This window comes from Streptomyces sp. NPDC090798, assembly GCF_044768965.1.
Classification (GTDB): Bacteria; Actinomycetota; Actinomycetes; order Streptomycetales; family Streptomycetaceae; genus Streptomyces.
Map to the genome: position 1 here is coordinate 670,948 of NZ_JBIVXA010000001.1, position 112,177 is coordinate 783,124.

Genomic DNA, 112,177 nt, shown 5'->3' on the forward strand with positions numbered 1-112,177 from the left:
GAGGAGGACCGGCGGGTGGAGCGGATTCTGCTGGAGCTGCGGCTTCGGGAGGGGTGTCCGTTGTCGCTGCTGAGGGTGGAGGGGCTCGCGGCGGCGGGGCGTGCGGTGTCGGAGGGGTTGCTCGAATCCGGGGCGTATGGCGAGGGGCGGGCTGTGCTTACGCTGCGGGGGCGGTTGCTGGCGGACGCGGTGGTACGAGACCTGGTGGACTGAGGGGGCTGCGCCCCCACTCCCGGCTGTGCTTTTTGGCTGCGGGCCGGTGGGGGTGCTCGCGCAGTTCCCCGCGCCCCTACGGGATCGGGGCTGCGCCCCGGATCTCCCTGTTCGCTGGTGGCGTTTTGGCTGCGGGGCGGTGGGGGTTGGTCGCGCAGTTCCTCGCGCCCCTGAGGGGATTGGGACTGCGCCCCGGATCTCCCTGTTCGCTGGTGGCGTTTTGGCTGCGGGGCGGTGGGGGTTGGTCGCGCAGTTCCCCGCGCCCCTGAAGGCCTCGGGGCGTTCGGCGTTCGAGGCCGATGTCGCTTGCCGCACCCCACCCCGGCTCGCGCCACTCGGGCCGTCCGGTGATTGTGGGCGAGGTCGGTCAGGCCGGTTGGGGGTTTGGGGGCGGAGCCTCCAAGGGGGGATGGGACGGGTAGGGGCGGCGGGGGCGAGGATCGGTTTTGTCAGTGCGGGGCTGTGACGAAGTCGATGAGTTCTTCCACTCGGCCCAGGAGTTCCGGTTGCAGGTCCTTGTAGGAGTGGACGCGGGACAGGATGTGCTGCCAGGCGGCGCCCGTGTTCTCGGGCCAGCCGAGGGCGCGGCAGACGCCGGTCTTCCAGTCCTGGCCGTGGGGGACCCGGGGCCAGGACGGGATGCCCACGGAGGACGGCTTCACGGCCTCCCAGATGTCGATGTAGGGGTGGCCGAGAACCAGGGCGTGATCGCTCGTGACCGACGCCGCGATACGGGACTCCTTGCTGCCGGGCACCAGGTGGTCGACGAGGACGCCGAGGCGGGCGTCCGGGCCGGGTGAGAAGTCCGCCACGATCGCGGGCAGGTCGTCGACGCCCTCCAGGTACTCGACCACGACGCCTTCGATGCGCAGATCGTCGCCCCACACCCGCTCGACCAGCTCGGCGTCGTGGCGGCCCTCCACGTAGATCCGGCCGGCACGGGCGACCCGGGCCCGCGCGCCGGGGACGGCCACCGAACCGGAGGCCGTGCGGGTGGGACGGACGGCGGTGGTGGAGGGGCGGGTGAGGGTGACTACCTGGCCCTCCAGGAGGAAGCCGCGCGGTTCCAGGGGGAACACCCGGTGCTTGCCGAAGCGGTCCTCCAGCGTCACCGTGCCCGCCTCGCAGCGGATCACCGCACCGCAGAACCCGGTCCCCGGCTCCTCGACCACCAGGCCCGGCTCCGCCGGAACCTCCGGCACGGGCTTGGGCTTCTTCCACGGCGGAGTCAGGTCCGGAGAGTACTGGCGCATTCGGATGACGATAGGAGAAGCCCGGCGGCGCTCAACGCGACACGCCGGAATCCGACACGCCGGAATCCGACGCGTCGAAACCCGGCGCGGCGAGACCCGGAACGCCGAAACCCGACACGCCGAAACGCGCGGCCAGCGCATCCCGCTGGGACCGTACGAACCCGGCGTCCACGACCGCTCCGTGACCGGGTACGTACAGCGCGTCCTCCCCGCCGAGGTCGAGCAGCCGGTCGAGGGCCCCGGGCCAGCGCGACGGTACGGCGTCGGGGCCCGCCTGGGGCTCGCCGGACTCCTCGACCAGGTCGCCGCAGAACACCACCGTCGGCTCGCCCGGCACCACGACCACGAGGTCGTGGCCGCTGTGGCCCTCGCCCGTCCGCACCAGCAGGACCTCGACGCCGCCGGCCAGCTCGAGACGCCAGGTGCCCCACACGTAGTGCCGGGGACGCACCAGGGTGTCCGCCGCGTCCTCCGCCGCCCGCGCGTCCAGGCCGCCCCGTACCGCGTCCGCGTACAGCTCCTCGCGCCCGTGCTCGTACACCTCGTCCGAGCCGCCCGCGACGAGGACCTCCGCGCCCGCGAACGCCGCAGCGCCCAGGACGTGGTCGAAATGGGGGTGGGTGAGCGCGACGAAGGTCACACGGCGGCCGGCGATCGCCTGCGCCTCCCCGCGCAACCGCGCGCCCTCCGCGAGGCTCGATCCCGCGTCGATGATCAGCGCCCCGCCGTCGCCCACGACCAGCCCGACCGTGCAGTCCCAGACCGGAAGCCGCCGCCGCCCCACCCGCGGCGTCAGCTGCTCCCACCCTGCCTCTTCCCAAGTCACCTTCATACGCCGACGCTAGCGGTGAGGGCGTGGACGGTACGACATCACGGGCAGGGACGGTGTGACATCGCGGGACACGTCGGTGTACGTCCGTGCACCTTGCACAAGATCGCGGGGCCGCCCTTGCCGGGGCCGTACCCACCGGCCGTACACTGGGCCGGGGAATGCTGGCACTCGCACGCGCTGAGTGCCAAGCGAGGCGCCGAGGGGTCGAGAGCTGGAGGTGTGCGCGATGCTCAGTGAACGCAGGCTCGAAGTGCTGCGCGCCATCGTCCAGGACTATGTCGGCACCGACGAGCCGGTCGCGGTCGGGTCCAAGGCGCTGACCGAGCGGCACCGGCTGGGGGTCTCCCCGGCCACCGTCCGCAACGACATGGCGGCCCTGGAGGACGAGGGGTACATCGCCCAGCCGCACACCAGCGCCGGGCGGATCCCCACCGACAAGGGCTACCGGCTCTTCGTCGACAAGCTCGCCGGCGTCAAGCCGATGACCGCGCCCGAGCGGCGGGCCATTCAGAACTTCCTGGACGGCGCGGTCGACCTCGACGACGTCGTCGGGCGGACGGTGCGGCTGCTCGCGCAGCTGACCCGGCAGGTCGCCGTCGTGCAGTATCCGTCGCTGACGAGATCGACCGTGCGGCACGTGGAGCTGCTGTCCCTCGCCCCCGCCCGCGTGATGCTCGTGCTGATCACGGACACCGGGCGGGTCGAGCAGCGCATGATCGACTGCCCGGCCCCGTTCGGAGAAACGTCTCTCGCGGATCTGCGGGCCCGGCTCAACAGCAGGGTCGCGGGCCGACGCTTCGCGGACGTCCCGCAGCTCGTGCAGGACCTCCCGGACGCGTTCGAGGCGGAGGACCGAGGTACGGTCGCGACGGTGCTCTCCACCCTTCTGGAGACGCTCGTCGAGGAGACCGAGGAGCGGCTGATGATCGGCGGAACCGCCAATCTGACGCGCTTCGGACATGACTTCCCTCTCACCATCCGGCCGGTGCTCGAAGCGCTGGAGGAGCAGGTCGTGCTTCTCAAGTTGCTTGGGGAGGCCGGGGATTCGAGCATGACCGTGCGAATCGGTCACGAGAACGCGTATGAGGGACTCAACTCCACGTCCGTGGTCTCGGTCGGCTACGGTTCGGGCGGCGAGGCAGTAGCCAAACTCGGCGTGGTCGGCCCGACCCGCATGGATTACCCGGGAACGATGGGAGCGGTACGCGCAGTGGCACGGTACGTCGGACAGATCCTGGCGGAGTCGTAAGTGGCCACGGACTACTACGCCGTACTCGGCGTGCGCCGCGACGCGTCCCAGGACGAGATCAAGAAGGCCTTCCGGCGGCTCGCACGCGAGCTGCACCCGGACGTCAATCCCGATCCGAAGACGCAGGAGCGGTTCAAGGAGATCAACGCCGCGTACGAGGTGTTGTCGGACCCGCAGAAGAAGCAGGTCTACGACCTCGGCGGCGACCCGCTGTCCCAGGCGGGCGGCGGCGGTGCGGGCGGCTTCGGCGCCGGTGGGTTCGGGAACTTCTCGGACATCATGGACGCCTTCTTCGGTACGGCGTCGCAGCGCGGTCCGCGGTCGCGTACGCGGCGTGGCCAGGACGCCATGATCCGGCTCGAGATCGAGCTGGACGAGGCGGCCTTCGGCACGACGAAGGACATCCAGGTCGACACGGCCGTCGTCTGCGCCACCTGCAACGGTGAGGGCGCGGCGCCGGGTACCTCGGCCCAGACCTGTGACATGTGTCGCGGGCGGGGTGAGGTGTCCCAGGTCACGCGGTCCTTCCTCGGGCAGGTCATGACCTCCCGGCCGTGTCCGCAGTGCCAGGGCTTCGGGACCGTCGTCCCGACTCCCTGCCCCGAGTGCGCCGGTGACGGGCGGGTCCGGTCGCGTCGCACGCTGACCGTCAAGATCCCCGCCGGTGTCGACAACGGCACGCGGATCCAGCTCGCGGGCGAGGGCGAGGTCGGGCCCGGTGGCGGTCCCGCCGGTGACCTCTACGTCGAGATCCACGAGCTGCCGCACTCCACGTTCCAGCGGCGCGGTGACGACCTGCACTGCACGGTGACCATTCCGATGACCGCGGCCTCGCTCGGCACGAAGGTGCCGCTGGAGACCCTCGACGGTCTCGAGGAGGTCGACATCCGTCCGGGCACGCAGTCCGGGCAGTCGATTCCGCTGCACGGGCGGGGTGTCACGCATCTGCGGGGCGGTGGCCGCGGTGACCTCATCGTGCATGTCGAGGTGACCACGCCCACGAAGCTCGACCCCGAGCAGGAGCGGTTGCTGCGGGAGCTGGCGCAGCTGCGGGGGGAGGAGCGGCCCACCGGGCAGTTCCAGCCCGGGCAGCAGGGGCTGTTCTCCCGCCTGAAGGACGCGTTCAACGGTCGCTGACCGTCGCTGACGGGTGTCCTGGGGGCTCGCCCCCAGGCCCTGGCGGTTCTTCGGCCGCGGGTGGGTGGGGGCTGGTCGCGCCCGTGTGGCGCAGCCGCACATGGCAGGGCCCCGCGCCCCGCACGGGGCGCTCGACGGTCCGTCCCGGTGGCCTGTGCCAGGCGGAAGGCCCGATTCGGACTTGTTCGGAGGACGTGACAACATGCCGTCATGTCCACCGCACTGACCGATCTCTTCCCTCACCCGATCGTGCAGGCCCCCATGGCGGGCGGCGTCTCCGTCCCGGATCTCGCGGCCGCCGTGTCCGAGGCCGGCGGGCTCGGGTTCCTTGCCGCCGGGTACAAGACCGCCGACGGCATGTACCAGGAGATCAAGCAGTTGCGCGGGCTCACGGGCCGCCCCTTCGGGGTCAACTTGTTCATGCCGCAGCCCGAGTACGCGGACCCCGCCGCGGTCGAGGTCTACGCCCACCAGCTGGCGGGCGAGTCCTCCTGGTACGAGACCGACCTGGGTGAACCGGACAGCGGCCGTGACGACGGCTACGACGCCAAGCTCGCCGTCCTCCTCGACAACCCGGTGCCGGTGGTCTCGTTCCACTTCGGCATCCCGAGCCCCGACGTCCTGGACTCCCTGCGCCGCGCCGGCACACTCACCGTGATCACCGCGACCACGGCCGAGGAGGCCCTCGCCGTCCAGCGGGCCGGCGCCGACGCGGTCATCGCGCAAGGGGTGGAGGCGGGCGGCCACCAGGGCACCCACCGCGACAACCCGGAGACGGACGGTACGGGTATCGGACTGCTGTCGCTGATCGCGCAGGTCCGCGAGACCGTGGACATTCCGATCATCGCCGCCGGCGGCATCATGCGCGGCAGCCAGATCGCCGCGGTGCTCGCCGCGGGCGCGAACGCGGCACAGCTCGGCACCGCGTTCCTCGCCACCCCGGAGTCCGGCGCCAACGCCGTGCACAAGCAGGCGCTGACCAACCCGCTGTTCGTACGGACGGAGCTGACGCGCGCGTTCTCCGGGCGGCCGGCGCGCGGCCTGGTGAACCGCTTCATGCGCGAGCACGGCCCGTACGCGCCCGCCGCGTACCCCGAGGTCCACCACCTCACCTCCCCGCTGCGCAAGGCGGCCGCCAAGGCGGGCGACGCGCAGGGCATGGCGCTGTGGGCGGGGCAGGGGCACCGCATGGCGCGCGAGCTGCCCGCGGGGCAGCTGGTGGAGGTGCTGAGCGCGGAGCTCGAGGCGGCCAGGACAGCGTTGTCGGCCGCCGGGGAAGCGGGGGGTGAGGTCCGATGACGGCGCCGGTGTTCGTGGTCGAGCACTTCGACGCGGACGGCGCCGGACGCCATGTCCTCGACGGCTCGGAGGGGCGGCACGCCGTCTCGGTGAAGCGGCTGAACCCCGGCGAGGACGTCGTCCTCACGGACGGGGCCGGGCGCTGGGCCCAGTGCGTGGTCGTCGCCACCGAGGGCAAGGACCGTCTGATCGTCCAGATGGACGCGGTGGCCGAGGAGCCGGTGGAGGAGCCCCGTGTCACCGTCGTCCAGGCGCTTCCCAAGGGCGACCGGGGCGAGCTGGCCGTCGAGACCATGACCGAGACCGGCGTCGACGCGATCGTCCCCTGGGCCGCCTCCCGCTGCATCACCCAGTGGAAGGGCGACCGGGGCCTGAAGGCGCTCGCCAAGTGGCGGGCCACGGCCCGGGAGGCCGGCAAGCAGTCGCGCCGGGTTCGCTTCCCGGAGGTCGCGGACGCGGCAACGACCAAGCAGGTTGCCGCACTTCTCGCCAAAGCCGACTTCGCGGCCGTTCTGCACGAGAGCGGCGCCGAACCCCTGGCCACGGCCGGACTGCCCGAGCGGGGCGAGATCGTGCTCGTGATCGGCCCGGAAGGGGGCGTCTCTCCCGAGGAGCTGGCGCTCTTCGCGGAGTCGGGTGCCAAGGCGTACCGGCTCGGGCGTAGCGTGCTGCGTACCTCGACCGCCGGGACCGCGGCGACCGCGCTGCTGCTCGGGCGCACCGGCCGCTGGTCCTGAAACACGCCAACCACGCCAACCACGTCAACCACGACAGGCGCGCCGACCACGCAACGCGCGGCGGGCGCGCCAACCACGACCCGCACGCCCGCACGCCACGCACACCCACGGGGTACGCCTTGGAACTCGCCCAAGTACGGCTGCTCGTCTCGGACTTCCCGGTCTGCTACCGCTTCTACGCCGAGGTCCTCGGCCTCAAGCCCCAGTCGGGCGCGACCGAAGGACCGTACGAGAAGTTCAGTCCCACCGTCGGTGCGGCGGGCATCGCGCTCCAGGACCGCGCGATGATGGCCCGGATACTGGGTGAACTGGGCGATTCGGCGACCGGCCACCGCTCTTTGGTGGTCCTGCGCGTCGACGACCTCGACTCCTACTGCGAGGCCATCACCTCGCGCGGCGCCGTCCTGGTGCACGGCCCGGACTTCATGACGGACCGGATGCGGGTCGCCCACCTCAAGGATCCCGAGGGCAACCTGGTGGAACTTCAGGAGTGGCTCCTCCTGCGGACCTGACACAGTTTCACGCATATGCGTTCGACGGGGGCGCACGCGGGTGTGTAGTGGCCGTATGGGGTCTACCGCGACGCCCGTGACAGTGGCACTCTGCCGTCTATGGGGGCATTGATGCGTATTCGACGACTGGTGAGGCGACTGGTGACGGGCCGTCGGGGACCGATGGTCGCCGGGCTCGCCGTGGTGAGCGCCTTCGGAGTGGCCGCGTGCGAACCGGTCGGCGGGCTCAGCGCCTCCGCGGTGGCGTACACGACCGACCGGGCCGGGACCGCGGAGCTGCAGCGGCAGCACGTCGACGTGCAGTACCTGAGCTGCACCGGGTCGTACGGCGGCGGGAACAAGGCCTACACCCCGGGGCACACACCGTCGGCCTCGAGTTCCACGCCCTCCGTGGTGGAGGTGGACTGCCGGGGGCAGACCAAGGACCGGCGGGCGATCACCATCACCGGGAAGGTCACCCGTGAGGTCGAGGGCAGGTGTGTCCGCGGGGACCTGACGGCCAAGGTCGGCGGCAAGCAGTGGTTCCACGTGAACGTGCTGGGCAACTGCAATGCCCCCGGCACGCCGTCGTACACGCCCCCCACCTACAAGGCGCCCACCTACCACCGCCCGGGCCCCACCACCACCGTCACCGTGACGAAGACCATGTGGTGCAAGGGCGATCCCACCTGCTGGCCCGCCCAGGGCAAGTGATCCAAACCCCTGTCGGGCGGAGCCGTCGCTGCATAGGGTGATCGGGTGACTCAGTCTGCGTCGTCCGCGTCGTCGGTATCGCCCGCGTATCTCCGGTTTCCGCATCTGCACGGCGAGCTGGTCGCCTTCACCGCCGAGGACGACGTCTGGGTCGCCCCGCTCGACGGTGGCGGTCGCGCCTGGCGGGTCAGCGCCGACAACATGCCGGTGAACCACCCCCGCATCTCCCCGGACGGTACGACCGTCGCCTGGACGTCGACGCGCGACGGAGCGCCCGAGGTGCACGCCGCGCCCCTGGAGGGCGGACCGTCCACGCGGCTGACGTACTGGGGGAGTTCGAAGACCCAGGTGCGCGGCTGGACCCCGGACGGGCGCGTGCTCGCGCTCAGCACCCAGGGCCAGGCCAGCCTGCGCCGCAGCTGGGCCCGGGCCGTCCCGCTCGACGGCGGCCCCGCGACCACCCTCCCGTACGGGCCGGTCGGCGACGTCGTCCACGGCGATCCCGGTGTGCTGCTGCTGTCCGCTCCCATGGGACGCGAGGCCGCCTGGTGGAAGCGGTACCGGGGCGGTACGGCGGGCAAGTTGTGGATCGACCGCGAGGGCGATGGCGAGTTCGTACGGCTGCACGAGGACCTGGACGGGAACCTCGAATACCCGCTGTGGGTGGGGGAGCGCGTCGCGTTCCTGTCCGACCACGAGGGTGTCGGAGCGCTCTACTCCTCCCTCGCCGACGGATCCGATCTGCGCCGGCACACGCCGGGTGGGGGCACCTCCCGCTCGAGCGAAGCCGGGAGTGGGGGAGGCTTCTACGCCCGGCACGCGGCGACCGACGGCGCCCGGGTCGTGTACGCGTCCGCCGGTGAACTGTGGCTCCTCGACGACCTGGACGGCGCCGAGCCGCGCCGGCTCGACCTGCGCCTCGGCGGACAGCGCGTCGACCAGCAGCCGCACCCCGTGAACGCCTCCCGCTGGTTCTCGGCCGCCGCCCCCGACCACACCGGACGCGGCAGCGCGGTTTCCGTACGCGGCGCCGTCCACTGGGTCACCCACCGCTCCGGACCGGCCCGCGCGCTCGCCGCCCGGCCCGGTGTCCGCGCCCGGCTGCCCCGCGCCTTCCGGGCGGAGGGCGAGGAGTACGTGGTGTGGGTGACGGACGCGGCGGGCGACGACGCGCTGGAGTTCGCCCCGGCGACCGGTCTCGCGCCCGGGGCCACCCCGCGCCGGCTCGCCGCCGGACAGCTGGGACGGGTCCTCGGGCTCGCCATGGCACCCGACGGCAGCCGCGCCGCCGTCGCCTCGCACGACGGACGAGTGCTGCTCGTCGAGCGGGAGACCGGAGAGGTACGGGAGGTCGACCGGAGCGAGGACGGCGAGGTCGCCGGGCTCGTCTTCTCGCCGGACTCCGCCTGGCTCGCCTGGTCGCACCCCGGCCCGCGCCCGCTGCGCCAGCTCAAGCTGGCCAACACCGCCGACCTGTCGGTGACCGAGGCGACCCCGCTCCGCTTCCGCGACTACGCGCCCGCGTTCACCCTCGACGGCAAGCACCTCGCCTTCCTCTCGGCCCGCTCCTTCGACCCCGTCTACGACGAGCACGTCTTCGACCTCGCGTTCGTCGGGGGCTCCCGGCCGCATCTGATCACCCTGGCCGCGACCACCCCGTCCCCCTTCGGGCCGCAGCGCCACGGCCGCCCCTTCGAGGCACCCGACAAGGACGAGACGCCCGACAGCGAGGGCGCCCCCACCACCCGTATCGACCTCGACGGACTCGCCGACCGGATCGTCCCGTTCCCCGTCGAGGCGGCCCGCTACTCGACCCTGCGCGCCGCCAAGGACGGGCTGCTGTGGCTGCGCCACCCGGTGGTCGGAGTCCTCGGTGCCTCCCGCGCCACCCCGGACGACCCGGACCCCAAGACCGAACTGGAGCGGTACGACCTCACCCAGCAGCGCGTCGAGCATCTCGCCGCGGACGCCGAGCACTTCGCCGTCAGCGGCGACGGCAAGCGCGTCCTGCTGTGGACCGACGGCAAGCTCAAGGTCGTCCCCAGCGACCGCCGTGCCTCGAACGACGACGAGAGCGACACGAACATCACCGTCGACCTCTCCCGGGTCCGCCAGACCGTCGACCCGGCCGCCGAGTGGCGGCAGATGTACGACGAGACCGGCCGCCTCATGCGCGACAACTTCTGGCGGCCCGACCTGGGCGGGGCCGACTGGGAAGGCGTACTGGACCGCTACCGGCCGGTGCTCGAACGGGTCGCCACCCACGACGACCTCGTCGACCTGCTGTGGGAGGTGCAGGGCGAGCTCGGCACCTCGCACGCGTACGTCACCCCGCGCGGCGGCTGGGGCGGCGGCGACCGGGCGCAGGGTCTGCTCGGGGCGGACATCTCCCGCCACGAGGACGGCAGTTGGCGCATCGACCGGATCCTCCCCTCGGAGACCTCCGACCCGCACGCGCGGGCGCCGCTCGCCGCGCCCGGGGTCGCGGTGCGCGCGGGGGACGCGATCGTCGCCGTCGCCGGGCAGCCGGTGGACCCGGTGGCCGGACCCGGGCCGCTGCTCGTCGGCACCGCGGGCAAGCCGGTCGAGCTGACCGTCTCCCCGTCGGGCGGCGGCGATCCACGGCACGCCGTCGTCGTCCCGCTCGCCGACGAGGAGCCGCTGCGCTACCACGCCTGGGTGGCGGACCGGCGCGCCTACGTCCACGAGAAGTCCGGCGGACGGCTCGGCTATCTCCACGTGCCCGACATGCAGGCGCCCGGCTGGGCCCAGATCCACCGCGACCTGCGGGTCGAGGTGGCCAGACAGGGGCTGGTCGTGGACGTCCGGGAGAACCGCGGCGGCCACACCTCCCAGTTGGTCGTGGAGAAGCTCGCGCGGCGGATCGTGGGCTGGGACCTGCCGCGCGGGATGCGGCCGTACAGCTACCCGGAGGACGCGCCGCGCGGACCGGTCGTCGCCGTCGCCAACGAGTTCTCCGGCTCGGACGGTGACATCGTCAACGCGGCGATCAAGGCGCTGGGCATCGGGCCGGTCGTCGGGACACGGACGTGGGGCGGGGTCGTCGGCATCGACAGCCGGTACCGGCTCGTCGACGGCACCCTCGTCACCCAGCCCAAGTACGCGTTCTGGCTGGACGGTTACGGGTGGGGTGTGGAGAACCACGGTGTCGACCCGGACGTCGAGGTCGTCCAGGCGCCGCAGGACTACGCGGCCGGGCGCGACACGCAGCTCGACGAGGCGATCCGGATCGCGCTGGCCACGCTCGCGGAGAACCCGGCGAAGACGGCACCGACGCTGCCGGAGCTTGGTTGACGGAGGCCGGCGGGGTGCCGTCGCCCGGGGGGCACCCCGCCAACCGCTCCACGGCCGACTTCCCCGCCAACCCGCCCCGTCAGGGCGGTCGGACGGACTCCCCCATGCTGCCGATAGCATGCGGAGCGTACTGATCACACGGCGTGAGGAGCACACGCATGACGCAGGAGCCGCAGCCGGCCGAGGCGCCCCGGAGGCGACAAGATGACGGCGCGCCGCAGGACGACTGTCTGTTCTGCAAGATCGTCGCGGGGCACGTTCCCGCGAACGTCGTCCGGGAGACCGACACGACCGTCGCCTTCCGCGACATAAACCCCCAGGCGCCCACGCACATCCTGGTCATCCCCAAGGTGCACCACCCGGACGCGGCCTCCCTCGCCGCCGCCGAGCCCGCCATCGCCGCGGACGTGCTGCGCGAGGCCGGCGAGGTGGCGTCCGAGGAGAAGCTGGAGAGCTACCGCATCGTGTTCAACACGGGCGGCGGCGCGGGCCAGACCGTCTTCCACGCGCACGCCCACCTCCTGGGCGGTCGCGGCATGCAGTGGCCGCCGGGGTAACCGACCTTGTCCGTACGTGAACTGGTGGTCCTCGGCACCGCCAGCCAGGTCCCCACCCGGCACCGCAACCACAACGGCTATCTGCTGCGCTGGGACGGGCAGGGCCTGCTCTTCGACCCCGGTGAGGGCACCCAGCGGCAGATGCTGCGGGCCGGGGTCGCCGCGCACGACCTGCACCGCATCTGCGTCACCCACTTCCACGGCGACCACTCACTCGGCCTCGCCGGGGTGATCCAGCGCATCAACCTCGACCGCGTCCCGCACGAGGTGACCGCGCACTACCCGCGCTCCGGGCAGCGCTTCTTCGACCGGCTGCGGTACGCGACGGCCTACCGCGAGACCGTCGGGCTGACCGAGGCACCGGTCGAGACGGACGGGGTGCTCGCGACCACCCCCTCCTACACCCTGGAGGCCCGCAGGCTCTCCCACCCCGTGGAGTCCTTCGGCTACCGGCTGGTCGAACCGGACGGCCGGCGGATGCTGCCCGAGCTGCTCGCGGAGCACGGGATCAAGGGCCCGGACGTCGGGCGGATCCAGCGCGAGGGCGCGCTCGGCGGGGTCTCGCTCGACGACGTGAGCGAGGTGCGGCGCGGACAGCGGTTCGCGTTCGTCATGGACACGCGACTGTGCGAGGGCGTGGACGCCCTCGCCGAGGACTGCGACCTCCTGGTCATCGAGTCGACGTTCCTGGACGGGGATCACCAACTCGCCGTCGACCACGGTCACCTGACGGCCGGTCAGGCGGGCCGGGTGGCGCGGGACGCGGGCGTACGGCATCTCGTGCTCACGCACTTCAGCCAGCGGTACTCGGAGCCTGAGGGAGAGTTCGAGCGGCAGGCCCGGGACGCCGGGTTCGAAGGGGAGCTGACCGTGGCGCACGACCTGGTGCGGGTCCCGGTGCCGAAGCGGCGATGAGCCGTCGTCGTACGAGTCGATGAGGCGTCGTCGCGCGAGATCGTCGGTAGACACCCTTACGATATTTCGATGCCCCTCCCCAAAGCAGAACTGCACCTCCACATCGAAGGCACCCTCGAACCCGAGCTGGCCTTCGAGCTCGCCGCGCGCAACGGCGTCACGCTCCCGTACGCGGACACCGAGGAGCTGCGCAAGGCGTATCTCTTCGACGACCTCCAGTCGTTCCTGAACCTGTACTACGAGCTCATGGCCGTCCTGCGGACCGAGCAGGACTTCGCCGACCTCGCCGACGCCTACCTCGCACGGGCCGCCGCGCAGGGCGTACGGCACGCGGAGATCTTCTTCGACCCGCAGGCCCACATCGCCCGGGGGGTCGGCATGGGGACGGTCGTCGAGGGGCTGCACCGCGCGCTCTCCCGCAGCGAGGAGACGCACGGCGTCTCCACCCAGCTGATCATGTGCTTCCTGCGCGACGAGTCCGCCGAGTCGGCGCTCGCGACCCTGGAGGCCGCGAAGCCCTATCTCGATCGGATCGTCGGCATCGGTCTCGACTCCGCCGAGGTCGGGCACCCGCCGGTCAAGTTCCGCGAGGTCTACGAGGCCGCCGCCGCGCTCGGCCTGCGGCGCGTCGCCCACGCGGGCGAGGAGGGACCACCGGCGTACATCACCGAGGCGCTGGACGTGCTCGGCGTCGAGCGCATCGACCACGGGCTGCGCTGTATGGAGGACCCCGAGCTGGTCGAGCGGCTCGTACGGGACCGGGTGCCGCTGACGCTCTGCCCGCTGTCGAACGTACGGCTGCGCGCCGTGGACGTCCTGGAGGACCACCCGCTGCCCGCGATGCTGGACGCCGGGCTGCTGTGCACGGTCAACTCCGACGACCCCGCGTACTTCGGCGGGTACATCGGAGACACCTTCCACGCCGTGCACGAGGCGCTGGGGCTGGACCGGGAGCGGATGCGGGAACTGGCGCGCAACTCGTTCGTGGCGTCCTTCCTGGAGCATGACGAGGAGCGCAGGGCGCGCTACCTCGCCGAGGTCGAGGCGTACGAGTTCGGCTAGTCCGCGGCGGGACTACCTGCTTCCGGGCCCCGGTCCGGCCGCCGCGACCGCGGTCGCCTGCCGGGGCCCTGCCGTGTCGTACGCCGTCCGGGGCGCCGGAACGACGTCCAGCGGGATCTCTACGACCGGGATCTCTACGGCCGGGATGTCCAAGACCGGGTTGTCCAAGACCGGGTTGTCCACGATCGGGTGCTCCTGCGGGAGTGGGGTGGCGCGCCGGGTGCGCAGCGCCACGGCCGTCATCGGGGCGGTGATCAGGAGCAGCCCGAGGGCCAGGATCACACCCATCCCCGGGTAACCCATCCGCGCGGAGAGCAGACTGCCCGCCAGCGGGCCGCACGCCGTGCCGAGCGAGGAGGCGGAGCCCACGAGGACCGCCCACCGGCCGCGCCGGTCCAGGGACGCGGCGAGGCCGATGACGTAGGAGAGCACGACCGGGTAGACCGTGTTCCAGGCGATCTCGCCCGTCGCGAAGGACGTCAGGTCGGTGGCCGCCGCGCTCAGCGCGATGCATCCGGCGATCAGGGCCGTGCCCGCGCCGATGGGCAGCGCACGGCCAAGGCGCTGGCCGAGTGCGCCCGCGCCGATCACCCCGAGCAGCCCCGCGCCGAGCGCCACCGCGAAGACCGCGCCGACGGTCACCTCCGTCAACCCCGCCTGCTGCAGACCGATCCGGCCGCTGACACCCCAGAGTGAATTCTGGGCGAGGGACCAGCAGAGCATCGCGGCGGCGAGGACGAGACCGGCGCGGCGGTGGGGGAGAGGGGTGGTGGTGGCGCGAAGACTACGGGCGGCGGGGGTGTGGGAGGTCTCGGGGGTCCCGGCGGTCGGGAGGCGGCGGGTCGTGGGCAGTACGAGCAGCGCGGTGACGGCGATCGCGGCGAGGGGGTGGCCGTGGCCCGGGCCCAGGTGGGGGATCGTCAGATACAGCGCGCCGGCGAGGGCGGAGACGCCCAGCAGGCCCAGAGTGGTGATGCGGTGGGGGTCGCGCTGGCCGGCGATCCCGGTGGCGGCGACGGTGGTGATCGTGCCGGAACCGAGGCCGCCGACGATCGCGCCGAGGACGACCAGGGGGATGGTCGTCGTGAGGGCGGCGGTGCCGTAGCCGGCGGCGGCCAGGAGCAGGCCGGCGCGGGCGAGCCCGCGGGGGCCGAGGCGGTCCACGCGGGACGCGAGCAGGAAGCCCGCCGTCGCCGAACTCAGCAGCAGGGCACTGCCGATGGAACCGGCCTCGGTGGCGGAGAGGGGGAGGCCCGCGCTCAGCCGGCCGACGGTGGTCGGGAGCAGGTACGGGGCGAGGTACCCGGCCGTGAAAAGGGCGACGAGGGGCCAGGGCGTGGTGGTGCGGGCGGACACGGGCGTTCCCAGGGCATGCGAAAGAGCGGCTCGATAAGGGGGGTTGGGCGGCTGTCGACGGACAGGAACGCGCGGGCAATTTGTATCAAGCGGGTGGGGGTGCGACGTAGGCGGGGAGGTGTGATCCGGGTCATGTTCTGTTTGTGGGGAGGAGGGTGGGGTAGACGCGAGGTTTTCACCCGGCCGTTCATCGGTCCGCTCCGGCCCCGACCGGCGCCGTGTCGTGTGCCGTTTGGTGCACACTGGCCTGAATCCGCACCACGTCAGGGAGCGCACCGTGATCGAGACCAACGGAGAGCGACCGTACTGTCACGCTCACGTCGACCCGCTCGCCGGTCTGCGCACCCCTCAGGACCCGCCCTGGGACGTCTACCTCACCGGCACCGTCTTCCTCGACATCATCTTCACCGGGCTCGACACCGCCCCGGTGCGCGGGACCGAGTCCTGGGCGCGCGGGATGGGGTCGAGCCCCGGCGGCGTCGCCAACATGGCGACCGCGCTCGCCCGCCTCGGCCTCAAGACCTCCCTGGCGGCGGCCTTCGGGGACGACCACTACGGGGAGTACTGCTGGGACGCCCTGGAACAGGGCGAGGGCATCGACCTCGCCCCGTCGCGCACCGTTCGCGACTGGCACTCACCGGTCACCGTGTCGATGGCGTACGAGGGCGAACGGACGATGGTCAGCCACGGGCACGAGCCGCCGCCGGAGGAGCCGGCGCCGGAACACGCCCCCCGCGCGCGTGCCGCCGTCGCCTCGCTGACGCCCGGCACGCGCGCGCACTGGATCGCCGAGTCCGCGCGTGCGGGCACCCGGATCTTCGCGGACGTCGGCTGGGACGACACCGGGCGCTGGGACCTGGCCGGGCTCGCGGACCTGGAGCACTGCGAGGCGTTCCTGCCGAACGCGGACGAGGCGATGCGGTACACGGGGGCGGACTCCCCGCGGGCCGCCGCGCACGCGCTGACCGAGCACGTTCCGCTGGCCGTCGTCACCCTCGGTGCCGAGGGCGCGTACGCCGTGGACGGCCGTACCGGGGAGACCGCCGAGGTTCCCGCGATCGCCGTGGAGGCCCTCGACCCCACCGGTGCCGGTGACGTCTTCGTCGCCGGGTTCGTGATGGGCACCCTCGCCGACTGGCCGCTCGCCGACCGGCTCGCCTTCGCCGGGCTGACCGCCGCGCTCTCCGTCCAGGAGTTCGGCGGCTCCCTCTCGGCGCCCGGCTGGGCCGAGATCGCGGCGTGGTGGCGCCGGGTCCAGTCGGTCGACGACCAGGATCCGACGGCCTTGCGCCGGTACGCCTTCCTGGAGAGCCTGCTCCCGGAGGTGACCCGCCCGTGGCCGCTGCGGCGCGCGGTCCCCACCATCGGCTTCCGCCGGTCGGCCTGACGCGCGTCGCCCCCGCCGCCCCTACCCGTCCCGTCCCGGGGCGGGGCCCGCCCCGGGCCCCCGAACCCGCGCCGAAAAGCCCTACGGGACTGTCACCCCACCGTCGTACCCTTGGAACCGCAAGGCTGCCCCCGTGGCAAGCGTGCCGATCAAGGAGGAAAAGCAGGCCTACAGAGCCGGCCCATGACTCAGACACCCACAGCTCACAGCCCCGCTTCGGGGCAGGCACGAGCGCATTTCACCGTCCCGGCCAAGCACCCCATGGTGACCGTGCTGGGTTCCGGAGACGCGCTGCTTCGCGTGATCGAGAAGGCCTTCCCGGCGGCCGACATCCACGTCCGGGGCAATGAGATCAGTGCGGTCGGCGACGCCGGTGAAGTCGCTCTCGTCCAGCGCCTGTTCGACGAGATGATGCTGGTGCTCCGCACGGGGCAGCCGATGACGGAGGACGCAGTGGAACGCTCGATCGCCATGCTCAGGGCGAGCGAGAACGGGGAGGGCGACGGTCAGGAAACCCCTGCCGAAGTGCTCACGCAGAACATCCTGTCCTCGCGCGGCCGCACCATCCGACCCAAGACGCTCAACCAGAAGCGGTACGTCGACGCCATCGACAAGCACACCATCGTCTTCGGCATCGGCCCCGCCGGCACCGGCAAGACGTACCTCGCCATGGCGAAGGCGGTCCAGGCGCTCCAGTCCAAGCAGGTCAACCGGATCATCCTCACCCGCCCCGCGGTGGAGGCGGGCGAGCGGCTCGGCTTCCTGCCCGGCACGCTCTACGAGAAGATCGACCCCTACCTGCGGCCCCTCTACGACGCGCTGCACGACATGCTCGACCCCGATTCCATCCCGCGGCTCATGGCGGCGGGGACGATCGAGGTCGCGCCGCTCGCCTACATGCGTGGTCGCACCCTCAACGACGCCTTCATCATCCTGGACGAGGCCCAGAACACGAGCCCCGAGCAGATGAAGATGTTCCTCACCCGCCTCGGCTTCGAGTCGAAGATCGTGATCACGGGCGACGTGACGCAGGTCGACCTCCCGAACGGGACGAAGTCGGGCCTGCGCCAGGTCCAGGACATCCTGGAGGGCGTCGAGGACGTCCACTTCTCGCGGCTCACGTCCCACGATGTCGTACGGCACAAGCTGGTCGGCCGTATCGTCGACGCGTACGAGAAGTACGACAGCGAGAACGGCACCGAGAACGGCTCCCACCAGAGCCGCGGCAAAGCCGGCCACAAGGGGAAGTAGACAAGCGAGCACCATGTCGATCGACGTCAACAACGAGTCCGGAACCGAGGTCGACGAGCAGGCGATCCTCGACATCGCCCGCTACGCACTCGCGCGGATGCGCATCCACCCGCTCTCCGAGCTCTCGGTGATCGTCGTGGACGCCGACGCCATGGAACAGCTCCACATCCAGTGGATGGACCTTCCGGGGCCCACCGACGTGATGTCGTTCCCCATGGACGAGCTGCGGCCGCCGTCCAAGGACGACGACGAGCCCCCGCAGGGACTCCTCGGTGACATCGTGCTCTGCCCGGAGGTCGCCGAGCGGCAGGGCAAGGAAGCTCCCACGCAGCACTCCATGGACGAGGAACTGCACCTCCTCACCGTCCATGGAGTGCTGCACCTGCTCGGCTACGACCACGAGGAGGCGGACGAGAAGGCCGAGATGTTCGGTCTGCAGGCCGCCATCGTGGACGGCTGGCGCGCGGAGAAGGGGATGACGGGCCCCTCGCCGGCCCCGACCGATTCATGAGTCCTCAGCTCGTCATCGGCGCCATCGCCCTGGTCGTGGTCGCCTGGCTGGCCGCCTGCGCGGAGGCGGGCCTCGCGCGTGTCTCCAGCTTTCGCGCGGAGGAGGCCGTACGCTCCGGGCGGCGCGGCAGTGCCAAGCTCGCCCAGGTGGCCGCCGATCCGACCCGCTATCTGAACGTGGCCCTGCTGGTGCGCGTGGCCTGCGAGATGGCCGCCGCCGCGCTCGTCACGTACGCGTGCCTGAAGGAGTTCGACGAGACCTGGGAGGCCCTTGTCGTCGCCATCGGGGTCATGGTCCTCGTCTCGTACGTCGCCGTGGGGGTCTCGCCGCGCACCATCGGCCGCCAGCACCCGCTGAACACGGCGACGGCGGCCTCGTACGTCCTGCTGCCGCTGGCCCGGATCATGGGCCCGATCCCGCCCCTCCTCATCCTCATCGGCAACGCGCTGACGCCCGGCAAGGGCTTCAGGCGCGGTCCGTTCGCCTCCGAGGCCGAGCTGCGCGCGCTGGTCGACCTCGCCGAGAAGGAGTCCCTGATCGAGGACGAGGAGCGCCGCATGGTGCACTCCGTCTTCGAGCTGGGCGACACCCTCGTACGAGAGGTGATGGTGCCGAGGACCGACCTCGTCGTCATCGAGCGGTACAAGACCATCCGTCAGGCCCTCACCCTGGCGCTGAGGTCCGGCTTCTCGCGCATCCCCGTCACGGGGGAGAGCGAGGACGACGTCGTCGGGATCGTGTACCTGAAGGATCTGGCCCGCAAGACGCACATCAGCCGCGACGCCGAGTCCGAGCTCGTGTCCACGGCCATGCGGCCCGCGACCTTCGTGCCCGACACCAAGAACGCGGGCGACCTGCTGCGCGAGATGCAGCAGGAGCGCAACCACGTCGCCGTCGTCATCGACGAGTACGGCGGCACGGCCGGCATCGTCACCATCGAGGACATCCTCGAGGAGATCGTCGGGGAGATCACCGACGAGTACGACCGTGAGCTGCCGCCCGTGCAGGAGCTCGGTGACGACCGCTACCGGGTGACCGCCCGTCTCGACATCGGCGACCTCGGCGAGCTGTACGGCTTCGAGGCGTACGACGACGAGGACGTGGAGACGGTCGGCGGACTGCTGGCGAAGGCACTCGGGCGGGTTCCGATCGCCGGCGCCTCCTCGGCGGTCGAGCTGCCCGACGGGCGCGAGCTGCGGCTGACGGCGGAGGCTGCCGCCGGGCGTCGGAACAAGATCGTCACGGTGCTCGTCGAGCCGGTCGGTCCGGTGGAGCCGGAGCTGTCCGAGGAGGAGAAGAAGTCCGAGTGATGCCGTCGGAGAAGCAGATGTGGGCGAAGGAGACGTGGGCGAAGGAGACGTGGGAGTGAAACCGCAGCAGTTGCGTACGTTCTGTCTGTCCTTCAACGCGACCGTCGAGGACTTCCCCTTCGCCCCGGACATCTCCGTCTTCAAGGTACAGGGCAAGTTCTTCGCGCTGACACGGCTGGACGCGCGCCCGCTCACGGTCAACCTCAAGTGCGATCCGGAGGACGCGGTCCGGCTGCGCGGCGAGCACCCGGGGCTGATCGTCCCGGGCTATCACATGAACAAGCGGCACTGGAACACGGTGAGGGTCGACGGCGAGCTCCCGGACCGTCTGGTCCGGGAGCTCGTCGAGGACTCGTACGATCTCGTCGTCGCCGGTCTACCGAAGGCCGAGCGCCTCCGCCTCGACCGGGCGTGAGCGGTCGCGGCCCAGTCCGGTCGCGACCAGCACCGCCGCCGCCAGGACGATCGCCGCGTCCAGGGCGAGGACCGTGTGGACACCGGCCAGCAGGTCGCTCGACGTCGTCGCCAGGACACCCAGCAGCGGGATGCCGACCGTGATGCCGACCTGCTGGGTGGAGGTCACCAGGCCCGTGGCCAGCCCCTGCTCCTCGTCGGGAACGCCCGAGGTCACGGTCAGGCCGTACGAGATGATCGCGCCCAGGTGGCACATGCTGGCCAGCGAGACCGCGGCGGTGGCGAGCCAGACCGACCAGGTGTGGGCGTTCAGCAGCACCAGCCCCGCCACGAACAGGCCCTGACCGGCGAGCGAGCCGACCAGCGTACGGCGGGCGCCGAAGCGGCCGATGACCTTCGGCGCGTACACCCCGCCGACCGCCGACATGACGCCCTGGACCCCGAAGACCAGCCCCGTCTCGAACGCGGACAGACCGAGCGTCTCCTGCAGGTACAGCGTCAGCACGAAGACGACCGTCGACATCATCGAGAAGGTGACCAGACCGCCCAGGTTGCCCCACGCCACCGTGCGACGGCGCAGCATGGGGAGGCTGACGAGCGGGGCGTGGGCGCGGGACTCGACGAACACGAAGGCGGCGAGCAGGAGCACACCCGCGGCGAGGCTCACGATGACGTCGGTGCCGCCGAAACCGCGCTCGGCGGCCGTCGACAGGGCGTAGATCAGGGCCAGCAGGCCGCCGGTGACGGTGATCGCGCCGGGGATGTCCAGGCGCGGGCGGTCGGGGATGGGGGTACCTCCCATGCCCTTGAGGCTATGGGGGAGGGACTCGGGCAGCAGGCCCGGGGCCAGCGGCAGCACGATCAGCGCGAAGACCGACAGCAGGCCCATCGTCGAGCGCCAGCTCAGTACGTCGGTCAGGACGCCGCCGGCCACCATGCCGACCGTGAAGCCGAGGGAGAGGAGCGTGCCGGAGATGCCGAGCGCACGGTCGCGCGCCGGGCCCTCGGGGAACGTCGTCGTCAGCAGCGACATGCCCGTCGGCACGATCGCCGCCGCGGCGAGGCCCTGCAACGCCCGGCCCGTCAGGAACGACGCCGGGTCCCAGGCGAAGGTCGCCAGCAGCGAGGCCGTACCGAAGAGGGCGAGGCCGGTCAGGAAGAGCCTGCGGCGGCCGTACAGGTCACCGATGCGGCCGAAGAGGAGCAGGAAGCCGCCGGACGGCAGGGCGAAGGCGGTCACCGCCCACTGCAGCGCGGACTGGCTCATGCCCAGGTCCTTGCCGAGCAAGGGCAGCGCCACGTTCAGTACGGAGAAGTCGAGCGCGACCATGAACTGAGCGGCGCACAGCACGAAGAGGACGAGTTTGTCGCGGGTCGACAGCCGGGTGCCGAGCGGGGAGTGGACAGTCGGGGAGTGGACAGCTGGGGAAGCGGATGTGGTTTCGGTGGTGTCGATCGCCATGGCAAGAGCGTGCGGCCGTCGGAATATCCGTGGGGAGCGGGAACTTATGCTGGTGGTCGCACCACCAGTCACCAACAGGGGGATTCACACGTGACGGAGGACGTGCTCAGGACCCAACGACGGCGTGAGCTGCGGGACTTCCTGATGAGCCGCCGGGCGAGGGTGTCACCGGCCCAGGCCGGTCTGCCGGACGGCGGGGCCCGCCGCCGCACGCCCGGGCTGCGCCGCGAGGAGGTCGCCGTGCTCGCGGGCGTCGGCGCGTCCTGGTACCAGTGGCTGGAGCAGGGGCGGGACATCTCCGTCTCGCCCCAGGTACTCGACGCGGTCGCCCGCGTCCTGCGGCTCAGCAACGCCGAACGACGCCATCTGTACCTGCTCGCCGGGCTGAACCCGCCCGCGCCGGAGGTCGCGCCCGAGGTCCGGGACATGTGTGACGGGCTGCGGCGGCTGATCGACACGTGGATGCCGTATCCGGCGCACATCATGGACTCCTACTACAACTGCGTCATGTACAACGACGCCGCCGGGATGGTCCTCGGTATGCGGCCCGACAACACGCAGAACTGTGTCGTCGACTTCTTCACCGACCCGCTGTACCGGGGGCAGTCCCGGACCTGGGAGAAGAACGCGCGCACGGTCGTCGCCCAGTTCCGCGCGTCGTGCGCGGCGGCGCCGGACGACGAGGGGTACCAGGAGGTACTGGACCAACTCCGGGCCGCCTCACCGGAGTTCGCGGCGCTGTGGGAGGAGCGGGACATCGAGGACGCCGGGCAGATCCGCAAGGAGCTCGACCACCCGCTCGTCGGGCTGCTCGCCGTCGAGTCCACCGCGATGAAGGTGCCGGCGCGGCCCGACCTCACGATCGTGCTGCACACGCCGCTGCCGGAGGCGAACACGGCGGCGAAGCTGGAGTGGCTGGCCTCGCCCGAGGGCCGACGGGGCTCGATGTATCCGGTGGCCGGTTAGGGCCTGTGTCGCTGGGCGGGTGTGGGTAGGGGTGTGCGTGGCGCCTCTCGATCCCTTCGTATGCTCTGAACATGACCGACAGCAGCGCGCTTGACCCCGAGGACCGCAAGATCGTCACCCTGGCCCGTTCCGCGCGGGCGCGCAACGGGGTGCCGGAGGGGGCGGCCGTACGTGATGAGACGGGCCGTACGTATGTCGCGGGGACGGTGGATCTGGCCTCGCTGCGGTTGAGCGCGTTGCGTACCGCGGTGGCGATGGCGGTGGCGTCCGGGGCGAAGTCTCTTGAGGCGGCGGCGGTGGTGTCCGAGGCGGGGGAGGTGTCTTCGGAGGACCGGGCGGCGGTTCGGGACCTCGGCGGGCCGGCGACGCCGGTGCTGCTGGCGGGCCCCGACGGCACCGTCCACCTGACGACGCCGGCCGGCTGACCCCGTTTTCCTCGCCCCCGCCGCCCCTACCCGTCCCATCCTCAACCTGGGGGCTCCGCCCCCAGACCCCCGGCCGGGTTCGTTCGGCTGCGGGCCGGTGGGGGCTGATCGCGCAGTTCCCCGCGCCCCTGGGCGGGGACTCCGCCCCCAAACCCCGGCGAAGCCCCGCCCCCAGGGGCGCGGGGAACTGCGCGCGCAGCCCCCGCTCATCCGCAGACAAGCGAATGCGGGCGGGGGCTCGGGGCGTAGCCCTCAGAAGCCGAGTTTGCGGAGTTGGCGCGGGTCCCGTTGCCAGTCCTTCGCGACCTTCACATGGAGGTCGAGGAAGACCGGCGTACCCAGCAGCGCCTCGATCTGCTTGCGGGACTTGATGCCGACCTCCTTCAGCCGCTTGCCCTTGGGGCCGATGATGATGCCCTTCTGGCTCGGGCGCTCGATGTAGACGAAGGCGTGGATGTCGAGGAGGGGCTTGTCGGCGGGGCGGTCCTCGCGGGGGAGCATCTCCTCGACGACGACGGCGATGGAGTGGGGGAGCTCGTCGCGCACACCCTCCAGCGCCGCCTCGCGGATGAGCTCCGCGATCATGACCTGCTCGGGCTCGTCGGTGAGGTCACCCTCCGGGTAGAGGGCCGGGCCCTCGGGAAGGAGCGGGACGATCAGGTCGGCCAGCAGGTCCACCTGCTTGTCGCCGACCGCCGACACCGGCACGATCTCCGCCCACTCGAACCCCAGCTCCCGCCCGAGCTGATCGATCGCGATGAGCTGCTCGGCGAGCGTCTTGCTGTCGACGAGGTCGGTCTTCGTGACGATCGCGATCTTCGGCGTCTTCTTGATGGACGCCAGTTCCTTCGCGATGAAACGGTCACCCGGCCCGAGCTTCTCGTTCGCGGGGAGGCAGAAGCCGATGACGTCGACCTCGGCCCACGTCGTGCGCACGATGTCGTTCAGGCGCTCGCCCAGCAGCGTGCGCGGCTTGTGCAGACCGGGGGTGTCGACCAGGATCAGCTGGGCGTCCGGGCGGTGCACGATGCCCCGTACCGTGTGCCGCGTGGTCTGCGGCTGGTTCGCGGTGATCGCCACCTTCTGGCCGACCAGAGCATTCGTGAGGGTGGACTTGCCCGCGTTGGGGCGGCCCACGAAGCAGGCGAAGCCGGCGCGGTGGGGAGCCCCCGACGAATCGGACGGCTCGGATGACTGGGTACGAACGCTCATGGCGCCCATTGTCCCTGATCCACAGGCCCGCGCCGTACGCCATATGCCTTTGACCGCTCCCGCGCCGCCCTGTGAGGTTTCGGAAACCCCCACGCAATACGAAACACGCCGGAAACGCACACGTGCACAACCGGAAACGCGAGCCCGTGACTCTCTGACGACGCCCCCGCACCCGGGAGAACCGAGGAGAGCCGTCCGTGGAGTTCGTGGAGACCGTGCGTACCGTCGACACCGTGCACCTGGCTGCCGCCGCCCGCCTCGACAGCGGCGACACCGCCTGGCTGCTCGCCGCCACCGCCCTCGTTCTCCTGATGACCCCGGGCCTGGCCCTCTTCTACGGCGGCATGGTCCGCACGAAGAGCGTCCTCAACATGCTGATGATGAGCTTCGTGTCGATCGCCCTGGTCACGGTGGTGTGGCTGGCGGTCGGGTACTCGCTCGCCTTCGGGGACGACGCCTTCGGGGGGCTCGTCGGCGGCCTGAAGCACGCGGGGATGGGCGGTATCGGGCCGGACAGTGTGCACGGGACCGTGCCCACCCTTCTCTTCGCCACCTTCCAGCTCACCTTCGCGATCATCACCGCCGCGCTGGTCAGCGGGGCGATCGCCGACCGGGCGAAGTTCGCGGCGTGGCTGGTGTTCGTGCCGGTCTGGGCGCTGCTCGTATACGTTCCCGTCGCGCACTGGGTGTGGGGACCGGGGGGCTGGGTCCTGGCGAAGCTGGGGGCGCTGGACTTCGCGGGCGGGCTGCCGGTCGAGATCACCTCCGGCGCCTCCGGCCTGGCTCTCTGTCTCGTCCTCGGCCCCCGTCTCGGCTTCAAGAAGGACGCCATGCGGCCGCACAACCTGCCGATGGTGATGCTGGGCGCGGGATTGCTGTGGTTCGGCTGGTTCGGCTTCAACGCCGGGTCCGCGCTGGGCGCCAACGGACTCGCCGCCGCCGCCTTCCTCAACACCCTCGCCGCCGGCTGCACCGGTCTGCTCGGCTGGCTGTTCGTCGAGCAGAAGCGCGACGGCCACCCCACCACCCTCGGCGCCGCCTCCGGCGCGGTCGCGGGCCTGGTGGCCATCACCCCGTCCTGCGGGTCCGTCTCGCTGCTGGGCGCGCTGGTCGTCGGTCTCGCCGCCGGTGTCGTCTGCTCGTACGCCGTGGGCTGGAAGTTCAAACTGAACTACGACGACTCGCTGGACGTCGTCGGCGTTCACCTGGTCGGCGGCATCATCGGCACGCTCCTCATCGGTGTCTTCGCCGACGCGACGATGACGGGTGGTGCCGAGGGGCTGCTGTACGGCGGTGGCTTCGGGCAGCTCGGCAAGCAGCTGGTGGCGGTCGTGGCCGTGGGGGCGTACGCCTTCACCGTCACGTACGGCATCGGGAAGGTGCTCGACCGGGTCATGGGGCTGCGGGCGGACGAGGAGCACGAGCACACCGGCCTGGACCTTACGGTGCATGCCGAGACCGCTTACGATCACGGGGTCCTGGGCCACGGCGCCCCGGTCTCCTCATCCCTCCCCACCGCTCAGAAGGCCAAGGCCCAGGCATGAAGCTCATCACCGCCATCGTCAAGCCGTACCGTCTCGACGAGGTCAAGACCGCTCTGCAGGAGCTCGGCGTGCACGGGCTGACCGTCTCCGAGGCCAGTGGTTACGGGCGCCAGCGCGGCCACACGGAGGTCTACCGCGGCGCGGAGTACCAGGTGGACCTGGTCCCCAAGGTCCGTATCGAGGTCGTCGTCGAGGACGCGGACTCGGAGGCCGCGATCGACGCGATCGTCAACGCCGCACAGACGGGGAAGATCGGCGACGGGAAGGTGTGGGCCGTACCGGTCGAGACGGTCGTACGGGTACGGACGGGCGAGCGCGGCCCCGACGCGCTCTGAGCCACCACGGTCGGGTACCGCTCCCGCGCGCTGTGAGCGGCCACGGGCCGCTGCCGCCCCTGCGCGCCCTGATCACCACCACGGCGGCGATGATCCCCACGCCCACCACCGCTGCCATCAGCCACGGCAGCGCGAAGAACGACGTGCTCGCCGACTCCCGGGTGCCGGGCGCGCTGGCCGTCAACGTCACGTGGCCCCAGTCGAGTTGGGGCGCCCCGTGCCACGGCTCGGTCAGCCGGACCCGTTGCCCCGGCAGCAGCTCCGAGGGGATCTTCGTGAGCCCCCGGGACAGCAACGTGCGCCCGAAAAGGCCCTCGGCCCTGAGCCGCACCTTCGGGTTCAGGGTGACGTTCCCGGTGTTGTGGAGGGTGTACGAGATGGTGGCGCCGCTCTCGCCGAGGCCGGGGACCAGCGGCTGGTGGTGGCTGATGCGGACCTTCTCGACGGCGAGGGCGGGGACGGTGGGTCCGCCGACCCGGAGGTAGATCCGGGCGCCGACCGCCCGTTGCACCGCCACCGCGGACGTCGCCGCGTCTGAGCGCTCGAGGCGCTCGTCGAGTGCGACCAGAGCGCCCGGATGGTCGCCGGGTTCGGCCTTCTCGGGCACCCGGAGGGTGAACGGCACGGTCACCGAACCGTGCGCGGGCACCGTCACCCGGGAGCGGGCGGGGTGCGCCCACGCGCCGACCCCGAGCTGTTTCTCCTTCACCGTCCGCACCGCGAACCCGCCGTCGCGCGCGGTGTTGTACGCGTCGGCGGCGTACAGCCGGAAGGTCAGCGGGGCGCCGGTCTTGTTGGCGACGGTGACCTTGTCCCGGAGGGTCTGTCCGGGGTCGGCGGAGAGATAGAAGTACGGGCGGGCCGCGATCTGCGTGGAGACGGGGTAGACGGACCAGCTGCCGTTGTCGGCGGCGTACGAGGCGGGCGTGGCGAGCGCGAGAAGGAATACGGACAGGATGAGGACGTACAGCTTGCGCATGGGTGCGGACCCCCGCGGACGTGGGTGGACAGACCCTGGGCGGACGGGCGGGTGCGCGCCCGGCCACCGGGGTGCGGAGGGGTGGGTCAGGTGAGCGTCAGCGTGAGCACGCCGGAGTAGGAACCCGGCGGGGTGAACGCCGGTACGTCCAGCGACAGCCCGGCGTCGACGGTGAACTCACCACCGGTGAGTGCTCCGTTGGGGGTGGACGCCAGCGTCGCTCCCGCACCGCCCACCGCGCCGGACGAACCGGCCTGGCAGGTGCTCGGGCTGCCCGCCTTGGTCGCGCAGGCGGGGGTCCAGCTCAGCTTCCCGGCGTCGATCTTGGCGCCGGGACCGGTGAAGTCGGTGACCTTGCCGGTCAGGGACCAGCCCGCGGGTCCGCCGCGGAAGTCCTTGACGGTCACCGTCCGCAGGGCCCCGGTCGAGGCCCCGCCCTTGCCGAAGTCCACCGCCGACAGCTGGACGGCGTCCCCGGCCTGGGACATCGACAGGGTTCCCGCCTTCACCGTGGTGGTGAGCTTCTGGGAGCCCGCGGGGATCGGGGTGTCGTCGACGACCACGTACGCCGCCGGCCCCGCTCCCTTGGTGTCGCTCCAGCTCGCGCCCTCGTACGCCACCACACCGGTCGTCGTCCTGTCGTTGACGGCCAGCGTGCCGCTGATGGAGCCCTGTGCGTCGGCGGTCGTGGTGGCGGTGTCGGCGGTCTGGGTGGTCCCCGACCGTCCGGCGAGGGTGACGCTCGCGCCCGGGGTGAAGTTGCTGCCGGTGACGGTCACGCTGTCACCGGGCTTCCCGGAGGCGGAACCGAGCGAGATGGCACGGTTGTTGGTCTGGGTTCCGTCCGTCGCGGTGATCGTCCCGGAGACCGGGGCGGGCGGGTTGGTGACCGTGCAGGGGGTGTCCAGTTCCAGGATGTAGCTGGTGTGGATGTTGTAGTCGCCGGGCGCGAGGGTGATGGCGCCCGGGCTGGTGACGGTGAAGGTGCCCGTCATGCTGAACCCCGGGAAGGGCGCGTTGCCCGCCACCGGGTCGTTCTTCCTGGGGCCCGCGACCGTGACGTCTCCCGTCTGCGCGCCGCCGAGGGCGACCTTGCCGGTGGGCGTCATGATGTCGGCGGGCAGGGCGAGGGCGGTCGGGTTGTTCGCGGCGGGCGTGACCACCCTGTACGTCACGGTGACGGTGTCACCGACCTTGGGACTGGGGTTGTCCACCGTGATGATCGCGGTGGTGGTGCCGTCGATCGGCGGGATGCCCGCGATCGCCGGCGGGATGCAGTGCGTGGCGAAGTCCACGTTCTGGGAGTCCGCGGCCGCGGCGCCCGCCGGGGCCGCCAGCGCTCCTCCCGCGGTGACCGCCAGCGCGGTCACCCCGAGCAGTGCCGCCCAGCGGCGTCTTCGGGCGTGCGAACCCCTGGTTCCCCTGTGCGTTGCCATGTGCCCCCTCCTGAGGGATGCGGGCGCAGCGGCTCGTCTGCGCCGACAGGGGGCCATTGATGTGCGGGTTGTGTGAGAAGTCAATGGAGGCCCCGGACGGCGACTGATGGGCCATCAGGTTGTGTCAATATCACCAACTGGACACCCCTGTAGGCCAGTTGAATGTCGCCAGGCGGTTGTTCAGGCATTTGTTCAGGTATTTGTTCAGGCAGTACGAGGACCGGTGCCGCCGCGCGCAGACGACACCGGTCTTCACGGATGCGCTGTGGCGGGGCTCAGCTGAAGACGAACGGGCCCGGCGCCTGCGCCGCGCTCGCGGTGCACGTGATGGTGATGCCGAAGACGACCATCTTCAGCGAACCACCGTACGCGTCGAGGCTGTCGCCGGAGGCGACGGTGCCGCTGAGCGGGCCCACCGTGACCCCGCCGCCCAGCGGGATGGCGGGATTCTTCGTGCCGGTGAACGCGACGGATCCGCCGCCGGACTTCGCCATGGTCAAGGTGGAGGCGATGGAGTCCTGCGCCAGCGCGATCGGCGCGGTGATCGAGGTGGAGCTGAGGGTGATGGTCGCGGCCGTGCCGTCCTGGGTGGCGGTGAGGGTGGCCGCGCCACCGCCGCCGATCGTGCAGGTCGCGTTGATGGTCGCGGTGAGCGGGGTGACGGCCGCGGCGGTCGGCGCGAGAGCCAGGCCGGTCGCGGCGAGGGTGCCGGCGGCTAACGCCGCGGCGATTCCGAATTGCTTGCGTCTCATCGGGTTCCCTTCCCTTGTGGGGGAATTGCCATGTGGGGATGGAGGGACGGAACCGTCTGCTCAGAGGCCGGGGCCGGGCACACGGACGCGTCACCGGTGAACGCCGGTGCGGGTGCGGAGAGATGTGTACACGGACCGTCCGCGAGCGGGGTGCGGGACGCCAGCGGCGGCGTTTCTGACGGTCCGTCGGAACTAGCGGTTCCATTGATGCGCGAGCGGCTTGGGATTGCAAGGCATGCCGGGCGGTTTCTTCAGGGGTTGTCGAAAGTGGCCGAAGTTCGTCCCCGTTCCCCGTTCTCCGCTCCTACACGAGTTCCGCGATCAGCGCCGTCGCCACCGTCCGGAACCCCAGACGGCCGTACATCCGCGCCACGTCCTCGTCCCCGGCCGACAGGAACAGCGTCTCGACGTCCCGCTCCCGCGCGTCGGCCACGAGGGCCGCGGTCACGGCGTACGCCAGTCCGCGGCGCCGTGCGGCGGGCAGGGTGCCGACGCCCGCGATCTCGCTCACGCGGCCGACGGGCAGATGCATCCCGGAGCAGACCACGACGCCGTTCTCGACCGCCGCGGCCAGTACGGTGCGGCCCACGCGGATGCGGTCCACGGCGGCGGGCACCTCGGCGGCGTGGGCGGTGATCTCGGTGGCCAGTTCGCCGGGTCCGGCCTCCCCCACCGCCGTGCCCGGCGCCGCGAACGCCACATGCGGCACCGCCAACGCGCCCGCCAGGAACGGGTCTTCGGGGTCCAGGACGCGGACCAGGGGGTGCGGGTCGGGCAGCGGCGCGTCCTCGTCGCGGATCATCAGGGGATGCGCGTGCACCCGTAGCCCCGTCGCCTCGACCGCCTCCCGCAGGCCCGGCGTCACCTCCGCCACCCACTCGAAGGCCTCCGGCACACACAGTTCCCGCTGCCGCGCCCGCACCCGTTCGACGTCCTCGGCGGTGGCGGCCGGGCCCGTCCACTCCAGGGTGGGGCGCGCGTAGTAGGGCCAGCCCGTGGCCTCCCGTACGAAGAGGGTGAGCGGGCCGAAGTCCTCCGCCCGCGCGGCGGCGCGCGGCACCGAGTCGTAGTAACGCTCAAGACGGTCGAGGGATGCGTTCACAGTCGTCATGGCGCCATCCAAGAGGAACACGGATGCCGGTGGCACCTGAATTCATTCCACTCCCCTGATCCGCCCCACCAGCAGCGCCCCCGCCAGCCCGATCACCGCCGCCATCAGGTACAGCACCCGGTAGCCGCCCAGATACGTCACGATCGGTGCCGCCAGGGCGGGGGCGGCGACCTGGGGGAGGGCGTTGGCGACGTTGATGACGCCGAGGTCCTTGCCGCGGTCCAGGGCCTTGGGCAGGACGTCCGTCATCAGGGCGAAGTCGACGGAGGTGAAGACGCCGAAGCCGATGCCGAGGACCGCCGCCGCGACGATCGCGCCCGGCCAGGTCTGCCACCCGGAGAGGACCGCCGTCGCCACCGCCATGAGGACGCCCGACCAGATCACGAACGGCTTGCGGCGGCCCACCCGGTCCGACCACACCCCGCCGACCACGACCGTCGCGAGGAGAGTGACGCCGTTGACCGCCGTGAGGATCAGTACGCCGTTCTCGGGGTCGTCGTAGTGGAGCCGGTCGCGGAGGTAGTACAGGAGGTAGAGCAGCACCAGGGCGTTGCTCAGGTTGATCAGGAAGCGGGTCAGCCAGGCCCAGGCCAGGTCCGGGTGGCGGCGCGGGCTCAGCCAGAAGGAGGCCGCGAACGTGCGCCAGGACCAGGCGGGCCGGGCCGCGGCAGGCAGCCGCAGGTCCTCGTAGCGCAGTACGTACGGCAACACGCCCACCAGCGTGAACACCGCGCACGCCGCGTAGCCGCCGCCCACACCCCCCGCCGCCGTCGCCAGCCCCGTCCCGCCGACCACGCCCAGGATCTGTGCCGCGCCCAGCCAGCCGCCCACGGAGCCGCGTTGGAGCCGTGGCACCCGGTCGGGGACGGCCGCGGTGATCGCGGCGAAGGCGGCGTTCAGGGTGAGCTGGACCAGGCACCAGCCGGCCGCCATCGTCCAGACCCCGCCCGCTCCCGCCAGGAGCAGCAGGAAGAGGGCGCCGCCCGCCGAACCCGCCACGATCCACGGCGTACGGCGGCCCCAGCGCGCCGTCGTCCGGTCGGACAGCGCGCCGAAGAGCGGGTTGGCGACCAGCGACACCACCGCGCCCGCGCCCGTGACCCACGCCAGCATCGTCTCCTTCGACATGCCGGTGCCGGGCGCGAAGTCCTCCGCCTGGGAGGCCAGCAGGATCTGCAGCGGGCCGTACCAGCCCACCCAGATCGCCCCGTTGGCGAGCGAGAGCGCCGAGGTCCAGCCCCGGCCGACCCGCTCGACGGGCTCGGCGAGCGCCCCCACGTTCGCGACGGGGTCCGCCGCCGTCATCCCCGTGCCCGCAGCGCGTCGCGCAGCCAGCCGTACGACGCCTTCGGGGTCCGCTTCAGCGTGTCGTAGTCGACGTGGACCAGGCCGAAGCGCCGCGCGTACCCCTCCGCCCACTCGAAGTTGTCCAGCAACGACCACACGAAGTACCCGCGAACGTCCACGCCCTGTTCCAACGCCCGGTGCAGCGCCCGGACATGGCCGTCGAGGAACGTGATCCGCTCCTGGTCGTCGATGCCCTCGTAACTGCAGCCGTTCTCGGTGATGACGACCGGCGGGAGGCGGTCCCCGTAGCGCTCGCGGAAGCCCACGAGCAGCTCGGTCAGCGCCTCGGGGACCACCGGCCAGCCGAAGTCGGTGACCGGGTAGCCCGCCAGTTCCCTTACGGAGAAGGGGAGTTCGGCGGGCAGGGTCAGTCCGCTGAACTCGATCTCCGCGCCCTCGGGGGCGCCCACCTTGGTCGGCTGGTAGTAGTTGATCCCGTACCAGTCGATCGGCTCCGCGATGACCTTCAGATCCGCCTCGACATCGCCCGGCATCAACTCCCTGATGCCGTCCGGGTATTGGCCCAGCAGCAACGGGTCCGCGAACAGGCGGTTGAGCAGGAGGTCGTAGAAGTCGGCGGCCTCCACGTCCTCGGGCCGCTCGGAGGCCGCCCAGGTCGGGCCGTGCGAGTTGGCGATGCCGATGTCCGTGACGCCGGCCGCGCGCAGGGACCGGACGGCGAGGCCGTGGGCCAGCAGTTGGTGGTGGGCGACCGGCAGCGCGTCGAACAGGAGCTGTCTACCCGGGGCGTGGGCGCCGAGCGCATGGCCCAGCAGGGTGTGCTCGGCGGGCTCGTTGAGGGTGATCCACTTCTTGACGCGGTCGCCGAGGCGGCCGGCGACGACACCGGCGTACTCGGCGAAGCGCTCGGCCGTGTCCCGGTGCAGCCAGCCGCCGGCCTCCTCGAGCTTCAGCGGGAGGTCCCAGTGGAAGAGGGTCGGTACGGGGCGGATGCCCGCCGCGACCAGGGCGTCCACCAGGCGGTCGTAGAAGTCGAGGCCGCCGGGGGAGTTCACGCGGGGCCAGGAGATGGAGAAGCGGTACGCGTCCACGCCGAGGTCGGCGAGGAGAGCCACGTCCTCGGGGTAGCGGTGGAAGTGGTCGCAGGCCACGTCCGCCGTCGAGCCGTCCTTGATGTGGCCGGGTTCGGCGGTGAAGGCGTCCCATACCGACGGGTCGCGTTCGGCCGCGGCTCCCTCGATCTGGTGGGCCGAGGTGGACACGCCCCAGAGGAAGCCGGGCGGGAACTGCGGTAGGGGGTTCGTCGCCATGCGCGCGATCATCCGTACCGGCAGTAAGGGAAGTCAACGGGTTGGTGTGAACTGGGAGTTACGGCTTCTGGGGCGCCCATACGGAGGGGCGGTGCGGTGGGTTTCGCGGCTGCGGGCCGGTGGGGGCTGGGTGCGCCCACGCGGCGGAGCCGCATATGTCGCGGCCCCGCGCCCCTGAAGGGCGCTACGCGCCCTCCTTCAGGACCCGCACGATCAGTTGGCGCTGTTCCTCCGTCAGTCTCGGGTCGGCGGCGTAGACCGTTTTCCCGTCCACCGTGATCTCGTAGCTGAAGCCGTCGGGGACCCCGGCGGGGCGTGTGCCCTGGCCGGAGGCGATCGCCTGCTCGGCCAGGGCGTGCCACTCGGGGGCGTCGGAGCGCCCCGAGGTGTCCACCTCGGCATGGCGCTCGATGCCCGCGAATCCGCCCGTGCGCCTTACCTGAATACGCATGGGTCCTGTCTAGTACGTGTGGGACGCCGAAGCTACGACGTCGGCACCCCGACCTGTTCCCAGGCCTTGGTGACGGACTGGAGCTCCTCGCCCTCGCCGTACCGGCTCCTGGCCTGCGCGACCGTCAGCTTGGCGAAGTCGGAGAAGCTCGCCTGGGACTGGAGTTCGCCGCCGGTGAGGACGTCGTACCAGATCTGCCCGGCGCGCTCCCAGGCGTGGCCGCCGAGGGCCTGGGCGACCAGGTAGAAGGCGTGGTTGGGGATGCCGGAATTGATGTGGACACCGCCGTTGTCGCGGCCGGTCCTCACATAGCCGTCCATCGTCGCGGGCTGCGGGTCCTTGCCGAGCACGTCGTCGTCGTACGCCGTGCCGGGCTCCTTCATGGAGCGCAGGGCCTTGCCGGTGACGCGCGGCGCGAGCAGGCCCGCGCCGATCAGCCAGTCGGCGTCGGCGGCGGTCTGGCCGAGCGTGTACTGCTTGATCAGCGAGCCGAAGACGTCCGACATGGACTCGTTCAGGGCTCCCGGCTGTCCGAAGTAGGTGAGGTTCGCCGTGTACTGGGTGACGCCGTGGGTCAGCTCGTGGCCGATGACGTCGACCGGGATGGTGAAGTCGAGGAAGATCTCGCCGTCGCCGTCGCCGAACACCATCTGCTCGCCGTTCCAGAACGCGTTGTTGTAGTCGACGTCGAAGTGGACGCTCGCGTCGAGGGGCAGGCCCTCGCCGTTGATCGAGTTGCGGGCGTAGGCGTTCAGGTAGAGGTCGAAGGTGGCGCCGAGTCCGGCGTAGGCGCGGTTGACCGTGGCGTCCTTGCCGGGCTTGTCGGCCTCGCCGCGGACCTTCTTGCCCGGCAGGTCCTGGTGGTGCTTGGCGTCGTAGATGGTGCGCTGCGGTTTGTCCGCGGGCGCGCCCTGGGGCGGGGCCGCGGTGGGCGCGCCGATGACCGTGGTCAGCCGGCGGTGGGTGCGTTCGAAGGCGTCGCGCTCCAGGGTGCGGCGCGCGGGTCCGGCGAGCGCGGGGTCCTCGTGCTGGGCCAGCGTGTCGAGGATGTGGGGCGGCACGATGGTGCAGAAGACAGGCTCGAAGCCTGCCGGGTTCGCGGTCATGCTCGGCACAATTGCACTGAGTTACCCAGCTGTCACTACCGGCGACCAAGATTGTGTGAAATGCGGCGATAAGGAGCCCATCGGTCCGCTCTTCAGTGGTATGAGGGCTCACTCTGAGTGGCATGCCGCACTTTTTGTCTGTTTTCTTCCTTATGTGGTCACGATCCCGCATACTGATACAGCCCTCCGAAGGGAGCGAGGCTCGGCTAGGCTGCGGAGCATCATGCGTATCGGGCTGCTTCTCCTTAGCTGCCGCGGCGAGGGCCTGTAGTCGAGGCCGACCCCCTCCCCGCGGAGTTCGGCGTTGCGCCGTCGGCCGTCCTTCCGGACACCCTCTGAGGAGCCCACGCATCATGCCGAACTTCCAGCAGTCCACCGCCATGCCGGTTCACAAGTACGGCAGGTACGAGCAGGTGGACATTCCTGACCGCACCTGGCCGGACAACCGTGTCACCGTCGCCCCTCGCTGGCTGTCGACGGACCTGCGGGACGGCAACCAGGCGCTGATCGACCCGATGTCCCCGGCCCGTAAGCGCGAGATGTTCGACCTGCTCGTGAAGATGGGCTACAAGGAGATCGAGGTCGGTTTCCCGGCCTCCGGGCAGACCGACTTCGACTTCGTCCGTTCGATCATCGAGGACGAGACCGCGATCCCGGACGACGTCACGATCTCCGTACTGACCCAGGCCCGCGAGGACCTGATCGAGCGCACGGTGGAGTCCCTGGTCGGCGCCAAGCGCGCTACGGTCCACCTGTACAACGCGACGGCCCCGGTCTTCCGCCGGGTCGTCTTCCGCGGTTCCAAGGACCAGATCAAGCAGATCGCCGTCGACGGCACGCGGCTGGTCATGGAGTACGCGGAGAAGCTGCTCGACGAGCGGACGGCGTTCGGTTACCAGTACAGTCCCGAGATCTTCACCGACACCGAGCTGGACTTCGCCCTGGAGGTCTGCGAGGCCGTCATGGACGTCTGGCAGCCCGGCCCCGGCCGCGAGATCATCCTCAACCTGCCCGCCACGGTGGAGCGTTCGACGCCGTCCACGCACGCGGACCGCTTCGAGTGGATGTCGCGCAACCTGTCCCGCCGCCAGTTCGTCTGCCTGTCCGTCCACCCGCACAACGACCGGGGTACGGCCGTCGCCGCCGCCGAGCTGGCCCTGATGGCCGGCGCCGACCGCATCGAGGGCTGTCTGTTCGGCCAGGGCGAGCGCACCGGCAACGTCGACCTGGTCACCCTGGGCATGAACCTGTTCTCGCAGGGCGTCGACCCGCAGATCGACTTCTCGAACATCGACGAGGTCCGCCGCACCGCCGAGTACTGCAACCAGATGGAGGTCCACGCCCGTCACCCGTACGTCGGCGACCTCGTCTACACCTCCTTCTCCGGCTCCCACCAGGACGCCATCAAGAAGGGCTTCGACGCCATGGAGGCGGACGCCGCCGCGAAGGGCGTCACGGTCGACGACATCGAGTGGGCCGTCCCGTACCTGCCGATCGACCCGAAGGACGTCGGCCGCAGCTACGAGGCCGTGATCCGCGTCAACTCGCAGTCCGGCAAGGGCGGTATCGCCTACGTTCTGAAGAACGACCACAAGCTGGACCTGCCGCGCCGGATGCAGATCGAGTTCTCGAAGATCATCCAGACGAAAACGGACGCCGAGGGCGGCGAGGTCACCCCGAAGGACATCTGGGCGATCTTCCAGGACGAGTACCTGCCGAACCCCGACAACGCCTGGGGCCGTATCCAGGTCAAGGCCGGCCAGACCACGACCGACCGCGACGGCATCGACTCGCTGACCGTCGAGGCCCTGGTGGACGGCGCCGACACGGTCCTGACCGGTACCGGCAACGGTCCGATCTCCGCGTTCTTCGACGCCCTGCAGTCCGTCGGTATCGACGTACGCCTCCTGGACTACCAGGAGCACACGATGAGCGAGGGTGCCTCCGCGCAGGCAGCCTCGTACATCGAGTGCGCGATCGGCGACAAGGTCCTGTGGGGAATCGGCATCGACGCGAATACGACACGCGCGTCGCTGAAGGCCGTGGTCTCCGCCGTCAACCGCGCGGCCCGCTGAGGACTTTGACCGGCACTTTCGGGGCCCCGCCCGCCTTTCGAGGCGGGCGGGGCCCCGTCGTATACCGGCCAATCGGCGTGGAGATCACGGAAAGGTCTCGTCCAAGGTACTGACTCCGCCTCAACAATGTGGCTAACATCACGCCAGCGCGGCGATGTTGCCGTGGGGGTACCTCCCACGCCTCTAAGGCTGTGGGGGAGTTACGGAGGTGTGCGAGCGTGCTGCCAGGATGGGGACGAAACGGTCGTGCAGTGCAGGTTTCCCGCATCCTAGGCACCCGTACCGCGTGGACCACCATGGGGGACGGCGAGTTCTTCTGCCCGGGCTGTGGGGGTGACCGCAACTACCAGCGGCTCACCGGTCGGCGCCGCTTCACCCTTCTGGGCGTGCCGGTCCTGCCGCGCGGCGACACGGGACCCGTCGTCGAGTGCGCCGCCTGCGGCCGCCACTACGGCGCGGACGTCCTCGACCACCCGACCACCACCCGCTTCTCCGCGATGCTCCGCGACGCCGTCCACACCGTCGCGCTCGCCGTGCTCGCCGCCGGCGGCACCTGCTCCCGTACGTCCCTGGAGACCGCGGCGACCGCGGTGCGCTCGGCCGGTTTCGACGACTGCACGGAGGACCAGCTCGGCGCCCTCGTCGAGGCGCTCGCCGCGGACACGGGCCGGATCTTCGGGGAACCGTGCGGGGCGGGCCTCGCCATAGAGCTCCATGAGGCCCTGGACCCGCTGGCGCCGCACCTCGCCGCGACGGGACGCGAATCGATCCTGCTCCAGGGGGCCCGGATCGCCCTGGCGGACGGGCCGTACACCCCCGCCGAACGGGACGTCCTCACCACCGTGGGCGCGGCGCTGACCATCTGCGCGGACGACGTGACGCGACTGCTGGCGGCGGCGCGCACGCCCTCGTAGCGAAGGGCGGAGTGACGGCCGGTGACTCAGGGTACGGTGTGAGCGACACACCGTAACGGAACCCTCGTGCAGCGCGGGGGAGAGCGGGGACCACCCTGAGCCGCAGTCTCGCCGCCGCCCTGGCCATCGGCCTCCTCGCCTCCGGCGCCGGCGTCGCGTCCGCCGCCGCCCCCCGTCCCCGTACCGACTGCGCCTCCTCCGTGCCGTACACCGCGGGCGAGGGCGGCTACGACACCTACCGCATCCCGGCCGTCCTCCCCACCCGCGCCGGCACGGTGCTCGCCTTCGCCGAGGGGCGGCACGACGGCGCGGGCGACAGCGGCCACATCGACGTCGTCCTCAGACGCTCTTTCGACGGCGGCTGTACGTGGGGTCCGCTGCGGGTCGTCGCGGCCGGGGGCGGGGACACCCGGGGCAACCCGGCGCCGGTCGTGGACCCGCGCACCGGCCGGGTCGTCCTGCTCACCTCCTGCAACAGCGGCGCGGTGACCGAGGCGCGGATCATGCGGGGCGAGGTCACGGCGCGCCAGGGCCGCCGCGTCTTCGTCCAGACCAGCCGCGACGACGGCGCGCGCTTCTCCGCTCCCCGGGACATCACGGCCGAGGTGAAGCCGCCGGGCTGGCGCTGGTACGCGACGGGCCCGGGCCATGCGATCGCCCTCAGCCACGGCCCGCATGCCGGCCGTCTGGTCGTCCCCGCCAACCACTCCGCCGCCCCGCCCCAGGGCTCGACCGACACCGGCAGGGAAGCCAAGTACTACGGGGCGCACGCGGTCTACTCCGACGACGGCGGCCGCACCTGGCACCTGGGCTTCAGCGACCGCACCTTCGACGGCCGGGTCGACGCCAACGAGAGCGGCGCGGCCGAACTCCCCGACGGACGCCTGTACTTCAGCGCCCGCGACCAGGGCGGCGCCACCCCCGGCAACCGCCTGGACACCTATTCGAGCGACGGCGGCGAGACCCTGGACCGCCCCTACGCGATCCAGCCCACCCTGAACGACGTCCCCGTCGTCCAGGGCAGCGTCCTCCAACTCCACGGCCTCCACGCCCCGTTGCTCTTCTCGGCCCCCTCCGTACCCACCGCCCGCCGCGCGATGACCCTCTGGCGCAGCACGGACGACGGCACCACCTTCGCCAGGGCGACGACCCTCTCCTCCGCACCGGCCGCCTACTCGGACCTGGTGGACCTCGGGCACGACCGGGTCGGCATCCTGTACGAGACGGGCTCGACACGGCCGTACGACAGGATCGAGTTCCGGCGTCTGCGCCTCACCGCGCCGTAGGGCGCTTCTCGCTAGAGCAGCCCCGCCCCCGCCAGGTACTTCCCCACCCGTTCCACCTCCGCCTCCGACAGCGGCACCTGCGGCTCCGCCGTGGCCGGGCAGGCGATGACGCCCCGCAGGTGCAGCGCCGCCTTGAACGCCCCGAGCGCCGACGAACCGCCGCCCATCCGCGCCGGGCTCCCCACGCCGACCATCCCGAACAACCCGCACAGCCGCTCCTGTTCGGCCCGCGCCCGCTCCCAGTCGCCCCCTCTGCAGAGCCGGTCGAGCCGTACGTACCCGTGCGGGTCGACGTTGGCGAGACCCGGCACGGCCCCGTCCGCCCCGAGGGCGAGCGCGGAGTCGACGACGAGTTCGGACCCGGTGAGAGCGGTGAACCCGGTGATGTCGGGGTGGGCGCGGGCGCCCGTGACGACGGCGCGGAAGGCGGCGAGGTCGCCGCTGGAGTCCTTGAGGCCGCTCAGCACGCCCTCCGCGGCGAGGGACAGGACCAGCTCCGCGCCCAGCTTGGTGTGGACGGACACCGGGATGTCGTAGGCGAAGACGGGCACGGACGAACGGGCGGCGACCAGGCGGAAGTGGCGCGCGGTCTCCGCCGGATGGGTGCGGGCGTAGAAGGGGGCGGTCGCCACGATCGCGTTCGCGCCCGCCGCCGTCACATACGCCACATGGTCCAGCACCCTCGGCGTGGTCATGTCGATCACCCCGGCCAGCACGGGGAGCCGCCCGCTCACATGGGCGACCACCGTCTCCACCACCAGCCGCCGCTGGGCGTCCGTCAGGAACGCCGCCTCCGAGGACGAGCCAAGGACGAACAGGCCGTCGACGCCCCCCTCCACCAGATGGTCCACGAGCCTGATGAGCGAGGGGACGTCCACCTCGCGGTCCGGCGTCAGGGGCGTGCAGACGGGCGGAACGACACCGGTCAGCGGGGTGGGGATCGGCATGAAGACTCCCTCGGGACGATCAAGGCTGCTGCTGGGCGGGGATGTCGGCCACGGCGGGCGCCGCGGACACGGCCTGGGCCACCAGGTCGCGCGTCGACTGGTCCTCCTTCACAGGATGGTGGCACCGGAAGCGGTGGTCCGGCGTCGACGCGGCCGTGAAGTCCGGCATCGCGCCCGCGCACTCCTCGTCGGCCTTCCAGCAGCGGGTGCGGAACGGGCAGCCGGTCGGCGGGTGCGTGGCCGAGGGCACCGGGCCCACCAGCGGGATCGGGTCGATCGGGTCCAGGAGGCCGGGCGTGGCGGAGAAGAGGGCCCGGGTGTACGGGTGCCGGGCGCCGTCGCTGACCCGGGCGGCCGGGGACTCCTCCACGATCCGGCCGAGGTACATCGTGATCACCCGGTCGCTCATCCTGCGTACCGTCTGGATGTCGTGCGAGACGAAGACCAGGGCCAGGTCCAGGCGCTCCTTCAGGTCCAGCAGGAGGTTGAGGATCTGGGCGCGGACCGAGACGTCCAGCGCGCTCGTCGGTTCGTCCGCCACCACCAGGTCCGGGTCGAGGGCCAGGGCGCGCGCGATGGCCACCCGCTGGCGCTGGCCGCCGGACAACTGGCCGGGCAGGGCGTCCGCCAGGGCGCGGGGGAGGCCCACCAGGGACATCAGCTCCCGCACCCGGTCGTCCCGTTCCCGTGCCGTGCCGCGCCGGTGCACGTCGAGGGGGTCCCGCAGGATCCGGCGCACGGGCAGCCGGCGGTTCAGGGCCGTAGAGGGGTCCTGGAAGACCATGCCCGTGCTGCCGCCGACGGACGCCCGTCGCTCGGCGGGCCGCATCGACCACAGGTCACGGTCACGGAAGCGCACGGTGCCGGACGTCGGCCGCTGGACGCCCACCAGCACCTTCGCCAGCGTCGACTTCCCGCACCCGGACTCGCCGACGACGCCGACCGTCTCGCCCGGCACGATGGTGAGGTCGGCGCCGGTCAGGGCGTACACCCGGTCGCGGGTGAACAGGCCGCCGGAGCGGGCCTTGTGGACGACATGGGCGTCGGAGAGCGTGATGAGCGCGTTCACCGGACGGCCTCGCTCTCCGTGGTGATCAGATCGACCGCGGGGTGATGGCACGCGGCCGTGTGGGTCCGGGTGCCCAGCAGGTCGGGCGCCGTCGTCCGGCACACCTCGCTCGCCAGTGGACAGCGGTCGGCGAACCGGCAGCCCGCCGGGAAGTCGGCCGGGGCGGGCACGACCCCCTTGATCTGCGTCATCCGTTCGGCCGCCGACTCCAGGGACAGGACGCTCCCGAGCAGGCCGCGCGTGTAGTGGTGGGCCGGCGCCTCCACCAGGTCCGCCGTCACGCCCGTCTCCACGATCTGCCCGCCGTACATCACCACCACCCGGTCCGTGACGTCCGCGACGAGTGCCAGGTCGTGCGAGACGAGGACCAGCGCGAAGCCCAGCTCTTCCCGCAGCTTCAGCAGCAGGGTGATGATCTGCGCCTGGACCGTCACGTCCAGGGCCGTGGTCGGCTCGTCCGCCACGATCAGCTTCGGGCCCCGGGACAGGGCCATCGCGATCAGGACCCGCTGGCGCTGGCCGCCGGAGAGCTCGTGGGGATAGCTGCGCAGGGTGCGTTCGGGGTCGAGACCGACCAGAGCGAGCAGCTGCGCGGGGGTCTGTCTCCCACCCCGCCGCACCAGCTGCTTCAGCTGCGCCCTGATCGTCATCGCCGGGTTCAGGGACGACAGCGCGTCCTGGTAGACCATCGCCATCTCATGGCCCAGCAGACGGCGCCGTACGCGCATCGGCTCGCCCACCAACTGGCGCTGGTCGAAACGGACCTGGCCCCGGACCCGGGCCCCCTTCGGTTCCAGGCCCATCACCGCGAGCGCCGTCAGCGACTTGCCGCAGCCCGACTCGCCGACCAGACCCAGGACCTCACCGGGGTGCACGTCGAAGCCGATGCCGTCGACGATGTCCACACCGCCGTGCCGGTTGTCGAAACCGATGGCGAGGTTCTCCACGGAGAGGACGGGCCGGCCGGTGGGCAGGGGGCGGGCCCGGGAGCGCAGGCGGGCGGCGGCCTCCGTCAGACCGGGGAGTTCGAGGACCTCTCCGCTGCCGGGCTCGGGCGCCTCCAGCCGGTCACCGGCGGTCGCCGTCGCCGCCACCTCCCGTGCCGCGGGGGCCGCCCACGCGTCCGAGACGCCCTCGGAGAGGATGTTCAGCGACAGCACGGTGATCAGCATCAGCAGGCCCGGGAAGACCGTCGCCCACCAACCGCCGGTCAGCACCATGTTCTTGCCGTCCGCGATGACACTCCCCCAGGACGGGTCGGGGGGCCGGACGCCCGCGCCGATGAAGGACAGGGAGGCCTCGAAGACGATGGCCTCGGCGACCTGGACCGTGCAGAACACCAGTACGGGGGCGGCGCAGTTGACGGCCACGTGGCGCAGCACGATGTGCGGGGTGCGGGCGCCGATCACGCGTTCCGCCGTCACGTAGTCCTCGCCGTACTGGTCGAGGACGTTCGCGCGGACGACCCTGGCCACCGACGGGGTGAACAGGAAAGCGATCGCGCAGATCAGCACCGTGATGCCGCCGCCGAAGACCGCGACCAGGACGGCGGCCAGCGCGATGCCGGGGAACGCCATCACGACGTCCAGGCAGCGCATCAGCGTCTCGTCGACGGCCCCCCGCGAGGTCGCGGCGATCGCGCCGAGGAGCGCGCCGACGACGAGGGCGAGCCCGGTCGCGCCGAGGCCGATCGCGAGGGACCAGCGGGCGCCGTACATCAGCCGGCTCAGGATGTCCCGGCCGAGGCTGTCCTGCCCCATCCAGTGACTGCCGGAAGGGGCGCCGGTGCCGTCGGCCTGCGGTTGCTGGTCCAGCGGGTCGTGCGGGGCGAGCAGGGGGGCGAACACGGCCAGCAGGACCACGAGCGTGAGGAAGCCGAGGGCGATCCGGGAGAGGACGGGCAGGCGCCGCAGCCGGATCCCGGGCCGGGCGAGGCCCTCGGTGAGACGTCGGCGGGAGAGCGGGGGGATCATCACGTGGCATCCCTCAGTCGCGGATTGACCAGCAGATACAGGATGTCGATGGCGAGGTTGACGACCACGAACCCGGTGGCCGTGGTGAGGACGACGCCCTGGACGACCGCCGGGTCGCCGTTCTGCACGGCGTCGATCATCAGCTTGCCCATGCCCGGGAGCGAGAAGATCGTCTCGATGACGACGGCGCCGCCGAGCAGATAGCCGACGCGCAGGCCGAGCACGGTCAGTGGATTGATCAGCGCGTTGCGGAGCACGTTGCGGCCGACCACGACCACCGGCGGCAGCCCGCTGCCGATCGCCGTGCGGACGTAGTCCTTGTCCAGCTCCTCGACCACGGCCGTGCGTACGATCCGGGTGAGCTGGGCGGCGACCGGGAGGGAGAGCGCGAACGCGGGGAGCGTCATCGTCTTCAGCCAGCCGCTCAGCGAGTCCCCGGGGTTGATGTAGCCGCCGGTCGGGAACCAGCCCCGGTCCACGGCCAGGTACTGGATCATCAGCAGCGCCAGCCAGAAGCCGGGCGCCGCGACCCCGGTCAGCGACACGACCCGGATGACCTGGTCGGGCAGCCGGTCGCGGTGGATCGCGGCGGTGACCCCGCCGAGCAGCGCGAGCACCACCGCGATGGCGAGGCCGAGAAAGGTGAGCTGGAGGGTGAGCGGCAGCGCGGTGGTCACCTGATCGACGACCGGCGCCCGGGTCAGCGCGCTGGTGCCCAGGTCGCCGTGGAGCAGATCGCCGATGAAGTGGACGTAACGTACCGGGAGGGGGTCGAGCAGGCCGTTGCGCTGCCGGAAGTCGTGCAGTTGCCGAGGGGTCGGGTTGGCGCCCTGGAAGAACGCGGACGCCGGATCGACGTCCGAGAACCGCATCACCAGGAACACGAACAGCACGATGCCGAGCATCAGCGGCACGAGCAGGGCGACACGGCGGGCCAGGATGCGGACGACGGTCGTCATCTACGTCAGGCCCACTTGGCCTGAAGGAGGTTGATGCCCGGATAGGGCTGGGCCCTGATGCCCGTGAGCTTCCTGGGGTCCCAGGCCGTCATCAGCTCGTTGTGCACGACCGGGTAGAGCACGGCCTGTTCGGCGACGACGTCGATGTAGTCCTGGATCATCGTCTTCTTCTTGTCGGCGTCCGGCTCCCGCGTCGCCAGGTCCATGTCCTTGAAGAGCTGCCTGGCGACCGGGTCGCGAGCCCACCGGGCGTACTGCATCCACAGGTTCTCGGGGCCGTAGTTGTAGTGCATGATCAGGTCGGCGTCGAGGCCGAACTGGTTGGGGTTCGAGGCGGCGGCCACCACCTGGTAGTCCTGCTTCTGGTCCATCTTCGTGAAGACGGCCGTCGTCTCCTGCGGCGAGAGCGTGGTCTCGACGCCGATCGCGTCCCAGGACGCCTTGATGGTCGGCAGACAGTCGACGATCCAGCTGACGTTCACGGACAGGATGTCGATCTTCAGCCCGGAGACCCCGGCGGCCTTCAGTAACTGCTTGGCCTTCTGCGGGTCGTACCCGTACACGGTCTTCGCCGGTCGGTAGGCCGGGTTGCCCTCGTTGAGGAACGAGCTCGACGGCTTGCCGTGTCCGTGCAGAGCGACCTCGACCATCTTGCCGGTGTCGATGGCGTAGTGCAGCGCCTGGCGCACCCGTACGTCGTCGAAGGGCTTGTGCTTGGTGTTGAACATCAGGAAGAGGTTGTTCATCCCCGCGCCGCCCTCGACGGTCATGCCGCCCTTCCCCAGCTGCTCGATGTTCGCGTACGGGATGTTGTCGGCGATCTGGGCCCCGGCGCTCGCGCCCGAGATCTTCGCGACGCGCGGGGCCGCGTCCACGATCGTCAGCCAGTTCATCTTCCTGAAGGCCGGCTTGCGCGGGCCGTTGTAGGCGGCGAACGCCTCGAAGGTGGTGTTCGACTTGGGGTGGTGGGCGGTCTGCCGGTACGGCCCCGAGCCCACCGCCTTCCCCTTGATCGCGTCGTCCCAGGCACCGGGCCGGGAGAAGACGTGCTGGGGCATGATCTTGGCGAGGGTGAGCCGCGCGATGCCTTCCGGGAAGGGGAACTTCAGCACCAGTTCGACGTTCGAGGCGTCGATCTTCCGGACCTCCTTCAGCCAGCTCGCGAAGAACCCCTTGCCGAGGGTCTGCGTCTTCGGGTCGAGGATCCGGTCGAAGACGAAGACCACGTCGTCGGCGGTGACGGGCTTCCCGTCGTGGAAGGTGGCCCCGGCCCGCAGCGTGAACTTCCAGGACGTACCGCTGAGATCGCCCGGCACCTGGGTCGCGAGCGCCGCGTAGGGCTCGCGCGAGATCGGGTCCGTGTCCAGCAGACCCTCGTAGATGTGGTTGTTGGCCGCCATGGCGAACGCGGACGCGGTCTGTGTCGGGTCCCAGCTGCCGTCGTTCCCGTAGCCGATGACGGCGGTGAGCGTCGCGTCCTTGCCGCCCTTCCCGCCGCCGGTGTCATTGGTGGACTGCGGCCCGGACGAGCAGGCCGCCAGCGAGGAGGAGAGGGCCCCGGCCATGCCGAGGGCGCCGGAGTACTTCAGGAAACCTCGGCGGTGCGGCGCCGAGTGGTCGGTCACGTCGCGCACGGTTCCTCCAGGGAGAGGTGGGAGATACGACGTCCTACGTCATGGTGGGCAGCGTGACCATAAGAGGGCCTGTGAGGGCGGTCAAGGGATCGCACACGAATGGCGTATCTTCCAGAGGTGCGACCAATGAAGGCCTGAAACACGGGTAGTTGGTGCTGAATCCGCCCGGAGGTGGGACGTCGGATGTCCAGTGAGCGTACGATGCGGCGCATGTCTGAGGAGACCGGGAACCGGCGCGGGCCCGAGCGCAGGTCCGAGCGCCGGGTGAGCAGTCAGATCCAGCGCGAGGTCATGCAGCTGATCCTCGACCGCAGACTCCAGGCGGGCGCCCCGCTGCCCACCGAGACCGAGCTGATGCAGGACCTCGGTGTCAGCCGCAACTCCGTCCGCGAGGCCCTCAAGGCCCTACAGGCCCTCGACATAGTCGACATCCGGCACGGCTACGGCACCTACGTGGGCGAGGCCTCCCTGACCCCCTTCGTCGACGGCCTCACCTTCCGCACGCTCGCCCAGCCCGACGACAAGAACGAGACCGGGGCGCTCGCGGAGATCCTCCAGGTACGGGAGGTGCTCGAGGAGGGGCTGATACGCCGGGTCGCGGCCGTGCTCACCGAGCCGGAGCTCGACCGCCTCGAAGCCGTCGTGGCCGAGATGGAGGAGGCGGGCCGCTCAGGGCGCCCCTTCCCCGAACTCGACCGCGAGTTCCACGAGTTGCTGTACGCCTCGCTCGGCAACGCACTCGTGCCACAGCTCCTGGGCGCCTTCTGGACCGTCTTCAGCCGGGTCGCCGGCGTACGCGGCTGGACCGACGACCCGTCCCCCGAAGTGACCGTCCGCCGCCACCGCGACATCGTCACCGCCCTGCGCGCCCGAGACGTGGAGGCCGCCCAACGCGCGATGGCCGACCACTTCCGCGGCATCGAGGCAAGGGCGGCCCAGGAGTCCAGGGGAGTGGGCTGAGCACGGGGTGCTGTCCGGCCCCGGGTCCTGGCCGCTTCTAGACGCCGGCCAGGCGCCACACCTGGAGTTCCTTCGTGTCCTCGTCGAGCGTGTACCAGCTGCCGTCTCCCAGGGGGTTGGGCACGCCTGATATCGGGAAGGGGTAGGCGATCTCGCCGAGCAGCCGCATGTCCCGTACGTCGACCAGCCAGTGCCGCCCCGGCCGGTACTCCTCGTCGGCCTCGGTGGTGCCCGCTATGACGGTGTGTTCGTCGAGGAAGCCGCCGTAGTAGTCCCAGCGCACATCGGGCTCGTCGTTGTCCGGGTGGAGCGCGGGGTGATCGGGGACGACCTCCTCCGCGTCCAGCTCCGACACCACCGAGCCGTCCTCGACCCGGTGCAGGGACAGGAGCTCCTGATAGTGGGTCACGGTCAGGAAGTGCTCGCCCGACGGGCTCACGGCGAGCAGGCACCGGTCGTCGTCGATCCGTTCGACGGAGAGCCGCTCGCCGTCCCAGCGGCCCCACAGCAGCGGCGCCCCGTCCTGCCCCTCGCCGACGCTCAGCCCCATCTGTCCGGGGTCCGGGTGCGACACGTGCCCCGAACCGGCGGCCACGGTCTGGGTGTCCGCCTGCCCGAGAACCGTCCCGTCCGTGGCGTCCAGCACCAGCCACTCCTCGATCACGTCCGGATCCTCGCCCCCCGCCGCGAGCGGCCCGCGCACATGGGCCCACACGAGCTTGCCGTCCGCGGAGAAGACCACCGAGCCGCTGTCGGCGTACAGATGCTCGCGGCCGACCGCGCCTTCACCGCTCTCGCCGTACTCCTCGAACGAGGTGTGCAGCTCCTGGCAGTTCCCCGCCCAGCAGCCGTGCCGCACCTCCCACAGGGTGGCGCCCCGCCGGTCCACCGCCCGCACCGCGTGCACGCCCGCGAAGACGGCGACGTCCAGCCCCGGTGCCACGGTGCACGTACCGAAGCGGCGTGGCCACGGCAACGGGAAGCGGGCCACCGTCGCCTCACCCGCGAGCGCCGCGGCCAGGTCGTACGCGGCCAGCTGGGTGTCGTCGCTCTGGAGGATCAGCGTCCGGCCGGGCAGGCACCGCTCTCCTGGGAAGCCGGCCGTGGCCGACTCCAGCGGGCCTGCGAGCGTGGTGACGAGACGGGCGCTCGCGGACATGGTTCCTCCAGTGCGCGTGATGCCGTACGGCGTTGTGTGCGTGAGGTGCACAGTACGGCCGCCCACTGACAATCCCGTACGTGCCCGTCCCGTACGACCTCTCACACGTCCCGGCGGTCCACCGCCACCACGACGATCACCGCCGACACCACCGCCCACGCCCCCAGCACCGTCCAACTGCCCGTCACCGTCGCCCCGTGGCGCGGGAGCCGGGTGAAGGGATCGCGGCCGTAGGCGATGTCGGTCAGCCGGGTCCAGGCGTTGACGGGCATGGCGTGCCGCACTGCGGCCGTCCAGCGGTAGCGGTCGGTGATGAAGCTGGGGATCAGGAGCAGGACGGCGGTGACGGCGACCATCGTGCTCGCGCTGTGCCGGATCAGGGCCCCCAACGCCATCCCCGCCAGCGCGCAGACCGGCGCGAGCAGCGCGGAGGCGACCACCACGCGCAGGGCGCCGAAATGAGCGATCGACACGGAGGCGTGACGGGTGGTGAGGATCGCCTGTGCCGAGGCGAAGGAGGCACTCGCGACGAACGCGCCGTACAGCGTCATGACCGCCGTCACCACCACGATCTTCGCCGCCATCAGGGCGCGCCGGTCCGGGACGGCCGCGAGGGTCGTACGGATCAGGCCCGTCGAGTACTCCCCGACGACCGTGATCGCGCCGATGCTCGCCGCCGCGAGGATCAGGATCAGTGCCGCTCCGTCGGTGAAGGCGTCGCGCAAGGCCAACTCCCACGCGAAGGAGCGTATTTGAGGATTGAAGCGCGGATAGTCGTGCGCGTGCACCCGCGCCGCGTTGGCGTTGAAGCCGATGACGGCGAAGGCGCCCGCGCCGAGCGCCCAGTAGGTCGAGCGCAGGGAACGGAGTTTGATCCACTCGGCGGCGAGGAGATCGGTGAACCGCGCGGCGGGGTGCGCGGGAGCTGGGGTGGGGGCGAGAGCGGTCATCGGGCGTCTCCGGCGAGGAACTCGGTGCTGTCGGCGGTCAGTTCCATGAAGGCGGCCTCCAGGGAGGCGGTCTGCGGGGTCAGTTCCTCGAGCAGGATCCGGTGCCGGAAGGCGAGTTCACCGATGCGGGCCGCGCTCAGGGCCGTCACCTTGAGGGTCCGGTCGTCGTACGGCGCCACCGCCGCCCCCTCTCCGGACAGCACGGCCGTGAGCTTCGCGAGGTCCGGTGTCCGCACGGTCACCGTCGGCCGGGTGCCGCGCGCCGCGAACTCGTGCACGCTCTCCGCGGCGATCAGCTCACCCCGGCCGATGACGATCAGCTCGTCCGCGGTGTGCTCCATCTCGGACATCAGGTGGCTGGAGACGAAGACGGTGCGACCCTCGGCCGCGAGCCTGCGAAAGAGCTCCCGCACCCACAACACACCCTCCGGATCGAGCCCGTTGAGCGGTTCGTCGAAGAGCAGCACCGGAGGTTCGCCGAGCAGCGCGGTGGCGATGCCGAGCCGCTGCCGCATGCCCAGCGAGAACCCGTCGACCCGGCGCCGCGCCGCCGCCCCCGCGAGCCCCACCTCCTCCAGCACCTCGTCCACCCGGCTGCGGGGGATGCGATTGCTCCGCGCCAGTGCCTCCAGATGGGCCCGCGCGCCGCGTCCGCCGTGGACGTCACCCGCGTCGAGCAGCGCGCCCACGTGCCGCAGCCCGCGCGGATGACGCCGGAACGGCTGCCCGTCGATCGTCGCGCTCCCGCCGGTCGGTCCGATCAGTCCGAGCAGCATGCGCAGCGTCGTCGTCTTGCCCGCGCCGTTCGGGCCGAGGAACCCGGTGACGTGCCCCGGGCGCACCTGGAACGTCAGGTTCCGTACGGCGGTGGTGTCGCCGTAACGTTTGGTCAGTTCGTTGACTTCGATCACACGGACCACCGTCTCGTCGGCGCCCCGCCCCGCGGTATCGCCCCGTGGCCGACACTCTCCCCGGCCGGTGTCGACCAGGGGTGTACGTCCCCGGACCGATGCCCGTCCACGGTCCCCGTGCCTACGATCGCCGCATGCCTGCCATGCCGCTCCCGCCCCGCCTCAAGCTCGTGCCGCCCGGTGCCTGGGTGGCCCTGGCCTGGTGCGCGAGCACGGTGTTCACCTTCCTCGCCCGCGTACGGCTCCCCGGTGAGGAGACAGCCAACGAGTTTGCCGCCGTCCAGTTCTACCGCTGGGACGGCCTGCTGTTCCTGGCCGTGTCCTGCGTCCTGGCGCTGCTCGGCAGCAGGAGGTTGCACCGACGGCCGCTGAGCGCCCTCGCCCTGCTGCTGACCGCCGCCGGCTTCCTCACCACCAACCTGGCCGTGGGAGCGATCCAACTGGCCCAGTTCCTCGCCGTCGACCTCGCCCTCTACTTCATCGCGGCCGGCCGCCCCCGCCGCACCGGAGTCACCGCCCTTTGCATGGCGCTCGCCGTCCTGGTTCTCTGGGAGTCCCTACGGCTGCTGAGCGGATGGGGCATCGGCACGCTGGAAGAGCTGACCGTGGCGCTGACGGCCTTCGTCGCCTGGCTCCTCGGTGACGCCTCCCACCGCACCCGCGAGTACGGCGAGACGCTCCGCGCCCGGGCCGCCACCCAGGCGGTCACCGACGAACGCCTGCGCATCGCCCGCGAGATGCACGACATGGTCGCCCACAGCATCGGCATCATCGCCCTCCAGGCCGGGGCGGCGGCCCGCGTCGTGCACACCCAGCCGGATGCCGCGCGCGAGGCGATGACGGCGGTGGAGACGACCGGGCGGGAGACCCTGTCGGGGCTGCGCCGGATGCTGGTCGCCCTGCGCCAGGCGGACCAGGACCAGGACCAGGACCAGGACCAGGACCAGGACCCGGACCCGGATCGGGCCCGCGCCGCCGCCGAGGCCGCCCAGCTGCGCCCGGCCGAGGGGCTCGCCGACCTCGGCCGCCTGGCCGCCGCGACCACGGCGGCGGGCGTCCGGGTCGACGTCCGCTGGAAGGGCGCGCGCCGCCAACTCCCCCCGGACATCGACCTCTCCGCCTTCCGGATCGTCCAGGAGTCGATCACGAACGTCGTACGCCACGCGGCGACGACCGCCTGCCGGGTGACGGTCGACTACCTGGAGGAGTACGTGGCCGTCGAGGTCATCGACGACGGCCGGGGCCGGGGCAGCACCACCGACACCGGCTTCGGCCTGGTCGGGATGCGCGAGCGCGTGGCCCTGCTGCACGGCGAGTTCACGGCGGGCCCCCGTCCCGAGGGCGGCTTCCGGGTGACGGCCCGACTCCCGGTCCCGGCGACGGAGACGGCGGCGGTGGCCGTCTGATGCCGGTCCGTGTCGTCCTCGCCGACGACCAGCAGCTGATCCGCACGGCCCTGCGGATGGTCATCGCCGACATCGAGGACGTGGAGGTGGTGGGGGAGGCCGCGGACGGCGAGGAGGCGGTGACCCGCACCGAGGAACTCCGACCCGACGTGGTGGTGATGGACATCCGCATGCCGGGCGTGGACGGCATAGAGGCGACCCGCCGGATCACGGCGGGTCCGGGCGAGTCGAGGATCGTCGTCCTGACCACCTTCGACGACGACGACTACGTGTACGGGGCGCTGCGCGCGGGCGCGTCGGGGTTCCTGGTCAAGGACATGGCCCTGGACGACATCATCGGTGCCATACGGGTCGTGGCGGCCGGCGACGCCCTCATCGCTCCCAGTGTCACCCGCCGTCTGATCCAGGACTTCACCTCCGCCCGCTCCTGCGAACCGACGCGTCCACGCCGCGACCTGACCGCGATCACGGAGCGCGAACGCGAGGTCCTCACCCTGGTCGGCACGGGCCTGTCCAACGCCGAGATAGCCGAACGGCTCTTCATCAGCGTCGCCACGGCGAAGACGTACCTGACCCGCCTGCTGTCCAAGCTGGACGCACGGGACCGGGTCCAGCTGGTGATCATCGCCTATGAGGCGGGGCTGGTGTCCGTGACCCGTTGAGCGGGCCCCGCGCCGGGCGGTGCGCCGAGCTCAGTGGCGCAGCGCCAGCAGAAGGCGGTCGTGGCCGGGCCCGAAATAGTCCTTCCGGGCGCCCTGTTCGGTGAAGCCGAGGGACTGGTAGAGGGTGATCGCGGCGGTGTTGGCGGGCTCCACGGTGAGCCACACCTCGTGCACTCCGTCGGCGGGCAGCCTTCGAAGCGTCTCCTGCATGAGCCGTCGGGCCAGCCCCCGTCCGCGCAGCCGCTCGGCGACACCCAGGCCCAGGATCCAGCTCGCGCGGCCATCCGCGGAGGGTGTGCGAGGACCTCGCCCTCCACGACTGGCTTCTGACGACGGTCGTACAGATGCTGGACACCAGCCGGCTCGGAGCGACCGGCGGGGCCGCCGCCGTCCTGGCACTGCGCCCGGCAGTCGACCATCTGCTGCACCTGTGGATGCCGAGGGCTCGCGTGGACCCGTCACTGGGCCTGCTCTGGGAGGTACTCGAACGAGAACCCGATTCAGCCGGCAATGGCAGACCTTGGTTCAACGCATCCGGGACCAACTGGCCCTCCAGGCAATACCGTTGCTGCGTGAGGCACTGGCGTCACGCTGATCGGAAATCCCAGGATCGATTCCGCGGGGGGAGAGGCAGGAATGGACGGATCGTCAGGGGCACCGGCACCGGCTCCGATACCGGCTCCGGGGACGGCGGAGGGCTTGCGCATACCGCCGGTTCTGCTGAAGACACTGGTCACCGTCGTCGTGGCCACCATCGCCTATGTGACGACCAACCTGATCAACCAGGACCAGAACAAACTGTGGCAACTCGCGGTTTCCATCGTCATCGGCGGCGCGACACTCATCGTCCAGTACATGGTCGACTTCGAACGGCGGCTGGCGTCGGTGGAGACCGGTCAACAGGGGCACGCTCGGGAGGTCGCCGACCGTCTGACCGCCCACCACCGTGAGATGCGGACCCTGGTCGACCGTCGGTTCACGGACATCAGCGAGGCGACCGAACTCTTCGACACCCTCGACCACTCCATGCTCCGACTGGACGGGGTGACGCGGCTGGCCCGCGGTGCCACGCGGGTGAGTTCCCTGGGTCCAGGCCTCGTGAGCGCCTTCGCCCGCGAGGAGATCGATCGCCTCGCGTCGGTCATGGAGAACCTCACCACGATGAGCGCCGACTGCCCCGGCGAGAACCACGACTGGCTGATGGCCCTCACCAAGTGCACCACCGGGACCATGGACGCCACCAGCAGTTTCGTGGAGCGAAACTACTGGGACAGCGAGCCCGCCCTCCGCTATCTCCAGGCACAGGCGGAGGCCATCACCCAACGGGGTGTGAAGGTACGGCGCCTGTTCATCGTGCAGGATCCGGAGGGCGTCGATCCGGACCTGCTCCGACTCTGCGAAGAGCAGAGGAACATGGGCGTCGACACGCGCGTCGTAACCCTGTCCGAGCTCCCGGGGAACGTCCGCCGCGGTGCGACGAACGACTTCGTCATCTTCGACGAGGCGCTCTGCTACGAAGTGGAGCCGGACCTGTTGCACGTGAACGCCAAGACGACACTCAACGCCCGCGAGGATCACCTCAGGCAGCGGGTCAAGCGGTTCCGGGAGCTCTGGGACCTGGGCCGCAGCGATACGTGACGTGACGTGAGGTCGCGTCACGCGGCGCGTCAGTGCGTTGACGCGGCCGGCTTCGGTGTGACCTTGGGGTGGTCCGGGCGTATGGAGAAGGCCGTGTCGCCGGCCACGGCCACGATCGCGTCCTTCACGAGCAGCAGGCTCGGGACCGTGGTCTCCGGCGAGTTCCCCGGGTTGTCCAGCTTGTCCGTGTTCCACCGCGCGGTGCCGGTCGCGCGGTCGAGCGCGAGCAGCCGGCCGTAGCGGTTGGCGAGGAAGAGGTCGTCGTACGTCGTCGACAGCACCGGCTTCGACAGATTCTCGATCTGCGTCTCACGCTGCCAGATCCGGGCGCCGTCGCTCACCCTGACCGCGGTGACGGTCCCGTCGGGCCGGACGAAGTACACGACGCCGCCGAGGAGGGTGACCGAGCCGCGCGGGGGGCCCGCCAGGGGGATCCGGACGAGGGCGCCGCTGGTCGGGTTCACCCTCAGCAGGCTTGCGTACGGGGTGTCCGTATCGTCGGCGAACTCGTCCTCCGCCGCGTTCCGTGGCACCGCGAACAGCGGCTGCCCGCCGACGGTGCCGAGCGGCACCACCCCGCGGGGGAGCGTGGCGAGGCCGTGCGCCGTGCCGTCGGCCGGGTCGAGGCGCACCAGGCCGGTCGAGCCCGTGTCGGTGTTCTCCGGCGTGCACAGGCCGTAGGGGACGCCGTCCAGGGCCAGTGGGGTGCAGGAGTTGCCCGCCGACGACTTCGCCGGGGCCCGCCACAGGTCCTTGCCCGTTCTGGCGTCGAAGGCGACGAACCGCGTCCCGTCGTTACCGTCGTCCGACTTGGCCAGGGCGCCGCCTTTGAACAGGACGGCGGGCCTGACTTCGTTGATCGGGCGGTACCAGAGCCGTTTTCCGGTGCCGGCGTCGAGGGCGACCAGCCGCCAGGTCTCGCGCACGTTCAGGCCCGGCTTCTCGTAGGTGTACACGATCCCGTCCCGGACACCGAGCGGCAGCGTGGTCTGCGGGCTGTGGCCGACCCGCCACTCCACGCGGCCGGAGGCGGCGTCGAGCTTGGCGGCCGTGAAGCCGGACCCCGCGCAGTACAGGGCGGAGCCGCCGGACACACAGCCGGAGTCCGAGCCGCTGACGGAGATGTCCGCGTACGCCTTGTCCGGGGCCTGGGTGAGGTTCGCACGCCAGGGCCCCCAGCGGGCGGGGAGCACCGGGGCGGGAGAAGCGGCGGCGCGGGACACGGGCGTCCGGCCGCCGGGCGTGCCTTCGGAGGTCTTCGGGCCCGACACCAGGTAGTACACCGACGCGGACACCGCCGTGACGGCCAGGGCCGCGCCGAGGGCGACGAGGAGGCGTACCCGGCGACCGCGGCGGCCGGTGCCGGTCGAGGTCGTCGTGTCACCGTGCTTCCGGGCGGCCCTGCGGCCTCCCGCGAAGGTCGACAGGCCCGACGCGGCCGGGGTGGCCGTCACGTCCGGCAGGTCCCTGAACAGCCGGTGCAGCTCGGTGAGGTCGGGCCGGGCGGTCGCGTCCTTGTCCAGACAGCGCTCGGCGATGCTCCTGAGGGGCTCCGGTACGCCGTCCAGCACCGGCTGCTCGTGCACCACCTGGTAGCCCGTCATGTACGGGCTGCCGCCGTCGAAGGGACGGTTGCCGGTGGCCGCGTACACCAGCAGCGAGCCCAGCGAGAACACGTCCGAGGCGGCGGTGACGTCCCGGGGCGAGGCGAACTGTTCCGGGGACATGAAGGGCGGTGTGCCGATCAGCCGTCCCGTCACGGTGAGGGCCTGGTTGTCGGCGGCGCGCGAGATACCGAAGTCGATGACGCGCGGACCGTCCTCGGCCAGCAGGACGTTGCTGGGCTTCAGGTCCCGGTGCACCACGCCCGCCTCGTGGATGTCCCGCAGCGCCTCGACGAGCCCCAGCGCCAGCGTACGTAACGCGTGCCCGCCCAACGGGCCTTCTTGCGCCACGATTTCGGAGAGCGTTCGGCCCGGTACGTACAACGTTGCCATCCACGGCACTTCGGCGTCCGGATCGGCGTCCACCACGGGAGCGGTGAACGCTCCGCTCACCCGGCGGGCCGCCGAGATCTCCTGCCGGAAGCGGACGCGGAACTCCTCGTCCTGCGCGTACTGCGCGTGCACGACCTTGACCGCGACCTGCCGGCCCGAGGCCGAATGTCCCAGGTAGACGACTCCCATGCCGCCGCTGCCGAGCCGGTCGACGAGCGTGTAGCCGCCTATGGACCCGATGGACTCCGATTCCCCGGTGCTCAGCGGCATGGCCGGTCACCTTTCCCAAATCCCCTGTGTCGCACGCCTGTTCTGCGGCATCACACTAGTACCTGTGCCGCAGGAGACCGTGCGTCGGACTCACTTCACGACGGTACGGAGGAACGCCGTCCAGGCGAGGGAGCCGATGAGGAGGACGGGGCCGTCGGTGACCTTGCTGTCGGGGACGGGAATGACACCGGGGGGTCGTCCATCAACGCCCCCGAAAACGAGGTCTCTGTATAGGCAGTTGGCGGTGCGTCCTCGAACCATGAGCGCCAGCATCCCGCCCATGCCGGTGTGCGCTCACGCGTCGTAGGGGACCAAGTAATCCGCGTACCGCTTGTCGTCAATCAGTTTTTGCCACGTGCGCTCGAAAAGCGGTTTGCAGGAGCGCGTCGATCCGTCGGGCCACCGCCAACTGTGGTTTCCGAATGGCCTGTTCGAACTGGCCGATGTGACCCCCGGAGGCGAATACCCGCGCCCCCAGCTCCACCTGAGTGAAACCGGCATCCTCCCGCCGTCGTTTCAGCTCCGCCCCGAAGAACTCCCACGCCGCCTGCCGCGAACCGTCGGCCATGGCCAAACCCCTCACGCTGCGCCGAACTTGTAGAGGGCAGAATCCTGCCGAGTGTAGATGCGGAGCGTCACTCTGGAGACGCGAAGAGTGAAACTCGGAAAGTCAGGGGAGCAGGGTGAAGGCACAGCACTCGGCGCTCTGCGTCGAAGAGGCGGAGGTAACGGTGAAGGAATTGCGGGCGGCACCGGAGAAGGCCGGAATTACGTTGCCGTCGCTGCGGATCGACCCGCCGAGTTTGGCGCGCGAGGCACCTTGTCCGCGCGTCGAATTGGGCGGCTGCTCCATCGAGATCGCGGCCCGGCTCGCGGCGGCGCTGCGGTGAGGCCTCCGATGAAGCCGCCGATCGGCTCGTACGTCGTCGACACGCGCACAGAGAAGGTGGGCATGGTGATGGGACACGAGGGACCGTACGTACAACTGAGACCGCTGGGCGGGGGCAAGGAGTGGGACTGCGGTCCGGACACCGTCCGGCGGGCCACCGCGGCGGAGCGGCTCAGCGCGGCCACGGCGTATGCGAACGCACGCAGCCGCGGTGAGGTCCCGTGAGCGGGGGTTCGGCCGGCGTCAGTGCAACGGAGCCACCTCGGCACGCTTGCCGGCAGGACCGAGCCGGTCCAGGAGGTGCTGGATGTCTCCGGGGTCCGACGTGACGATCACGGCACCGAGGTCCGCCGCCAGCACCGCGACGGTGCCGTCGACCGGGTCCGACGTGGCGGCCTGTCCCAGGAGTGCTCCCACCCTCCTGGCGAGTGCGTGATCGAGTACGGGGACCTCGCAGCCGTTGAGGATCCGGGCCAGCTGAGCCTGGCGGGCGCCATCCCGCCAGGCCCGCGCCACGACCGGTGCGGGTGCCAGGGGCAGGCCGCCCGCGGTGAGGTAGGAGCGGTGGGCTCGCCAGAAAGCGGCGTGGTTGCGTTCCGCGGCGATCAGTGCCCCGGCGTCATAGACCACGGGCCTGAGCACGTTCACGCGGCACCGTGCGACTGCTCGGCCGTGAGCGTGGGCTGAGTGACGCGGTTCATGAAGTCGTCGACCCATGCCTGCTCGTCCGGCGTGGGTGGATCGACGTGGGCCATGGCCTCCTCCGCCGCGGCCAGCCCGGCTTCGATCTTCGCCGCGTGTTCAGCGGCCCGCGAAAGCCAGGCGGAGACACTCAGGCCTTCGCGCTCGGCGGCCGACTTGACCGCGTCGAGCGTCTCGCTCGGGATGGTGATGGTGACTCGCTCCAGGCTCATACCGAGAGTCTTACCGACGTGAGCGGTCGGCCGCCAGACGAGTCGGCCATATTCACTTGCAAGAAGTACGGCACCCGCCGGCGCATGCCCTTGCGTACGCGAGAATGGGCCCATGAGTCTGTTCCGCGACGACGGCATCGTGCTGCGCACCCAGAAGCTGGGTGAGGCGGACCGGATCATCACCCTGCTCACCCGCGGTCACGGCCGCGTACGGGCCGTGGCCCGTGGTGTGCGGCGGACCAAGTCGAAGTTCGGGGCGCGGCTCGAACCCTTCTCGCACGTGGACGTGCAGTTCTTCGCGCGGGGGAGCGAGCTGATCGGGCGCGGTCTGCCGCTGTGTACGCAGAGCGAGACGATCGCTCCGTACGGCGGCGGGATCGTGACGGACTACGCGCGCTACACCGCCGGTACGGCCATGCTCGAGACCGCCGAGCGGTTCACCGATCACGAGGGGGAGCCCGCCGTGCAGCAGTATCTGCTGCTCGTCGGCGGGCTGCGCACCCTCGCCCGGGGTGAGCACGAGCCGCACCTCGTCCTCGACGCCTTCCTGCTGCGCTCCCTCGCCGTGAACGGCTACGCGCCCAGCTTCAGCGCGTGCGCGAAGTGCGGGATGCCGGGACCGAATCGGTTCTTCTCGGTCGCGGCGGGAGGTTCCGTCTGCGTGGACTGCCGGGTGCCCGGCAGCGTCGTACCCTCGGCTGGGGCCCTCGAACTGCTCGGCGCGCTGCTGACGGGAGACTGGGAGACCGCGGACGCGTGCGAGCCGCGGTACGTCCGGGAGGGCAGCGGGCTGGTGTCGGCCTATCTGCACTGGCATCTGGAGCGCGGGCTGCGCTCGCTCCGGTACGTGGAAAAGTAAGACTGAGGGAGACGAGAAGCACATGGTCGTACGCGGGATCCTGGGACGCCAGCGCCGCGAGTACAAGACGCCGGAACCCCACCCGTCCGGTGCCGTCGCGCCCAAGCTCCCCGGTGAGCTGATCCCGAACCATGTGGCGATCGTCATGGACGGGAACGGGCGCTGGGCGAAGGAGCGCGGGCTGCCGCGCACCGAGGGGCACAAGGTCGGCGCCGAGCGGGTCCTCGACGTGCTGCAGGGCGCGATCGAGATGGGGGTCGGCGCCATCTCGCTGTACGCCTTCTCCACCGAGAACTGGAAGCGCTCGCCCGACGAGGTGCGCTTCCTGATGAACTTCAACCGCGACTTCATCCGCAAGACCCGCGACCAGCTCGACGAACTCGGCATCCGGGTCCGCTGGGTGGGCCGGATGCCCAAGCTGTGGAAGTCGGTGGCCAAGGAGCTCCAGATCGCCCAGGAGCAGACCAAGGACAACAACCGGCTGACGCTGTACTTCTGCATGAACTACGGCGGTCGCGCCGAAATCACCGACGCCGCGCAGGCCTTGGCTCAGGACATCAAGGCCGGCCGGCTCGACCCGTCGAAGGTCACCGAGAAGACCTTCGCGAAGTACCTCTACTACCCGGACATGCCGGACGTGGACCTGTTCCTGCGGCCGAGCGGCGAGCAGCGCACCTCGAACTACCTGCTCTGGCAGAGCGCCTACGCCGAGATGGTCTTCCAGAACGTGCTGTGGCCGGACTTCGACCGGCGCGACCTGTGGCGGGCGTGTGTCGAGTTCGCCCAGCGCGACCGCCGCTTCGGCGGCGCCGTCCCCAACGAGCAACTGCTGGCGATGGAACAGGGCATGCGGGGCGACGGCTCGTAACACCTACTGCCCGGCGCGTTGTCCGAACCTGACGTTACGATCACGGCTCATCACCACCGAACGGGGGAGGGGCCGTGGTCGAGGGCCAGGGTGCTGCGCAGCAGCGGGAATTGCAGGGGCAGGGGTACGGGGCGGATGCCGTCGAGCTGGAGTACCGGCCGACCGTCGGGGACTACACGTCGGCGCTGAGGGCGCGCAGAGGCGTGAGCAAGGCGGCCCGAAGACAGTTCTGGGTGCTGGGCGGCGCGACCGTCGTGGTCGCTCTGGAGGGTGCGCTGGCGCTGAGCGGAGGAGACGCGTCCGTGTTTCCCGTGATCTGGCTTCTCGTTTTCGCGCCCCTCATGCTGCTCTCGCCCTGGCTGCAGGCCCGCCAGGTGTCCCGCGTCTCCGAGCGGCAGGGCGTCTTCCGGGTGAGAGTGACGGATGCCGGGGTGTCGGTGGCCACCGACAACACGACGGCATCCGTCAACTGGGCCGCCCAGCCCCGCTACCGCGAGAAGCCGGACATCTTCGTTCTGTTCAGCGCCGACAAGAACGCCACCTGCTTCACCGTGCTGCCCAAGCGCGCCGCCCGGACCCCCGCGGACGTGGAGAGGCTGCGGGCGATCCTCGACCGCAACCTGACGCGCGCCTGACGCGCTCGGGGTTCAGCCCTTCGCCGCCGCGCACTCCGCGCACGTGCCGAAGATCTCCACGGTGTGCGCGACGTTCACATAGCCGTGCTCCACCGCGATCGCCTCCGCCCACTTCTCGACGGCCGGGCCCTCGACCTCGACCGCCTTGCCGCAGACGCGGCAGACGAGGTGGTGGTGGTGCTCGCCGCTGGAGCAGCGGCGGTAGACGGACTCGCCGTCGGAGGTACGCAGTACGTCGACCTCGCCGGCGTCGGCGAGGGACTGCAGCGTGCGGTACACGGTGGTGAGTCCGACGGAGTCACCCTTGTGCTTGAGCATGTCGTGGAGCTCCTGCGCACTGCGGAACTCGTCCACCTCGTCGAGTGCCGCCGCCACGGCGGCACGCTGCCGGGTGGAACGGCCCCGAACGGGCGATCCAGCGGTTGTCACCGTTGCCTCCTCACGTCTGCCCTTGCCCGGCCATTGTGCCAGCCCGGACTGTGCGTGGTCAGACGCCGACCTTGCGTTCCGGGCCACGGCTGGCCGGAATCGCGCACTCCGCGGGGTCTCCGGCCCCCTGCGCGGCGGCCAGGGCCCGGGCCCGGCGCCGGGCCAGCGGGGTCGCCAGCACGGTGAGCACGATGAACGCGCCGATGGTCAGCAACACGATCGTCGCACCGGGCGGCACGTCCTGGTAGTACGACGTCACGGTGCCGCCGATCGTCACGCTCACGCCGATGGCCACCGCGATCGCGAAGGTGGCGGCGAAGCTGCGGCTGAGCTGCTGGGCCGCGGCCACCGGGACCACCATCAGCGCGCTGACCAGAAGCAGGCCGACCACCCGCATCGCGACCGTCACGGTGACGGCGGCGGTGATGGCGGTGAGCAGGTTCAGGGCGCGCACCGGCAGACCCGTCACCCGCGCGAACTCCTCGTCCTGGCTGACCGCGAACAGCTGCCGGCGCAGGCCCAGGGTGACCAGGACGACGAAGGCCGCGAGCACACAGATCGCCGTCACGTCGGACTCGGAGACCGTGGACAGGGAGCCGAAGAGGTACGAGGTCAGGTTGGCGTTCGAGCCCGTCGGCGCGAGGTTGATGAACATCACGCCGCCCGCCATACCGCCGTAGAAGAGCATGGCGAGCGCGATGTCGCCGCGCGTCTTGCCGTACCAGCGGATCAGTTCCATGATCACGGCGCCGAGGACCGAGACGGCCGTCGCCATCCACACCGGGTTGGTGGAGAGCAGGAAGCCGAGGCCGACACCGGTCATCGCCACATGGCCGATGCCGTCGCCCATCAGGGCCTGGCGGCGCTGGACGAGGTAGATGCCGACGGCGGGCGCGGTGATGCCCACCAGGACGGCGGCGAGCAGGGCCCGCTGCATGAAGGCGTAGTTCAGGATGTCCATCAGCTCAGCAGTCCCGTCCGGATCGGTTCGGCGTCGTGAGCCGCGTGCGGGTGTACGTGGTCGTGGCCGGGCAGGGCGTGCTGGCCGACCGCCCGCGGGGGCGGGCCGTCGTGCAGGACGCAGCCGTCACGCAGGACGACCGCGCGGTCGATCAGTGGCTCCAGGGGGCCCAGCTCGTGCAGGACGAGCAGGACGGTGGTGCCCGCCGCGACCTGTTCGCGCAGGGTCTGGGCCAGCACCTCCTGGCTCGCGAGGTCGACGCCCGCCATCGGCTCGTCCATGATCAGCAGCTCGGGTTCGGAGGCGAGGGCGCGGGCGATCAGTACGCGCTGGTGCTGGCCGCCCGAAAGGGCGTTCACCGAGTCCTTGGCGCGGTCCGCCATGCCGACGAGCTCCAGGGCGTGCCGTACGGCCTCGTGGTCGGCCTTGCGCAGCACGCCGAAGCGGGCGCGGGAGAGCCGGCCGGAGGCGACGATCTCCGTCACCGTGGCGGGCACGCCGCCCGCGGCGGTCGTGCGCTGCGGCACGTACCCCACCCGCCGCCAGTCGCGGAAGCGGTGCCGCGGGGTGCCGAAGATCTCTATCTCGCCGCCGCTGACCGGGACCTGGCCGATGACGCTGCGGATGGCCGTCGACTTGCCGGAGCCGTTGGCGCCGAGCAGCGCGACGACCTCACCGCGGTGCACGCTGAGGTCGATGCCGCGCAGGACGGGGCGCGAACCCAGCTCGGCGGTCACGCCGCGCAGGGATATGACGGGCTCGCTCACGCTGTCCTCCTGGAACTCGGACCGGGTGTCACTTGGCGCCCAACGCCGTTCGCAGCGCCTTCAGGTTCGACTCCATGACCTGGAAGTAGTCGCTGCCCCTGGACTTGCCGGTGATGCCCTCGATCGGGTCGAGGACGTCCGTCTTCAGGTTCGCGTCGCCGGCGATGGTCTTGGCGGTCTTGTCGCTGACGAGCGTCTCGTAGAAGACCGTCGAGACGCCGTCGGCCTTCGCCATCTTCTCAAGGTCCTTCACGCGGTTCGCGCTGGGCTCCGACTCCGGATCCAGACCGTTGATGGCCTCCTCGGTGAGGCCGTAGCGCTCGGCGAGGTAGCCGAAGGCGGCGTGCGTGGTGATGAAGACCTTGGTCCTGGTGTTCGCCAGCCCGGTCTTGTACCGGGTGTTGAGATCGGCGAACTTCTTCCGCAGCGCCGTCATGTTCTTGTCGTAGTCCGCGGCGTGCTTCGGGTCGGCCTTCTTGAGGGCCTTGGCGACCCCTTCGGCGACCTCGCCGTACTTCACCGGGTCGAGCCAGATGTGCGGGTCGGCGGCGCCGGACTCCTCGCCCTTGGAGCTGTCGTGCGAGGCCGCGTGCCCGCCGACCTCGTTGCCGTGCTTCTCCAGCGTGGTCAGCGACGCGGCGTCGATCTTGGTCTTGACCTCGGACTGCGCCACGGCGTCGTCGACGGCCGGCTGTAGGTTCCTGAGGTAGACGACGGCGTCCGCCGACTGGAGCTGCGCGGTCTGCCGGGCGCTGATCTCCAGGTCGTGCGGCTCCTGACCGGGCTGGGTCAGGCTCGTGACGTGCACGTGCGTCCCGCCGATCTGCTCGGCGAGGTACTGCATGGGGTAGAACGACGCCACGACGTCGAGCTTCCCGGCGCTCTTGCCGTCGACCGCCGTGGAAACCGAGCAGCCGGTGAGGGCGCCGAGGCCGACGGCCGTGGCTGCCAGGGTCGCGGACCCGGCAGTGCTTATTCGAGAAGCGGCGAGGCGCCGTCGTACGTTCATGACAGTCATTTTCAACAAACCTGGAAACGATTGTCAACAAGCGCTGGGTAAGCCCTAGGTAAACGAGGCGGCGATTGAGCCGGTAAGGGGCACGATGAGGCGAGGTGTCCCCGAACCGATTTGATACGAGGGTGGGCGGCGCCGGTAACCTGAATCATTCGCTGCCGTCCGTTCGTAATGAAGAGAGCACCGTGGCCGCCGACAAGATCGACACCATCGTCAGCCTGAGCAAGCGCCGTGGCTTCGTTTTCCCCAGTAGTGAGATCTACGGTGGACAGCGTGCCGCCTGGGACTACGGTCCGCTCGGCGTCGAGCTCAAGGAGAACATCAAGCGCCAGTGGTGGCGCTACATGGTCACCTCCCGCGAGGACGTCGTCGGTATCGACTCGTCGGTGATCCTGGCGACCGAGGTCTGGGTCGCGTCGGGGCACGTCGCCACCTTCACCGACCCGCTGACCGAGTGCACCTCCTGCCACAAGCGCTACCGCGCCGACCACCTGGAGGAGGCCTACGAGGCGAAGCACGGCCGCCTCCCGGAGAACGGCCTCGCCGACCTCAACTGCCCCAACTGCGGCAACAAGGGCACGTTCACCGAGCCCAAGCAGTTCTCGGGCCTGCTCACCACCCACCTCGGCCCCACGCAGGACAGCGGCTCCGTCGCCTACCTGCGCCCCGAGACGGCCCAGGGCATCTTCACCAACTTCGCCCAGGTCCAGCAGACCTCGCGCCGCAAGCCGCCGTTCGGCATCGCGCAGATGGGCAAGTCCTTCCGCAACGAGATCACGCCCGGCAACTTCATCTTCCGCACCCGCGAGTTCGAGCAGATGGAGATGGAGTTCTTCGTCAAGCCGGGCGAGGACGAGAAGTGGCAGGAGTACTGGATGCAGGAGCGCTGGAACTGGTACACCGGCCTCGGTCTGCGCGAAGAGAACATGCGCTGGTTCGAGCACCCCAAGGAGAAGCTCTCCCACTACTCCAAGCGCACCGCCGACATCGAGTACCGCTTCAGCTTCGGCGGCAACGAGTGGGGCGAGCTGGAGGGCGTCGCCAACCGCACCGACTACGACCTCGGCGCGCACTCCAAGGCCTCCGGCCAGGACCTCTCCTACTTCGACCAGGAGGCCGGCGAGCGCTGGACTCCGTACGTCATCGAGCCCGCCGCCGGTGTCGGCCGCGCGATGCTGGCGTTCCTGCTGGACGCCTACGTCGAGGACGAGGCCCCCAACGCCAAGGGCAAGATGGAGAAGCGCACGGTGCTGCGCCTCGACCCGCGCCTCTCGCCGGTCAAGGTCGCCGTCCTGCCGCTCTCCCGCAACCCGGAGCTGTCGCCGAAGGCCAAGGGCCTCGCCACCGCCCTGCGCCAGCACTGGAACATCGAGTTCGACGACGCGGGCGCCATCGGCCGCCGCTACCGTCGCCAGGACGAGATCGGCACCCCGTTCTGCGTCACGGTCGACTTCGACACCCTCGACGACAACGCCGTCACGGTGCGCGAGCGCGACTCGATGAAGCAGGAGCGCGTCTCCCTCGACCAGATCGAGGGCTACCTGGCCGCGCGTCTGATCGGCTGCTGACCCGGCTTGTCAGTGAGAAGCCCCCGGTTCCCGTGATGCGGGAACCGGGGGCTTTCCGGATCGCGGGCACAATCCGCGCGGCCCCGGGCTGATCCGAAAGACAGGCCCTGGCGGCCGGCGGCTAACGGTTGGCGCCGGTCGGTGTGCCCATGGCGCGGGCGACGAGTGCGTCGTAGGCGCGGTCGGGCAGGGCGCGGCGCAGGAAGATGAGGGGCCTGGCCCCGAAACCGACGGCGTACCGGGTCTTGGGGCGGCGAGCCGTGACGGCCTTGGCGACGGTGTCGGCGACGACCGAGGGCGGGGAGCTGCGGCGGGCGGTGCTCTCGGAGCCCAGGGACTCGGCCATCGCGCCTGCCTGCGCGGCGTACGCGGTGCCGCCGGAGGTCTTGCGCAGGTTGTCCGCGGCGATGCCGCCCCACTCCGTCCTGATGGCTCCTGGCTCGACGATGACCACATCGATGCCGAACGGCCTGAGCTCCATGCGCAGGCAGTCGCTGAGCCCTTCGAGGGCGAACTTGGTTCCGTGGTACCAACCGCCCAGCGGGGTGTGGATCTTGCCACCCATGGAAGAGATGTTCACGATCGTGCCGCTCCGCTGCGCCCGCATGTGCGGCAGCACGAGCTGGATCAGGTGAGCGGCACCGAAGATGTTGACCTCGAACTGGGCACGCGCCTCGTCCAGCGGTACGTCCTCGATGGCCCCGTACGACCCGTACCCCGCGTTGTTCACCAGGACGTCGATACGGCCCGATTCGGCGATGATCCCGTCGACACCCGCCTGCATCGAGGCGGTGTCGGTGACATCCATGGGCAGGACGTGGACGCCCGCCTCGGCGAGGCGGGACATCCGTGCCACCCGGCGGGCAGCACCGTACACGGTGTATCCGAGCTCCTGGAGCTTGAGTGCGGTGACCTCACCGATACCGGAGGAGGCACCGGTGACCAGGGCGACCTTGCTGGACATGGGGCAAGCCTTTGAGTCGGCCCCTCGCGGGGCGGGAACGCCAGGCAAACATGAACCATGGCTCACTTTCATCATGAGTCATGGTTCACCTTCCTGCAAGCGAACCCGCATAGGCTTTGCGTCACGACGAGACTGGAGGGCACGATGACCCAGGCCCGGCCGCTGCGCGCCGACGCGGTCCGCAACCGCAAGAAGATCCTCGACGCGGCGCACCTGCTGATCACGCGGCACGGCCCCGAGGTGCCCATGGACGCGATCGCCGAGGCTGCCGGGGTGGCGGTGGGCACGCTCTACCGGCACTACCCCACGAAGACCGATCTCGTCGGCGCGGTCCTGTCCCGGCATGTCGAGCGGATGACCCTCACCGTGGAGGAGGCGGCAGACCGCGTGCGGGCGGGGGCGCACGCCATGACCGAGCTCACCGCGCTCGTCTCCCGCGTCATCGAGGCCGCGGCCCAGGACCACGCGGTGAAGGCCGCCGCGCAGGGAGTCGGGGCCTCGTACGCGCCCGAGCACGACACGCGTGCGGCCGCCGCGCTGACCGAGCTCATCACCACCGGCCAGGCGGACGGTGACCTCCACTCGGACGTCACCGTCGCCGACTTCTACCTCTTGCTGGCCACCGCTCCCCTCGACCAGCCGCGCGAGGTCCGCGATCGCTGGCTCACCCTCATGCTTCCCGGCTTCACCGCGACGGCTCGCTGAGAGGTGCGGCGGCACGTGGGGGGCTGCGGCGGCGCGCCGGGAAGTGTGGCGGCACGTGGGAAGCGGACTTCTCCCCGAGCCGTCCTGGTTCTCAACGGCCCTGCAGCGCCTTGACGTTGTCGCCGAAGCTCCAGTTCTTCGAGCCGTCCCAGTTGATCGACCAGGTCATCAGGCCCTTGAGGCCGGTGCCGTAGTGCCGCCACGCCTGGGAGACCAGGCTCGGTGACATGTAGCCGCCGCCGGCGCCCGACTGGGCGGGCAGACCCGGGACCTGCTTGTCATAGGGCACCTTGATGGTGGTGCCCTGCACGACCAGTCCCTTGTTCAGGCAGTCGGTCTGCGCGGTGAAGCCCTGAACGGTGCCCGCGGAGTAGGAGTCGCCGGAGCATCCGTACATGCTGCCGTTGTAGTACTGCATGTTCAGCCACCACAGGCGCCCGTTGTCCGCGTACTTCTTGACGATCGGCAGATACGCGCCCCAGATCGAGCCGTACGTGATGCTGCCACCCGTGACGTACGCGGTCTCCGGCGCCATGGTAAGCCCGAAGTTGGCCGGCATCTGTGACAGCACGCCGTCGATGATCCGGGTCAGGTTGGCCTGGGACGTGGAGAGCCGGCCGATGCTGCCACTGCCGACCAGGCCCGTCTCGATGTCGATGTCGATACCGTCGAAGTTGTACTTCTTCAGGATGGGCACGATCGTCGCGACGAACCTGTCGGCGACGGCGGAGGAGCTGAGGTCGATGCCCGCCGCCGCCCCGCCGATCGACAGCAGGATCGTCTGCCCGGACGCCTTGGCCGCGCACATCTCGGCCGGCGTCGCGACCTTCACACCGGCGTCCATCCCGTCCTCCCACAGCGCCGTGCCGTCGGAGCGGATGACCGGGAACGCCGCGTTGATCACGTTGTAGCCGTGCGCGGCGATACGGGAGTCGGTGATCGGCGTCCATCCGAACGGCGGGTGCACTCCGTTGGAAGAGCCGTCCCAGTTCTCCCAGTAGCCCTGGAGAACCTTCCCGGACGGGCGGGACTTCACGGCGCAGGTGTCGGCGGCGGATGCGGCGGGAGCGGTGGCGACCGACAGCGGGGCGAGGACGGCTGCGGTCAGTGCGAGGGCGAACAGGCGCAGCTTCCGACGGATCATGCGAGGCCTCCCGGTGGGGGGTGCGGTGAGGTGTCGTAGGCATGACAGTGCCTGCGGTCCAGACCTGTCGTCAATAGGTCTGGACCAAAGTGGGGTGACGAGTGACGAGTGACGAGGGACGGCTGACAGATAACAGATGACAGATAACAGATGACAGATATTGAAATCTGTCATCTGTCATGGCATCGTGAAAAGGCGTCAATCCACCAAGGGACACCAGGGAGTCCTCATGCAAACCCGCCCCCTCGGAACCACCGGTCCTCAGACCTCCGCCCTCGGCCTCGGCTGCATGGGCATGTCCGCGCTGTACGGCGAGGCGGACCGGGCCGAGTCGATCGCGACCATCCACGCCGCCCTCGAGGCGGGCGTGACGCTCCTGGACACCGGCGACTTCTATGCCATGGGCCACAACGAGATGCTGATCGGCGAGGCTCTGCGCGCGGCTCCGGCGGCCCTGCGTGAGCAGGCGCTGACCAGCGTCAAGTTCGGCGCCCTGCGCGACCCGGACGGCGGCTGGTCCGGATACGATGGCCGCCCCGCCGCGGTGCGGAACTTCGCCGCGTACTCGCTGCAGCGCCTGGGCGTCGATCACATCGACGTGTACCGGATCGCGCGGCTCGACCCGAACGTCCCGATCGAGGAGACGGTCGGCGCGATCGCGGAGCTCGTGGAGAAGGGGCACGTCAGGCACATCGGCCTGAGCGAGGTCGGCGCCGACACCATCCGCCGGGCCGCCGCCACCGCCCCCATCTCCGACCTCCAGATCGAGTACTCGCTGATCTCGCGCGGCATCGAGGACGAGGTCCTGCCGACCACCCGTGAGCTGGGCATCGGGATCACCGCGTACGGCGTGCTGTCCCGCGGGCTGATCTCCGGCCACTTCACGGCCGACCGGCAGCTGGCCCCGACCGACTTCCGTTCCATGAGCCCCCGCTTCCAGGGCGACAACCTCCAGCACAACCTCTCCCTCGTCGAGGCGCTGCGGAAGATCGCCGAGCAGAAGGGCGTCAGCGTGGCGCAGATCGCGATCGCGTGGGTGCTGTCGAGGGGCGAGGACATCGTGCCGCTGGTCGGTGCGCGGACCCGGGAGCGGCTGACGGAGGCGCTCGGCGCGCTGGACGTCACGCTCGACGACGCCGACCTCGCCGCGATCGAGCGGGCCGTGCCGGCCGACGCCGCCGCGGGCGACCGCTACCCGGCGGCGCAGATGTCACATCTCGGCACCGACCGCTGACAGTGCCGCCAGGTACGGTTTTCGACATGGCACCGACCACCGAAACACTGACCGCCGAGCGCATCCTCGAGGCGACCGAGGAGGCGCTGCGCCGCCACGGCCCCGCGAAGGCCACCGTGGTGGACGTGGCCCGCGCGCTCGGCGTCAGCCACGGCAGCGTCTACCGTCACTTCCGTACGAAGGCGGCGCTGCGTGAGGCGGTCACCAAGCGCTGGCTGGACCGTACGTCGCAGATACTCGCGGAGATCGCCAGGCCGTCGCCCGCGCCACCCCCGGAGGCGCTCGAGCACTGGCTGGCGACGCTGTTCACCGCCAAGCGGCACAAGGCGGGCGACGATCCCGAGCTGTTCGCGACCTATTCGGTGCTGCTCGACGAGGCGAGCGCGGTGGTCGAGGAGCACGTCGCCGAGCTGGTCGACCAGCTCTCGGACATCATTCATCGCGGCGTGATGGAGGGCGACTTCATGACCGTGGACGGCGACTCCGTCGCGACGGCCCGCGCCGTCTTCCACGCCACGAACCGTTTCCACGACCCCGCCTACGCCCACGAGTGGGAACAGCCGGGCATCGAGGCCGAGTTCTCGACGGTCGTCACCCTCGTCCTGCGTGGACTGCGCCGCCGAATCGACTGAATCCACGGCCCTGGCGGACCGGTGGTCCCGGCGGGGGGCTATCCCTCCGTCGGGTCCACCGTCGCCTGATGCGCCTCGGCGAGGTGCTCCTCCGCCTTCAGCCACGGCAGGAACTGCGCGCCCTTGCGCCAGCCGCAGGTGTCGCATCTGATCGTGCGCTGTACACCGGCGCGCTGGACATGGACGACGTGCTCGCGGCCGTGCTGGTCCCAGCGGCTTACCTTGCTCGTGTTGATCTGCAGCATGACACCTCCAGGTGTTACCGCTCCGCTCGCGCGGCAAGGCGTTGGCGGCAGGGCTTTCGCAGCAAGGAGTGTGCAGCATCGGGAAGATCAACGGGGGTTCTTCGGCCACGAGTTCACCGCGTGGTCGCACGTGATCACGATCCGTCGCCGCCCGTCCACCCTCCGCGCTGCCGCACCGCCCCGATCTACACTCCGCTCATGACGACCGGAACTCCCGCCATCGCCAAGGACCTCGCGCCGCACGGCACCCTGCGGGCCTCGATCAACCTGGGCAATCCCGTGCTGGCCCAGGGCACACCGACGGCCCCGGCCGGCGTCACCGTCGACCTCGCGCGGGAGATCGCCGCCCGCCTCGACGTCCCCGTGGAGCTCCTCTGCTTCGACGCGGCCCGCAAGTCGTACGAGGCGATGGCGGAGGGCCGTGCCGACCTGTGCTTCCTAGCCGTAGAGCCCGCACGGGAGGCCGAGGTCGCGTTCACGGCGCCGTACGTCGAGATCGAGGGCGTGTACGCCGTCCCCCGCGACTCGGACCTGACGACCGTCGCCGAGGTCGACCGTCCCGGCGTACGGATCGGGGTGAAGCGCGGGTCCGCCTACGACCTCTTCCTCTCCCGCACGCTTAGGCACGCGAGCGTGGTGCGCGGGGAGGACGGGGTCGAGGCGTTCGGGGCCGAGGGGCTGGAGGTCGCGGCCGGGATCAGGCAGCCGATGACCGAGTTCGTCGCGGCGCACCCCGAACTCCGCCTGATCGAGGACCGGTTCATGCAGATCCGCCAAGCGGTCGGCACGACGAAGACCCGCCACCCCGAGACCGTCCGCTTCCTCCATGACCTCGTCGAGGAGCTGAAGGCGAACGGCTTCGTCGCGAACGCCCTGCGCCGCGCCCACCAGTCGCAGACCCTGGTCGCCCCACTCGCCCACCCCGGAAGCTGACCTGGGACCGGCGCGTGATCGCCGCACCGCCGTGCGTGGTGCTGGACCGCCCCGATCCGCGCCCCGATCCGCTCCGACTGGCCGAGTTCTACGAGGACTTGCCGGCGGGACAACTCGCGGAACTGCTGGATCACTCCATGGAGAGATGGGAACAAATTTACTAAAAGCGGCCGTGTGTTTTTCCTGCCGCCCCATACGATGCATCAACCGCACGACTCCAACGAGTCACACGAGTGCGGCAAGTTTCATCCACACGACGGGGGTTGAGTGGCGTGAACAGTCTGTTCATCGTCGGTATGGGCTTCGGGACCGCAGGGATTCCAGCCACCAGGTCGTGACCGCCGCAGGCGGTTCGGCCACCAGCGCCATGACGACACGCACGGCTGCGGCCGAGGGCGTGTGTCACGCCGGGCTGGCCCCTGTCGACATCGGCGAGTGACTGCGGCGCGGAAGCGCCCCGGCCGCTGGTGTCCTTTTCCTACACCGAAGGAGCAACATGAAGCCCTCTCGGGCAACTGCAAGCTCTCGTGTCCGGAAAGTCTTAGTTGTCGCAAGCTCGATGGTGGTCGCGGCCGCCGCCTTTGTCGCGACGCCCGCGAACGCCGCGCCAACGGCCGGTTCCGCACCGGCCAAGGGGTGCAGAACTCTCAGCGCCACCAAGACGCGTCTCATCGGGGCGGACGGGAAGACCGTGTCCGCGTCGGCTGCTCAAGCCGTGCGAGCCACAGCGGGGAAGGAGCTGACGTACCGTCTGCCGGGTGGCGCGACCATGACGACGATCGTTCCGCCCCAGGGGTTCCGGCCGCAGACAGCGGCGCCCGCGGCGGCGCGGGCCTACGGCTTCGACGCCCCGAACAGCCCGAAGGCGCTGACGGCGTGGCGGGCGAAGTACAAGGGGTATCGCGAGACCGTACCGTCGGTGCCGTGCCTGGGGCCGTCCGGCAAGTCGGCACTGCGATTCGCCTACAGCGGCAACTGGGGCGGCTATATCGCCACCGGACACTCCAACTACAACGAGGTCTACGACGATCAGAACATCCCCACCTACTCCACGAGTTGTGGCTCCAACAGCACCGCGGTGGCGGCCCCGTGGATCGGTGTCGGTGGCTACCACTCCGGCAAGCTGATCCAGCAGGGCTTCGTCTCGGGCTCGTCGGGCACGGCCACCCAGGGTGCCTCACTGTGGTACGAGTACCTCAACTCCGCGCACCCGAACCCGCCCGTCTATATCGGGCACACGACGAAGACCGGACACGTCATCTCGCAGTACATGACCTACAGCTCCGGAAAGGTCGTGTTCCACTGGTACGACCGGACCGCCGGATCCGGCTGGTCACCCGTAACCGTGTCCGGTCTTTCGGGGTACTACGACGGAACGACCGCGGACTACATCACGGAACGGCCGTTCGGTTTCAAACTGCGTAAGTTCAGTCGGCAGACGCTCAGCGCCGCCGGTGCCAGGTACGGCAGCACCTCCAAGGACCTCTTCAAGCTGCCGACCACCGAGGTCAGGCTGACGACCAACGGCGCCTCGTCCGGGGCCTCCATGTTCACGGACACCCGCTCCAGCGCGAGTGCGTTCTACCAGACCTGGAAGCGCTGCTCCTAGGACCGGTCCCGCCTCACCGGGTATCGCCGGGAGCCGATGTGTGCTCCCGGCGATACCCGCGCGTGGGCGAAACCCGCGCGTGGCCGGCTACTTGGCCGGGCGGAGCCTCACCTTGTGGCCGTCGGCCGTGACCGCGTACCTGACGGGCGAGCCCGTCCCGGTGGTCGAGCAGTAGACGGCGACGGTGCCGCCGGGAACGTCGGGCAGAACGTCCTCGGGCTTGGCGTTCGTCGCAGCCAGGTGCTTCGCGCGGACCCGCTCGACGGTGGTGAAGCTGCCGTCGGAGGTGGACTTGCGTCCGAGCGCCTTCTCGCACACGGCGGCGCGTGACGCCGTCGTGGTGTCCTCGCGCCACAGCGCGATGAGCCGTTTGTGGCTGTCCAGGAACCGCAGCGCGCGGGCGGCCGAGCCGCCCGGCTCGTCCACGGCGACGTAAGCGGTACGCGCGACCGCGTCCAGGAGGTCGGGGGGAGGTGTGGTGAGCATCGGGCAGGGCTGGAACTGCGGCGGCGACAACACGGCGGTGAACGAGCCGTCCGCCTTCAGCGTGAAGCTGCCGCCGGCCAGCGGGCCGCAGGCCCTGTTCACCTGCCATCCGTTCGGTGCCCCGTCGGCGCCGATGATGATGTTCGCCGGCATCCCGCCGACGTCGCGCCACGAGGAGACGTCGCTTCCGTCGATCCGGACAGCGATCCATCGCCCGCCGAGGCCTTCGGCGGTCAGGGCCGCGCTGCGGAAGCTGGGAGTGGCCATGGTGTTGCTCCTGCCGTGGTCCGCCTGTGTTGCCACGGCCACCGACCCGGCGACGGCCACGACGGAGGCGAACACGCCGGCGACGGCGAGCCGCCGACGCCAACGCCGCCTCGTCCCCACGCGGACCGCCTCGTCGATGTCGACGCGGTCGGCAGGAGCGCTGATGGTGATGGACGCGATGCGCGCGGCGAGTTCTTCTGGCGTCTTGTCGGGGTTCACGATGCTCCCTCGATCTTGGTCGGTTGCGTCTGGAGCGCGGAGCGCAGGGCCTCCAGGCCGCGGCTCGTCTGGCTCTTGACGTTGCCCGGACTCGTCCTGAGCAGGTCCGCGGTCTGCTCGACCGACAGATCCTCGAAGAAGCGCAGGACGAGCACGGTCCGCTGGCCGGCCGGGACCGTCAGCATGGCGGCGATCAGCTCGTCGTCACGCTCGTCCATGCTGGTGTGCGGGGGTGAGCGCAACGTGCTCACATCCGCCTCGCTGATCTCACGTCTGGCCGGTCGACGCCGGTAGTCGGTGTGGAGGTTGCACAGGATCCGACGGACGTACGCACGCGGATCCCCGGCTGCCACCACCCGGTCCCACCTGGAGTAGAGCCGTCCGAGCGCGTCCTGGACGAGGTCATCGGCGAGGTACCAGTCACCGCAGAGCAGAAACGCCGTCGTACGCAGGCGCGTTCGATGCTCGAGCACCCAGGCACGGAAGTCGGTCTCGCGGGGATGATCGGTCACGCTCTTCCTCGTCTCATGCATCCAGGTGCCGCCTGCGTCGCCCAGGCCGACCCGGGTCCGCTTCTCGCTACGCCCTACACGGAACCCGGGGCGCCCAGGGTTGCACGCGTCCGCGAACTCGGGGCCCGCGCGGCACCGGCGCTCTTCTCCGACAAGCGGCTCCAACTGCCCCCACAGCTCAGCTGATCGTGCGCGGCAGTCGCAGGCTCAGGGCCGTCGTCAGGGCCACGCCCGCCAGTTGGACCAGGAGGGTGGTGACGAGGGCGTCCCGCATGCCGTCGCTCGAGGCGAGGGACAGGAAGAGGGTGCCCAGGGTGGCGACGCCGACGGCGAGGGCCGACTGCTGGGTGGTGGCCATGACGCCACTGCCGACGCCGGCCCGCGCGGACGGCACCTCGGAGAGGATGATCCGGATGAGGACGGGGAGCTGGAGCGCCTGGCCCGCGCCCGCGACCGCCGCGCCCGGCAGCAGTTGCCACACGCCCAGGTCCGGCCAGGACCGCCACGCGGCCAGCGTGATGAGGCCCACGCCCACCGCCTGGATCAGCCCGCCCGCCGTGACGATCCGGGTGCCGTAGCGGGCGATCAGCCGGGGGCCGCAGAGGGAGACGACGAAGAAGACCACGGCCATCGGCGCCAGGGCCAGGCCCGCCGGGACCGGGCCGAGGCCCGCTCCCCGCTGCAGCGCCACCGCGATCACGAACATGAAGCCGCTGAAGCCGATCGAGAACGGCACGATCATGATCAGGCCCCGGCGGAGCGAGGTCAGCGCGAACAGGCTCGGCGGCACCAGGGGCGTACGGCCCTGGCGGTCCTCCCGGCGCTCGACGAAGTAGAACGCCGCCGCCGCGAGGGGGAACAGCGCCAGCGACAGCCAGGTCCACAGGGGCCAGCCCGCGGCCCTGCCCTCGGTGAGCGGGGCGAGAAGCGCGAGAAGGGACACGGCGAGCAGCACCGTGCCGGGGGTGTCGATCGGCTCCGGGTGCTGCGAGCGCGTCTCGGGGACGGCGCGCGTGGCCAGGATCAGGCCGAGGATCACGACGGGCACGTTCACGAGGAACACCGCGCGCCAGCCGGTGCCCGCGATGTCCGCCGCGACGAGAAGGCCGCCGAGTATCTGCCCGGCCACCATGGACAGACCGGCCGTGGCCCCGTACAGGCCCATGGCCTTGGCGCGGCGCGGGCCCGCCGTCGCCGCCTGGATGGTGGCGAGCACCTGCGGCAGCATCGCGGCGGACGCCGCGCCCTGCGCGACGCGCGCCGCCACCAGCGTCCAGGCGCTGGGCGCGAGCCCGCACGCCAGGGAGGTCAGACCGAAGGCCGCCATGCCGCCGAGGAAGAACTGGCGTCGCCCGAAGAGGTCGCCGAGGCGGCCGCCCAGGACGAGCAGGACGGCGTACGCGACTCCGTACCCGGCGACGACGAGTTCGAGGACGGCTTCGCTCGCGTTCAGGTCCCGGCCGATGGTCGGGAGGGCTACGTTGACGATGAAGAAGTCGATGAGGGGCAGTGCCGCCCCGAGCAGCACGGTGAAGAGCCCGAGGCTGCTGAGTGCGGGTGCTGCGGAGGGCGAGCGGACTGGAGTCCTGAGGGTTCCGGTTTCGGTCACGTGCTCCAGACTTCTCCTGACCTCAGACTGGTACCAGAGTGTCCTTATCCTGGTAGAAGCACTACCTGGCAACAGGTTCCGGGGAACGGCAGGCTGGAGGCATGACGACGATGACGCAGGAGAGCACCGCTCCCCGGCCGGTGGAGGCCATCGATCCTGCTCAGCGGGCGGTGTCCGTGACTTCTCCCCGGCCGGTGGACCCCGGGCCGCACGGCACCGCCGCCCCCCGCGGCAGCGAGATCCGGCGGCACGAGCTCGCCACCTTCCTGCGCAACCGCCGTGAGCGCATCACGCCGGAGCAGGTCGGACTGCCCCGTGGCCGCCGCCGGCGCACGCCGGGCCTGCGCCGCGAGGAGGTCGCGCAGCTCTCGTCCGTCGGCGTCACCTGGTACACCTGGCTCGAACAGGCCCGTGACATCCAGGTCTCCGAACAGGTCCTCGACGCGCTGGCCCGCACCCTGCTGCTCGACTCCAGCGAGCGCGCCCACCTCTTCCGGCTGGCCGGAGCCGTCGACCCCACGCCCGCCGCGCCGTGCCCGACCCTCACCCCGGCCCTGCTCGAGGTGCTGTCCCAGCTGGAGCCGGTCCCGGCCTGCATCCAGAACAGCCGCTACGACATCCTGGCGTACAACCGCACGTACGCCCGGCTGATGATGCGCGACCTCGACGCCGTACCGCCTGAGGACCGCAACTGCATGATCCTCGCCTACACCCACCCGGAGTGGCGCGAGTCGATCGTGCTCCTCGACGAGACCATGCGTGTGATGGCCGCCAAGCTGCGCGGCTCGATGGCCGGCCACCTCGGCGAACCCGCCTGGAAGTTGCTGGTCAAACGGCTGCGGACGGAGTCGGCCGAGTTCCGTGAGATCTGGGAGCGGTACGAGGTGTACGGCGGCTCGCGCAGCAAGACCAAACAGTTCCTGAACCCGTACGTCGGGCTGCTCACCGTCGACCACACCGACCTGTGGCTCGCCCCCGACACGGGCGCCCGCATGGTGACGTACGCGCCCACGGACGAGCAGAGCCGCGAACGCCTGAGGACGCTGCACGAGATCGCGCTGACGGCGGAGACGGAAGCCGCCTAGGGCCCGGACCCCCTGCCTCAGGCGCGGACGCCCACCGAGTCCCGAACCTCCGCCGACTCCAGCTGCCGTGCCGTCCGCTCGGCCGTCCCGCGTGCCCAGCGTCCGCTGGTCAGCGCGCCCAGGACGAGGACGGCGAGACCGCAGCCGGCGAGGATCCACCACCCGGGGCGGGCGGCCGACACGAACGTCTCCCGGTACGCCGAGGCCTGGATGCCGGAGGCGAGGACCGCGCCGACCACGGCGACACCGAGGGTGCCGCCGATCTGCCGGCTGGTGGAGGCGACGGCGGCCGCGACCCCGGCCTGGGTGCGGGGCATGCCGGAGACGGCGGTGTTGGTGATGGGGGCGTTCACGAAGCCGAAGCCGAGGCCGAAGAGGACGTACCCGATGACGAGCGTGACGTTCGACGTCTCACCTTCGAACGCGGCGAAGAGAATCCCGCTCGCGGTCATCGAGACCCCCGCGATCAGCAGGGGCAGCCGCGGCCCCCGGTTGCCGACCAGCCGCCCCGACAGCGGCGCGCACACGAAGCACATGACCGCCATGGGCAGCATCCACAGGCCCGCGTGCAGCGCGTCCAGACCGCGTACGTTCTGCAGATAGAGCGTCGAAAGGAACAGGAACCCGCTGAGCGCGGCGAACGCGCTGATGGCGACGACCGTGGCCCCGCTGAACGGTGCCGAACGGAAGAAGCGCAGGTCGATGAGGGGTTCGGCGCGCCGGGGCTCGTACCGGAGCAGGCCGAGCAGCGCGGCGACGGCGATCGCGCCGAAGGTGAAGATCTTGGGGGCGCCGGAGCTGGGCGCCTCGATGATCGCGTACGTCAGGGAGCCGAGCAGCGCGATGACGAGGAGCTGCCCGACCGGGTCGGGGCGGCGGGCCTTGGGGGCGCGGGACTCGGGGACGTAACGCCAGGTGAGCAGGAGCGCGGCGAGACCGACCGGGAGGTTGATCCAGAAGATCGACCGCCAGCCGACCGAGTCCACGAGCAGGCCGCCGACGATCGGGCCCGCGGCCATCGATATGCCGACCACGCCACCCCAGACACCGATCGCGCGGGCGCGCTCGCGCGGGTCCGTGAAGGTGTTGGTGATGATCGACATCGCGACCGGGTTCAGCATCGAGCCGCCGATCGCCTGCACCATGCGGAAGGCGACGAGCGAGTCCAGGTTCGGAGCGACGGAGCACAGGACCGAACCGAGGGTGAAGATCACCAGGCCCGCCTTGAAGACCCGGCGGCGGCCGATGCGGTCGGCGGTCGAGCCCGCGAGCATCAACAGCGACGCCAGGACCAGCGTGTACGCGTCGATGGTCCACTGGAGGCCCGCCACGCTCGCGTGCAGTTCCTTCTGCATCGAGGGCAGGGCGACGTTCAGGACCGTGTTGTCGAGGCTCACGATCAGCAGGCTCATGCAGCAGATCGCGAGGACGAGAAGCCGGTGGCGGGGACTGAGCTCGAGCATTCCTCCAGCCTACGCCCGTGTCGATAGTGCGTCTAACTAATGACCCTCCCCTGACCCTCCTTTGTTGCGCACTGCACTCATTCATGACAGTCACCACAGTCACCGCACCCGTCCGCGTACGCGACAATGGGGGAATGTCCACGACCGCCCTCGCCCCCGCCACCCCGCTGTCGATCGGTCCCCACACCGTCCAGCCGCCCGTCGTCCTCGCCCCCATGGCCGGGATCACGAACGCGCCGTTCCGCACGCTGTGCCGCGAGTTCAGCGGCGGCAAGGGCCTGTTCGTCAGCGAGATGATCACCACGCGAGCGCTGGTCGAGCGCAACGAGAAGACCATGCAGCTGATCCACTTCGACGCGAGCGAGAAGCCGCGCTCGATCCAGCTGTACGGCGTGGACCCGGCGACCGTCGGCAAGGCCGTCCGCATGATCGCGGAGGAGGATCTCGCCGACCACATCGACCTGAACTTCGGCTGCCCGGTCCCGAAGGTCACCCGCAAGGGCGGCGGCTCCGCCCTCCCGTACAAGCGCCACCTCCTGCGGGCGATCCTGCGCGAGGCCGTCAGCGGGGCGGGCGACCTCCCGGTGACGATGAAGATGCGCAAGGGCATCGACGACGACCACATCACGTTCCTCGACGCCGGACGGATCGCCGTCGAGGAGGGCGTCACCGCCATCGCCCTGCACGGCCGCACCGCCGCCCAGCACTACGGCGGCACGGCCGACTGGGACGCCATCGCCCGCCTCAAGGAGCACGTGCCGGAGATCCCCGTCCTCGGCAACGGCGACATCTGGTCGGCGGAGGACGCGCTGCGGATGGTGCGCGAGACCGGCTGCGACGGGGTCGTGGTCGGGCGCGGCTGCCTCGGCAGGCCGTGGCTGTTCGGCGACCTGGTGGCCGCCTTCGAGGGGCGCCAGGACGCCTACGCCCGCCCGACCCTGCGCGAGGTCGCGGCCGTCATGGTCCGCCACGCCACCCTGCTCGGCGAGTGGATCGGCGACGAGGCGCGCGGCGTCATCGACTTCCGCAAGCACGTGGCCTGGTACCTGAAGGGCTTCGCGGTCGGCTCGGAGATGCGTAAGCGCCTGGCGATCACGTCATCCCTGGCCGAACTCTCCGACGGGCTGGCCGAGTTGGACCTCGACCAGCCCTGGCCGGCGGGCGCGGACGGCCCGCGCGGCCGCACGTCAGGCAACAACCGGGTCGTCCTGCCGGACGGCTGGCTCAAGGACCCGTACGACTGCGCGGGCATCAGCGAGGACGCGGAGCTGGACACGTCCGGCGGCTGACTTCTCCGGCGGCTCGCTTTCCTGCCTGGAGGCTCTCTCAAGCGCCCCCGACCGCCGTGAGCAACGCCAAGGGCGCCGCCGCCGAACGGGACTCCCGTACGCACGCGTGCGGATACGGCACCGGCTCCCCGTGTGTCTCGCGGCCGTACCCCGCGAGGACCTCCGGCAGACGGTGGCCGGCGGCCGTGGCGGCGTCGACGAGCGCGTGGGCGACCGTCCGTGCCTCGTCGTGCAGGCCGTAGCGGGCCAGCCCCAGCGTGATCAGCGCGTTGTCGTGCGGCCAGACCGAACCGCGGTGGTACGACAACGGGTGGTACGCCGGCTGGCCGGCGGCCAGGGTGCGCACGCCCCAGCCGGAGAAGAAGTCCGGCTCCAGCAGGCGGTGGCCGACCAGTTCGCCGTACTCCTTGTCGAGCAGCCCCGACCACAACAGGTGCCCGGCGTCCGAGGCGAGGGCGTCGACCTGACGGCCGTCACCGTCCAACGCCAGCGCCGGGAAGGCGTGTTCACTCATCCAGAAGTCCCGCTGGAAACGGTCACGGAGGTCGCCCGCCGCCTGTTCGAGCAGAGCGGCGTAGACCTCGTCGCCCCAGACCGTACGGGACAGGTGGGCGGTGCGGCGCAGCGCGTCGTAGGCGTATCCCTGCGCGCCCGCGGCCATCACCGGCCCACTGGGACGGCTCCCGTCGGCGGAGCAGATCGCGCCGGGGGAGTCCTTCCAGTTCTGGTTGGCGAGACCGCCGCCGTCCGCGCGGTAGACGAGATAGCCGACGGAGGTCAGACCGCCGTGGTCCAGCATCCAGCCGATCGCCGCCCGGGCGTTGGCCTCCAGCCGCCGGGCCAGGGCCACATCACCCGTCTGCTCGGTGTACGCGCCGAGCAGCACCAGGAACAGCGGCGTCGCGTCCACCGAACCGTAGTACCGCCCGTACGGCACCTGCCCGAAGTGCGCCAGCTCACCGTGGCGCACCTCGTGCACGATCTTGCCGGGCTGGGCCACCGCACCCGCTCCCACCTCGACCGCCTGCGTCGCGGCGAGCGCGGGCAGCGTGGCGGCGGCGAGCTCGGGGCGGTAGGGGAGCGCGAACAGCGAGGTCAGCAGGGCGTCGCGGCCCAGGAGCGTGAGGAACCACGGCACTCCGGCCGCCGGCACCCGCAGCTCCTCGCCGTCCGGGCCCGTCGCCGGGACCTGGAGCACCGCGAGGTCGGACAGCCCGCGCGCACAGGCCGCCGCGAGCTCCGGCCAGCCGGTCGGGAAGGGCACGCCGTCCGCGAACTCGCCTTCCAGCGCGAGGAGTCGCTCATTCGCCGCGGAGGGTGAGGCGGGCACCTCCGGGTCCTTCAGCGCCCCGTGCGGGCGGGCCGCGACGCGCAGCGCCAGCTCCGCCGAGGCGTGCGGTTCGAGGTCCAGCGTCCATACGAGGCGGCGGGCGCCGGTGCCGGTCTCCTCGACCCCGTCCGGCGGCGGCTCGGAGGTGACCGTCGTACAGGACCGCCACTCCCCGCGCTGGTAGTTGAACTCCACCCCGTCGTCGAGGACTTGACGCCCTCGTACGGCGCCGATCTTGGCGTACGTACGGTGGTCGGAGCGCAGCTCGAACTGGTCCGTGAAGTCGGCGTCCACGGTGAGCGCGAGGCGCACGGTCGTGGGCGACGGGCGGTTGCTGGTGACACGCAGCGCCTCCACGAACGCGCCGTCGGCGACGGCCTGTTCACGGAAGAGCGTGTACGCGGGGGGTTCGTTGCGCCCGCCGCGCGGGACGAGCACACAGCGCGCCGTGTCGCCGTCCGCGACCGGCGTCAGCGCCTCGGGCACCGCGCCGTCGACGGTCAGCTGCCAGCGGCTGAGGTGCCGGGCGTCCCGTACGAATAACCCGTCCGGGGAGCTGCCACTGCGCACCCCGCTGATGTCCCCGCCGTCGCCCACGGCGGCGAACGTCCCACCGTGCACGAGCAGATGATGCCGGTCCGTCATCCCCGGTCCCCTCCCTTGGCGCCCGTCTCGAATGAACTGTGTGGCGTGCGTGGCGTGCGTGATGCGTGCGATGCGTGTGGCGGTGTGCCGTGTACGTTGTCGAACGCGCGGTGCCCCGGATGGGACACGACTTGGGCCGACCGATCCGCCCGATCCATCAGATCCGGCCGATCCACCCGGTCGGCCCCCGCGGGCTCGTGCAGCAGGTCCAGCGTCAGCGCGGCCGTCCAGCTGAAGCCGAGCGCGCCGCAGGCCTCGCCGGTGTACGGATCCACGTACTCCGCGAACCCGGACGCGTCGGCCGTCTCCAGCAGCGCCGCCCGCAACTCCTCCGCGCGCCCGTGCTCCCCATGCAGCCGCAGCCCGCGCTCCAGCAGCCAGTTCGTGTTGAACCACGCCGGGCCGCGCCAGTAGCGGTGCGGGTCGAAGGCGTGCCCGGTCAGGTCGTAACTCGGCGCCAGCCGGGCCACCCCGCCGAGCCCGAAGTGCGGCCCGCCCGCCGTGCGGACCAGGGTGGCGGCGATGTCGCGGGGGAGTGCGGGGAGGATGAGCGGGAGCAGCCCGGCCACGCTGCGCTCGGCGATGAGCGCACCGGTGCGAGAGCGCTGCTCCGAGGCGAGAGCACCGCTCTGGCGTGAGCGCTGCTCCGAGTCGTGAGCACTGCTCTGGCGTGAGCCCCGCTCCGAAGCGTGAGCACTGCTCTCGGCGGAGCGCCGCCCCGGTGCGAGAGCACCGCTCTCGGGAGAGCGCCGCTCCGACCCGTGAGCACCGCTCTCGCCCCCGTCGCGCGCATCCCCGCCGTACACATCCCGGCAGAAGAACATCCCCTCCGCCGGATCCCACAGGCGCTCCACCAGCGCCGCCGTCAACCGTTCCGCGCGGGCGTGCCGCGCTGTCCCCGCCGCGCCCAGTTCCTGCGCGATCGCGGCGAGCGCGTGCTCGGAGGCGATGAGCAGCGCGTTGAACGCGGGGTCCTCGACGGCGAACTCGCCGGCACCGTCGGCGTACCCACCGTCCCGGTAGTCCGTCGCCAGTCGCACGTACCGCCCGTAGTCGAGGTCCGTCGGCCGGTCCTGTGCGGACCCGTGGTCGAGGTCGGCGCGGCGGAAGGAGCGCGGCGCGGCCGGGGTGACACGGCTGAGCGGGGCGTCCCAGCACGGACTGTTGTCCATGCCCTGCTCCCACGGGTGGACCACGGAGGCGAGCCCGCCGCCGCCCAGGTCCCGCCGGTGCAGCAGATAGCGGTGCCAGGCGGCCAGCCGGGGATACATCCGGGAGAGGAAGGAGCGCGACCGGGACAGACCCGGGTCGGCCTGGTGCACCAGCCAGACGGCGAGCGCGTGCACCGGTGGCTGCACGATGCCCGACGTCTGTACGGTGCGCGGGGCGCCCGCAGCGCGTCCCGCGGTCGAGGAGCGCCAGAAGTCGGGGCTCGGGAAGTAGGCGTCGAGCGGAACGGAGGGGTTGAACACGATGTGCGGGATCCGGCCGTCACCCCACTGGGCGCCGAGCAGCGTCTCCAGTTCCGTCTGCGCCCTCAAGGGGGACAGGTGGCGCAGCCCGATCGCGATGAAGGCGGAGTCCCAGGACCACTGGTGCGGATACAGACCGTGCGAGGGAACCGTGGACGTTCCCGTCCAGTTGCCTTCGAGTACCCGGGCGGCCCTGAGGTGCAGCGACCCGGCGGGCCGGTCGGGATCGTATACATGCGCGCCGGAGTGGGTGATCTCGTGCGAACCGGGCGGAGCGGGGGAACCCGAGGTGCGCACGGGGGCGGTGATTCCCGTGCGGCGGATGGTGAGTTGGGTTGTGCTGTCCACTCAGTCTCCCCGAAGACGTCCGGCCGATCGGTTCGGCACTAGCTACCGTAGGGTTACGTCTATTTAACACGCAAAACTCAATATGTAATGCAGAGTTGGTGAACGCAAGGGGTTGGGCATGACAGGCATGGCGGGGATGGCGGGAAGGGCGGCGAAGGCCATGAGGGCCGGGCATCAGGCAAGCGCCGGGGAACTGCTCGAACTGGTGCGCAGCGGGCGTGCCACGACGCGCGGCGCGCTGCAGCAGGCCACCGGTCTGTCGCGGGCCACGGTCGGCCAGCGCCTCGACCGGCTCTTCCGTGCGGGCTGGCTGCGCGAGGGTGCGGGCGGCCCGGTGGACTCCCCCCAGGGCGGCCGGCCCTCGATCACCCTCGAGTTCGACGACGAGCACGCCGTCGTCCTCGCCGCCGACCTCGACACCCGGCACGGCCGGGCCGCCGTCGTCTCGCTGAGCGGTGAGATCCAGGCCGAGCACCACGGCGGCCTGCGCATCGAGGACGGCCCGGACGCCGTGCTGGGCGAGCTCGGCCGCTGGTTCGCCGAGCTGCTGGAGAAGGCCGGGCAGCGCGCGGACGCGGTGTGCGGGATCGGGCTCGCGGTGCCGGGCCCGGTCGACACCGACACCGGCAAGGTGGTGCAGCCGCCGATCATGCCGGGCTGGGACGGTTACGACATACGCGGGCGCCTGGGACGTGCCTTCGCCGAGCACGCCGGCGTCAAGAGCGCCGGTAGCGCCGATGGCGCCAGTAGTGCCGGTGGCACCACGAGCCCCGGGATCACCGGGAGCGGCACCCGGATCCCCGTACTCGTCGACAACGACGCCAACCTCATGGCGTACGGCGAACAGCGCACCGGTTATCCGGACTGTTCGGCGTTCGCCCTGGTCAAGGTCTCCACCGGTATCGGTGCGGGCATGGTCGTCGGCGGCTCCATCTACCGGGGCGTCGACGGGGGCGCCGGGGACATCGGGCACATCCGGGTGGGCGCGGACGCGCTGTGCCGGTGCGGTTCGTACGGCTGTCTGGCCGCCGTCGCGAGCGGTGGCGCGGTGGCGCGCAGGCTCGCCGAGTCCGGCGTCCCGGCCACCTCCGGATCGGATGTGCGCGACCTGCTGACGGCCGGACACCCGGAGGCGATGGCGCTCGCGCGGGAGGCGGGGCGCCAGGTCGGGGACGTACTCGCGACCGTGGTGACCCTGCTCAACCCCGGCGTGCTGATGATCGCCGGGGATCTGGCCGGAACCCCGTTCCTCACGGGTGTGCGCGAGCTGCTGTACCAGCGGGCGCTGCCGCGTTCGACCGCTCATCTGGACGTGGTGACCTCGCGGCTCGGGGAGCGGGCGGGGCTGGTGGGGGCCGGTGCGCTGGTCGTGGAGTACCTGTACGCGCCGGAGCGGGTGGAGGAACGGCTGGCGGCGCTGGGTGTGTGACGCCCACGGAGCGGCGGGGTGTGTGACATCCGTGTGTCGCGGCCGGGTCGCGGCCGGGTCGCGTCCGGGTGGTGTCCGCATCGTGGTCCGCATGATGAAATTCAGGCCGTCTTTACTGCGTGATTCTCGCCACCCTTGATAGGGGTGGCGCTCAGATGAGCGGATCTTGGGCGACTGCACTTCCCTAAGGGGTGGCACTCAGTGCCACCCCTTGATCGTTCATCGATTAAACTCAGACGTGTTGGTGACCGCTCATCTGAGCGTATACTTGCATCTGAGGGCGCTGATTCGTTCAAGAAGTGAAAACATCACTCCGTGACCGCTTGCCAAGGCTTGACTTTCAATCGAGTGGCGGACGGGTGGTTACAGGCGCATGACGTGCAAGTAGACGTACCCAGGCGCCTTCGATCTGGGTATGTTCCTCGCCGTCAGGGCAGCCACCGCGACGTCGAGGAGTCGAGACTCGTGTCGGAAAACAAAGATCCCCATGTAGCCGAGAGCGGCGACACCGGCGTTGAGGGAACGAAGTTCGTTTACGACTTCACCGAAGGCAACAAGGACCTCAAGGACCTCCTCGGTGGCAAGGGCGCGAACCTCGCCGAGATGACCAACCTGGGCCTTCCCGTCCCTCCGGGCTTCACCATCACCACCGAGGCGTGCAAGACCTACCTCGACAGCGGCGAGGAGCCTGCGGCACTGCGTGACGAGGTGAGCGCGCACCTCGACGCCCTCGAGGCGAAGATGGGCAAGAAGCTCGGCCAGGCCGATGACCCTCTCCTCGTATCCGTCCGTTCCGGGGCGAAGTTCTCCATGCCGGGCATGATGGACACCGTGCTGAACATCGGCCTCTCCGACAAGTCGGTCCAGGGCCTCGCCAAGCAGGCCGGCGACGACCGCTTCGCGTGGGACTCGTACCGCCGTCTCATCCAGATGTTCGGCAAGACGGTCCTCGGCGTCGACGGCGAGCTCTTCGAGGACGCGCTGGACGCGGCGAAGACGGCCAAGAAGGTCACGGTCGACACGGAGCTGGAGGCCGCGGACCTCAAGAAGCTGGTCACCAAGTTCAAGAGGATCGTCAAGGCCGAGGCCGGCCGGGACTTCCCGCAGGACCCGCGCGAGCAGATGGACCTCGCGATCCACGCGGTCTTCGACTCCTGGAACACCGACCGAGCCAAGCTCTACCGCCGCCAGGAGCGCATCCCGCACGACCTCGGCACCGCGGTCAACGTCTGTTCGATGGTCTTCGGCAACCTCGGCCCCGACTCGGGCACGGGCGTGGCGTTCACGCGCGACCCCGCATCCGGCCACCAGGGCGTGTACGGCGACTACCTCCAGAACGCCCAGGGCGAGGACGTGGTCGCGGGCATCCGCAACACGGTCCCGCTCGCCGAGCTGGAGTCGATCGACAAGAAGTCGTACGACCAGCTGATGCAGATCATGGAGACCCTGGAGAACCACTACAAGGATCTCTGCGACATCGAGTTCACCATCGAGCGCGGCCAGCTGTGGATGCTCCAGACCCGCGTCGGCAAGCGCACGGCGGGTGCGGCCTTCCGTATCGCCACGCAGCTCGTGGACCAGGGCCTGATCGACGAGGCGGAGGCCCTCCAGCGTGTGACGGGCGCCCAGCTCGCGCAGCTGATGTTCCCGCGCTTCGACGACCAGGCGAAGGTCGACCAGATCGGCCGGGGCATCGCGGCGTCGCCGGGCGCGGCGGTCGGCAAGGCGGTCTTCGACTCGTACACCGCGATCAAATGGTCGCGTTCGGGCGAGAAGGTCATCCTGATCCGCCGTGAGACCAACCCCGACGACCTGGACGGCATGATCGCGGCCGAGGGCATCCTGACCTCGCGCGGCGGCAAGACCTCGCACGCCGCCGTCGTGGCGCGCGGCATGGGCAAGACGTGCGTGTGCGGCGCCGAGGAGCTCGAGGTCGACACCAAGCGGCGCCGTATGACCGCCCCGGGCGGAGTGGTCATCGAAGAAGGCGACGTCGTCTCCATCGACGGCTCCACGGGCAAGGTCTACCTGGGCGAGGTCCCGGTCGTGCCTTCCCCGGTCGTCGAGTACTTCGAGGGCCGGATGCACGCGGGCGCCGACGACGCGGACGAGCTGGTCGCGGCCGTGCACCGGATCATGGCGTACGCGGACCGGGTCCGCCGTCTGCGCGTGCGCGCCAACGCGGACAACGCGGAGGACGCCCTCCGTGCCCGCCGCTTCGGCGCGCAGGGCATCGGCCTGTGCCGCACCGAGCACATGTTCCTCGGCGACCGGCGCGAACTGGTCGAGCGCCTGATCCTGGCCGACACGGAGGCGGAGCGCGAGGACTCCCTCAAGGAGCTCCTGCCCCTCCAGAAGAAGGACTTCGTCGAACTCTTCGAGGCGATGGACGGCCTCCCGGTGACGATCCGCCTCCTGGACCCGCCGCTGCACGAGTTCCTGCCGGACGTGACCGAACTGTCCGTACGCGTGGCGCTGGCCGAGTCGCGCGGCGACGCCAACGAGAACGACCTGCGCCTGCTCCAGGCCGTGCACCGCCTGCACGAGCAGAACCCGATGCTGGGTCTGCGCGGCGTACGCCTGGGCCTGGTCATCCCCGGCCTGTTCACCATGCAGGTGCGGGCGATCGCGGAGGCGGCGGCGGAGCGCAAGAACGCCAAGGGCGACCCGCGGGCCGAGATCATGATCCCCCTCGTCGGTACGGTCCAGGAGCTGGAGATCGTCCGTGAGGAGGCCGACCAGGTCATCGCGGAGGTGCAGGCGGCTGCCGGCACGAACCTCAGGCTCGCCATCGGCACGATGATCGAACTCCCGCGAGCCGCTCTGACCGCCGGGCAGATCGCCGAGGCCGCCGAGTTCTTCTCCTTCGGTACGAACGACCTCACGCAGACCGTCTGGGGCTTCTCCCGGGACGACGTGGAGGCGAGCTTCTTCACCGCGTACCTGGAGAAGGGCATCTTCGGCGTCTCCCCCTTCGAGACCATCGACAAGGACGGTGTGGGTTCCCTGGTGAAGTCGGCCGTGCAGGCCGGCCGCGCCACCCGCCCCGACCTGAAGCTCGGAGTCTGCGGCGAACACGGCGGCGACCCCGAGTCCGTCCACTTCTTCCACGAGGTGGGCCTGGACTACGTGTCCTGCTCCCCCTTCCGGATCCCGGTGGCACGCCTGGAGGCGGGCCGCGCGGCGTCGACGGCGAAGGGCAGCGACCACCGCTAGCGCGCTGGAACTCCGGGGCCGCCGACGGTCAACCCTGACCCTCACCGACGGCCGACGGCTCCGGCGTACGAAAGAAACGGGGCGGCACCTTGTGCGGAGGTGCCGCCCCGTCGTGCGGCGTCGAGCCCTCCGTACGGGGCCGCACTCAGCTCGGCCTCGCCGCCAGGCCGCCGCGGCTCCTCACTCAGGCCGGGGTCCTCGTCCACGACTTGGATTTGTTGATGCCGGGGTCGGGGACGGCGTCGGCGGCGGACATGGCCGGGGTCGGGACGGCCGGCCCCGGAGACCCTCGCCCGCGAGAACCCCGCACCACAACGCTGCCCCGCCGCCCAGTCTCCCGCTTCCGAACGGCTACGCAACGTCCAGACGCTGGTCCCCGAGCTCGACGCCCGCTCGTGCTTCTCGTGCTTCCGGATCACCTGATGGGATGGCGATTCCCAGGCCAAAGGATTCAGCGCGTTACTGATCCATTACCTTCTGTAACTCCTGGGGGCCGTTGGGGTCTTCGGGAGGTAGAGGGGTGACAGATGAAGACGGCGATGGTTGGCATGGTGGCGGCCGGGGTGTTTCTCGTTGGGGCTGGGACGTCGATGGCGGGGTCTTGGCATGATCTGCCGCAAATGACTCCGACTGGTGTGACCTTCGACAAGGGGCAGTACAGGTTTAATGCGGCCGGCCAGAACCATGGCGCCTTCGAGTGGACTGGGCATCTCAAGGATGCCTCGGCCAGTGACGGTCACAACGTCTATATGCAGGTGCGCGTCGAAGGGCACGACTGGGTTCGCTACAACGGCAAGCAGCGGCAGACGGTGTTCATGCACCACCTGAACTGGGACGGGGCCCAGCAGTACACCGACGACGCGGATCTGCGCGCCTGTCGTGATCGTGGATCCCTCCGGCCGGACAACTGCTCGTTCAAAAACCACTTCAAGCCGTAGGCGGATTGTCCGATGCCCAGGACCCGGGCATAGGCCCGGGTCCGTTCCTTCCCGCCTTACTTGGAGGCTCACATCAGTACGTCAGTAGTCCTGTCGGCCAGAGGGATCGATCTGTACTACGGGCAGTCGCATGCCGTCAGGGGCGCTTCCATTGCGCTCAGCCAGGGCGAGGTTGTGGCTGTCAGCGGGCAGAGCGGTTCGGGTAAATCGTCCCTCCTGTACTGCCTGGCGGGAGTGTTGCCCGTCGCAGGCGGCGAAGTCCGCTTCGAGGGACAACCATTGGGCACCCTCGGAGACGACGAACTCAGTGCCCTGCGCCGTGACCGTTTCGGATTCGTCTTCCAACACGGCGAGTTGCTGCCCGAACTGACCGTTGAGGAGAACGCCGCCTTGCCGCTGCGACTGGCCGGGCAGCGCAAGGCCAAGGCGCTCGCCGCCGCAGGAGAGGTGCTGGGACGACTGGGGCTTGCCGAACTGCGGGAGCGGCGCCCCTCACAGGTGTCGGGCGGTCAGAACCAACGGGTCGCCGTGGCACGCGCCCTCGTGCATCGGCCGACCGTAGTCTTCGCCGACGAGCCGACCGGATCGCTCGACAGCGCCAACGCCGCCACCGTGCTGCAGGAATTCCTAACCCTCGCAAGATCGCAGGGCACGGCGGTCGTCCTCGTTACCCACGACCCGAAGGTCGCGGCCCGTGCGGACAGCCGCTACACAATGTCCGACGGTGTGCTCGCCCGAGAACAGGACGTGGCATGAAGGAACTCCTTTTGGGGCTTCGGCTGTTGTTCGGCAGCGGGCGCGGCAACCGTGCGCGATTCGTGCTCATGGCGGTGGGCGGATCGCTCGGTGTGTGCTGTCTGGCCATCGTGCTCGCCATTCCCGGGATCATCGCGGCGCAGGACGGACGCATCGCGGCCCGGCAGCCGGTTGTCCCGCGGGATCAGTCCGGTCAGTCGATCCGCGACGGTTTTCCGCTGACTCTCAGCCGCACCGACCCCTACGGTGCAGCCCCTCTCACCCGGATCTTCATCGCACGTGGGACGACGTCGATCGAACCGCCGCCCGGTCTGAAGTCGCTTCCACGAGACGGCCAAGTGATCGTCTCTCCCCGTCTGCATCGACTGCTGCGAGACGAACCGGCGTTGGCTCAGCGTTTTCCGGGTAAGGAGGCTGGGCTGATTGGAGCTCAAGGGCTCGCTCGTTCGGATGAACTCGTCGCATACGTGGGCATGACCCGCGCCGAACTGTCCGACGGCTATCCCGTGAAGCAGTGGGGCTCGGACTATGCGCCGGACCCCACCGTGGAGGCCTCCACTCTCGACATCGTCCGCTTCACGATGGCCGCAGTCGTGCTGCTCCCCCTCGCAGTTTTCCTCTCCGTGTGCGCACGTCTCTCTGCGGCCGAGCGGACGCGTCGGCTGGCTGCGCTCCGTCTGTTGGGACTGAGTGTGAGGGGTACTCAACGAGTGAATGCCGCAGAGACAGTCGCGGCGGCCGGCGTGGGTGCTGTTCTGGGTCTTGGCGAGTACGAGGTCGTGAACCAACTCGTCTCGCGGATCGGTCTGCCCGGATTCAAGTGGTACCCGGCCGATGGGGCCTTGTCCGCCTCGACCCTTCTGGTGTGCCTCGTGGGCTGTCCAGCACTCGCCTGGTATGTAGGCCGTGCCAGCGCACGTAAGGCAGCAGCGAACCCGCTGGCTGTCCGGCGCAGCGCGGTGGAGAAGCCGCCGTCAAGGTGGGGATTCCTGCCGTTGACCGCAGGCATGGGCATTCTGACGGGCTACTGCATCGCCGGAGCCACCGGGCATGCACCCACGAGCACGGCACTGTCCTCGGTGCTCGTGCCATCGGCGGTGATTCTGGTCGGTGCGGGGCTTGCGCTGTCACTTCCCGCGCTGTCCCGGTACCTGGCTCGACGGACGGCGCGCTCAACACAGTCGCTGTCCCTCAGCCTCGCGATGCGGCGTAACGAGGCCGAGCCGGGTGGCGCGCTCCGGGTGGCGACGGGTCTCGTCCTGCTGGTCTTCGTGGCTTCGCTTGCACAAGGTGTGCTCATTGAGCTGAACCAGGTCTCCAAGAACACCTCGCCCGTCCAGCGGTACGACGTGCTGCTTGAGCAGACTGACGCGTCCCAGCAACATGCACTCGAAAACCTGCCAGACCTGCGGGCGCACATCGTTGCCATGCAGTCCGAGCGGCGTGGCGATGCGGTGACGGCGCAGGGAGCCAACGCGGTGATGGCCACTTGCACCCAACTGCGCAGGGCGGTGCGGGCGGTTGAAGGGTGCGTGGACGGTCGGCCTCTGTGGCTGTGGGATTCTACGCAGGTTCAGGAGAGTATCCGGGCGGGAGACGCTGTCTCTTACGCCATGCGGGGCGGCCGGCACACCCGTGACCTGAAACTCACCGTGCCGCATCAGAAAGTTCGCTTCCGCGACCCCGTGGACGCCCAGGTGGTCAGCAGCGGAGCGATCCTGGTGCCGCCGTCGATGGTGCCGCGGGACACTCGCCCGGAGAGTGCCACTCTCATCCTGATCAGCGACTCCGACTTCCAGACCGTAGGCCGTGTCCTCGACGGCATCGGTGGTGTCGCCCCCACTGCGATCGTCCTCCCTCAGGGCCTGGCGGTCGAGGCACTCCAACAGATCACCGTCGTAAAAACCCTCCTGGCCGTAGGCATGATCCTCGGCCTGATCATCGGTGTGGCCGCCTATCTCGTCGCGGCCACCGACCGGGCCGTCGAGCGGCGGCCGCAGGTTACTGCGTTGGCTCTGCTGGGGGCGCGGGCGCGGACGTTGCGGGCTGTGCAGGTGGTGCAGGTGGTGTTGCCGTTGGCTGTGGGGTTGGTGTTGGCGGTGGTGGTGGGGAAGATGGCCGAGTCGAGCTATCTGGTCACCGGGGGCGGGGCCGTCTTCTGGGACGGGGGCGGGGTTCCGCTGCTGCTCGCGTGTGCTCTCGGGGTGCTGGTCGTGGCCGCCGTGGGCGCGTTGCCGCTTGTGGGGCGGAGGATTGATCCCGAGTTGATCAGGCGAGACTGAGCGTACGGTGAGTGGCGGTGAGTGGCGGTGAGTGGTGAGCAGTGGTGGAGAGGGGTCTGGGTATGGCCGGGTGGAATGTGAGTGACATCCCTGATCAGCGTGGCCGTACGGCCGTCGTCACCGGGGCCAACAGCGGGATCGGGTTCGTCACGGCGCGTGAGCTCGCGCGGCGCGGGGCGCGGGTCGTGCTCGCCTGTCGGAGTGAGGCACGGGGGAGTGAGGCGGGAGACCGGATCACCTCCGAAGTACCCGGCGCGGACGTGGAGTTCGTACGGCTGGACCTCGGGAATCTCGACTCCGTGGCGGAGTTCGCGGCGATGTTCGACCTTGTGTACGGCGAGCGGCTTGATGTGCTGGTCAACAACGCCGGGGTCATGGCCCTGCCGTTCGCACGCACCTCCGATGGGTTCGAGACCCAGTTCGGGGTCAATCATCTGGGGCACTTCGCCCTCACCGGGCTGCTGCTTCCCGCGCTGCTCGCCACCCCGGGCGCCCGCGTCGTGACCGTGTCGAGCATGTTCCACGTGCTCGCCAATATCGACATCCGCGACCTCGACAGCGAGCGCGGCGGGTATCGGCGCTGGGTCGCCTACGGGCGGTCCAAGAGCGCCAATCTTCTGTTCACCCATGAGCTGGCGCGGCGGCTGGCCGGTGCCGGGTCCGATGTCGTCGCTGCCGCCGCTCATCCCGGGTACGCCTCCACCAACCTCCAGACCGCCGGGCCGAAGCTCGCGGGGCGCAAGGGCGCCGAGCGGGTCATGGAGATCGGGAACCGGCTCTTCGCGCAGAGCCCGGACGCCGGGGCGCTGCCCACGCTGTACGCCGCCACCGCGCCCGGTGTACGGCCCGACTCGTTCACCGGACCCTCGTTCGCGATGTGGCGCGGTGCGCCCGCGAGCTCCTGGCGGGCCGGATGGACGCGTAACGACGCCGTCGGCGAGCGCCTCTGGAGCGCCTCCGAGCAGCTCACCGGCGTGACGTACGACGCTCTGAAGTGACCTCGGTCCCCGGTCCGCGTCAGAGGGCGGTTCCGCTGTCCACCACCAGGTCCGTGCCGACGATCGACGCCGCGTCGTCCGACGCCAGGTAGAGGACGGCCGCCGCCACCTCCTCGGTCTTCGAGACGCGGCCCAGCGGCAGTTCGTGACGTACCCGCTCCACCCGCTCGGCCTCCGACTCGCCCGGCCGCAGTGACATCGTGGTGGCGGAGGCGCCGGGGCTGACGACGTTGATCCTGACCCCGTCGGCGATGTGGTCGAGGGCCGCGGCGCGGGACAGCGCGGTGACGGCGGCCTTGGCGGCGGCGTAGGCGGCGACGCCGGGGCGGCGGGTGTGCAGGCCGATCGCGGAGGCGAGGTTGACGATCGCACCGCCGGACGGCTGCGTCCGCATCTGCCGGATCTCCGCCTGAAGGGCCAGGAACACGCCGGTGACGTTGATGTCCAGTTCGGCGTGCCAGTCGGCTTCCGGGAGGTCGGCCAGCGGTGTTCCGCCGTGGAAGACGGCCGCGTTGTTCACCGCCACGTCCAGGGAGCCGAAACGGTCGACGGCCGCCTCGACGAGGGCATGCACCTCGTCCGAGCGTGACACGTCCGCGGTCACCGCCAGCGCCTTTCCGCCCCGGGCCTCGATCAGCGCGACCGTCTCGTCGAGCGATGCGGCGGTGCGGCCGGCGACGACCACCTGCGCGCCCTCCGCGGCGAACGCCAGGGCGGTGGTCCGGCCTATGCCGGAACCGGCGCCCGTGACGAGGGCGGTCTTTCCGGAGAAACGGGTGGCCATGGAAATCCCTTTTCTTGACTGATCGGTTCATCATCGGGGTATGGCTCAATGGCAGCGCGCCCGCTGGGAGCAGGGGGCAATGTCAGTCGAGCAGCGCCAGCGCCTGTTTTGCCGCGTCCTGGACCCGGGCCGGGTCCGCGGACGCCTTGCCCACCACCCGTAGGCCCTGCATCAGGACCAGCAGCATGCGGGCGAGGGCTAGCGGGTTCCGGTCGGCGGGCAGTTCGCCCTGGGCCTGCGCGCGGACCAGGGCCGAGTGCAGCAGGGTTTCGAGATGGTCCCAGTTGTGCTCGACGCGGCGGGCCGCGGCCGTGTCGTGGGGTGCCAGTTCGGCGGCCGTGTTGGTGACGAAGCAGCCGCTCAGGCGCCTGCCTTCGGTCGTCGCCTCGGTCGCGAAGCGGCGTACCACCGCTCGTACGGCGGGCAGTGCGGGACCCGGCTGGGACAGCTCCCGCAGGAGCTGCGGATTGCGCGCCTGCTGATAGCGGTCCAGGGCCTTCAGATACAGCTCGTGCTTGTTGCCGAAGGTCGCGTAGATGCTGGCGCGGCCGACGCTGAGGTGCTCGACGAGGTCCGTCATCGATGTCGCCTCGTAGCCGCGCCGCCAGAACAGCTCCAGGGCCGACTCAAGCGCGGTGTCCGGGTCGAATTCCTTGGTCCTGGCCATGCGTGCGACCGTAGAACGATCGGTCAAGTAAGCCCGGGGTGACGCGGCCGTCAGGAAATCCGGACCTCGTACGTCGTCACCCGTACCGTCTCGTCGTCCAGGCACCGGCCCGACTCCAGGTCGAACCGCTGCTTCAGCAGGGGCGAGGCCACGAACGGGCGGCCTTGGCGGGAGCCGATCAGGCCGCGGGAGAGGACCGCCGCGCCGCTGAACGGATCACGGTTGTCGATGGCGTACATCCGGCCCGCGCGGTCGAGGAAGACGGCCGCCTGGCCGCCGTCCGGGAGCAGGGCGGCGACTCCACGGCCCGGCGTCAGCGCGGACAGGTCGCAGAGGGACAACCAGGAGTCCGTCAGGCGGAGTTGGACGGTGAGGGTGGTCGTTTCGGGTGCCAGGGTCATCGCTGGGCGCTTCCTTCCAGGGCTTCCAAGGGGCGGCGGCCGATGCTCAGCAGCGGCAGGTCCGGCTTGATCTGGCCGCGCTCGGGGACGAAGCCGACGACCGGGTCGGGGGTGTCCGGGGCGTTCACGAAGGACACGAACCGGGCCAGCCTCTCTGGGTCGTTGACGGTCTCGGCCCACTCGTCGCGGTAGGCGGCGACATGCGCGGACATCAGTGACTCCAGTTCCGCGCAGATGCCCAGGGAGTCGTCGACGACCACGTCGCGGATGTGGTCGAGGCCGCCGGGAATCCGCTCCAGCCAGGTCGACGTGCGCTCCAGGCGGTCCGCGGTGCGGATGTAGAACATCAGGAACCGGTCGATCAGGCGCACGAGTTCGGCGTCCGAGAGGTCCTGCGCGAGCAGGTCCGCGTGGCGTGGGGTGGCGCCGCCGTTGCCGCCGACGTACAGGTTCCAGCCGCTCGCGGTGGCGATGACGCCGAAGTCCTTCGACTGGGCCTCGGCGCACTCGCGGGCGCAGCCGGAGACCCCCGACTTGAGCTTGTGGGGCGACCTGAGCCCCCGGTAGCGCAGCTCCAGGTCGATCGCCATCCGGACCGAGTCCTGGACGCCGTAACGGCACCAGGTCTGGCCCACACAGGACTTCACCGTGCGCAGCGCCTTGCCGTACGCGTGCCCGGACTCGAAGCCCGCGTCCACCAGCCTCGCCCAGATGAGGGGGAGTTGCTCGACCCGCGCGCCGAACAGGTCGATGCGCTGACCGCCCGTGATCTTCGTGTAGAGGCCGAAGTCCCGGGCCACCTCGCCGATCACGATCAGCTTCTCCGGGGTGATCTCGCCGCCGGGGACGCGCGGCACGATCGAGTACGAGCCGTTCTTCTGGAGGTTGGCGAGGAAGTGGTCGTTGGTGTCCTGGAGGGCCGCCTGCTCGCCGTCCAGGACATAGCCGTCGGCGCCGATGGCCGGGGCGAGGGAGGCGATGATCGAGGCGACGGCCGGCTTGCAGACCTCGCAGCCCTCGCCGCCCCGGGCGCCCTCACGGCCGTAGCGGTCCAGCAGGACCTGGAAGGAGGGGATGCGCAGCGCGAGGACCGTCTCGTACAGCTCCTCGCGGGTCTGGGAGAAGCAGCCGCACAGGCCGTGGTCGACCTCGACGCCGCCGGCCGCCAGCTCCTCGTTGACGAGCCGGCCGAGGACCTTGACGCAACTCCCGCAGCCCGTACCGGCCTTGGTGCACTTCTTGACCTCGGGGACGGTGGTGCAGGAGTGCTCGGTTACCGCGCCGCGGATCGTGCCCTTGGTGACGTTGTGGCAGGAGCAGATGACCGCGGAGTCGGGGAGCGCGGAGGGGCCGAGCGCGGCCGGGGCGCCCGCGCCCGCCGGGAGCACCAGCTGCTCGGGGGCGATCGGCGGCACGGAGCCGGTGAAGGCCCGCAGGGTGCCGTACGCCTCCGCGTCGCCGACCAGGATGCCGCCGAGCAGTTCGCCGTCGCGGCCGATGACCAGCTTCTTGTACGTGCCCGAGCGCGAGTCGGAGTAGACGACGTCGAGGCAGTCGGAGGTGGCGCCGTGCGCGTCACCGAAGGACGCGACGTCGACGCCGAGCAACTTCAGCTTCGTGGACAGGTCCGCGCCCGTGAAGCTGGCCTCGTCCGCGGCGATCGTCGCGGCGGCCGTCTCGGCCATCTTGTAGCCGGGCGCGACCAGGCCGTACACCCGGCCGTCCGAGGCGAGGGCGCACTCGCCGATCGCGAACACGTGCGGGTCCGAGGTGCGGCACTGGTCGTCGACCGTGATGCCGCCGCGCTCGCCGACCGTGAGCCCGGTCTCACGGGCGAGCCGGTCGCGCGGGCGGACGCCGGCCGAGAACACCACGAGATCCGTGGGGAGTTCGGAGCCGTCGGAGAGCCTCATCCCGGTCACGGCGCCGTCGTCGCCGGTGACGATCTCCTGGGTGCCCGTGCCCGTGTGCACGGTCAGGCCCATGTCCTGGATGGTGCGCAGGAGCGCCGCGCCGCCGCCCTCGTCGACCTGTACGGGCATCAGACGCGGCGCGAACTCCACGATGTGCGTGGTCAGTCCGAGCCCCTTCAGCGCGCCCGCGGCTTCGAGCCCGAGCAGGCCGCCGCCGACCACCGCACCGGTCGTCGCCCGCGTCTTCGCGTACTCCTCGATGGCGAGCAGGTCCTCGATGGTGCGGTACACGAAGCAGCCCTCGGCGTCCTTGCCGGGCACCGGCGGGACGAACGGGTACGAGCCGGTCGCGAGGACCAGGGTGTCGTACGCGATGACCAGACCCGAGCGCGCCGTGACCTGCCTGGCCTCCCGGTCGATGGTCTCCGCCGGGTCGCCGAGGTGCAGTTCGATGCCGTGCGCGGTGATGAACTCGGCGTCGGTGAGGGAGAGTTCCTCCGGAGTGCGGCCCGAGAAGTACGAGGTGAGCCGGACGCGGTCGTACGCCGGGCGCGGCTCCTCGCACAGCACGACCACGCGGTGTGTGGCGGTCAGGCCGCGTTCGGCGAGCGCTTCGAGAAAGCGCTGGCCGACCATGCCATGGCCGACGAGCACGATGGTGTGCGCGCTGCCGTCGGTGGCGTTCGCCGCCGTCGTCTGAGCAGGCGTGTTCGAGGTCATGCACGGCAGCGTGCGACGCCGGTGTTACCCGGTCGCATCACGGCTGTTTCCCGGGGGGAACGCTGCCCTCAGCGGGAGCGGCACCCGGTTGTGAGGGTCTGATGGGGTCAACCGAACGGGACCCCGGGCCCCGGGCCGGACCTCAGAAGACACGGGACCTCAGAAGACACGGGACCTCAGCAGACGCCGGACCTCAGCAGACGCTCAGGCTTCCCAAAATCCATGGACGGCACACCTACCCCGTCCATAGGGTCGCGATCATGCCCGACATACCGCTGACCATCGTCGTTGTGCTCTGCCTCGCCTCCCTCGCGGCAGGCTGGATCGACGCCGTGGTGGGCGGTGGCGGGCTGCTGCTGCTCCCGGCGATGCTGCTCGGGCTCCCGGGCGGCACACCGGCGGCGTACGCGCTCGGGACGAACAAGGCGGTCGCGATCGTCGGGACGACCGGCGCGGCCGTGACGTACGCGCGCAAGGCGCCGGTGGATGTGCGGCTGGCCGTGCGGATCGGGCTCGCGGCGCTGGCCGGCTCCACGGCCGGTGCCTTCGTGGCCGCCGGGATGAGTACGGACGTGCTGAAGCCGGTGGTCATGGTGGTGCTGCTCGGCGTCGGGACGTTCGTCATGCTGCGGCCCGCCTTCGGTACGGCGCCCTCGACCGAGCCCGTCTCCGCGCGGCGCGTGCTGGCGGCGATCGGGCTCGCGGGCCTCGGAATCGGCTTCTACGACGGGCTCATCGGACCCGGCACGGGTACGTTCCTCGTCCTGGCGCTGACCGCGCTGCTCCACTTCGACCTGGTGACCGCCTCCGCCACCGCGAAGATCGTCAACTGCTGCACCAACGCGGGCGCCCTCGCGACCTTCGCCGTCAAGGGCACGGTGTACTGGCAACTGGCCGCGCTGATGGCCGTGTTCAACCTGGTGGGCGGCATGGTGGGGGCGCACACCGCGCTCAAGAGGGGCAGCGGGTTCGTCCGGGTGGTGCTGCTGACGGTGGTGTTCGCACTGGTGGCGAATCTGGCGTACCAGCAGTGGATCGCCTAGGCGGCGCAGATGCCGGTCAGCGGCTGCCGGTGAGGTGGGCGAAGACGACCACGTTCCCCTGGTACCCGGTGGCCTTCGAGTAGTCGCCGCCGCAGGTGATGACGCGCAGCTCGGGGCGGGACGCGGCGCCGTACACCTTCTCGTCCGGGAAGTCGCGGGCCGCGTAGACCTCGACGGCGTCGACGGCGAAGAGCGCGGTGCCGCCGTCGCGTCGCGCCACCTCGATGGCGCTGCCCTTCTTGAGGGCGCCGAGGTTGTAGAAGACGGCGGGGCCGTTGGCGTTGTCGACGTGGCCCGCGACGATCGCGGTGCCCCGCTCGCCGGGGGTGGTGCCGGCCTGGTACCAGCCCGCGAGGTTCTTCTGCCCGGCGGGCGGGACGTCGAGGCTGCCCTGCGGGGTGAGGCCGAGGCCCATCAGCGGGGCGTTCACGCCGATGGAGGGGATGCGGATGCGCTCGGGCGGGGAGTGGCGGAGCGCGGGGGCGCCCTGCCGGAGGGCGTCTCCGGTGCCGGCCTGGGCGGCGGAGGGCTGGGGCGGCGGGTGGACCTGGGTGCCGTTGTGCAGCAGCCAGGTCCCTGAGCAGAGGGCGACCACGGTGACGGAAGCTATCGCGGTGTTGCTGACCCGGCGCATGTGAGCCTCCTCTCGGGGTCAGGGGTTGTGCGGTTGTGGTCGTGACGGTCGTCGTGGTCGTAGTCGCAACCTTGGTCCCGGTCGCGGTGGGGGTGGGTCCCCTTCCCCCTCCGGGCCGCGAGGGGCGTCGGGCCACGGAGGGGGAGGGGACGGCGGTACCGGCGGACGGACAGCGGAGGGTGTCCGTCAGATCCCGTCGCCTCTCGCCCGGCGATGCAGGAGCCAGGTACCGCCCGCGGCGGCGACGGCCAGGGCCGCCACTCCCGCCGCGGTCTGCACGGGGTCGGGGCCGAGTGCGCCGCCGACCCCCGTGTTCACATGCCCACGCGGCAGATGGATCTGTTCGCGCGTGGCGGTCAGGTTCACGATCAGGTCGCCGGTGACCTGTCGGCCGTGGGAGCACTTCGCGACGATCTCGTACGTCCCCGGCTGGGCGCTCGGCGGCACCTTGAACTGGCCGATCGCGTCCTGTTCGTGGGCGCTGGCGGCGAGCATGAAGATGCCCGCGCCGACCGCGCTGGCGTCACCCGTGGCGGTGCCGTCCGCGCCGCACGCCGCCGTGTTGACGGTGACGTCGGCCCCCGGGACGACGGTGGAGGGGAACACCTCCAGACTCGACGTGGACCCGCCGTACGCGGGCGCGGTGGCGAGGCCCACCGCGGCGACGGCGAGCGCGGTACCGGTCAGCAGACGGGCTGTGCGTCGCATGGCTGTGCTCCTCCGAGGGGGCGCCGCCGGCGGCACCCCCAAGTGCCGCTGTGTCGGTCGTGCCCCTGCCCTTCCGAGGTAAGTGGCAGTCGGCCGGGTCCGCTTCCTGACGGAGCGTCACAAATGCGGGGAAAGGGTGCAGGACGAGGGTGTCCGCGAGGCCGGATCGATGGCGTTCCAGCAGGTCACCGGCGTACGGCTGGTGTGTCGCGGCAAAGAACCCGAAGAGCGCAGGAAAGGGGTGCGAACGGGTGACGGGGGCGGGTGGGAGGCGCCCTGACCTCAAGGTTGGTTGAGGTAACCGGCTGTGCGATGAAGGCAACCGTGTCGATCACCGCGCCCAGGTGGGCGTCCAGGTCCCGGCGTCGCCCTGACCGGGCTGCCGGGCGGAGGCCAGGTAGCCGCGGAGTGTGGTCAGCGCGGGGTGCGGGTTGTCGGCGCGCCAGAGGAGGGAGTGCGGGTAGACCGGCGTCGGGTCACGAACGGCGATGCGGCGCAGGTCGTCGCCGGCGGCCCAGACGAGGCGGGTTCCTTCGCCGACGAAGGTCGCGAGCTCCGCGGAGTCGGCGATCGTGTCGAGGAGTGGGGCGGTGCCGAAGTCGGGGCCGGTCGCCTCGATGGTGAGTCCGAACGCGGCGGCGAGGTCGGCGTAGTAGGCGGCCCACTCGGTCCCGGGGACGATGCCGGGCATCCAGATCCGGTACCCGGCGAGCTGCGCCGGCGTGACCGCGCGGGCGGCGGCGAGCGCGTGGGCCGGTCCGGTGACCAGCTGGACGGGCTCGTCGAGGACCCGCGTGGCCTCGATGCCGTCGGGGAGGCGGCGCGCGGAGTGGGTGACCGCGCGGAACGACGCGTCGACCGTGCCGGACCGGACGGCGGCGACGGCCGCTTCGGCGTCGAAGAGGGTGACGACGTCCAGTTCGGGCCCTGGATGCGCGCGGTGGAAGTCGCGGAGCAGGCCCGCCGGTGCCAGCCGCCGGCCGATCACGTCGACGCGCAGGGCGCGCCGGCCCGGCCGTACGGAGGCCGTCGCCCGCTCCTCGGCCCGCAGCAGATCACGGGCGTGCGGCAGGAACGCCTGCCCGTCGACGGTGAGCAGCGCGCCGCGCGCGGTCCGGGTGAACAGCCGTACGCCCAGGTCCCGCTCCAGCGCGGCCACCCGCTTGGAGACGGCCTGCTGGGTGATCGACAGTCCGGCCGCGGCTTCCTGGAACCGGCCCGAGTCCGCGACGGCGACGAAGGTGCGCACCGCGTTGAGATCCACGCCGCCAGCCTAGTCGTACAACCACTGGTTGTGGCGTGCTGGCCGGGTGGTTGTTTGATCTGCCGGGTCGGTGCCGGATTGGATGTCGGTCGTCGACGTGAGGTTGTGCGCGCGGGGAGAGGTGGCGCGAGGGTGGAGGCGGACGTGGCGGGCGGGCAGTCGCTGGGGCGGGCGTTCGGGTGGCTCTGGGCGGCGTACACGGTCAGTACGTTCGGCACCTGGCTCGCCTTCGACGCGTTCCCCATGATCGCGGTCCTCGTGCTGCACGCCGGGACGACCCAGGTGGCCCTGCTGGCGGCCGCCGGACTCGCGGTCGGGGCGGTGGTGGCGGTGCCGCTCGGACCCTGGGTGGAGTTCCGCCGCAAGCGGCCGGTCATGGTCGCGACGGACCTGACCCGGTTCGCGGCACTGATGAGTGTCCCCGCCGCGTACGCGCTCGGCCGGCTCGGCTTCCTCCAGCTCGTGCTCGTGTCCGTCGTGGTCGCCGCCGCCGACATCACCTTCGGCGCGGCGGCGGGCGCCTGCCTGAAAGGGCTCGTACCGCCCAAGGACCTGCTCGTCGCGAACGGGCGGTTCGAGGCCACGACCTGGACCGCCACCATGGTCGGACCGCCGCTCGGCGGGGCCGCGATCGGGCTGTTCGGCCCGGTGCTGACCGTGGTGGCCGACGCCGTCAGCTATCTGCTCTCGGCGGTGGGGATCCGTGCCATCGGGGGCGGTGAGCCGCGCCCCGTACGAACCGGCGCACCGGCCCGGCCCCGGGCCCGCGACCTGCTGGAGGGCTGGCGGTTCATCCTGGCCGGTCCGGTGCTGCGCCCGCTGTTCTTCAACACGGTCCTGTTCAACGGTCTGATCATGGCGACCGCGCCGCTGCTCGCCGTCCTCATGCTCGGCCGGCTCGGGTTCGCGCCCTGGCAGTACGGCCTCGCCTTCGCGGTGCCGTGCGCCGGGGGTCTGATCGGCTCACGGCTCGCCCGCCGTCTCGTCGCACGGTTCGGGCAGCACAGGGTCCTGCGGACCGCCGGGACGCTGCGCGCGTGCTGGTCGCTCGGGCTGGCCTTCGTCCGCCCCGGCACCCCCGGACTCCTGCTCGTCATGGTCGTCGAGTTCGGGCTGATCACCTGCTGTGCAGTGTTCAACCCGGTGCTCGCCACCTGTCGCCTCGAGGGGACCGAGCCGGACCGGGTCGCCCGTACCCTGTCGGCCTGGTCGGTGACCGGCAAGGCCACCACCGCGGCGACGACCGCACTGTGGGGCCTGCTGGCCGGCCTCACCGGACCCCGCACCGCGATCGCGCTCGCCGGGCTGCTCATCCTGGCCACCCCGCTCCTGCTGCCCCGGCGCGAACACGTGCCGCACGCGCCGGGGCAGCCGGCCGAGGCCCTGCCGGGGGCCTGACGTTCAGCTCACGGACACCGCGGACCAGGCCGCCGCCACCGCGTTGTACTCCGTACTCCCGGCCCCGTACAGGTCCTTCGCCGCGTTCAGCGTCGCCGTCCGTGCGCCCGCGTAGTTCGTCGAGGACGTCATGTAGACCGTCAGCGCGCGGTACCAGATCGCGCCGAGCTTGTCCCGGCCGATGCCGGTGACCGTCGAGTTGTTGCAGGTGGGGGAGTTGTAGCTGACCCCGTTGATGGTCTTCGCGCCGCTGCCCTCGGCGAGCAGGTACGCGAAGTGGTTCGCGACGCCGGACGAGTAGTGGACGTCGAGATTGCCGACCGAGGAGCTCCAGCAGTTCGCCGAGTTGCCGTCCTTGGAGGGCTGGTCCATGAACCGCAGGGCCGGCTTGCCGAAGCCGGAGCGGACGATCTTCTCGCCGATCAGATAGTCCCCGGGGTCGGTGGAGTTGTGCGCGTAGAACTCCACCAGCGTGCCGAAGATGTCGGAGGTCGCCTCGTTGAGGCCGCCGGACTCGCCCGAGTACGTCAGCGCCGCCGTCTTCGAGGTGACACCGTGGGACATCTCGTGACCGGCCACGTCGAGCGCGACCAGCGGCCCGAGCGTCGTCCCGTCACCGTCCCCGTACGTCATACAGAAGCAACTGTCGTCCCAGAAGGCGTTGTTGTAGTTGCTGCCGTAGTGCACGCGGTTGTACGAGCCCTTGCCGTCGCCCGCGATGCCGGTGCGGCCGTGGACGTTCTTGTAGTAGTCCCAGGTCTCGTCCGTGCCGTACTGGGCGTCGACCGCGGCCGAGGAACGGTCCGAGGCCGCCCCGGTTCCCCAGTGGTTGTCGGCGTCCGTGAAGAGGGTCGCAGGGGCGCGGCTGACGCAGATCCCGAAGATGCACAGGTCCGTCTTGTTCGCCGCGTCGCCCGTGTACGTGTTCCCGCGCGTCGGGTCCTTGAGCTGGTACGTCGATCCGGACAGGGTCGACTCCAGCGCGACCGTGCCGCTGTAGAGGGACTGGCCGTCACCCGTCGCCGTCTCGATGCTGTCCCACGCGTCGATCTGCCGCCCGGTGCGGGCGTCGGTCAGGACCGTGCGGGCGACCGGGTTGCCCAGCGAGTCCTGGCCCACCACGTTGGTGCGCCAGGCCAGCCGGGGCGCGCCGTGCAGGGCGTCCACGACGAGCTGGGGCTTGGCCGTCACCTTCTTCAGCGTCTCGCCGAGGTGCGCGGCGCGCAGCGCGGCGGTGGCCAGGCCGGCGGCCTCGGGGGCGGCGAGCGCGGGCGTGGTGGTGGGGACAAAGAGGTCGCGGGAGGTGGCCCGGTTCGCGCCGCGATAGGAGCCGTCGGGGGCGAGGTGGACCACGAAGTCGCCGCCCAGGACCGGCAGTTGTCGGTACGTGCGGTCGTAGCGCACATGCTGGCCGCCGTTCGCGTCGACGACCACGTCACGGACGCTGGTGCCCTCGGCGGAGGTCAGGCCCAGCCGGGCGGCCTCCTTCACCAGGGCCGCGGCGGCGTTGTCGATCGCGGTGGCACGGCTGGGCCGGCCTTCGGCGCCCGCGGTGGGGGTCAGTGCTGCCGCCAGCAGGGCGGTGGCGGCCGCGGCCACACCGGCCGCGGCCAGGCGGGAGCCTCGGGTGTGCGGTCGGGCACCTCGGGTCTGCCGTATCCGGATCCGACTCATCGGTCTCCTCGGGGAGGGGCGCTCAGACGCGTGGGGGCGCTGATGTCGACTCAGAGTTAAAGGTCCATGACATGTCATGTCCATAGCGCGTGCGCGAATCCGCGAGGTGTGGAGAGAATCGTTTCCGCACCCTCACGAATGCGAGACGATCATGGAGATGGCCGCCGGGGCGGACACCGGAACGGCCGCCGGGACGACTTCCTGGCTGACCGTGCTGACCACGACCGACGACCCCGGGAAGGCGGAGGCGCTCGCACGCGGCGCGGTCGAGGCGCGGGCCGCGGCCTGTGCCCAGATCGCCGGACCGGTGACGTCCGTCTACCGGTGGAAGGGGGCGGTGGAGACGGCGAGCGAGTGGCAGGTGCTGTTCAAGACGACGGGTGCGCGGTACGACGCGCTGGAGGCGTATCTCCGCGCGGCGCACGACTACGACACCCCCGAGATCATCGCGACGCCCGTCGTCCGGGGGAGCGCGGACTATCTGCGCTGGGTCGAGGGGGAGACCATGGCGGAGGCGAACGTGGCGGAGGAGACCGCCGAGTGACCGTCCCCTTCTTCGTCTACGGCACCCTGCGCCCCGGCGGGCACAACCACGACCTGTTTCTCCGCGGCCGTACGGAGTCGGAGGAGCCCGGCCGGATGCGGGGAGCCGTACTGTACGAAGGGCCCGGGTATCCGTACGCCGTCGAGGAGCCCGGAGGCGTCGTGCGCGGGGAGTTGGTCACCGCGCTCCCGGAGGCGTACGGGCAGGTGCTCGGCGCGCTCGACCGGCTGGAGGAGTACGTGCCGGGCGACCCCCGCAACCTGTACGAGCGGGTGGCGCGGGAGGTGATCCGCGTGGACGGCACGGCCGTACGGGCCTGGGTGTACGTGGCCGCCCCCGCCGTCGCCGCGCGGCTGCGGGCCGACGGCACGCTCATCGAGGGCGGGGACTGGCACGTCCGTCGTTGAGGGCACGGGCGCACCTGTCATCGAGGAGCAACAGGAGGAGCGCCCTCGCCCGGGTGACCGCTACACGGTGAGCCGCGTCAGCAGCACCGCCGGAGCCTCCGGCAAGGTCACCCGCAGCGCCGCCCCGTCCCACACCACCGGCCCCGCCGACCCGTGCAGTACGTCGACCCGTACCTCCCGACCCGCCAAGTGCGCCACGGGCAAGGCGACTTCGGGGCGGTCGCCCGTCCTGCGCCACACCAGCACATACGTGGTGTCGAGGAACGGCACCCGCATTCCCAGTGCCACCCACGCGTCGCGCCACCCCGGCAGCCCCAGCGGCCAGAACGGCACCGACTGGCACAGATCGCCCCGGACGGCCTTGTACGTCACCAACGCTTCCTGCACGAGGCCCAGTTGGTGCGGTGTCATACGGTCCAGATGCCCGGAGAGGTGAACCCGCCCCAGCAGTGCCGAGCCGAGGGTGAAGGCGATCTCCTCGTCCGTGAACTCCGGTTGCGGATACGCCCACACGGCCCCCTGCTCGGGTGGCACCGCGGTCGGCGCGGCGGCCGCGATGGGCGGGTAGCGCAGGGGGTCCTGCTGGTCGGAGGTGGACTGGAGCTGGGCCACGGCCAGCGACGCGCCGTCCATGCGCAGGCCGCCCGAACCGCAGTTCTCGACGACCAGCCCCGGGTGGCGGTCCAGGACGGACGACAGCCAGGACAGCCAGGCGCGGGTGTGGTCGAGGAGCCCCGGCGCGGAGGTGGTGATGTTGTAGTCGAGCTTGAGATAGCCCACGCCCCACTCGCCGACGAGCCGGTCGACCGTCCGGTCGAGGTGCGCACGGGCGGCCGGATGCGTCAGATCCAGCTGGTGGCGGCCCTGTTCGGTGACGCGCACACCGCCTTCGTGGCACAGGAAGGCCTCGTCCGGCAGCTCGGCGGCGAGCGGACTGCGGACGCCGACCACCTCCGGCTCCAGCCACAGCCCCGGCACCATCCCGCGCTCCCGGATCCGGTCGAGCACGGCGTGGAGTCCGCCGGGGCCGGGGAAGCGCCGCGCCGACGGCAGCCAGGCGCCGACACCGTCCCACCAGCCCCCACCGCCGTCCCCGCTCCCCTCCCCGCCCGTGTCCTCGTCCCCGCTCCCGTCCCCGCCCGTGCCCCCGCCCGTGTCCCCGTTCCCGTCCCCGCCCTCGTCGTCGTACCACCCGGCGTCGACGCAGAAGTACTCCGCGCCCGCCTCGGCCGCCGCGTCGATCAGCGGCAGCAGTTTCTCGGTGGTCGGGTCACCCATGAGGGTGTTCATGTAGTCGTTGAAGACGACGGGGAGCCGGTCGTGGTCGGGGTGCGGGCGACGGATCCAACGGCGGTAGTCGGTCAGCGCGGTGAGCGCCCCGTCGAAGCCGTCGCCGAGCGCGAGGGCCGCGTACTCGGAGACGAACTCCGCGCCGGGGGACAGTACGTGACGCCATTGGTGGTCGTCCGCGGTCGGACCGCTCAGGGAGAGATACGTGTGGTGGTCCGCCTCGCCCGCCTCCCACAGCCAGCTCGCGGCGGACTCGATCTGCCAGAGCCAGCAGCGCCCGTCGGTGCGGTCGGTGAGCGCGCCCATCGCCAGATGCCCGTCCGTGGGCCAGCTCCCGCGTCCGGCGAGTCGCACCCCGGCCCGCCCGTCGTGCCCGTGGAACGCCCGGCCGACGTCGGGCACGGACTCCCGCAACTCCTCGGCGTACCAACGGCATTCGGCGAGCCAGTCGTTGCGTGCCCGGTGCACGTCGAGTACGTCGGGTGAGGGCAGCGCGCCCACCAGCAGACTGCTCACGGAGCGCACGGTGACGGGTGTGTCGCCGTCGTTGCGGAGCCGGACGCGGGTACGCAGCACGGGCACCGCGTCCGGTGAGGAGTACTCGACGAAGACGGTCAGACCGCCCCGTCTGTCCTGGAGCTGGACGGTGAGGTGGTGCCAGCCGTCGCCGTACGCCGCATGGTGGGCGCGGTGGGTCAGGCGCCGCCCGAGCGCCGTACCCGTGAAGCGCGGCCCGGACCAGCCGGTGCCCTGTCCGAGGAGGGTCACGTCGACGAGCGGCAGCGCGGCCCCGGCGGCCTCGGCGGCGTTCTTGGGCTCCGGTTCACCGGGCACGGTCAGCCGGACCAGTCGGGGTGTGCGGCCGTCCAGATCGAAATCGGCGGTGAGTGCGGAATGGCCCCAGCGGTAGCTGAACGACTGCGTCACGCGGCCATGCTAGTGCCGGGGGCATCTGCCAACAGGGGTGTTCTCAGGAGCCGTTCACCGTATCGGGTCATGGCGCGCCCACTGGCTACTGGCGGTTCAGGGAGCGGGTGACGCCCGCCGCGATCGTCGTGGCCAGGATCCAGCCGACGGCGATCAGCAGATACGAGAGCCACTGGTACCAGCCGCGCGGCGCGAAGGCCGTCTCCTGACCGAAGTCGACGAGGGGCAGCAGCAGGTCGAGGGTGTAGAAGACCGGGTTGAAACCGGGCGCCTCGGCGGGCTTCAGGGCGGGCGGATGGTGCAGCGTGAAGGCGGCGGCGCCGGTGCACAGCAGCAACAGCAGCCAGCCCGCCGCGCGCATCGGCCGGTAGCCGTAGCCGACGGCCACGTCCTGCAGCCGGCCCCAGAACCTGGCGTAGCGGGGGAGGGTGCGGCGGTGCCGGCGGAGTTTGGCCAGCTGGACCGTGCGCGCGGCGGCGTCGTCACCCGCCGTGCGGTACGCGGCGGCCAACTGCTCGTAGGCGTACGGAAGATAGCCGCCCTCCTCGCGTTCCAGCAGCGGCAGCCGCTGCGCGGCGGGCAGCTGCGGGGCGAGGGTGCGGTAGCTGAGGCCGTCGATCCGGACGCGGTCGGGCCACACCCCCGGAGGCACGTGCAGAAGGTCCAGCTGGGAGCGGCGCAGGTTCACGGTGCCCACGATCGGCGCGGCCTCGCGCAGCCACAGCTCGCCGATGACACAGCTGCTGGCGCGCAGGGCCGGACCGCCGGGGTTGGACAGCCGGGCGTGGGCCAGATTGAGCTGGTGGGGAATCCTCGCCCCGCTCAGGTTGACCCGGCCCCGCGCGCGCAGCCGCATGGCCCGCAGGTCGGTGCCGACCGACAAGGTCTCGGCGTGCAGGGCGGTCTCGCCTGCCGGTACGCGCAGGTCGGCGTCGTCGAGGTTCACCTGACCGCCGACCGTGGCCCCGTTCAGCCGTACCTGGCCGTGCGCGACGAGGCCGACGGCCCACAGGTCGGTGCCGATGGCCGCGTGGTTGAGCTGGAGAACCGGTTCCTCGGCCCCTTCCGGGTCCGGGGCGTCCGGGGTGTCCGGTGCCGCCGGGCGGCCCAGCCGCGCCCCGTTGACGAACACGGCGCCGGAGATCTTCGCGCCCTGGAGCCGCACCGCGCCCCTGACCCGGCAGCAGCTGAGCCGCAGCACCCCGTCGACGCGCAGGTTCCCCGCGGTGAGCCCGGGGAGCACCGAGTCGCTCAGTACGAGGGCCCGCAGCTGGGCCCCGTACAGCTTCGGAGCCTGCTCGAAGTGGCAGAACCGCAGCTGCACGGCCTGTTCGACCGTCCCGTACGCGAGATCGAGCCGTCCGGTGATGCGCGCGCCGGTGAGCTTCAGGCCGGCTATCTCGCCGTCGTGCGCCGGTCCGTCGATCAGCAGCGCCCGCAGCACCTCGGCGCGTACGGTCCGCTCGGGGCCCCAGGAGGCGCCGGCCGCGGGGTCGTCGGCGGGGTTCCCGCCGGAGCCGGAGCCGGAGCCGGAGTCGGAGCCGGAGCCGACGGAGGAGGCGGGGGCGGGTTCGTCGCGGAAGTCGACGCCCTCGCCGAGCGGAAAGGCCTCCCAGACACGGCGTTCCGCGGGCGTAAGACCGGCGGGATCGATGACCGTCCTCACTTCCGCGCCGCCGCGAGGGCCCGCGCCACCCCCGGCTCCTTCGGCCCCAGGAACTGTGGATCGGGCTTGAACACCGCGTCCAGCAGGGCCTTGCCCGCCGCGAACACCTCGCGGGTGCCCCCGTAGTACCAGGTGACGTCGTGAGTGGCGTCGACCCCGACGCCGTACGACCGCACGCCCGCCGCCCGGCACAGTGCGACGGCCCGCCGGATGTGGAAGGTCTGGCTGATCAGCACGGCCTCGTGGACGCCGAAGATCTTCCGGGCCCGCACGCAGGAGTCCCAGGTGTCGAACCCGGCGTAGTCGCTGACGATCCGCCGGTCCGGCACCCCACGCTTCGTCAGATAGGCCCGCATCGCGTCCGGTTCGTCGTAGTCCTTGCGGCTGTTGTCCCCGGTGACGAGCACGGCCTCGATCCGCCCGGCCCGGTACAGCTTCGCCGCCGCGTCCAGCCGGTGCGCGAGGTACGGGGACGGCTCGCCGTTCCACAGCCCGGCCCCGAACACCACCGCGACCTCGGTGCGCGGCGCGTCGGCCGTCGTACGCAGCCCGTCGGCCGTGCTCACGTACAGCCAGGTCACCGGAAGCAGCGCCAGCACGCACAGCAGCACGACCGTCTGCACGGCCCGCCGCTGTCCGGCGCGGGTGCGCGGCAGGCGGGGCAGCCGCCGTCTGAGGATCCTCGGGTGCGGCAGGCGCGGCATGGTTGTTCGTCCCCCCGGTGGCGTCCGATCGCGTCGGTATTCGACAGATGGGGACGCAGCGTAAGCCCGTTCGGTTCGCCCGGTTACCGTGACCGGCCTCACCCGGCGCCACGCAACCGCAGGTGGGAGGCGCTCACACCGCCACCGCACCGGGCCGTGAACCCCCGGAAAACACCTGACACGCCCGTGCAACCGCGCGGCAACCTCGTACCGTCACCATCGGTCCATGACGGCGTCGAACCCCTCTCACGACGAGTCCAGGCCCCTTCCCCAGTCTCGGCTTCGCTCGAGCGCGGGTACCCCCATCGGCGGGCAGCCGCCCCGTGGCGTCCACCTCGACAGTACGGCGCAACTCATGACCGCGATCACCAGTCAGCTCGGCAGTCAGCTCAGCCTCGTCTCGCTGAACGGGACCCGCCGTCCCACGCCGCCGCCGCTCGTCCTCGTCGCGCACGGCAGCCGCGACCCGCGCGCGCTGAGCACCGTACGCACCCTGATCGAGCGCGTCCGCGAGCTGCGCCCGCACCTGTCCGTGCACCTCGGCCACATCGAGCTCGACGAACCGCTGCTGGCCGACACGCTCGCCTCCCTCGACGCCAAGGACGGCGCCGACGGTGTCGTCCTCGTGCCGCTGCTGCTCAGCCGCGGCTACCACGTCAAGCGGGACATCCCCGAGGCCGCGGCCGCCGTACCGGGACTGCGGGCCCGTATCGCCGCCCCGCTCGGCCCGCACCCCCTGCTCGTCGAGACGCTGTACGCGCGGCTCGTCGAGGCCGGCTGGCGGACCGGGATGAGCGACGCGGCCCGGCGCGCCGCAGGGGTCGTGCTCGCCGCCGCGGGCTCGCGCGACCCGGAGTCGGTCATCGACACCCGCCGCACCGCCCAGCTGCTGGCCGAACGCCTCGGCGTGCCCGTCGTCCCCGCGTACGCCTCCGCCGCCGCGCCCACCGTCTCCGCCGCCGTCCGCGCCCTGGCCGCGCGTGGCCGCCACCGCATCGCCGTCGCCTCCTACTTCACCGCGCCCGGCCGCTTCGCCACCGAGTGCGCCGCGGCCGCCCCCTGGATCGTCGCCGCCCCGCTGGGCACCCACGCCGCGATGGCCCGCCTGATCCTGCACCGCTACGACCAGGCCGTGGCGACCCCCGAACCGGCGCCGGAACGCGAGCTGGCCTCGGCCTGATCCACGCCTCCTGGCGGTAGGCCACGCCCCGTTTGTCACCGCCTGCGTTTACTGTCGGGTACATGGACGGCACTGCGAAGGCACCGACGGCATACGACGACCCCACCACGTCGGGCGCGTACGACATGTACGACGAGTCGTCCCTCGAGCGCTGGGCCGCCGAGCCCGACAAACGTCCCGGCCGCACCGCCTTCCAGCGCGACCGCGCACGCGTGCTGCACTCCTCCGCGCTGCGCCGCCTCGCGGGCAAGACCCAGGTCGTCACCCCCGGCACCCGCAGTCAGGCCTGGGACGCCAGCGCCCGCACCCGCCTCACCCACTCCCTGGAGTGCGCCCAGGTCGGCCGCGAGCTCGGCGCCGCCCTCGGCTGCGACCCCGACCTCGTCGAGGCGGCCTGCCTCTCGCACGACCTCGGCCACCCGCCCTTCGGACACAACGGCGAACAGGCGCTGAACGAGTTCGCGGAGGACTGCGGCGGCTTCGAGGGCAACGCGCAGTCGCTGCGCCTGCTGACCAGGATCGAGCCCAAGCGCTTCGTCCACTCGGACGCGACGGGCGAACTCGTCAGCGTGGGACTGAACCTCACCCGCGCCGCCCTCGACGCCGCCACCAAGTACCCCTGGCCGCGCGGCGCCCACCCCGCCGACCCCGCCTCCCCGAAGTTCGGGGCCTACGAGGACGACCAGCCGGTCTTCGACTGGGTCCGCAAGGGCGCCCCCGGCACCCGTACGTGCTTCGAGGCCCAGGTCATGGACTGGTCCGACGACGTGGCGTACTCGGTGCACGACGTCGAGGACGGTCTGCACGCCGGCCACATCGACCCCAACTGCCTGCACGCCGAACCGGAGCGCGAGGAGATCTTCAAGGTCGCCATCGGCCGGTACGTGCCCGCCGACACCGACCCGGCAGAGCTCTCCGAGGCCCTCGACCGGCTCCTGGAACAGGAGTGGTGGCCGCACGGGTACGACGGATCGGCCGTCGCGCAGGCCCGGTTGAAGGACGCCACCAGCCAGCTCATCGGCCGCTTCTGCCTGGCCGCCGAGGGCGCCACCCGCGCACGGTACGGCGCCGGCCGGCTCAGCCGGTACGCGGCGGAGCTGGTCGTCCCGCGCGCCGCCCGCCACGAGTGCGCCGTCCTCAAGGCCGTCGCCGACCGGTACGTCATGCAGCGCGCCGAGCAGGAGCGGCTGCGCGCCGATCAGCGGATCGTCGTCGCCGAGCTGGCCGAGGCGCTCACCGCCCGCGCCCCGGACGGTCTTGACCCGCAGTTCCGGGCGCTGTTCGACGAGGCCGGGGACGATCGTGCGCGCAAGCGGGTGATCGTCGACCAGATTGCTTCGCTCACCGACGCCTCGGCACGTTCACTGCATCTCAGGTTCACCACCCGCCCCACAGGCGGCGGCGGAGTGTGACCCTGCGTGGCCTGATCGGGCCACACCCTCTTCCCGCATCACGCTGCGTGCGGGACGCTCGCTTGGCGACAACGTTACGAGGAGGCATCAAGTGGTCGACGCGGATCAGACATTCGTCATCGTCGGAGGAGGCCTGGCCGGCGCCAAGGCAGCCGAGACGCTCCGAGCGGAGGGTTTCACCGGCCGCGTGATACTGATCTGCGACGAACGGGACCACCCCTACGAGCGCCCGCCGCTCTCCAAGGGCTATCTGCTCGGCAAGGAGGAGCGGGACAGCGTCTTCGTGCACGAACCCGCCTGGTACGCGCAGAACGACGTGGAGCTGCACCTCGGCCAGACCGTCGACGCCATCGACCGCACGGCGAAGACCGTCCGCTTCGGCGACGACGGCACCCTCGTCCACTACGACAAGCTGCTCCTGGCGACCGGCGCCGAGCCGCGCCGCCTCGACATCCCCGGGACGGATCTCGCGGGCGTCCACCACCTGCGCCGCCTCGCCCACGCCGAACGCCTCAAGGGCGTCCTGGCCGCGCTCGGCCGTGACAACGGCCACATCGTGATCGCGGGCGGGGGCTGGATCGGCCTGGAGGTCGCGGCGGCGGCCCGCGAGTACGGCGCCGAGGTCACCGTCGTCGAGCCCAGCCAGACCCCGCTGCACGCGGTCCTCGGCCCCGAGCTCGGCCAGCTCTTCGCCGAACTGCACCGCGAGCACGGCGTCCGCTTCCACTTCGGGGCCCGGCTCACCGAGATCGTCGGCCAGGACGGCATGGTGCTGGCCGCCCGCACCGACGACGGCGAGGAGCACCCCGCCCACGACGTCCTGGCGGCCATCGGAGCGGCGCCGCGCACGGGCCTCGCCGAGGCCGCGGGCCTGGAGATCGCCGACCGGGCGCACGGCGGCGGTATCGCGGTCGAC

At 71.0% G+C, this 112,177-nt stretch carries 104 protein-coding genes and 2 pseudogenes (2 of these 106 running past the window's edge); 55 read left to right on the plus strand and 51 right to left on the minus strand.

What is annotated here, in order from left to right:
• On the plus strand, window positions 1-213 hold the 3' end of the coding sequence (gene hemW, locus ACIQTP_RS03060; RefSeq protein WP_403395653.1) for a radical SAM family heme chaperone HemW. The gene continues 1,020 nt to the left of window position 1, outside the view; the window shows 213 of its 1,233 coding nt (coding positions 1,021-1,233); its start codon lies beyond the left edge, outside the window; the stop codon is at window positions 211-213.
• Between the two features lie 449 nt (window positions 214-662).
• On the opposite strand, the gene ACIQTP_RS03065 is transcribed toward hemW, so the two are convergent.
• Both ACIQTP_RS03065 and ACIQTP_RS03070 read right to left on the minus strand, forming a co-directional pair.
• Window positions 663-1,466, minus strand: a complete 804-nt coding sequence (locus tag ACIQTP_RS03065) for a DUF3097 domain-containing protein (RefSeq protein WP_403395655.1) — start codon at window positions 1,464-1,466, stop codon at window positions 663-665.
• Window positions 1,467-1,497: 31 nt separating this feature from the next.
• The gene (locus tag ACIQTP_RS03070) at window positions 1,498-2,298 is read right to left on the minus strand and encodes an MBL fold metallo-hydrolase (RefSeq protein ID WP_403395657.1); all 801 of its coding nucleotides are present in this window, start codon (window positions 2,296-2,298) and stop codon (window positions 1,498-1,500) included.
• Window positions 2,299-2,524: 226 nt separating this feature from the next.
• Between ACIQTP_RS03070 and hrcA the strand changes: the two genes are divergently transcribed.
• The 10 genes from hrcA (at window position 2,525) to ACIQTP_RS03120 (ending at window position 13,774) form a co-directional block, all read left to right on the plus strand.
• Window positions 2,525-3,547 carry a heat-inducible transcriptional repressor HrcA gene (gene hrcA, locus ACIQTP_RS03075; RefSeq protein WP_075032705.1) on the plus strand — a complete coding sequence of 341 codons (1,023 nt, stop codon included), beginning with the start codon at window positions 2,525-2,527 and terminating at the stop codon, window positions 3,545-3,547.
• Window positions 3,548-4,684, plus strand: coding sequence for a molecular chaperone DnaJ (gene dnaJ, locus ACIQTP_RS03080; protein WP_148013905.1), 1,137 nt, complete (start codon window positions 3,548-3,550; stop codon window positions 4,682-4,684).
• 210 nt (window positions 4,685-4,894) lie between these two features.
• Window positions 4,895-5,983 (plus strand): nitronate monooxygenase, encoded by a 1,089-nt coding sequence (locus tag ACIQTP_RS03085; protein ID WP_403395661.1) that lies wholly within the window; start codon window positions 4,895-4,897, stop codon window positions 5,981-5,983.
• Window positions 5,980-6,720 (plus strand): 16S rRNA (uracil(1498)-N(3))-methyltransferase, encoded by a 741-nt coding sequence (locus ACIQTP_RS03090; RefSeq protein ID WP_403395663.1) that lies wholly within the window; start codon window positions 5,980-5,982, stop codon window positions 6,718-6,720. The genes ACIQTP_RS03085 and ACIQTP_RS03090 overlap by 4 nt, the downstream gene beginning before the upstream one ends.
• Window positions 6,721-6,839: 119 nt before the next feature.
• Window positions 6,840-7,232 carry a VOC family protein gene (locus tag ACIQTP_RS03095; RefSeq protein WP_403395665.1) on the plus strand — a complete coding sequence of 131 codons (393 nt, stop codon included), beginning with the start codon at window positions 6,840-6,842 and terminating at the stop codon, window positions 7,230-7,232.
• Between the two features lie 111 nt (window positions 7,233-7,343).
• Window positions 7,344-7,925 (plus strand): hypothetical protein, encoded by a 582-nt coding sequence (locus ACIQTP_RS03100; protein ID WP_403395666.1) that lies wholly within the window; start codon window positions 7,344-7,346, stop codon window positions 7,923-7,925.
• Between the two features lie 45 nt (window positions 7,926-7,970).
• Window positions 7,971-11,240, plus strand: coding sequence for a S41 family peptidase (locus ACIQTP_RS03105; protein ID WP_403395668.1), 3,270 nt, complete (start codon window positions 7,971-7,973; stop codon window positions 11,238-11,240).
• 158 nt (window positions 11,241-11,398) lie between these two features.
• Window positions 11,399-11,797: a histidine triad nucleotide-binding protein gene (locus ACIQTP_RS03110; RefSeq protein ID WP_403395670.1), complete on the plus strand. Its 399-nt coding sequence runs from the start codon at window positions 11,399-11,401 to the stop codon at window positions 11,795-11,797.
• Between the two features lie 6 nt (window positions 11,798-11,803).
• Window positions 11,804-12,712, plus strand: coding sequence for a ribonuclease Z (locus ACIQTP_RS03115; protein WP_403395672.1), 909 nt, complete (start codon window positions 11,804-11,806; stop codon window positions 12,710-12,712).
• Between the two features lie 69 nt (window positions 12,713-12,781).
• Window positions 12,782-13,774 carry an adenosine deaminase gene (locus ACIQTP_RS03120; RefSeq protein WP_402036266.1) on the plus strand — a complete coding sequence of 331 codons (993 nt, stop codon included), beginning with the start codon at window positions 12,782-12,784 and terminating at the stop codon, window positions 13,772-13,774.
• Between the two features lie 12 nt (window positions 13,775-13,786).
• Here the strand turns inward: ACIQTP_RS03120 and ACIQTP_RS03125 are convergent, their stop codons facing one another.
• Window positions 13,787-15,130: an MFS transporter gene (locus ACIQTP_RS03125; protein ID WP_403395674.1), complete on the minus strand. Its 1,344-nt coding sequence runs from the start codon at window positions 15,128-15,130 to the stop codon at window positions 13,787-13,789.
• A 277-nt stretch (window positions 15,131-15,407) separates the two neighbouring features.
• Between ACIQTP_RS03125 and ACIQTP_RS03130 the strand changes: the two genes are divergently transcribed.
• From ACIQTP_RS03130 to ACIQTP_RS03150, 5 genes are all read left to right on the plus strand, one after another.
• Window positions 15,408-16,517, plus strand: a complete 1,110-nt coding sequence (locus ACIQTP_RS03130) for a carbohydrate kinase family protein (protein WP_403395677.1) — start codon at window positions 15,408-15,410, stop codon at window positions 16,515-16,517.
• A 183-nt stretch (window positions 16,518-16,700) separates the two neighbouring features.
• Window positions 16,701-17,768 (plus strand): PhoH family protein, encoded by a 1,068-nt coding sequence (locus ACIQTP_RS03135; protein ID WP_402036271.1) that lies wholly within the window; start codon window positions 16,701-16,703, stop codon window positions 17,766-17,768.
• Between the two features lie 13 nt (window positions 17,769-17,781).
• On the plus strand, window positions 17,782-18,279 hold the full coding sequence (ybeY, locus tag ACIQTP_RS03140; protein WP_403395680.1) for an rRNA maturation RNase YbeY: 498 nt from the start codon (window positions 17,782-17,784) through the stop codon (window positions 18,277-18,279).
• Window positions 18,276-19,589, plus strand: coding sequence for a hemolysin family protein (locus tag ACIQTP_RS03145; RefSeq protein WP_403395683.1), 1,314 nt, complete (start codon window positions 18,276-18,278; stop codon window positions 19,587-19,589). The genes ybeY and ACIQTP_RS03145 overlap by 4 nt, the downstream gene beginning before the upstream one ends.
• A 55-nt stretch (window positions 19,590-19,644) precedes the next feature.
• Entirely contained in the window at window positions 19,645-20,004 is a 360-nt protein-coding gene (locus ACIQTP_RS03150; RefSeq protein ID WP_403396080.1) for an MmcQ/YjbR family DNA-binding protein, read from the plus strand.
• Here ACIQTP_RS03150 and ACIQTP_RS03155 read toward each other — a convergent pair.
• Entirely contained in the window at window positions 19,966-21,465 is a 1,500-nt protein-coding gene (locus tag ACIQTP_RS03155) for an MFS transporter (protein WP_403395685.1), read from the minus strand. The genes ACIQTP_RS03150 and ACIQTP_RS03155 overlap by 39 nt on opposite strands.
• A 144-nt stretch (window positions 21,466-21,609) precedes the next feature.
• Here ACIQTP_RS03155 and ACIQTP_RS03160 point away from each other — a divergent pair, with 144 nt between their 5' ends.
• Both ACIQTP_RS03160 and ACIQTP_RS03165 read left to right on the plus strand, forming a co-directional pair.
• Window positions 21,610-22,431 carry a helix-turn-helix transcriptional regulator gene (locus tag ACIQTP_RS03160; protein WP_403396081.1) on the plus strand — a complete coding sequence of 274 codons (822 nt, stop codon included), beginning with the start codon at window positions 21,610-21,612 and terminating at the stop codon, window positions 22,429-22,431.
• A gap of 71 nt (window positions 22,432-22,502) precedes the next feature.
• On the plus strand, window positions 22,503-22,856 hold the full coding sequence (locus tag ACIQTP_RS03165; protein WP_403395688.1) for a cytidine deaminase: 354 nt from the start codon (window positions 22,503-22,505) through the stop codon (window positions 22,854-22,856).
• Between the two features lie 252 nt (window positions 22,857-23,108).
• Here the strand turns inward: ACIQTP_RS03165 and era are convergent, their stop codons facing one another.
• A complete protein-coding gene (era, locus tag ACIQTP_RS03170) occupies window positions 23,109-24,077 on the minus strand; it encodes a GTPase Era (RefSeq protein ID WP_168508597.1) in 969 nt (322 codons plus the stop codon).
• A 188-nt stretch (window positions 24,078-24,265) separates the two neighbouring features.
• On the opposite strand from era, the gene ACIQTP_RS03175 reads away from it, so the two are divergent.
• Complete coding sequence (locus ACIQTP_RS03175) at window positions 24,266-25,612, plus strand: ammonium transporter (protein ID WP_403395690.1); 1,347 nt, start codon at window positions 24,266-24,268, stop codon at window positions 25,610-25,612.
• On the plus strand, window positions 25,609-25,947 hold the full coding sequence (locus tag ACIQTP_RS03180; protein ID WP_101405245.1) for a P-II family nitrogen regulator: 339 nt from the start codon (window positions 25,609-25,611) through the stop codon (window positions 25,945-25,947). Before ACIQTP_RS03175 ends, ACIQTP_RS03180 begins: the two co-directional genes overlap by 4 nt.
• Here ACIQTP_RS03180 and ACIQTP_RS03185 read toward each other — a convergent pair.
• The 8 genes from ACIQTP_RS03185 to ACIQTP_RS03220 all read right to left on the minus strand — a co-directional run bounded on the left by ACIQTP_RS03185 (window position 25,841) and on the right by ACIQTP_RS03220 (window position 34,400).
• On the minus strand, window positions 25,841-26,926 hold the full coding sequence (locus tag ACIQTP_RS03185) for a WxL protein peptidoglycan domain-containing protein (RefSeq protein WP_403395693.1): 1,086 nt from the start codon (window positions 26,924-26,926) through the stop codon (window positions 25,841-25,843). The genes ACIQTP_RS03180 and ACIQTP_RS03185 overlap by 107 nt on opposite strands.
• Before the next feature lie 86 nt (window positions 26,927-27,012).
• Window positions 27,013-28,362, minus strand: a complete 1,350-nt coding sequence (locus ACIQTP_RS03190) for a beta-xylosidase (protein WP_403395696.1) — start codon at window positions 28,360-28,362, stop codon at window positions 27,013-27,015.
• Between the two features lie 275 nt (window positions 28,363-28,637).
• On the minus strand, window positions 28,638-29,114 hold the full coding sequence (locus ACIQTP_RS03195; protein WP_403395698.1) for a hypothetical protein: 477 nt from the start codon (window positions 29,112-29,114) through the stop codon (window positions 28,638-28,640).
• 304 nt (window positions 29,115-29,418) lie between these two features.
• On the minus strand, window positions 29,419-30,225 hold the full coding sequence (locus ACIQTP_RS03200) for a GNAT family N-acetyltransferase (protein WP_403395700.1): 807 nt from the start codon (window positions 30,223-30,225) through the stop codon (window positions 29,419-29,421).
• Between the two features lie 42 nt (window positions 30,226-30,267).
• The gene (locus ACIQTP_RS03205) at window positions 30,268-31,530 is read right to left on the minus strand and encodes an MFS transporter (RefSeq protein ID WP_403395703.1); all 1,263 of its coding nucleotides are present in this window, start codon (window positions 31,528-31,530) and stop codon (window positions 30,268-30,270) included.
• Window positions 31,527-32,855 carry a GH1 family beta-glucosidase gene (locus tag ACIQTP_RS03210; protein ID WP_403395705.1) on the minus strand — a complete coding sequence of 443 codons (1,329 nt, stop codon included), beginning with the start codon at window positions 32,853-32,855 and terminating at the stop codon, window positions 31,527-31,529. The genes ACIQTP_RS03205 and ACIQTP_RS03210 overlap by 4 nt, the downstream gene beginning before the upstream one ends.
• Before the next feature lie 172 nt (window positions 32,856-33,027).
• Window positions 33,028-33,294 (minus strand): protealysin inhibitor emfourin, encoded by a 267-nt coding sequence (locus tag ACIQTP_RS03215; RefSeq protein ID WP_054235461.1) that lies wholly within the window; start codon window positions 33,292-33,294, stop codon window positions 33,028-33,030.
• 32 nt (window positions 33,295-33,326) lie between these two features.
• On the minus strand, window positions 33,327-34,400 hold the full coding sequence (locus ACIQTP_RS03220) for a M4 family metallopeptidase (RefSeq protein WP_402036298.1): 1,074 nt from the start codon (window positions 34,398-34,400) through the stop codon (window positions 33,327-33,329).
• 353 nt (window positions 34,401-34,753) lie between these two features.
• Here ACIQTP_RS03220 and leuA point away from each other — a divergent pair, with 353 nt between their 5' ends.
• The 3 genes from leuA to ACIQTP_RS03235 all read left to right on the plus strand — a co-directional run bounded on the left by leuA (window position 34,754) and on the right by ACIQTP_RS03235 (window position 38,675).
• Entirely contained in the window at window positions 34,754-36,475 is a 1,722-nt protein-coding gene (leuA, locus tag ACIQTP_RS03225) for a 2-isopropylmalate synthase (protein ID WP_403395709.1), read from the plus strand.
• 218 nt (window positions 36,476-36,693) lie between these two features.
• Window positions 36,694-37,389 (plus strand): TerB family tellurite resistance protein, encoded by a 696-nt coding sequence (locus ACIQTP_RS03230; protein ID WP_403395711.1) that lies wholly within the window; start codon window positions 36,694-36,696, stop codon window positions 37,387-37,389.
• Between the two features lie 125 nt (window positions 37,390-37,514).
• Complete coding sequence (locus ACIQTP_RS03235) at window positions 37,515-38,675, plus strand: exo-alpha-sialidase (protein ID WP_403396083.1); 1,161 nt, start codon at window positions 37,515-37,517, stop codon at window positions 38,673-38,675.
• Between the two features lie 11 nt (window positions 38,676-38,686).
• Here the strand turns inward: ACIQTP_RS03235 and ACIQTP_RS03240 are convergent, their stop codons facing one another.
• The 5 genes from ACIQTP_RS03240 to ACIQTP_RS03260 are packed head-to-tail and all read right to left on the minus strand — an operon-like array spanning window position 38,687 to window position 45,257.
• Window positions 38,687-39,622: a dihydrodipicolinate synthase family protein gene (locus tag ACIQTP_RS03240; RefSeq protein WP_403395713.1), complete on the minus strand. Its 936-nt coding sequence runs from the start codon at window positions 39,620-39,622 to the stop codon at window positions 38,687-38,689.
• A gap of 19 nt (window positions 39,623-39,641) precedes the next feature.
• Window positions 39,642-40,691 carry an ABC transporter ATP-binding protein gene (locus ACIQTP_RS03245; protein WP_403395715.1) on the minus strand — a complete coding sequence of 350 codons (1,050 nt, stop codon included), beginning with the start codon at window positions 40,689-40,691 and terminating at the stop codon, window positions 39,642-39,644.
• Window positions 40,688-42,664: a dipeptide/oligopeptide/nickel ABC transporter permease/ATP-binding protein gene (locus tag ACIQTP_RS03250; RefSeq protein ID WP_403396085.1), complete on the minus strand. Its 1,977-nt coding sequence runs from the start codon at window positions 42,662-42,664 to the stop codon at window positions 40,688-40,690. The genes ACIQTP_RS03245 and ACIQTP_RS03250 overlap by 4 nt, the downstream gene beginning before the upstream one ends.
• Window positions 42,664-43,623 carry an ABC transporter permease gene (locus ACIQTP_RS03255; RefSeq protein ID WP_403395716.1) on the minus strand — a complete coding sequence of 320 codons (960 nt, stop codon included), beginning with the start codon at window positions 43,621-43,623 and terminating at the stop codon, window positions 42,664-42,666. Before ACIQTP_RS03255 ends, ACIQTP_RS03250 begins: the two co-directional genes overlap by 1 nt.
• Before the next feature lie 5 nt (window positions 43,624-43,628).
• Window positions 43,629-45,257, minus strand: coding sequence for an ABC transporter substrate-binding protein (locus ACIQTP_RS03260; RefSeq protein WP_403395719.1), 1,629 nt, complete (start codon window positions 45,255-45,257; stop codon window positions 43,629-43,631).
• 210 nt (window positions 45,258-45,467) lie between these two features.
• Between ACIQTP_RS03260 and ACIQTP_RS03265 the strand changes: the two genes are divergently transcribed.
• Entirely contained in the window at window positions 45,468-46,217 is a 750-nt protein-coding gene (locus ACIQTP_RS03265) for a FadR/GntR family transcriptional regulator (RefSeq protein WP_403395721.1), read from the plus strand.
• Window positions 46,218-46,254: 37 nt separating this feature from the next.
• Here ACIQTP_RS03265 and ACIQTP_RS03270 read toward each other — a convergent pair whose 3' ends face one another.
• The 3 genes from ACIQTP_RS03270 to ACIQTP_RS03280 form a co-directional block, all read right to left on the minus strand.
• Window positions 46,255-47,376, minus strand: a complete 1,122-nt coding sequence (locus ACIQTP_RS03270; RefSeq protein WP_403395723.1) for a hypothetical protein — start codon at window positions 47,374-47,376, stop codon at window positions 46,255-46,257.
• 101 nt (window positions 47,377-47,477) lie between these two features.
• On the minus strand, window positions 47,478-48,326 hold the full coding sequence (locus ACIQTP_RS03275) for an ABC transporter permease (RefSeq protein ID WP_403395725.1): 849 nt from the start codon (window positions 48,324-48,326) through the stop codon (window positions 47,478-47,480).
• Entirely contained in the window at window positions 48,323-49,237 is a 915-nt protein-coding gene (locus ACIQTP_RS03280; RefSeq protein WP_403395727.1) for an ATP-binding cassette domain-containing protein, read from the minus strand. Before ACIQTP_RS03280 ends, ACIQTP_RS03275 begins: the two co-directional genes overlap by 4 nt.
• Window positions 49,238-49,371: 134 nt before the next feature.
• On the opposite strand from ACIQTP_RS03280, the gene ACIQTP_RS03285 reads away from it, so the two are divergent.
• Together ACIQTP_RS03285 and ACIQTP_RS03290 are read left to right on the plus strand one after the other, a co-directional pair.
• Window positions 49,372-50,643: a sensor histidine kinase gene (locus ACIQTP_RS03285; protein WP_403395729.1), complete on the plus strand. Its 1,272-nt coding sequence runs from the start codon at window positions 49,372-49,374 to the stop codon at window positions 50,641-50,643.
• Window positions 50,643-51,305, plus strand: coding sequence for a response regulator (locus ACIQTP_RS03290; protein WP_403395731.1), 663 nt, complete (start codon window positions 50,643-50,645; stop codon window positions 51,303-51,305). Before ACIQTP_RS03285 ends, ACIQTP_RS03290 begins: the two co-directional genes overlap by 1 nt.
• Window positions 51,306-51,335: 30 nt before the next feature.
• On the opposite strand, the gene ACIQTP_RS03295 is transcribed toward ACIQTP_RS03290, so the two are convergent.
• The gene (locus ACIQTP_RS03295; RefSeq protein WP_403395734.1) at window positions 51,336-51,704 is read right to left on the minus strand and encodes a GNAT family N-acetyltransferase; all 369 of its coding nucleotides are present in this window, start codon (window positions 51,702-51,704) and stop codon (window positions 51,336-51,338) included.
• Between ACIQTP_RS03295 and ACIQTP_RS03300 the strand changes: the two are divergent.
• A pseudogene (locus ACIQTP_RS03300) lies at window positions 51,599-51,900 on the plus strand (hypothetical protein); the annotation flags it as partial. The gene ACIQTP_RS03295 and the pseudogene ACIQTP_RS03300 sit on opposite strands and share 106 nt — an antisense overlap.
• Before the next feature lie 104 nt (window positions 51,901-52,004).
• Complete coding sequence (locus ACIQTP_RS03305) at window positions 52,005-52,943, plus strand: DUF6879 family protein (RefSeq protein ID WP_403395736.1); 939 nt, start codon at window positions 52,005-52,007, stop codon at window positions 52,941-52,943.
• Window positions 52,944-52,972: 29 nt separating this feature from the next.
• On the opposite strand, the gene ACIQTP_RS03310 is transcribed toward ACIQTP_RS03305, so the two are convergent.
• The 3 genes and pseudogenes from ACIQTP_RS03310 to ACIQTP_RS03320 form a co-directional block, all read right to left on the minus strand.
• Window positions 52,973-55,210 (minus strand): PQQ-binding-like beta-propeller repeat protein, encoded by a 2,238-nt coding sequence (locus tag ACIQTP_RS03310; protein WP_403395739.1) that lies wholly within the window; start codon window positions 55,208-55,210, stop codon window positions 52,973-52,975.
• Between the two features lie 90 nt (window positions 55,211-55,300).
• The gene (locus ACIQTP_RS03315; protein WP_403395741.1) at window positions 55,301-55,492 is read right to left on the minus strand and encodes a DUF397 domain-containing protein; all 192 of its coding nucleotides are present in this window, start codon (window positions 55,490-55,492) and stop codon (window positions 55,301-55,303) included.
• Window positions 55,493-55,525: 33 nt separating this feature from the next.
• Window positions 55,526-55,778: pseudogene (locus ACIQTP_RS03320) on the minus strand (multiprotein-bridging factor 1 family protein); the annotation flags it as partial.
• Window positions 55,779-55,893: 115 nt separating this feature from the next.
• Between ACIQTP_RS03320 and ACIQTP_RS03325 the strand changes: the two are divergent.
• Both ACIQTP_RS03325 and ACIQTP_RS03330 read left to right on the plus strand, forming a co-directional pair.
• Complete coding sequence (locus ACIQTP_RS03325; RefSeq protein WP_403395742.1) at window positions 55,894-56,100, plus strand: hypothetical protein; 207 nt, start codon at window positions 55,894-55,896, stop codon at window positions 56,098-56,100.
• An 8-nt stretch (window positions 56,101-56,108) separates the two neighbouring features.
• Window positions 56,109-56,324, plus strand: a complete 216-nt coding sequence (locus ACIQTP_RS03330; RefSeq protein ID WP_402036333.1) for a hypothetical protein — start codon at window positions 56,109-56,111, stop codon at window positions 56,322-56,324.
• An 18-nt stretch (window positions 56,325-56,342) separates the two neighbouring features.
• Here ACIQTP_RS03330 and ACIQTP_RS03335 read toward each other — a convergent pair whose 3' ends face one another.
• Window positions 56,343-56,747 (minus strand): twitching motility protein PilT, encoded by a 405-nt coding sequence (locus ACIQTP_RS03335; protein ID WP_229888782.1) that lies wholly within the window; start codon window positions 56,745-56,747, stop codon window positions 56,343-56,345.
• On the minus strand, window positions 56,744-57,013 hold the full coding sequence (locus tag ACIQTP_RS03340) for a CopG family transcriptional regulator (protein ID WP_403395744.1): 270 nt from the start codon (window positions 57,011-57,013) through the stop codon (window positions 56,744-56,746). Before ACIQTP_RS03340 ends, ACIQTP_RS03335 begins: the two co-directional genes overlap by 4 nt.
• A 112-nt stretch (window positions 57,014-57,125) precedes the next feature.
• On the opposite strand from ACIQTP_RS03340, the gene recO reads away from it, so the two are divergent.
• The 3 genes from recO (at window position 57,126) to ACIQTP_RS03355 (ending at window position 59,375) form a co-directional block, all read left to right on the plus strand.
• Complete coding sequence (gene recO, locus ACIQTP_RS03345; protein ID WP_054235479.1) at window positions 57,126-57,872, plus strand: DNA repair protein RecO; 747 nt, start codon at window positions 57,126-57,128, stop codon at window positions 57,870-57,872.
• A gap of 22 nt (window positions 57,873-57,894) precedes the next feature.
• Entirely contained in the window at window positions 57,895-58,740 is an 846-nt protein-coding gene (locus tag ACIQTP_RS03350; protein ID WP_351700495.1) for an isoprenyl transferase, read from the plus strand.
• A 74-nt stretch (window positions 58,741-58,814) separates the two neighbouring features.
• Window positions 58,815-59,375 carry a YcxB family protein gene (locus ACIQTP_RS03355; RefSeq protein ID WP_403395747.1) on the plus strand — a complete coding sequence of 187 codons (561 nt, stop codon included), beginning with the start codon at window positions 58,815-58,817 and terminating at the stop codon, window positions 59,373-59,375.
• 12 nt (window positions 59,376-59,387) lie between these two features.
• On the opposite strand, the gene ACIQTP_RS03360 is transcribed toward ACIQTP_RS03355, so the two are convergent.
• The 4 genes from ACIQTP_RS03360 to ACIQTP_RS03375 are packed head-to-tail and all read right to left on the minus strand — an operon-like array spanning window position 59,388 to window position 62,541.
• On the minus strand, window positions 59,388-59,804 hold the full coding sequence (locus tag ACIQTP_RS03360; protein ID WP_067369822.1) for a Fur family transcriptional regulator: 417 nt from the start codon (window positions 59,802-59,804) through the stop codon (window positions 59,388-59,390).
• Window positions 59,805-59,862: 58 nt separating this feature from the next.
• Window positions 59,863-60,765: a metal ABC transporter permease gene (locus ACIQTP_RS03365; protein ID WP_402036342.1), complete on the minus strand. Its 903-nt coding sequence runs from the start codon at window positions 60,763-60,765 to the stop codon at window positions 59,863-59,865.
• Window positions 60,765-61,532, minus strand: coding sequence for a metal ABC transporter ATP-binding protein (locus tag ACIQTP_RS03370; RefSeq protein WP_402036345.1), 768 nt, complete (start codon window positions 61,530-61,532; stop codon window positions 60,765-60,767). The genes ACIQTP_RS03365 and ACIQTP_RS03370 overlap by 1 nt, the downstream gene beginning before the upstream one ends.
• Before the next feature lie 28 nt (window positions 61,533-61,560).
• Window positions 61,561-62,541 (minus strand): metal ABC transporter substrate-binding protein, encoded by a 981-nt coding sequence (locus tag ACIQTP_RS03375; RefSeq protein WP_403395749.1) that lies wholly within the window; start codon window positions 62,539-62,541, stop codon window positions 61,561-61,563.
• A 191-nt stretch (window positions 62,542-62,732) separates the two neighbouring features.
• Between ACIQTP_RS03375 and ACIQTP_RS03380 the strand changes: the two genes are divergently transcribed.
• Window positions 62,733-64,115, plus strand: coding sequence for a glycine--tRNA ligase (locus tag ACIQTP_RS03380; protein WP_402036349.1), 1,383 nt, complete (start codon window positions 62,733-62,735; stop codon window positions 64,113-64,115).
• Between the two features lie 121 nt (window positions 64,116-64,236).
• Here ACIQTP_RS03380 and ACIQTP_RS03385 read toward each other — a convergent pair whose 3' ends face one another.
• A complete protein-coding gene (locus ACIQTP_RS03385; protein ID WP_403395751.1) occupies window positions 64,237-65,079 on the minus strand; it encodes an oxidoreductase in 843 nt (280 codons plus the stop codon).
• A 144-nt stretch (window positions 65,080-65,223) separates the two neighbouring features.
• On the opposite strand from ACIQTP_RS03385, the gene ACIQTP_RS03390 reads away from it, so the two are divergent.
• A complete protein-coding gene (locus ACIQTP_RS03390; RefSeq protein WP_403395753.1) occupies window positions 65,224-65,784 on the plus strand; it encodes a TetR/AcrR family transcriptional regulator in 561 nt (186 codons plus the stop codon).
• A 91-nt stretch (window positions 65,785-65,875) separates the two neighbouring features.
• Here ACIQTP_RS03390 and ACIQTP_RS03395 read toward each other — a convergent pair whose 3' ends face one another.
• Window positions 65,876-66,928 (minus strand): chitinase, encoded by a 1,053-nt coding sequence (locus ACIQTP_RS03395; RefSeq protein WP_403395755.1) that lies wholly within the window; start codon window positions 66,926-66,928, stop codon window positions 65,876-65,878.
• A gap of 229 nt (window positions 66,929-67,157) precedes the next feature.
• Here ACIQTP_RS03395 and ACIQTP_RS03400 point away from each other — a divergent pair, with 229 nt between their 5' ends.
• Both ACIQTP_RS03400 and ACIQTP_RS03405 read left to right on the plus strand, forming a co-directional pair.
• Window positions 67,158-68,162 carry an aldo/keto reductase gene (locus ACIQTP_RS03400; protein WP_403395757.1) on the plus strand — a complete coding sequence of 335 codons (1,005 nt, stop codon included), beginning with the start codon at window positions 67,158-67,160 and terminating at the stop codon, window positions 68,160-68,162.
• Window positions 68,163-68,188: 26 nt separating this feature from the next.
• Window positions 68,189-68,794: a TetR/AcrR family transcriptional regulator gene (locus ACIQTP_RS03405; protein ID WP_403395759.1), complete on the plus strand. Its 606-nt coding sequence runs from the start codon at window positions 68,189-68,191 to the stop codon at window positions 68,792-68,794.
• Between the two features lie 38 nt (window positions 68,795-68,832).
• Here the strand turns inward: ACIQTP_RS03405 and ACIQTP_RS03410 are convergent, their stop codons facing one another.
• Window positions 68,833-69,039: a hypothetical protein gene (locus tag ACIQTP_RS03410; protein ID WP_054235491.1), complete on the minus strand. Its 207-nt coding sequence runs from the start codon at window positions 69,037-69,039 to the stop codon at window positions 68,833-68,835.
• A gap of 198 nt (window positions 69,040-69,237) precedes the next feature.
• On the opposite strand from ACIQTP_RS03410, the gene ACIQTP_RS03415 reads away from it, so the two are divergent.
• Entirely contained in the window at window positions 69,238-69,972 is a 735-nt protein-coding gene (locus ACIQTP_RS03415; protein WP_403395763.1) for a transporter substrate-binding domain-containing protein, read from the plus strand.
• A 769-nt stretch (window positions 69,973-70,741) separates the two neighbouring features.
• Window positions 70,742-71,581: a G1 family glutamic endopeptidase gene (locus tag ACIQTP_RS03420; RefSeq protein WP_403395764.1), complete on the plus strand. Its 840-nt coding sequence runs from the start codon at window positions 70,742-70,744 to the stop codon at window positions 71,579-71,581.
• An 87-nt stretch (window positions 71,582-71,668) separates the two neighbouring features.
• Here ACIQTP_RS03420 and ACIQTP_RS03425 read toward each other — a convergent pair whose 3' ends face one another.
• Window positions 71,669-72,553, minus strand: a complete 885-nt coding sequence (locus ACIQTP_RS03425; protein WP_403395766.1) for a hypothetical protein — start codon at window positions 72,551-72,553, stop codon at window positions 71,669-71,671.
• Window positions 72,550-73,065 (minus strand): SigE family RNA polymerase sigma factor, encoded by a 516-nt coding sequence (locus tag ACIQTP_RS03430; protein WP_403395770.1) that lies wholly within the window; start codon window positions 73,063-73,065, stop codon window positions 72,550-72,552. Before ACIQTP_RS03430 ends, ACIQTP_RS03425 begins: the two co-directional genes overlap by 4 nt.
• A gap of 15 nt (window positions 73,066-73,080) precedes the next feature.
• On the opposite strand from ACIQTP_RS03430, the gene ACIQTP_RS03435 reads away from it, so the two are divergent.
• Entirely contained in the window at window positions 73,081-73,251 is a 171-nt protein-coding gene (locus ACIQTP_RS03435) for a hypothetical protein (RefSeq protein ID WP_403395772.1), read from the plus strand.
• Here the strand turns inward: ACIQTP_RS03435 and ACIQTP_RS03440 are convergent.
• Window positions 73,244-74,674: an MFS transporter gene (locus ACIQTP_RS03440; RefSeq protein WP_403395774.1), complete on the minus strand. Its 1,431-nt coding sequence runs from the start codon at window positions 74,672-74,674 to the stop codon at window positions 73,244-73,246. The two genes, ACIQTP_RS03435 and ACIQTP_RS03440, sit on opposite strands and share 8 nt — an antisense overlap.
• Window positions 74,675-74,775: 101 nt before the next feature.
• Here ACIQTP_RS03440 and ACIQTP_RS03445 point away from each other — a divergent pair, with 101 nt between their 5' ends.
• Complete coding sequence (locus tag ACIQTP_RS03445; protein ID WP_403395776.1) at window positions 74,776-75,759, plus strand: helix-turn-helix transcriptional regulator; 984 nt, start codon at window positions 74,776-74,778, stop codon at window positions 75,757-75,759.
• Window positions 75,760-75,776: 17 nt separating this feature from the next.
• Here ACIQTP_RS03445 and ACIQTP_RS03450 read toward each other — a convergent pair whose 3' ends face one another.
• The gene (locus ACIQTP_RS03450) at window positions 75,777-77,222 is read right to left on the minus strand and encodes an MFS transporter (protein ID WP_403395778.1); all 1,446 of its coding nucleotides are present in this window, start codon (window positions 77,220-77,222) and stop codon (window positions 75,777-75,779) included.
• A gap of 134 nt (window positions 77,223-77,356) precedes the next feature.
• Between ACIQTP_RS03450 and dusB the strand changes: the two genes are divergently transcribed.
• Window positions 77,357-78,511: a tRNA dihydrouridine synthase DusB gene (dusB, locus tag ACIQTP_RS03455; protein ID WP_403395781.1), complete on the plus strand. Its 1,155-nt coding sequence runs from the start codon at window positions 77,357-77,359 to the stop codon at window positions 78,509-78,511.
• Window positions 78,512-78,548: 37 nt separating this feature from the next.
• Here the strand turns inward: dusB and ACIQTP_RS03460 are convergent, their stop codons facing one another.
• Window positions 78,549-80,486: a glycogen debranching N-terminal domain-containing protein gene (locus ACIQTP_RS03460; RefSeq protein WP_403395783.1), complete on the minus strand. Its 1,938-nt coding sequence runs from the start codon at window positions 80,484-80,486 to the stop codon at window positions 78,549-78,551.
• Window positions 80,483-82,306 (minus strand): MGH1-like glycoside hydrolase domain-containing protein, encoded by a 1,824-nt coding sequence (locus ACIQTP_RS03465; RefSeq protein ID WP_403395785.1) that lies wholly within the window; start codon window positions 82,304-82,306, stop codon window positions 80,483-80,485. Before ACIQTP_RS03465 ends, ACIQTP_RS03460 begins: the two co-directional genes overlap by 4 nt.
• A gap of 118 nt (window positions 82,307-82,424) precedes the next feature.
• Here ACIQTP_RS03465 and ACIQTP_RS03470 point away from each other — a divergent pair, with 118 nt between their 5' ends.
• The 6 genes from ACIQTP_RS03470 (at window position 82,425) to ACIQTP_RS03495 (ending at window position 91,925) form a co-directional block, all read left to right on the plus strand.
• Complete coding sequence (locus ACIQTP_RS03470) at window positions 82,425-83,735, plus strand: ROK family protein (RefSeq protein ID WP_403395787.1); 1,311 nt, start codon at window positions 82,425-82,427, stop codon at window positions 83,733-83,735.
• 465 nt (window positions 83,736-84,200) lie between these two features.
• Window positions 84,201-86,951, plus strand: a complete 2,751-nt coding sequence (gene ppdK / locus ACIQTP_RS03475) for a pyruvate, phosphate dikinase (RefSeq protein ID WP_402036387.1) — start codon at window positions 84,201-84,203, stop codon at window positions 86,949-86,951.
• A gap of 527 nt (window positions 86,952-87,478) precedes the next feature.
• Window positions 87,479-87,889, plus strand: coding sequence for a hypothetical protein (locus ACIQTP_RS03480; RefSeq protein WP_403395790.1), 411 nt, complete (start codon window positions 87,479-87,481; stop codon window positions 87,887-87,889).
• Between the two features lie 105 nt (window positions 87,890-87,994).
• Window positions 87,995-88,645: an ABC transporter ATP-binding protein gene (locus ACIQTP_RS03485; RefSeq protein WP_403396087.1), complete on the plus strand. Its 651-nt coding sequence runs from the start codon at window positions 87,995-87,997 to the stop codon at window positions 88,643-88,645.
• Entirely contained in the window at window positions 88,642-90,927 is a 2,286-nt protein-coding gene (locus tag ACIQTP_RS03490) for an ABC transporter permease (protein ID WP_403395792.1), read from the plus strand. The genes ACIQTP_RS03485 and ACIQTP_RS03490 overlap by 4 nt, the downstream gene beginning before the upstream one ends.
• A gap of 62 nt (window positions 90,928-90,989) precedes the next feature.
• Complete coding sequence (locus ACIQTP_RS03495) at window positions 90,990-91,925, plus strand: oxidoreductase (protein WP_402036455.1); 936 nt, start codon at window positions 90,990-90,992, stop codon at window positions 91,923-91,925.
• Window positions 91,926-91,944: 19 nt separating this feature from the next.
• Here the strand turns inward: ACIQTP_RS03495 and ACIQTP_RS03500 are convergent, their stop codons facing one another.
• The 4 genes from ACIQTP_RS03500 to nirB all read right to left on the minus strand — a co-directional run bounded on the left by ACIQTP_RS03500 (window position 91,945) and on the right by nirB (window position 96,410).
• Entirely contained in the window at window positions 91,945-92,709 is a 765-nt protein-coding gene (locus tag ACIQTP_RS03500; protein WP_403395796.1) for an SDR family NAD(P)-dependent oxidoreductase, read from the minus strand.
• 82 nt (window positions 92,710-92,791) lie between these two features.
• Complete coding sequence (locus ACIQTP_RS03505; protein WP_403395797.1) at window positions 92,792-93,376, minus strand: TetR/AcrR family transcriptional regulator; 585 nt, start codon at window positions 93,374-93,376, stop codon at window positions 92,792-92,794.
• 50 nt (window positions 93,377-93,426) lie between these two features.
• Window positions 93,427-93,777, minus strand: a complete 351-nt coding sequence (gene nirD, locus ACIQTP_RS03510; protein ID WP_403395798.1) for a nitrite reductase small subunit NirD — start codon at window positions 93,775-93,777, stop codon at window positions 93,427-93,429.
• Entirely contained in the window at window positions 93,774-96,410 is a 2,637-nt protein-coding gene (nirB, locus tag ACIQTP_RS03515; RefSeq protein ID WP_403395801.1) for a nitrite reductase large subunit NirB, read from the minus strand. Before nirB ends, nirD begins: the two co-directional genes overlap by 4 nt.
• A 260-nt stretch (window positions 96,411-96,670) precedes the next feature.
• Here nirB and ACIQTP_RS03520 point away from each other — a divergent pair, with 260 nt between their 5' ends.
• Complete coding sequence (locus ACIQTP_RS03520; RefSeq protein WP_403395803.1) at window positions 96,671-97,453, plus strand: sulfite exporter TauE/SafE family protein; 783 nt, start codon at window positions 96,671-96,673, stop codon at window positions 97,451-97,453.
• A gap of 16 nt (window positions 97,454-97,469) precedes the next feature.
• Here the strand turns inward: ACIQTP_RS03520 and ACIQTP_RS03525 are convergent, their stop codons facing one another.
• From ACIQTP_RS03525 to ACIQTP_RS03535, 3 genes are all read right to left on the minus strand, one after another.
• The gene (locus ACIQTP_RS03525) at window positions 97,470-98,087 is read right to left on the minus strand and encodes a class F sortase (protein ID WP_403395805.1); all 618 of its coding nucleotides are present in this window, start codon (window positions 98,085-98,087) and stop codon (window positions 97,470-97,472) included.
• A gap of 186 nt (window positions 98,088-98,273) precedes the next feature.
• A complete protein-coding gene (locus tag ACIQTP_RS03530; RefSeq protein WP_403395807.1) occupies window positions 98,274-98,795 on the minus strand; it encodes a hypothetical protein in 522 nt (173 codons plus the stop codon).
• 331 nt (window positions 98,796-99,126) lie between these two features.
• Window positions 99,127-100,059 (minus strand): LysR family transcriptional regulator, encoded by a 933-nt coding sequence (locus ACIQTP_RS03535; protein WP_403395809.1) that lies wholly within the window; start codon window positions 100,057-100,059, stop codon window positions 99,127-99,129.
• 144 nt (window positions 100,060-100,203) lie between these two features.
• Here ACIQTP_RS03535 and ACIQTP_RS03540 point away from each other — a divergent pair, with 144 nt between their 5' ends.
• Window positions 100,204-101,457, plus strand: coding sequence for an MFS transporter (locus ACIQTP_RS03540; RefSeq protein ID WP_403396089.1), 1,254 nt, complete (start codon window positions 100,204-100,206; stop codon window positions 101,455-101,457).
• Between the two features lie 3 nt (window positions 101,458-101,460).
• On the opposite strand, the gene ACIQTP_RS03545 is transcribed toward ACIQTP_RS03540, so the two are convergent.
• The gene (locus tag ACIQTP_RS03545) at window positions 101,461-103,131 is read right to left on the minus strand and encodes a M4 family metallopeptidase (RefSeq protein ID WP_402036475.1); all 1,671 of its coding nucleotides are present in this window, start codon (window positions 103,129-103,131) and stop codon (window positions 101,461-101,463) included.
• Between the two features lie 157 nt (window positions 103,132-103,288).
• Between ACIQTP_RS03545 and cutA the strand changes: the two genes are divergently transcribed.
• Window positions 103,289-103,675: a divalent-cation tolerance protein CutA gene (gene cutA / locus ACIQTP_RS03550; RefSeq protein ID WP_403395812.1), complete on the plus strand. Its 387-nt coding sequence runs from the start codon at window positions 103,289-103,291 to the stop codon at window positions 103,673-103,675.
• Complete coding sequence (locus tag ACIQTP_RS03555; RefSeq protein ID WP_403395814.1) at window positions 103,672-104,082, plus strand: gamma-glutamylcyclotransferase family protein; 411 nt, start codon at window positions 103,672-103,674, stop codon at window positions 104,080-104,082. Before cutA ends, ACIQTP_RS03555 begins: the two co-directional genes overlap by 4 nt.
• Window positions 104,083-104,142: 60 nt before the next feature.
• On the opposite strand, the gene ACIQTP_RS03560 is transcribed toward ACIQTP_RS03555, so the two are convergent.
• The 3 genes from ACIQTP_RS03560 to ACIQTP_RS03570 all read right to left on the minus strand — a co-directional run bounded on the left by ACIQTP_RS03560 (window position 104,143) and on the right by ACIQTP_RS03570 (window position 108,669).
• Complete coding sequence (locus ACIQTP_RS03560) at window positions 104,143-106,299, minus strand: alpha-galactosidase (protein ID WP_403395817.1); 2,157 nt, start codon at window positions 106,297-106,299, stop codon at window positions 104,143-104,145.
• An 85-nt stretch (window positions 106,300-106,384) separates the two neighbouring features.
• Window positions 106,385-107,953: a membrane-associated oxidoreductase gene (locus tag ACIQTP_RS03565; protein ID WP_403396091.1), complete on the minus strand. Its 1,569-nt coding sequence runs from the start codon at window positions 107,951-107,953 to the stop codon at window positions 106,385-106,387.
• An 8-nt stretch (window positions 107,954-107,961) separates the two neighbouring features.
• Window positions 107,962-108,669 carry a vancomycin high temperature exclusion protein gene (locus ACIQTP_RS03570; protein WP_403395818.1) on the minus strand — a complete coding sequence of 236 codons (708 nt, stop codon included), beginning with the start codon at window positions 108,667-108,669 and terminating at the stop codon, window positions 107,962-107,964.
• A gap of 355 nt (window positions 108,670-109,024) precedes the next feature.
• Here ACIQTP_RS03570 and ACIQTP_RS03575 point away from each other — a divergent pair, with 355 nt between their 5' ends.
• The 3 genes from ACIQTP_RS03575 to ACIQTP_RS03585 form a co-directional block, all read left to right on the plus strand.
• Window positions 109,025-109,849 (plus strand): sirohydrochlorin chelatase, encoded by an 825-nt coding sequence (locus tag ACIQTP_RS03575; protein ID WP_403395820.1) that lies wholly within the window; start codon window positions 109,025-109,027, stop codon window positions 109,847-109,849.
• Window positions 109,850-109,911: 62 nt separating this feature from the next.
• Window positions 109,912-111,261 (plus strand): deoxyguanosinetriphosphate triphosphohydrolase, encoded by a 1,350-nt coding sequence (locus ACIQTP_RS03580; RefSeq protein WP_403395822.1) that lies wholly within the window; start codon window positions 109,912-109,914, stop codon window positions 111,259-111,261.
• Window positions 111,262-111,352: 91 nt separating this feature from the next.
• On the plus strand, window positions 111,353-112,177 hold the 5' portion of the coding sequence (locus tag ACIQTP_RS03585) for an NAD(P)/FAD-dependent oxidoreductase (RefSeq protein ID WP_403395824.1). Its footprint extends 441 nt past the window's final position; 825 of the gene's 1,266 nt are visible here — the first part of the coding sequence; it begins with the start codon at window positions 111,353-111,355; its stop codon lies beyond the right edge, outside the window.

Excerpts from the sequence above, each read along its gene's own strand:
- cutA (WP_403395812.1), top strand. The coding sequence starts at position 103,289 with ATGGCCGCCGGGGCGGACACCGGAACGGCCGCCGGGACGACTTCCTGG.
- era (WP_168508597.1), bottom strand. The coding sequence starts at position 24,077 with ATGGGCGCCATGAGCGTTCGTACCCAGTCATCCGAGCCGTCCGATTCG.
- ACIQTP_RS03460 (WP_403395783.1), bottom strand. The coding sequence starts at position 80,486 with ATGACGGACCGGCATCATCTGCTCGTGCACGGTGGGACGTTCGCCGCC.
- ACIQTP_RS03250 (WP_403396085.1), bottom strand. The coding sequence starts at position 42,664 with ATGATCCCCCCGCTCTCCCGCCGACGTCTCACCGAGGGCCTCGCCCGG.
- ACIQTP_RS03375 (WP_403395749.1), bottom strand. The coding sequence starts at position 62,541 with ATGAACGTACGACGGCGCCTCGCCGCTTCTCGAATAAGCACTGCCGGG.
- ACIQTP_RS03285 (WP_403395729.1), top strand. The coding sequence starts at position 49,372 with ATGCCTGCCATGCCGCTCCCGCCCCGCCTCAAGCTCGTGCCGCCCGGT.
- ACIQTP_RS03215 (WP_054235461.1), bottom strand. The coding sequence starts at position 33,294 with ATGCGTATTCAGGTAAGGCGCACGGGCGGATTCGCGGGCATCGAGCGC.
- ACIQTP_RS03135 (WP_402036271.1), top strand. The coding sequence starts at position 16,701 with ATGACTCAGACACCCACAGCTCACAGCCCCGCTTCGGGGCAGGCACGA.
- ACIQTP_RS03145 (WP_403395683.1), top strand. The coding sequence starts at position 18,276 with ATGAGTCCTCAGCTCGTCATCGGCGCCATCGCCCTGGTCGTGGTCGCC.
- ACIQTP_RS03120 (WP_402036266.1), top strand. The coding sequence starts at position 12,782 with ATGCCCCTCCCCAAAGCAGAACTGCACCTCCACATCGAAGGCACCCTC.
- ACIQTP_RS03575 (WP_403395820.1), top strand. The coding sequence starts at position 109,025 with ATGACCGCGATCACCAGTCAGCTCGGCAGTCAGCTCAGCCTCGTCTCG.
- ACIQTP_RS03420 (WP_403395764.1), top strand. The coding sequence starts at position 70,742 with ATGACGACGATCGTTCCGCCCCAGGGGTTCCGGCCGCAGACAGCGGCG.
- ACIQTP_RS03390 (WP_403395753.1), top strand. The coding sequence starts at position 65,224 with ATGACCCAGGCCCGGCCGCTGCGCGCCGACGCGGTCCGCAACCGCAAG.
- ACIQTP_RS03265 (WP_403395721.1), top strand. The coding sequence starts at position 45,468 with ATGTCTGAGGAGACCGGGAACCGGCGCGGGCCCGAGCGCAGGTCCGAG.
- ACIQTP_RS03480 (WP_403395790.1), top strand. The coding sequence starts at position 87,479 with ATGAAGACGGCGATGGTTGGCATGGTGGCGGCCGGGGTGTTTCTCGTT.
- ACIQTP_RS03065 (WP_403395655.1), bottom strand. The coding sequence starts at position 1,466 with ATGCGCCAGTACTCTCCGGACCTGACTCCGCCGTGGAAGAAGCCCAAG.
- ACIQTP_RS03090 (WP_403395663.1), top strand. The coding sequence starts at position 5,980 with ATGACGGCGCCGGTGTTCGTGGTCGAGCACTTCGACGCGGACGGCGCC.
- ACIQTP_RS03570 (WP_403395818.1), bottom strand. The coding sequence starts at position 108,669 with ATGCCGCGCCTGCCGCACCCGAGGATCCTCAGACGGCGGCTGCCCCGC.
- ACIQTP_RS03185 (WP_403395693.1), bottom strand. The coding sequence starts at position 26,926 with ATGCGCAAGCTGTACGTCCTCATCCTGTCCGTATTCCTTCTCGCGCTC.
- ACIQTP_RS03315 (WP_403395741.1), bottom strand. The coding sequence starts at position 55,492 with ATGGGCGGGATGCTGGCGCTCATGGTTCGAGGACGCACCGCCAACTGC.
- ACIQTP_RS03340 (WP_403395744.1), bottom strand. The coding sequence starts at position 57,013 with ATGAGCCTGGAGCGAGTCACCATCACCATCCCGAGCGAGACGCTCGAC.
- ACIQTP_RS03290 (WP_403395731.1), top strand. The coding sequence starts at position 50,643 with ATGCCGGTCCGTGTCGTCCTCGCCGACGACCAGCAGCTGATCCGCACG.
- ACIQTP_RS03205 (WP_403395703.1), bottom strand. The coding sequence starts at position 31,530 with ATGACGGCGGCGGACCCCGTCGCGAACGTGGGGGCGCTCGCCGAGCCC.
- ACIQTP_RS03165 (WP_403395688.1), top strand. The coding sequence starts at position 22,503 with ATGACCGACAGCAGCGCGCTTGACCCCGAGGACCGCAAGATCGTCACC.
- ACIQTP_RS03525 (WP_403395805.1), bottom strand. The coding sequence starts at position 98,087 with ATGCGCCGGGTCAGCAACACCGCGATAGCTTCCGTCACCGTGGTCGCC.
- ACIQTP_RS03210 (WP_403395705.1), bottom strand. The coding sequence starts at position 32,855 with ATGATCGCGCGCATGGCGACGAACCCCCTACCGCAGTTCCCGCCCGGC.
- ACIQTP_RS03255 (WP_403395716.1), bottom strand. The coding sequence starts at position 43,623 with ATGACGACCGTCGTCCGCATCCTGGCCCGCCGTGTCGCCCTGCTCGTG.
- ACIQTP_RS03270 (WP_403395723.1), bottom strand. The coding sequence starts at position 47,376 with ATGTCCGCGAGCGCCCGTCTCGTCACCACGCTCGCAGGCCCGCTGGAG.
- ACIQTP_RS03435 (WP_403395772.1), top strand. The coding sequence starts at position 73,081 with ATGCATCCAGGTGCCGCCTGCGTCGCCCAGGCCGACCCGGGTCCGCTT.
- ACIQTP_RS03450 (WP_403395778.1), bottom strand. The coding sequence starts at position 77,222 with ATGCTCGAGCTCAGTCCCCGCCACCGGCTTCTCGTCCTCGCGATCTGC.
- ACIQTP_RS03385 (WP_403395751.1), bottom strand. The coding sequence starts at position 65,079 with ATGTCCAGCAAGGTCGCCCTGGTCACCGGTGCCTCCTCCGGTATCGGT.
- ACIQTP_RS03500 (WP_403395796.1), bottom strand. The coding sequence starts at position 92,709 with ATGGCCACCCGTTTCTCCGGAAAGACCGCCCTCGTCACGGGCGCCGGT.
- ACIQTP_RS03180 (WP_101405245.1), top strand. The coding sequence starts at position 25,609 with ATGAAGCTCATCACCGCCATCGTCAAGCCGTACCGTCTCGACGAGGTC.
- ACIQTP_RS03155 (WP_403395685.1), bottom strand. The coding sequence starts at position 21,465 with ATGGCGATCGACACCACCGAAACCACATCCGCTTCCCCAGCTGTCCAC.
- ACIQTP_RS03330 (WP_402036333.1), top strand. The coding sequence starts at position 56,109 with ATGAAGCCGCCGATCGGCTCGTACGTCGTCGACACGCGCACAGAGAAG.
- ACIQTP_RS03070 (WP_403395657.1), bottom strand. The coding sequence starts at position 2,298 with ATGAAGGTGACTTGGGAAGAGGCAGGGTGGGAGCAGCTGACGCCGCGG.
- ACIQTP_RS03350 (WP_351700495.1), top strand. The coding sequence starts at position 57,895 with ATGGTCGTACGCGGGATCCTGGGACGCCAGCGCCGCGAGTACAAGACG.
- ACIQTP_RS03505 (WP_403395797.1), bottom strand. The coding sequence starts at position 93,376 with ATGGCCAGGACCAAGGAATTCGACCCGGACACCGCGCTTGAGTCGGCC.
- ACIQTP_RS03445 (WP_403395776.1), top strand. The coding sequence starts at position 74,776 with ATGACGACGATGACGCAGGAGAGCACCGCTCCCCGGCCGGTGGAGGCC.
- ACIQTP_RS03530 (WP_403395807.1), bottom strand. The coding sequence starts at position 98,795 with ATGCGACGCACAGCCCGTCTGCTGACCGGTACCGCGCTCGCCGTCGCC.
- hrcA (WP_075032705.1), top strand. The coding sequence starts at position 2,525 with ATGCTCAGTGAACGCAGGCTCGAAGTGCTGCGCGCCATCGTCCAGGAC.
- ACIQTP_RS03415 (WP_403395763.1), top strand. The coding sequence starts at position 69,238 with ATGACGACCGGAACTCCCGCCATCGCCAAGGACCTCGCGCCGCACGGC.
- ybeY (WP_403395680.1), top strand. The coding sequence starts at position 17,782 with ATGTCGATCGACGTCAACAACGAGTCCGGAACCGAGGTCGACGAGCAG.
- ACIQTP_RS03520 (WP_403395803.1), top strand. The coding sequence starts at position 96,671 with ATGCCCGACATACCGCTGACCATCGTCGTTGTGCTCTGCCTCGCCTCC.
- nirB (WP_403395801.1), bottom strand. The coding sequence starts at position 96,410 with ATGACCTCGAACACGCCTGCTCAGACGACGGCGGCGAACGCCACCGAC.
- ACIQTP_RS03200 (WP_403395700.1), bottom strand. The coding sequence starts at position 30,225 with ATGACGACTGTGAACGCATCCCTCGACCGTCTTGAGCGTTACTACGAC.
- ACIQTP_RS03220 (WP_402036298.1), bottom strand. The coding sequence starts at position 34,400 with ATGACCGCGAACCCGGCAGGCTTCGAGCCTGTCTTCTGCACCATCGTG.
- ACIQTP_RS03110 (WP_403395670.1), top strand. The coding sequence starts at position 11,399 with ATGACGCAGGAGCCGCAGCCGGCCGAGGCGCCCCGGAGGCGACAAGAT.
- dusB (WP_403395781.1), top strand. The coding sequence starts at position 77,357 with ATGTCCACGACCGCCCTCGCCCCCGCCACCCCGCTGTCGATCGGTCCC.
- ACIQTP_RS03100 (WP_403395666.1), top strand. The coding sequence starts at position 7,344 with ATGCGTATTCGACGACTGGTGAGGCGACTGGTGACGGGCCGTCGGGGA.
- leuA (WP_403395709.1), top strand. The coding sequence starts at position 34,754 with ATGCCGAACTTCCAGCAGTCCACCGCCATGCCGGTTCACAAGTACGGC.
- ACIQTP_RS03400 (WP_403395757.1), top strand. The coding sequence starts at position 67,158 with ATGCAAACCCGCCCCCTCGGAACCACCGGTCCTCAGACCTCCGCCCTC.
- nirD (WP_403395798.1), bottom strand. The coding sequence starts at position 93,777 with ATGACCCTGGCACCCGAAACGACCACCCTCACCGTCCAACTCCGCCTG.
- ACIQTP_RS03190 (WP_403395696.1), bottom strand. The coding sequence starts at position 28,362 with ATGGCAACGCACAGGGGAACCAGGGGTTCGCACGCCCGAAGACGCCGC.
- ACIQTP_RS03495 (WP_402036455.1), top strand. The coding sequence starts at position 90,990 with ATGGCCGGGTGGAATGTGAGTGACATCCCTGATCAGCGTGGCCGTACG.
- ACIQTP_RS03275 (WP_403395725.1), bottom strand. The coding sequence starts at position 48,326 with ATGACCGCTCTCGCCCCCACCCCAGCTCCCGCGCACCCCGCCGCGCGG.
- ACIQTP_RS03310 (WP_403395739.1), bottom strand. The coding sequence starts at position 55,210 with ATGCCGCTGAGCACCGGGGAATCGGAGTCCATCGGGTCCATAGGCGGC.
- ACIQTP_RS03160 (WP_403396081.1), top strand. The coding sequence starts at position 21,610 with ATGAGCCGCCGGGCGAGGGTGTCACCGGCCCAGGCCGGTCTGCCGGAC.
- ACIQTP_RS03580 (WP_403395822.1), top strand. The coding sequence starts at position 109,912 with ATGGACGGCACTGCGAAGGCACCGACGGCATACGACGACCCCACCACG.
- ACIQTP_RS03365 (WP_402036342.1), bottom strand. The coding sequence starts at position 60,765 with ATGGACATCCTGAACTACGCCTTCATGCAGCGGGCCCTGCTCGCCGCC.
- ACIQTP_RS03470 (WP_403395787.1), top strand. The coding sequence starts at position 82,425 with ATGACAGGCATGGCGGGGATGGCGGGAAGGGCGGCGAAGGCCATGAGG.
- ACIQTP_RS03545 (WP_402036475.1), bottom strand. The coding sequence starts at position 103,131 with ATGAGTCGGATCCGGATACGGCAGACCCGAGGTGCCCGACCGCACACC.
- ACIQTP_RS03195 (WP_403395698.1), bottom strand. The coding sequence starts at position 29,114 with ATGAGACGCAAGCAATTCGGAATCGCCGCGGCGTTAGCCGCCGGCACC.
- ACIQTP_RS03410 (WP_054235491.1), bottom strand. The coding sequence starts at position 69,039 with ATGCTGCAGATCAACACGAGCAAGGTAAGCCGCTGGGACCAGCACGGC.
- ACIQTP_RS03395 (WP_403395755.1), bottom strand. The coding sequence starts at position 66,928 with ATGATCCGTCGGAAGCTGCGCCTGTTCGCCCTCGCACTGACCGCAGCC.
- ACIQTP_RS03240 (WP_403395713.1), bottom strand. The coding sequence starts at position 39,622 with ATGCCGATCCCCACCCCGCTGACCGGTGTCGTTCCGCCCGTCTGCACG.
- recO (WP_054235479.1), top strand. The coding sequence starts at position 57,126 with ATGAGTCTGTTCCGCGACGACGGCATCGTGCTGCGCACCCAGAAGCTG.
- ACIQTP_RS03085 (WP_403395661.1), top strand. The coding sequence starts at position 4,895 with ATGTCCACCGCACTGACCGATCTCTTCCCTCACCCGATCGTGCAGGCC.
- ACIQTP_RS03405 (WP_403395759.1), top strand. The coding sequence starts at position 68,189 with ATGGCACCGACCACCGAAACACTGACCGCCGAGCGCATCCTCGAGGCG.
- ACIQTP_RS03490 (WP_403395792.1), top strand. The coding sequence starts at position 88,642 with ATGAAGGAACTCCTTTTGGGGCTTCGGCTGTTGTTCGGCAGCGGGCGC.